General features: G+C 39.7%; 108 protein-coding genes, 1 rRNA gene and 1 pseudogene (1 of these 110 running past the window's edge). 54 read left to right on the forward strand and 56 right to left on the reverse strand.

The genetic code is table 11. The features are described from left to right. Both rrf and JGE69_RS09805 read left to right on the forward strand, forming a co-directional pair. A 5S ribosomal RNA gene (rrf, locus tag JGE69_RS09800) occupies nt 1-83 on the forward strand; the annotation flags it as partial. A gap of 185 nt (nt 84-268) precedes the next feature. Next, a complete protein-coding gene (locus JGE69_RS09805) occupies nt 269-865 on the forward strand; it encodes a glutathione S-transferase family protein (protein WP_032012858.1) in 597 nt (198 codons plus the stop codon). Between the two features lie 48 nt (nt 866-913). Here the strand turns inward: JGE69_RS09805 and JGE69_RS09810 are convergent, their stop codons facing one another. Next, the gene (locus JGE69_RS09810; protein ID WP_199113261.1) at nt 914-1618 is read right to left on the reverse strand and encodes a TIGR04219 family outer membrane beta-barrel protein; all 705 of its coding nucleotides are present in this window, start codon (nt 1616-1618) and stop codon (nt 914-916) included. A gap of 639 nt (nt 1619-2257) precedes the next feature. Between JGE69_RS09810 and JGE69_RS09815 the strand changes: the two genes are divergently transcribed. Both JGE69_RS09815 and JGE69_RS09820 read left to right on the forward strand, forming a co-directional pair. After that, nucleotides 2258-3736 (forward strand): sodium-dependent transporter, encoded by a 1479-nt coding sequence (locus JGE69_RS09815; RefSeq protein ID WP_032005072.1) that lies wholly within the window; start codon nt 2258-2260, stop codon nt 3734-3736. A 12-nt stretch (nt 3737-3748) separates the two neighbouring features. Further along, nucleotides 3749-3892, forward strand: coding sequence for a methionine/alanine import family NSS transporter small subunit (locus JGE69_RS09820; protein ID WP_002119126.1), 144 nt, complete (start codon nt 3749-3751; stop codon nt 3890-3892). Nucleotides 3893-3932: 40 nt separating this feature from the next. On the opposite strand, the gene rsmB is transcribed toward JGE69_RS09820, so the two are convergent. Then, nucleotides 3933-5237, reverse strand: a complete 1305-nt coding sequence (gene rsmB / locus JGE69_RS09825) for a 16S rRNA (cytosine(967)-C(5))-methyltransferase RsmB (RefSeq protein WP_199113263.1) — start codon at nt 5235-5237, stop codon at nt 3933-3935. Further along, nucleotides 5234-6196 carry a methionyl-tRNA formyltransferase gene (fmt, locus tag JGE69_RS09830; protein ID WP_199113265.1) on the reverse strand — a complete coding sequence of 321 codons (963 nt, stop codon included), beginning with the start codon at nt 6194-6196 and terminating at the stop codon, nt 5234-5236. Before fmt ends, rsmB begins: the two co-directional genes overlap by 4 nt. A 347-nt stretch (nt 6197-6543) precedes the next feature. Here fmt and ilvD point away from each other — a divergent pair, with 347 nt between their 5' ends. The 3 genes from ilvD (at nt 6544) to JGE69_RS09845 (ending at nt 10785) form a co-directional block, all read left to right on the forward strand. Beyond that, nucleotides 6544-8373: a dihydroxy-acid dehydratase gene (ilvD, locus tag JGE69_RS09835; protein ID WP_068564699.1), complete on the forward strand. Its 1830-nt coding sequence runs from the start codon at nt 6544-6546 to the stop codon at nt 8371-8373. A 313-nt stretch (nt 8374-8686) separates the two neighbouring features. Further along, nucleotides 8687-9976 (forward strand): hypothetical protein, encoded by a 1290-nt coding sequence (locus tag JGE69_RS09840; protein WP_057075417.1) that lies wholly within the window; start codon nt 8687-8689, stop codon nt 9974-9976. 77 nt (nt 9977-10053) lie between these two features. After that, nucleotides 10054-10785, forward strand: a complete 732-nt coding sequence (locus JGE69_RS09845) for a sulfite exporter TauE/SafE family protein (RefSeq protein WP_017386206.1) — start codon at nt 10054-10056, stop codon at nt 10783-10785. Here JGE69_RS09845 and JGE69_RS09850 read toward each other — a convergent pair. From JGE69_RS09850 to JGE69_RS09865, 4 genes are all read right to left on the reverse strand, one after another. After that, nucleotides 10782-11684, reverse strand: a complete 903-nt coding sequence (locus JGE69_RS09850; protein WP_199113267.1) for a LysR family transcriptional regulator — start codon at nt 11682-11684, stop codon at nt 10782-10784. The genes JGE69_RS09845 and JGE69_RS09850 overlap by 4 nt on opposite strands. Before the next feature lie 80 nt (nt 11685-11764). Then, nucleotides 11765-13060 carry a solute carrier family 23 protein gene (locus tag JGE69_RS09855; protein WP_002119102.1) on the reverse strand — a complete coding sequence of 432 codons (1296 nt, stop codon included), beginning with the start codon at nt 13058-13060 and terminating at the stop codon, nt 11765-11767. 297 nt (nt 13061-13357) lie between these two features. Further along, entirely contained in the window at nt 13358-16042 is a 2685-nt protein-coding gene (gene ppc / locus JGE69_RS09860; RefSeq protein WP_032007453.1) for a phosphoenolpyruvate carboxylase, read from the reverse strand. Nucleotides 16043-16212: 170 nt separating this feature from the next. Then, entirely contained in the window at nt 16213-16836 is a 624-nt protein-coding gene (locus JGE69_RS09865) for a TetR/AcrR family transcriptional regulator (protein WP_199113269.1), read from the reverse strand. Nucleotides 16837-16986: 150 nt separating this feature from the next. Here JGE69_RS09865 and JGE69_RS09870 point away from each other — a divergent pair, with 150 nt between their 5' ends. The 4 genes from JGE69_RS09870 to dnaJ all read left to right on the forward strand — a co-directional run bounded on the left by JGE69_RS09870 (nt 16987) and on the right by dnaJ (nt 22948). Beyond that, nucleotides 16987-18093, forward strand: coding sequence for an efflux RND transporter periplasmic adaptor subunit (locus tag JGE69_RS09870; RefSeq protein ID WP_199113271.1), 1107 nt, complete (start codon nt 16987-16989; stop codon nt 18091-18093). After that, the gene (locus JGE69_RS09875; protein WP_199113273.1) at nt 18090-21215 is read left to right on the forward strand and encodes an efflux RND transporter permease subunit; all 3126 of its coding nucleotides are present in this window, start codon (nt 18090-18092) and stop codon (nt 21213-21215) included. Before JGE69_RS09870 ends, JGE69_RS09875 begins: the two co-directional genes overlap by 4 nt. 139 nt (nt 21216-21354) lie before the next feature. Further along, nucleotides 21355-21732: a membrane protein gene (locus JGE69_RS09880; protein WP_002119294.1), complete on the forward strand. Its 378-nt coding sequence runs from the start codon at nt 21355-21357 to the stop codon at nt 21730-21732. A 103-nt stretch (nt 21733-21835) separates the two neighbouring features. Beyond that, on the forward strand, nt 21836-22948 hold the full coding sequence (gene dnaJ / locus JGE69_RS09885) for a molecular chaperone DnaJ (RefSeq protein WP_002119101.1): 1113 nt from the start codon (nt 21836-21838) through the stop codon (nt 22946-22948). Between the two features lie 117 nt (nt 22949-23065). Here the strand turns inward: dnaJ and JGE69_RS09890 are convergent, their stop codons facing one another. Then, nucleotides 23066-23419: a hypothetical protein gene (locus JGE69_RS09890; protein ID WP_130119590.1), complete on the reverse strand. Its 354-nt coding sequence runs from the start codon at nt 23417-23419 to the stop codon at nt 23066-23068. A gap of 184 nt (nt 23420-23603) precedes the next feature. Between JGE69_RS09890 and dapB the strand changes: the two genes are divergently transcribed. Then, nucleotides 23604-24425, forward strand: a complete 822-nt coding sequence (gene dapB / locus JGE69_RS09895; protein ID WP_002119175.1) for a 4-hydroxy-tetrahydrodipicolinate reductase — start codon at nt 23604-23606, stop codon at nt 24423-24425. Nucleotides 24426-24475: 50 nt separating this feature from the next. Next, complete coding sequence (locus tag JGE69_RS09900; protein WP_002119284.1) at nt 24476-25129, forward strand: START domain-containing protein; 654 nt, start codon at nt 24476-24478, stop codon at nt 25127-25129. 40 nt (nt 25130-25169) lie between these two features. Here JGE69_RS09900 and JGE69_RS09905 read toward each other — a convergent pair whose 3' ends face one another. Continuing rightward, on the reverse strand, nt 25170-26360 hold the full coding sequence (locus JGE69_RS09905) for an MFS transporter (RefSeq protein ID WP_199113275.1): 1191 nt from the start codon (nt 26358-26360) through the stop codon (nt 25170-25172). Nucleotides 26361-26364: 4 nt separating this feature from the next. Beyond that, entirely contained in the window at nt 26365-27168 is an 804-nt protein-coding gene (gene dkgB / locus JGE69_RS09910) for a 2,5-didehydrogluconate reductase DkgB (RefSeq protein WP_199113277.1), read from the reverse strand. A 120-nt stretch (nt 27169-27288) separates the two neighbouring features. Here dkgB and JGE69_RS09915 point away from each other — a divergent pair, with 120 nt between their 5' ends. Next, the gene (locus JGE69_RS09915) at nt 27289-28191 is read left to right on the forward strand and encodes a LysR family transcriptional regulator (RefSeq protein ID WP_019767327.1); all 903 of its coding nucleotides are present in this window, start codon (nt 27289-27291) and stop codon (nt 28189-28191) included. Here the strand turns inward: JGE69_RS09915 and JGE69_RS09920 are convergent. Then, a complete protein-coding gene (locus JGE69_RS09920) occupies nt 28175-28549 on the reverse strand; it encodes a hypothetical protein (RefSeq protein ID WP_199113279.1) in 375 nt (124 codons plus the stop codon). The two genes, JGE69_RS09915 and JGE69_RS09920, sit on opposite strands and share 17 nt — an antisense overlap. Before the next feature lie 90 nt (nt 28550-28639). On the opposite strand from JGE69_RS09920, the gene JGE69_RS09930 reads away from it, so the two are divergent. Further along, complete coding sequence (locus JGE69_RS09930; RefSeq protein ID WP_199113281.1) at nt 28640-30064, forward strand: PLP-dependent aminotransferase family protein; 1425 nt, start codon at nt 28640-28642, stop codon at nt 30062-30064. 2 nt (nt 30065-30066) lie between these two features. Here JGE69_RS09930 and ahr read toward each other — a convergent pair whose 3' ends face one another. From ahr to JGE69_RS09970, 8 genes are all read right to left on the reverse strand, one after another. Continuing rightward, the gene (ahr, locus tag JGE69_RS09935; RefSeq protein WP_032063522.1) at nt 30067-31095 is read right to left on the reverse strand and encodes an NADPH-dependent aldehyde reductase Ahr; all 1029 of its coding nucleotides are present in this window, start codon (nt 31093-31095) and stop codon (nt 30067-30069) included. A gap of 38 nt (nt 31096-31133) precedes the next feature. Beyond that, a complete protein-coding gene (locus JGE69_RS09940; protein WP_005066585.1) occupies nt 31134-31694 on the reverse strand; it encodes a DNA-3-methyladenine glycosylase I in 561 nt (186 codons plus the stop codon). Between the two features lie 30 nt (nt 31695-31724). Beyond that, nucleotides 31725-31970 (reverse strand): hypothetical protein, encoded by a 246-nt coding sequence (locus JGE69_RS09945; RefSeq protein ID WP_001287364.1) that lies wholly within the window; start codon nt 31968-31970, stop codon nt 31725-31727. A gap of 9 nt (nt 31971-31979) precedes the next feature. After that, entirely contained in the window at nt 31980-32516 is a 537-nt protein-coding gene (locus tag JGE69_RS09950; RefSeq protein ID WP_002119177.1) for a M23 family metallopeptidase, read from the reverse strand. Nucleotides 32517-32563: 47 nt separating this feature from the next. Continuing rightward, nucleotides 32564-33598 (reverse strand): A/G-specific adenine glycosylase, encoded by a 1035-nt coding sequence (mutY, locus tag JGE69_RS09955; protein WP_068564672.1) that lies wholly within the window; start codon nt 33596-33598, stop codon nt 32564-32566. Between the two features lie 141 nt (nt 33599-33739). Next, a complete protein-coding gene (locus tag JGE69_RS09960; protein ID WP_002119132.1) occupies nt 33740-34102 on the reverse strand; it encodes an HIT family protein in 363 nt (120 codons plus the stop codon). Between the two features lie 184 nt (nt 34103-34286). Next, complete coding sequence (locus tag JGE69_RS09965) at nt 34287-35024, reverse strand: dienelactone hydrolase family protein (RefSeq protein ID WP_002119163.1); 738 nt, start codon at nt 35022-35024, stop codon at nt 34287-34289. A 173-nt stretch (nt 35025-35197) separates the two neighbouring features. Continuing rightward, nucleotides 35198-35356, reverse strand: coding sequence for a DUF1328 domain-containing protein (locus tag JGE69_RS09970; protein WP_002053759.1), 159 nt, complete (start codon nt 35354-35356; stop codon nt 35198-35200). Between the two features lie 193 nt (nt 35357-35549). On the opposite strand from JGE69_RS09970, the gene JGE69_RS09975 reads away from it, so the two are divergent. From JGE69_RS09975 to JGE69_RS09985, 3 genes are all read left to right on the forward strand, one after another. Then, a complete protein-coding gene (locus JGE69_RS09975) occupies nt 35550-36008 on the forward strand; it encodes a YcgN family cysteine cluster protein (RefSeq protein ID WP_057069170.1) in 459 nt (152 codons plus the stop codon). A gap of 110 nt (nt 36009-36118) precedes the next feature. Beyond that, the gene (locus JGE69_RS09980) at nt 36119-37291 is read left to right on the forward strand and encodes a PQQ-dependent sugar dehydrogenase (RefSeq protein WP_199113283.1); all 1173 of its coding nucleotides are present in this window, start codon (nt 36119-36121) and stop codon (nt 37289-37291) included. 105 nt (nt 37292-37396) lie between these two features. Next, nucleotides 37397-38662, forward strand: a complete 1266-nt coding sequence (locus JGE69_RS09985; protein ID WP_017481876.1) for a replication-associated recombination protein A — start codon at nt 37397-37399, stop codon at nt 38660-38662. Nucleotides 38663-38675: 13 nt separating this feature from the next. Here JGE69_RS09985 and JGE69_RS09990 read toward each other — a convergent pair whose 3' ends face one another. From JGE69_RS09990 to dapA, 5 genes are all read right to left on the reverse strand, one after another. Continuing rightward, the gene (locus tag JGE69_RS09990) at nt 38676-39512 is read right to left on the reverse strand and encodes a formate/nitrite transporter family protein (protein WP_199113285.1); all 837 of its coding nucleotides are present in this window, start codon (nt 39510-39512) and stop codon (nt 38676-38678) included. Nucleotides 39513-39661: 149 nt separating this feature from the next. Continuing rightward, a complete protein-coding gene (locus JGE69_RS09995) occupies nt 39662-39865 on the reverse strand; it encodes a hypothetical protein (protein WP_075383276.1) in 204 nt (67 codons plus the stop codon). A gap of 192 nt (nt 39866-40057) precedes the next feature. Further along, on the reverse strand, nt 40058-40777 hold the full coding sequence (gene purC, locus JGE69_RS10000) for a phosphoribosylaminoimidazolesuccinocarboxamide synthase (protein ID WP_002119240.1): 720 nt from the start codon (nt 40775-40777) through the stop codon (nt 40058-40060). Between the two features lie 36 nt (nt 40778-40813). After that, nucleotides 40814-41416 (reverse strand): lipoprotein-34 precursor (NlpB), encoded by a 603-nt coding sequence (locus JGE69_RS10005; RefSeq protein WP_081309725.1) that lies wholly within the window; start codon nt 41414-41416, stop codon nt 40814-40816. A gap of 15 nt (nt 41417-41431) precedes the next feature. Next, nucleotides 41432-42325, reverse strand: coding sequence for a 4-hydroxy-tetrahydrodipicolinate synthase (dapA, locus tag JGE69_RS10010; RefSeq protein WP_017402863.1), 894 nt, complete (start codon nt 42323-42325; stop codon nt 41432-41434). Between the two features lie 328 nt (nt 42326-42653). Between dapA and pncA the strand changes: the two genes are divergently transcribed. The 3 genes from pncA to JGE69_RS10025 all read left to right on the forward strand — a co-directional run bounded on the left by pncA (nt 42654) and on the right by JGE69_RS10025 (nt 45812). Further along, the gene (gene pncA, locus JGE69_RS10015; RefSeq protein ID WP_068564711.1) at nt 42654-43298 is read left to right on the forward strand and encodes a bifunctional nicotinamidase/pyrazinamidase; all 645 of its coding nucleotides are present in this window, start codon (nt 42654-42656) and stop codon (nt 43296-43298) included. A 53-nt stretch (nt 43299-43351) separates the two neighbouring features. Next, complete coding sequence (locus JGE69_RS10020) at nt 43352-44290, forward strand: bile acid:sodium symporter family protein (protein ID WP_017386186.1); 939 nt, start codon at nt 43352-43354, stop codon at nt 44288-44290. 178 nt (nt 44291-44468) lie between these two features. Then, nucleotides 44469-45812: an MATE family efflux transporter gene (locus JGE69_RS10025; RefSeq protein ID WP_199113287.1), complete on the forward strand. Its 1344-nt coding sequence runs from the start codon at nt 44469-44471 to the stop codon at nt 45810-45812. Between the two features lie 20 nt (nt 45813-45832). On the opposite strand, the gene JGE69_RS10030 is transcribed toward JGE69_RS10025, so the two are convergent. After that, on the reverse strand, nt 45833-46303 hold the full coding sequence (locus tag JGE69_RS10030; RefSeq protein ID WP_199113289.1) for a DUF523 domain-containing protein: 471 nt from the start codon (nt 46301-46303) through the stop codon (nt 45833-45835). 527 nt (nt 46304-46830) lie between these two features. Here JGE69_RS10030 and hppD point away from each other — a divergent pair. Then, nucleotides 46831-47886 carry a 4-hydroxyphenylpyruvate dioxygenase gene (hppD, locus tag JGE69_RS10035; RefSeq protein ID WP_002119157.1) on the forward strand — a complete coding sequence of 352 codons (1056 nt, stop codon included), beginning with the start codon at nt 46831-46833 and terminating at the stop codon, nt 47884-47886. A gap of 71 nt (nt 47887-47957) precedes the next feature. Here the strand turns inward: hppD and JGE69_RS10040 are convergent, their stop codons facing one another. The 4 genes from JGE69_RS10040 to fahA form a co-directional block, all read right to left on the reverse strand. Further along, entirely contained in the window at nt 47958-48737 is a 780-nt protein-coding gene (locus JGE69_RS10040) for an IclR family transcriptional regulator (protein ID WP_002119135.1), read from the reverse strand. Between the two features lie 294 nt (nt 48738-49031). Beyond that, nucleotides 49032-49580 carry a VOC family protein gene (locus tag JGE69_RS10045; protein WP_199113291.1) on the reverse strand — a complete coding sequence of 183 codons (549 nt, stop codon included), beginning with the start codon at nt 49578-49580 and terminating at the stop codon, nt 49032-49034. A gap of 17 nt (nt 49581-49597) precedes the next feature. Continuing rightward, nucleotides 49598-50230 (reverse strand): maleylacetoacetate isomerase, encoded by a 633-nt coding sequence (maiA, locus tag JGE69_RS10050; protein ID WP_199113293.1) that lies wholly within the window; start codon nt 50228-50230, stop codon nt 49598-49600. Continuing rightward, entirely contained in the window at nt 50217-51524 is a 1308-nt protein-coding gene (gene fahA / locus JGE69_RS10055; protein ID WP_069124323.1) for a fumarylacetoacetase, read from the reverse strand. The genes maiA and fahA overlap by 14 nt, the downstream gene beginning before the upstream one ends. A 356-nt stretch (nt 51525-51880) precedes the next feature. Between fahA and JGE69_RS10060 the strand changes: the two genes are divergently transcribed. From JGE69_RS10060 to zigA, 3 genes are all read left to right on the forward strand, one after another. After that, on the forward strand, nt 51881-53269 hold the full coding sequence (locus JGE69_RS10060) for an amino acid permease (RefSeq protein WP_199113295.1): 1389 nt from the start codon (nt 51881-51883) through the stop codon (nt 53267-53269). A 164-nt stretch (nt 53270-53433) separates the two neighbouring features. Further along, nucleotides 53434-54120 carry a YcbK family protein gene (locus tag JGE69_RS10065; protein ID WP_199113297.1) on the forward strand — a complete coding sequence of 229 codons (687 nt, stop codon included), beginning with the start codon at nt 53434-53436 and terminating at the stop codon, nt 54118-54120. 143 nt (nt 54121-54263) lie between these two features. Next, nucleotides 54264-55529 carry a zinc metallochaperone GTPase ZigA gene (gene zigA, locus JGE69_RS10070; RefSeq protein ID WP_199113299.1) on the forward strand — a complete coding sequence of 422 codons (1266 nt, stop codon included), beginning with the start codon at nt 54264-54266 and terminating at the stop codon, nt 55527-55529. Between the two features lie 33 nt (nt 55530-55562). Here zigA and JGE69_RS10075 read toward each other — a convergent pair whose 3' ends face one another. After that, a complete protein-coding gene (locus tag JGE69_RS10075) occupies nt 55563-56675 on the reverse strand; it encodes an acyltransferase family protein (protein WP_199113301.1) in 1113 nt (370 codons plus the stop codon). 352 nt (nt 56676-57027) lie between these two features. Between JGE69_RS10075 and hutC the strand changes: the two genes are divergently transcribed. From hutC to murI, 10 genes are all read left to right on the forward strand, one after another. Beyond that, complete coding sequence (gene hutC, locus JGE69_RS10080) at nt 57028-57780, forward strand: histidine utilization repressor (RefSeq protein WP_014207981.1); 753 nt, start codon at nt 57028-57030, stop codon at nt 57778-57780. Then, a complete protein-coding gene (locus tag JGE69_RS10085) occupies nt 57777-58352 on the forward strand; it encodes a HutD family protein (RefSeq protein WP_199113303.1) in 576 nt (191 codons plus the stop codon). Before hutC ends, JGE69_RS10085 begins: the two co-directional genes overlap by 4 nt. A gap of 260 nt (nt 58353-58612) precedes the next feature. Beyond that, nucleotides 58613-60280, forward strand: coding sequence for a urocanate hydratase (gene hutU / locus JGE69_RS10090; protein ID WP_014207979.1), 1668 nt, complete (start codon nt 58613-58615; stop codon nt 60278-60280). Nucleotides 60281-60367: 87 nt separating this feature from the next. Further along, nucleotides 60368-61906, forward strand: coding sequence for a histidine ammonia-lyase (gene hutH, locus JGE69_RS10095; RefSeq protein ID WP_000421598.1), 1539 nt, complete (start codon nt 60368-60370; stop codon nt 61904-61906). 64 nt (nt 61907-61970) lie between these two features. Further along, nucleotides 61971-63383: an amino acid permease gene (locus tag JGE69_RS10100; RefSeq protein WP_199113305.1), complete on the forward strand. Its 1413-nt coding sequence runs from the start codon at nt 61971-61973 to the stop codon at nt 63381-63383. 51 nt (nt 63384-63434) lie between these two features. Further along, nucleotides 63435-64640, forward strand: coding sequence for an imidazolonepropionase (gene hutI / locus JGE69_RS10105; protein ID WP_199113307.1), 1206 nt, complete (start codon nt 63435-63437; stop codon nt 64638-64640). A gap of 10 nt (nt 64641-64650) precedes the next feature. Beyond that, nucleotides 64651-65571 (forward strand): formimidoylglutamase, encoded by a 921-nt coding sequence (hutG, locus tag JGE69_RS10110; RefSeq protein WP_199113309.1) that lies wholly within the window; start codon nt 64651-64653, stop codon nt 65569-65571. 253 nt (nt 65572-65824) lie between these two features. After that, the gene (locus tag JGE69_RS10115) at nt 65825-67651 is read left to right on the forward strand and encodes a DUF885 domain-containing protein (RefSeq protein WP_199113311.1); all 1827 of its coding nucleotides are present in this window, start codon (nt 65825-65827) and stop codon (nt 67649-67651) included. Between the two features lie 104 nt (nt 67652-67755). Then, the gene (locus JGE69_RS10120) at nt 67756-68394 is read left to right on the forward strand and encodes an HAD family hydrolase (RefSeq protein ID WP_005804362.1); all 639 of its coding nucleotides are present in this window, start codon (nt 67756-67758) and stop codon (nt 68392-68394) included. 23 nt (nt 68395-68417) lie between these two features. Next, nucleotides 68418-69218, forward strand: a complete 801-nt coding sequence (gene murI / locus JGE69_RS10125) for a glutamate racemase (RefSeq protein ID WP_199113313.1) — start codon at nt 68418-68420, stop codon at nt 69216-69218. Here the strand turns inward: murI and JGE69_RS10130 are convergent. Together JGE69_RS10130 and JGE69_RS10135 are read right to left on the reverse strand one after the other, a co-directional pair. Continuing rightward, nucleotides 69205-69828: a LysE family translocator gene (locus JGE69_RS10130; RefSeq protein WP_068929685.1), complete on the reverse strand. Its 624-nt coding sequence runs from the start codon at nt 69826-69828 to the stop codon at nt 69205-69207. The genes murI and JGE69_RS10130 overlap by 14 nt on opposite strands. Nucleotides 69829-70014: 186 nt before the next feature. Beyond that, nucleotides 70015-71232: a hypothetical protein gene (locus JGE69_RS10135; protein ID WP_199113315.1), complete on the reverse strand. Its 1218-nt coding sequence runs from the start codon at nt 71230-71232 to the stop codon at nt 70015-70017. A 1034-nt stretch (nt 71233-72266) separates the two neighbouring features. On the opposite strand from JGE69_RS10135, the gene JGE69_RS10140 reads away from it, so the two are divergent. Further along, entirely contained in the window at nt 72267-72551 is a 285-nt protein-coding gene (locus JGE69_RS10140; RefSeq protein ID WP_075383266.1) for a hypothetical protein, read from the forward strand. Nucleotides 72552-72780: 229 nt separating this feature from the next. Here the strand turns inward: JGE69_RS10140 and glmS are convergent, their stop codons facing one another. The 8 genes from glmS to JGE69_RS10180 form a co-directional block, all read right to left on the reverse strand. Beyond that, nucleotides 72781-74619 carry a glutamine--fructose-6-phosphate transaminase (isomerizing) gene (gene glmS, locus JGE69_RS10145; RefSeq protein ID WP_005300481.1) on the reverse strand — a complete coding sequence of 613 codons (1839 nt, stop codon included), beginning with the start codon at nt 74617-74619 and terminating at the stop codon, nt 72781-72783. 12 nt (nt 74620-74631) lie between these two features. Continuing rightward, nucleotides 74632-75996, reverse strand: coding sequence for a bifunctional UDP-N-acetylglucosamine diphosphorylase/glucosamine-1-phosphate N-acetyltransferase GlmU (gene glmU / locus JGE69_RS10150; RefSeq protein ID WP_032005035.1), 1365 nt, complete (start codon nt 75994-75996; stop codon nt 74632-74634). 16 nt (nt 75997-76012) lie between these two features. Continuing rightward, on the reverse strand, nt 76013-76528 hold the full coding sequence (locus JGE69_RS10155; protein ID WP_199113317.1) for a phosphatidylglycerophosphatase A: 516 nt from the start codon (nt 76526-76528) through the stop codon (nt 76013-76015). Further along, nucleotides 76506-77423: a thiamine-phosphate kinase gene (gene thiL, locus JGE69_RS10160; protein WP_075383264.1), complete on the reverse strand. Its 918-nt coding sequence runs from the start codon at nt 77421-77423 to the stop codon at nt 76506-76508. Before thiL ends, JGE69_RS10155 begins: the two co-directional genes overlap by 23 nt. Before the next feature lie 16 nt (nt 77424-77439). Beyond that, complete coding sequence (gene nusB, locus JGE69_RS10165; RefSeq protein ID WP_002119137.1) at nt 77440-77889, reverse strand: transcription antitermination factor NusB; 450 nt, start codon at nt 77887-77889, stop codon at nt 77440-77442. A 3-nt stretch (nt 77890-77892) separates the two neighbouring features. Beyond that, on the reverse strand, nt 77893-78363 hold the full coding sequence (gene ribE / locus JGE69_RS10170; protein WP_002119264.1) for a 6,7-dimethyl-8-ribityllumazine synthase: 471 nt from the start codon (nt 78361-78363) through the stop codon (nt 77893-77895). Nucleotides 78364-78374: 11 nt separating this feature from the next. Continuing rightward, nucleotides 78375-79496, reverse strand: coding sequence for a bifunctional 3,4-dihydroxy-2-butanone-4-phosphate synthase/GTP cyclohydrolase II (gene ribBA / locus JGE69_RS10175; RefSeq protein WP_199113319.1), 1122 nt, complete (start codon nt 79494-79496; stop codon nt 78375-78377). 240 nt (nt 79497-79736) lie between these two features. Beyond that, nucleotides 79737-81044: a hypothetical protein gene (locus JGE69_RS10180; RefSeq protein ID WP_080759785.1), complete on the reverse strand. Its 1308-nt coding sequence runs from the start codon at nt 81042-81044 to the stop codon at nt 79737-79739. Nucleotides 81045-81103: 59 nt separating this feature from the next. Between JGE69_RS10180 and serB the strand changes: the two genes are divergently transcribed. The 3 genes from serB to JGE69_RS10195 all read left to right on the forward strand — a co-directional run bounded on the left by serB (nt 81104) and on the right by JGE69_RS10195 (nt 83803). Beyond that, complete coding sequence (serB, locus tag JGE69_RS10185) at nt 81104-82327, forward strand: phosphoserine phosphatase SerB (RefSeq protein ID WP_005804373.1); 1224 nt, start codon at nt 81104-81106, stop codon at nt 82325-82327. 409 nt (nt 82328-82736) lie between these two features. After that, the gene (gene aciT / locus JGE69_RS10190; RefSeq protein ID WP_002119105.1) at nt 82737-83072 is read left to right on the forward strand and encodes a ciprofloxacin tolerance protein AciT; all 336 of its coding nucleotides are present in this window, start codon (nt 82737-82739) and stop codon (nt 83070-83072) included. A gap of 251 nt (nt 83073-83323) precedes the next feature. Continuing rightward, complete coding sequence (locus JGE69_RS10195) at nt 83324-83803, forward strand: hypothetical protein (RefSeq protein ID WP_002119134.1); 480 nt, start codon at nt 83324-83326, stop codon at nt 83801-83803. A 44-nt stretch (nt 83804-83847) separates the two neighbouring features. On the opposite strand, the gene dtd is transcribed toward JGE69_RS10195, so the two are convergent. Beyond that, nucleotides 83848-84291 carry a D-aminoacyl-tRNA deacylase gene (gene dtd / locus JGE69_RS10200; RefSeq protein ID WP_032005029.1) on the reverse strand — a complete coding sequence of 148 codons (444 nt, stop codon included), beginning with the start codon at nt 84289-84291 and terminating at the stop codon, nt 83848-83850. Nucleotides 84292-84459: 168 nt separating this feature from the next. Between dtd and pncB the strand changes: the two genes are divergently transcribed. From pncB to JGE69_RS10225, 5 genes and pseudogenes are all read left to right on the forward strand, one after another. After that, nucleotides 84460-85674 carry a nicotinate phosphoribosyltransferase gene (gene pncB, locus JGE69_RS10205; protein ID WP_017398994.1) on the forward strand — a complete coding sequence of 405 codons (1215 nt, stop codon included), beginning with the start codon at nt 84460-84462 and terminating at the stop codon, nt 85672-85674. Between the two features lie 148 nt (nt 85675-85822). Beyond that, complete coding sequence (locus JGE69_RS10210; protein WP_032005028.1) at nt 85823-86671, forward strand: sulfurtransferase; 849 nt, start codon at nt 85823-85825, stop codon at nt 86669-86671. After that, on the forward strand, nt 86668-87519 hold the full coding sequence (asd, locus tag JGE69_RS10215) for an archaetidylserine decarboxylase (protein WP_199113321.1): 852 nt from the start codon (nt 86668-86670) through the stop codon (nt 87517-87519). Before JGE69_RS10210 ends, asd begins: the two co-directional genes overlap by 4 nt. A gap of 425 nt (nt 87520-87944) precedes the next feature. Then, on the forward strand, nt 87945-89165 hold the full coding sequence (locus JGE69_RS10220) for an acetamidase/formamidase family protein (RefSeq protein WP_069141360.1): 1221 nt from the start codon (nt 87945-87947) through the stop codon (nt 89163-89165). 130 nt (nt 89166-89295) lie between these two features. Beyond that, a pseudogene (locus JGE69_RS10225) lies at nt 89296-89714 on the forward strand (hypothetical protein). Nucleotides 89715-89788: 74 nt separating this feature from the next. Here JGE69_RS10225 and JGE69_RS10230 read toward each other — a convergent pair. Continuing rightward, nucleotides 89789-90547, reverse strand: a complete 759-nt coding sequence (locus JGE69_RS10230; RefSeq protein ID WP_199113323.1) for an AcfC family putative adhesin — start codon at nt 90545-90547, stop codon at nt 89789-89791. A 243-nt stretch (nt 90548-90790) separates the two neighbouring features. On the opposite strand from JGE69_RS10230, the gene JGE69_RS10235 reads away from it, so the two are divergent. After that, nucleotides 90791-91987 carry an alpha/beta fold hydrolase gene (locus tag JGE69_RS10235; protein WP_199113325.1) on the forward strand — a complete coding sequence of 399 codons (1197 nt, stop codon included), beginning with the start codon at nt 90791-90793 and terminating at the stop codon, nt 91985-91987. Nucleotides 91988-92055: 68 nt separating this feature from the next. Here JGE69_RS10235 and phoR read toward each other — a convergent pair whose 3' ends face one another. The 3 genes from phoR to JGE69_RS10250 all read right to left on the reverse strand — a co-directional run bounded on the left by phoR (nt 92056) and on the right by JGE69_RS10250 (nt 95060). Beyond that, the gene (phoR, locus tag JGE69_RS10240; protein ID WP_002121907.1) at nt 92056-93414 is read right to left on the reverse strand and encodes a phosphate regulon sensor histidine kinase PhoR; all 1359 of its coding nucleotides are present in this window, start codon (nt 93412-93414) and stop codon (nt 92056-92058) included. Nucleotides 93415-93423: 9 nt separating this feature from the next. After that, nucleotides 93424-94134 (reverse strand): phosphate regulon transcriptional regulator PhoB, encoded by a 711-nt coding sequence (gene phoB / locus JGE69_RS10245; protein ID WP_000650776.1) that lies wholly within the window; start codon nt 94132-94134, stop codon nt 93424-93426. 254 nt (nt 94135-94388) lie between these two features. Next, on the reverse strand, nt 94389-95060 hold the full coding sequence (locus JGE69_RS10250; RefSeq protein WP_000224580.1) for a TetR/AcrR family transcriptional regulator: 672 nt from the start codon (nt 95058-95060) through the stop codon (nt 94389-94391). A 210-nt stretch (nt 95061-95270) separates the two neighbouring features. Between JGE69_RS10250 and JGE69_RS10255 the strand changes: the two genes are divergently transcribed. Then, nucleotides 95271-96104 (forward strand): SDR family NAD(P)-dependent oxidoreductase, encoded by an 834-nt coding sequence (locus JGE69_RS10255; protein WP_174724477.1) that lies wholly within the window; start codon nt 95271-95273, stop codon nt 96102-96104. A gap of 56 nt (nt 96105-96160) precedes the next feature. Here the strand turns inward: JGE69_RS10255 and JGE69_RS10260 are convergent, their stop codons facing one another. The 5 genes from JGE69_RS10260 to JGE69_RS10280 all read right to left on the reverse strand — a co-directional run bounded on the left by JGE69_RS10260 (nt 96161) and on the right by JGE69_RS10280 (nt 101304). Further along, nucleotides 96161-97528 (reverse strand): MATE family efflux transporter, encoded by a 1368-nt coding sequence (locus JGE69_RS10260; RefSeq protein ID WP_199113327.1) that lies wholly within the window; start codon nt 97526-97528, stop codon nt 96161-96163. A 106-nt stretch (nt 97529-97634) separates the two neighbouring features. Further along, nucleotides 97635-98789 (reverse strand): pyridoxal phosphate-dependent aminotransferase, encoded by a 1155-nt coding sequence (locus JGE69_RS10265; protein WP_044102735.1) that lies wholly within the window; start codon nt 98787-98789, stop codon nt 97635-97637. 28 nt (nt 98790-98817) lie between these two features. Beyond that, entirely contained in the window at nt 98818-100128 is a 1311-nt protein-coding gene (locus JGE69_RS10270) for a DUF445 domain-containing protein (protein ID WP_104075428.1), read from the reverse strand. Nucleotides 100129-100141: 13 nt separating this feature from the next. Beyond that, nucleotides 100142-100705, reverse strand: a complete 564-nt coding sequence (locus JGE69_RS10275) for a CC0125/CC1285 family lipoprotein (protein ID WP_104075427.1) — start codon at nt 100703-100705, stop codon at nt 100142-100144. A gap of 59 nt (nt 100706-100764) precedes the next feature. Further along, entirely contained in the window at nt 100765-101304 is a 540-nt protein-coding gene (locus JGE69_RS10280) for a DUF924 family protein (RefSeq protein WP_069036303.1), read from the reverse strand. A gap of 168 nt (nt 101305-101472) precedes the next feature. Here JGE69_RS10280 and gshA point away from each other — a divergent pair, with 168 nt between their 5' ends. Next, nucleotides 101473-103050, forward strand: a complete 1578-nt coding sequence (gene gshA / locus JGE69_RS10285) for a glutamate--cysteine ligase (RefSeq protein WP_005066727.1) — start codon at nt 101473-101475, stop codon at nt 103048-103050. Between the two features lie 16 nt (nt 103051-103066). Continuing rightward, complete coding sequence (locus JGE69_RS10290) at nt 103067-103585, forward strand: disulfide bond formation protein B (RefSeq protein ID WP_069124353.1); 519 nt, start codon at nt 103067-103069, stop codon at nt 103583-103585. Nucleotides 103586-103641: 56 nt separating this feature from the next. Here JGE69_RS10290 and JGE69_RS10295 read toward each other — a convergent pair whose 3' ends face one another. Continuing rightward, entirely contained in the window at nt 103642-104289 is a 648-nt protein-coding gene (locus JGE69_RS10295; RefSeq protein WP_068564596.1) for a haloacid dehalogenase-like hydrolase, read from the reverse strand. Between the two features lie 145 nt (nt 104290-104434). Between JGE69_RS10295 and JGE69_RS10300 the strand changes: the two genes are divergently transcribed. The 3 genes from JGE69_RS10300 (at nt 104435) to JGE69_RS10310 (ending at nt 106394) form a co-directional block, all read left to right on the forward strand. Next, complete coding sequence (locus JGE69_RS10300; RefSeq protein WP_060465112.1) at nt 104435-104788, forward strand: DUF5991 domain-containing protein; 354 nt, start codon at nt 104435-104437, stop codon at nt 104786-104788. A gap of 214 nt (nt 104789-105002) precedes the next feature. Further along, nucleotides 105003-105620: a hypothetical protein gene (locus tag JGE69_RS10305; protein ID WP_199113329.1), complete on the forward strand. Its 618-nt coding sequence runs from the start codon at nt 105003-105005 to the stop codon at nt 105618-105620. A gap of 129 nt (nt 105621-105749) precedes the next feature. Beyond that, nucleotides 105750-106394 carry a hypothetical protein gene (locus JGE69_RS10310; protein ID WP_227602416.1) on the forward strand — a complete coding sequence of 215 codons (645 nt, stop codon included), beginning with the start codon at nt 105750-105752 and terminating at the stop codon, nt 106392-106394. Nucleotides 106395-106507: 113 nt separating this feature from the next. Here the strand turns inward: JGE69_RS10310 and JGE69_RS10315 are convergent, their stop codons facing one another. After that, a complete protein-coding gene (locus JGE69_RS10315; protein WP_017387586.1) occupies nt 106508-107851 on the reverse strand; it encodes a hypothetical protein in 1344 nt (447 codons plus the stop codon). A gap of 211 nt (nt 107852-108062) precedes the next feature. On the opposite strand from JGE69_RS10315, the gene JGE69_RS10320 reads away from it, so the two are divergent. Further along, nucleotides 108063-108644 carry a YqiA/YcfP family alpha/beta fold hydrolase gene (locus JGE69_RS10320; RefSeq protein ID WP_044102707.1) on the forward strand — a complete coding sequence of 194 codons (582 nt, stop codon included), beginning with the start codon at nt 108063-108065 and terminating at the stop codon, nt 108642-108644. A gap of 14 nt (nt 108645-108658) precedes the next feature. Beyond that, nucleotides 108659-110542 carry a DNA topoisomerase IV subunit B gene (gene parE / locus JGE69_RS10325; protein WP_039766422.1) on the forward strand — a complete coding sequence of 628 codons (1884 nt, stop codon included), beginning with the start codon at nt 108659-108661 and terminating at the stop codon, nt 110540-110542. A 120-nt stretch (nt 110543-110662) separates the two neighbouring features. Here parE and JGE69_RS10330 read toward each other — a convergent pair whose 3' ends face one another. Both JGE69_RS10330 and alc read right to left on the reverse strand, forming a co-directional pair. Next, nucleotides 110663-111166 (reverse strand): ureidoglycolate lyase, encoded by a 504-nt coding sequence (locus tag JGE69_RS10330; RefSeq protein WP_199113333.1) that lies wholly within the window; start codon nt 111164-111166, stop codon nt 110663-110665. Beyond that, nucleotides 111163-112173, reverse strand: a complete 1011-nt coding sequence (alc, locus tag JGE69_RS10335) for an allantoicase (RefSeq protein WP_199113335.1) — start codon at nt 112171-112173, stop codon at nt 111163-111165. The genes JGE69_RS10330 and alc overlap by 4 nt, the downstream gene beginning before the upstream one ends. A 199-nt stretch (nt 112174-112372) precedes the next feature. Between alc and hpxO the strand changes: the two genes are divergently transcribed. Beyond that, nucleotides 112373-113530, forward strand: a complete 1158-nt coding sequence (gene hpxO, locus JGE69_RS10340) for an FAD-dependent urate hydroxylase HpxO (protein ID WP_057069017.1) — start codon at nt 112373-112375, stop codon at nt 113528-113530. A 52-nt stretch (nt 113531-113582) separates the two neighbouring features. On the opposite strand, the gene JGE69_RS10345 is transcribed toward hpxO, so the two are convergent. Beyond that, nucleotides 113583-114308, reverse strand: coding sequence for an outer membrane protein OmpK (locus tag JGE69_RS10345; protein ID WP_199113337.1), 726 nt, complete (start codon nt 114306-114308; stop codon nt 113583-113585). Between the two features lie 121 nt (nt 114309-114429). Further along, nucleotides 114430-115343, reverse strand: partial view of a nucleobase:cation symporter-2 family protein gene (locus tag JGE69_RS10350; RefSeq protein ID WP_199113339.1) — the 3' portion only. Its footprint extends 454 nt past the window's final position; the window shows 914 of its 1368 coding nt (coding positions 455-1368); its start codon lies beyond the right edge, outside the window; the stop codon is at nt 114430-114432.

Raw genomic sequence — 115343 nt, forward strand, 5'->3', positions numbered from 1 at the left:
TCCCTTCCCGAACTCAGAAGTGAAACCTCTTAGCGCTGATGGTAGTGTGGGGTTACCCATGTGAGAGTAAGTCATCGCCAGCTCATTATTACAAACACCCCCATTCCAATGAATGGGGGTGTTTTTTATTGGGGTGAAAATAAGAAACTTCTATAAAACTCTAGATATAGCAGAGATAAAGACATATATATTAATTCTAAGAAAGAGTTCTGTTATAAATAATAAGAAAATTAATCTTTTAAGTATGCATAATAAGGGAAGAGCATCTATGATAATTTATGGTGATGTCGGTTCGGGTAACTGCTATAAGATAAAACTATTACTTTCCTTATTAAATATTAATCATAGATGGATCCACGTTGATATTTTAAACAAAGAAACTCAATCAGCTGATTTTTTGTCCTTAAATCCTAATGGAAAAATACCTGTATTAGTCCTAGAAGATGGTCGTGTTTTGAGTGAGTCGAATGCTATCTTAGGTTACTTGGCTGAAGGAACAAAATTTATTCCTACAGATCCTTTTATTAAAGCAAAAATGTACCAATGGATGTTCTTTGAGCAGTATAGTCATGAACCATTTATTGCAGTTGCTCGTTTTATTAATAAATATTTAGGGTTACCACCAGAAAGAATAGAGGAATACCATAATTTACAGCCAAAAGGCCATAAAGCACTATCTATTATGGATAAAGCTTTAGTAGATCACGACTATCTTGTTGGAGATCAATTAACTATTGCTGACATTGCCTTGTATGCATACACGCATGTCGCGGAGGAAGGTGGTTTTGATTTGGAGCTATATCCAAATATTCAAGCGTGGTGTCAAAGAATTCGAGAATATTTAGGTTATGTAGATATGATTTAAATAAAAAAGAACTCATATAGAGTTCTTTTTTATTTCTGAAATTCTGATTTAGAAATGTGCTTCTAGACCTACATATGGGCCTTTAAACTCAAATTTAAGGTCATTGTTATCGTAGTCATCTAAGTCGATATTAAGTACGCGATAGCCTGCTGTTAGACCCAGATCAATGAGTAAGTTATCTGCAAATTTATATTTTACTTCTGCCAGTGCATCTGTAATTCGTGCATCGTCAAAGTTTGTATAAGTTGCTTCACCTTTAGCACTTAAGCCTGTAAACGGAAGTTTTACTTCACCTGACAAATAAGCAATAGGATATGTTTTATCAATATCCACGCGCTTACCTGTATACGCAGTAATATCACCATTTAATACAGTTGCACCAAGACCAGCATCTACACTTACGATATTATCTAGTAACTCGTAGTAGAGGATAAAATCGCTATGATCTAAATCAACTTTATAGTTGGCTTGACCTAAAGTTTCTGATTTAGTCTCGGTATCTAAATTTACATAACGAATTTTTGCATTTGGAATAAATGGAATTGGGTGTTCTATTGCTAATGAGATTTGAGCACTACCTTTTTGATCTAAATCTTGATCTTCAGGTGATTGAGAAGACATATTCACTTTACCGTCATAGAACCAGTAACCTACGTCTCCTTTTACTCCTACGAAGTCTGCTTGAGCAAAGCCACTTAAGCCCATCCCGAGCGTTAATAAAGATATTTTTAATATTTTCATTTTTACATCCACATAAAAGAAATCTTTGAGCGCATGATATAGACATCTTGCTACAGATGCATTGATAAAAAATAAGGATTTGAGGTATGTGATATGAGTAAATTTTTAAACCTTAAAAAAATTAATTTAATTCAAATAATTAATATTTTCTTCCTCATTTAAATGAATTTAATCTTTTAGAAAATTTAGTATAAATTTTGTCAATCGTATCGGACTTATTAAATTTTAATTGATAACTTGGGAGTTAAAAATAAATTAGTGGATAAGTTGAGTAATTAAATAAGTATTTTCAGGGATTGCAATAAAATTGCATTAAATAATAATTTTAATCTACAAGTAGTAGAACGTAAATATTAGCTGAAAAATAACCAATTGTGAAAAAAACTCAGAAAATTCGTAAAATTTCTGACGGAAATTACAGTAAAAAGAAATAAAAACAGGTATTGTTCAGCTATATAGGGGCAAAAAATGGACAAAAATCTTTAAGGAAGAATTTTCTATTTTTGCTTGTTTGTTAAGGGAATAAAAATACTCAAAAGGTGCATTTTATTTTCTACAAACACAAAAGTATTTTTTGGTTCTTTTTTTGCATGCGGAATAACAATCAACAATAGCAGTAAAAATAAGTAATCTTTTAACATTAGGTGTTCTATGACAGATTCTCGTGAAAACTGGACGTCACGATCTGGTTTTATTATTGCAGCCGTTGGTTCGGCTGTAGGCTTAGGTAATATCTGGCGCTTTCCATACGTTGCTTATGAAAATGGTGGTGGTGCGTTTCTTATTCCCTATCTATTGGCACTCATTACTGCTGGTTTACCGTTACTATTTTTAGATTATGCGGTAGGACATCGTAGTACTGGTTCACCTCCTAAAGCGTATCGTGCCCTATTTAAAGGCGGGGAAACATTAGGTTGGTGGCAAGTTTGTGTCTGTATTATCATTGGTTTGTATTATGCAAGTGTACTCACTTGGGCTGGTAGTTATGTTTACTTCTCTATTGGCCAAATGTGGGGAAGTGATCCGGAAGGTTTCTTCTTTAATACCTATTTACAGACTACAAAAGCAACCGGTTTTGATTTACAGTTTGTAGGTCATTTATTCTGGCCGATTGTTGGGATTTGGGCACTTACTCTAATCATTCTTTATGGTGGTGTGAAAAAAGGTGTGGAATTATCGAATAAGATTTTCATGCCTTTATTATTCATTCTCTTCACTATTTTAGTGATTCAATCATTACGTTTACCAGGTGCAGTTCAAGGCTTAAATGCTTTCTTTACGCCGAACTGGTCAGCAATGATGGATTATAAAGTTTGGTTAGCGGCTTATGGCCATACTTTCTTCTCCCTCTCAGTCGGTTTCGGGATCATGGTGACTTATGCATCTTATTTGAAACCAAAAACGAATTTAACAGGTTCTGGTTTAATCGTTGGTTTTGCAAATGCATCAACAGAGATTTTGGCTGGTATTGGTATCTTCGCAGCGCTTGGTTTTATGGCACATGCTGCAGGTACTGAAGTTAAAGATGTGGTGAGTGGCGGGATTGGATTAGCATTTATTGCATTCCCTAAAATTATTTCAAGTTTAGGTGCAGGTGCCGATTTATTTGGCTTCTTATTCTTCTCTTCCCTTTTCGTCGCTGGTATTTCTTCGATGGTGAGTATTTTGGAAGTACCTATTGCAGCAATGCAAGATAAATTGAAATGGGGCCGTAAAAAAGCTGTAACCATTATTGGTGGTGGTAGTGCGCTTGTATCAATTATTTTATTCTCAAGTGTAAACGCAATTAAACTGGTTGATATCGTTGACCACTTTATCAATAACATCGGTATTATTGGCGGTGCTTTACTTTCTATTATTACCGTAGCTTGGTTTAAACGTTCTGCTCTAATGGAACTTCGTGATCACGTCAATCGCATCTCAACTATTCAATTAGGTAAGGGGTGGGATTTCACTTTAACAGTCATTACATCGTTAATCTTGTTAACTACACTCAGTATGACTGTATTTAATTTGATCAAAAATGGCTATGATACTTATAGTATGAGCTTACAAGGTGTATTCGGCTGGGGCAGTGTGATTTTCTGTGCAGTCGTTGCAATTGTTTTAAGCAAAATGAAAGATCGCTAGGAGGATAGAATAATGAATACTTCAGCAATCGTAATGATGGTAATTTCGATGGTGTTTTTATGGGGTGGCTTGGCTTTGTCCATTATCCATTTATCGAAACATCCTGAAGAGTTAGATGATGTTTTAGAAGAGGTAAAAGATCAGCACACACTTTAATGCTGATCAAGTAAAAAAGCAGGCTTTAAGCCTGCTTTTTTTATGTAATTTTTTGAATTTTACAATAATAAAATCCATCACCAGACTGCGCTTGCGGCAGTAATTGGCGACCATGGGTTTGCTCAACTCCCCAATCAGCATCAATCTTGATCTCTTTTGCATTTGGATTTTCAGCAAAAAATTTCATCATCTGCTGTTCATTTTCAGCTTTTAAAATTGAACAGGTGATGTAAAGCAATGTGCCGCCAACTTTGAGCTGTTGCCACATGTGGTCCAAGATCTGCTTTTGTAGTTCAATGGTTTGAGCTATATCGGTAGATTGGCGCAATAGGCGTATGTCAGGATGACGACGAATTACACCTGTAGCAGAGCAAGGTGCATCGAGCACGATACAATCTACTGGCTGTGCAGGAGTCCATTGAGTTGCATCGGCTGCCAAAATCTCAGTATGACTTTGATCAAGTGCTAAGCGATTTAAGTTCTCAGTTACACGCACTAAACGGCTTGGGTCCTGATCAATCGCGATGAGCTGAGCAGGTTTAAACTTTTCAAGTAAATGAGCAGTTTTACCGCCTGGGGCAGCACATGCATCCACTACTATTTTATCGTTCAAATCTGGCAATAATGTTGCGCAAAGCTGAGCGTGTTCATCTTGTACAGAAAACCAACCTTGTTCAAAACCAGGTAGTTGAGTAATTTGTACAGATTGTTCAAGAACAATACCTGCCTCAGACAAAGTACAAGCACGTGCCTGAATTTCTAGACTTTGTAGTTTTGCTAAATAAGCATCGCGGCCAATATGACGCTGGTTCACCCTTAAGGTTAAAGGCGCGACTTGCTTCAAAGATTGGCAGAGAGATTCCGTTTGTTCACCCCAATCCTTTTTTAAGCGTTTGAAAAGCCAACTTGGTAAGCCATGTGCTTGCTGTAAACCTTGCTGAAAGTCATCAGTTTCACGAGTAGCTCGGCGCAAAATAGCATTCACAATACCGCTGAGAGCAGGGAATCCAAGTTGTTTAGTCGCATCTACTGTTTCTGAAATAGCGGCATGTGCTGCAATACGCGTGCATAGAACTTGATAAAGACCAACATAAAGACAGGTTTCTACTGTCTCATTATTTAAAGGCTTGCTGAGTAGAGGTAGGCTAATTGATTTAAGCGCAAACCATTGGCGCAATGTACCTAAAACCAACTCGTGAAACAAAGCACGATCACGCTCTGCTACCTGATTGAGCTGTGTATTTAAAATACTAGCGAGTGATTGGCCTTGCTGAACTTTTAGTAACGTCTGGACGACTTGAGCACGCAGGTTAAAACGTGAGGAATTTGAGGTAACCTGACTCATGGCAAAATTTGTCCTACATGAAGTTTTTGAGTTTGTGCAATTTGTTGAGCGTTTAATGCTTTACCACCCGGCCACTGCACGCTAGTCAGACAAATAAACGTATTTTCACCGCAAGCAATGTGCACACCTTGTTTATCGATTGCAATAATTTCACCAGCTTGGGCACTTGCTTTGGTTTGGCTAGAAACTAGAGAGCTCCAGACACGCAAAGCATTATTTTCATCTAACTGAATGAATGCAACTGGCCAAGGGTTGAACGCACGAATATTTCGGTCAAGTTGAACAGCATCATTTGACCAGTCAATACGAGCTTCTGATTTTACGAGCTTATGAGCATAGACCGTTAAGCTTTCGTCTTGAACTTCGCGTTCTGCCAAATATTTTTGTAGTGTTGCTTCTGACTCGAGTACCGCACAAATTGCTGTTGCACCTTGAGCTGCGAGTTTGTCATGTAATGTCGCTGAGGTATCTTCGGCAGTAATTGGGCAGTATGTTTTATACATCATATCGCCTGTATCTAAACCGGCAGCCATTTGCATGATGGTGATTCCGGTTTCTTCATCACCTGTTGCAATCGCACGCTGAATTGGTGCTGCACCGCGCCAGCGTGGTAATAGTGAGCCGTGAATATTTAAACAGCCATATTTCGGTGTATCGAGCACAGTTTGTGGAAGAATTAAACCATAGGCTGCAACCACCATCACATCTGCGCCTAAAGCTGCCAGTTCTTGTTGAGCCGCTAAGCCTTCATCTGTAGATGCTTTGAAGTGAAGGGGTTGATAAACAGGGATATTATGCTCAAGTGCAAGTTGTTTTACGGGAGATGGCGTTAGTTTTTGTCCACGACCCGATTTACGATCTGGCTGAGTATAAACCGCGATAATTTCATGGGAAGTTTTTAATAAAGCCGCCAATGCTGTTGCAGCAAATTCGGGGGTGCCAGCAAAAATAATTTTCACAAATGCAATCCAAAAAGAGTTTAGGCGTAGTATACGTGAAAAACGATTGAAGCCCTAAACTCATGGCGATTGAGCATTTTAGTTTTTAAATAGTGAACAAAAAATTATTGAAAAACTTTTATTGATAAAAAAAGGTTATGAAAAAATAAAAAATTATTCATGTAAGTTTTGCTAAATATTGACTGTCTATTACTGTTCTTGGCTTTCCGAATATTATTTGCTTCTATAGAATGGAGAATGATCAAATTATGATGATGAGTCAATATTCCGACTGATCTAACGCTATATCAGTATCATTCGCCAGAGCGGGAAAAATTCCGCTCAAGCACAACTTGTTGGAAACACTAATGCCTGACTATCGTTCAAAAACATCGACACACGGAAGAAATATGGCTGGCGCACGTGGCTTATGGCGTGCAACAGGAATGAAAGATGAGGATTTCGGCAAACCGATTATTGCGGTGGTCAACTCATTTACTCAATTTGTGCCGGGCCATGTACATCTTAAAGATCTAGGGCAGCTTGTCGCAGCAGAAATTCAGGCAGCAGGTGGTGTTGCTAAAGAGTTCAATACGATCGCAGTAGATGACGGGATCGCAATGGGGCATGACGGCATGCTTTATTCTTTACCATCACGTGATTTGATTGCTGACTCAGTTGAATATATGGTGAATGCACACTGTGCAGATGCCATGGTGTGTATTTCAAACTGTGACAAAATTACTCCGGGAATGCTCATGGCTGCGATGCGTCTGAATATTCCTGTTGTTTTCGTGTCTGGCGGACCAATGGAAGCTGGTAAGGTTAAGTTCCGCGGTAATGAAAAAGCGATTGACCTTGTTGATGCAATGGTTGTTGCGGCTGATGAAAGTTATACAGACGAAGAAGTTGAAGAATTCGAACGTTCGGCATGTCCAACCTGTGGTTCATGTTCAGGTATGTTCACTGCAAACTCAATGAACTGTTTAACCGAGGCTTTAGGTCTATCTTTACCGGGTAATGGTTCGATTGTTGCGACACATGCAAACCGTAAGAAACTATTCTTAAAAGCAGGCCAACTTATTGTTGAATTGGCTAAGCGCTATTACGAACAAAACGACGCAAGTATTTTACCTCGTTCGATTGCAACCAAGGCGGCGTTTAAAAATGCGATGACCCTTGATATTGCAATGGGCGGTTCAACTAATACGGTTCTGCATTTATTGGCTGCGGCAAGTGAAGCAGAAGTTGATTTTACAATGGACGATATTGACGAGTTATCACGTCGAGTTCCTGTATTGTCGAAAGTAGCACCTGCAAAACAAGACGTTCATATGGAAGATGTTCATCGTGCTGGCGGTATTATGGCTATTTTGGGCGAACTTGATCGTGCGAAGTTGCTTGACGTATCTGTACCGACTGTACACGAGAAAACTTTAAAAGATGCGTTGGATAAGTGGGATATTATTCGTACTGAAGATGCAGACGTTTATGAATTCTATCGTTCATCACCAGGTGGTGTGCCAACTCAAGTTGCATTCTCGCAAAATCGCTATTATTCAACGTTAGATGGCGACCGTGAAAAAGGCGTTATCCGTAATGCAGAACATGCATTCTCTAAAGATGGTGGTTTAGCAGTTCTATACGGCAACATCGCGCTTGATGGCTGTATCGTGAAAACTGCGGGTGTTGATGAATCAATCTTGAAATTTACGGGCACAGCGCGTGTATTTGAGAGCCAAGATGCGGCTGTAGACGCAATTTTGGGTCATGATATTAAAGCTGGCGATGTGGTTGTGATTCGTTATGAAGGTCCACGTGGTGGTCCAGGCATGCAAGAAATGCTGTACCCAACTAGCTATCTTAAATCGAAAGGTTTAGGAAAAGACTGTGCATTGGTAACAGATGGTCGTTTCTCTGGTGGTTCATCAGGTCTTTCGATTGGTCACGTTTCACCAGAAGCAGCTGAAGGTGGTGCAATTGGTTTGGTTGAAGATGGCGATACCATTGAAATCGATATTCCAAACCGTACCATTCACTTAAACGTTGATGATGCGACTATGGCGCATCGCCGTACAGTGCAAGAAGCGAAAGGCTGGCATCCGAAAGAAGAACGTAAACGTAAAGTATCAAAAGCGTTAAAAGTTTATGCAATGCATACAACAAGTGCAGCGAAAGGAGCTGTACGCGTTCTATAAAATATTCAATTTTAATAATTGATTAGGAATCATGCACCCTTTAACACGATGAATTGCTATCATGTTAGGGGTGCATTTTTCATGTCTGGTAAAAAAAATCAGCTTGTAGAAAAAGGTGTTTTTAGATCATTCTATGGGTTTGCCATAAAATGGTGATAAAATCTTCACCTACGTAGAAACTTGCTAAAAACATGACTTATTTTCTGCGTGAACTAAGGTAGTTATATTTCAATCTCGACTACTGTTTTACCTTGCATTATGATCAAAACAATCTTTGATCTCGCTTAGGATTTATTTTTTAGAGGCACAACTCATGTCACTGCTACGCCGTTGGTTTGACCCTATTCGATCGAGCTGGTTTTACCAAAAGCCTTCTCGTCAAGCGGTGTTACCCACGGAAAATGGTTTAAGTATTTATTTACGACTTGATGATGTGTATAGCTATTTGGCTGTTCAGCAATTGTCTCAGCTAGATGAAATTTTAAGTGATGAACTTAAGCCTTTAAAAATTATTATTTCGCATACGGCTTCTGAACCCCCAAACAGTATGTCGCATGAAGAGTGGCAGAATTATTGTCTAAATGATGCCAAGATATTAGCCAAACAACATCGTTTCGGTTTTGATGAATTTCCAGAAATCCCAAGCCCAGAATCTTTAAAACAAGCGGCAGTCATATTAAAAAGAACCCCATTACAAGGTCAGAACTTCTTCCATCTATTAGAAGATATTTTTCACATGCTTTGGCAACAACAATATGGAAAGTTGCGAACTTTACATGCCATGGCAGTTAAACATCAGCTTCCTCAACATTTTTCAGAACGCATTTTTACGGATGAGCCTGTACCTGCGGCATACTTTGAATTTGGTGGACGTAAATATCACGCAGTAGATGATTTATTACGTTTAACTCGTCGTCTGAAGCAGCAAAAGTTACTGACGGGCAATCCAATTTTTTTAATTAATCATATCGAATGGCGTGAACATTTGATTAATGATGCTGAAGCGCTTACCGAAATTCAGACCCTTCATCCTGAACTTGATATTTATATTGCTTTAGAAGATCCAATGAGCTGGTTGTTACTTGCCTATATTAAAGAAGAGCTGGCTGATTATTATGATATTCAACTAAAAGTTTACCCTTTAAGTTATCAAGGTCGAGACTGGTTTGACTGGAGTTTGGCGACACGTGTTTCTAAACGAACAGGTGTGGCCTTTACGCCATTTTGTCGTCCTACCGAGGAAAGTACACTGGAAATGGCAAAGCTTTTTTATAGTGTGCAAGAAAATCAGCAAATCGATACAATTTTTACAATATTGCAGGCAGTTTGGACGAAAGGAAAAGATTTATCTTTCTTAAAACATTTTCAACAGTTACAGCAGCAACTTGGGATTGAGCAGCTAACTGACCAAGATGTGCAATCTGTTTTGGCGCAGAATGATGCACTTTGCAAAGACAAGCATCAGCCTGATTTGCCAGTTTTAGAGCTGCGTATTGATGGTCAGACCTACGTATTTAATAGCTTGTATCGTGTATGGATGATCGAAAGTATTTTTAGCAATGTATTAGAAGAAAAATATAAAACAGCCTCAACTTTTAATTGAGGCCTACTCCTAAAAACAAGAATAGGGCAGTACCTGTTTTTTCCGTAGCATATCCTTTAAGGAATCGGAGATAAACAGTGACTTTTTTAGCAATTATTATAGTGGTCTTTGCCTTCGCTGGCATGATTAAAGGCATGATCGGTTTAGGATTACCCGCTGTATCGATGGGCTTACTCACCATCGCAATGAGCCCTTTTCAGGCAGCATCTCTTCTGATAGTTCCTTCAATGGTCACCAACGTCTGGCAGCTTTTTGCTGAAGGACATGTCTGGGCTTTTATTCGCCGTTTCTGGACTTTGCTTGTGGGTATTGTTGTAGGCTCAATATGGAGCTTTTTACCTACTTTAAGTCAAAGTCATGGGCATAGTAGTGAAATTTTATTAGGCTGTATGTTGGCCTTATATGGACTCTATGGTTTGTGCGTGAAGAAACTTCCACACTTAGGGAAGTATGAACGTTGGCTATCACCGATTATTGGATATATCGGCGGGGCAGTGACTGTAGCAACTGGTGTCATTATTATTCCAATCGTTCCTTATTTGCAGTCTTTACATTTAAAGCGGGATGAGTTGGTTCAGGCTTTAGGACTAACGTTTACTGTTTCTACCATTTGTCTTGCAGTCTTTTTACACCACAACCCTATGTCGGGAATGACATTGGATTATCGTTTATCTTTCGCTGCATTGTTGGCGGCGCTCGTTGGAATGTGGTTAGGTAAAAAAATCCGTTATCGGTTAAACGAGCAATTATTTCGTCGTATCTTTTTTATAGGTTTGGTGTCATTAGGTCTTTATATGATTTTGCATTAAGCTAATTTTTCAGGACGATGCTGCAATAAAAAGTCTGCAAATTGTTGGTAACTGCTAGGTAGCTGGTTGAAATTTTGGGTCGCCAAAAGCAGTTTACGATTTGCCCACGCGCCTAGTAGTTGAATGGAATGAAAGTCATAGTCCGATTGCAAACGCTGGGCAGCACGAGCCGGCATAATTGCAATTCCGACGCCTTTGGCGACTACCTCAGCAATCGCGCCAAAATTAGGTAAGCGCAAACGGTACTGTATGTTAAAGCCCAATAGCTTAGCTTGAGTTTCGATGGACTGTTGCAACGAATGGTGGGGTTTAAGACCAATAAAACCATAATTTAAAGCCTCTACCAAATTCAGCTCTTGGTGTTGAGCTAAATTGTGAGTAGGAGGACAAATCAGAACTAATGGATCACTAGCAAACTCCTTAGTTTGCAAATGGCGGGTATCAAAAAAACTTGAGACCAGCCCAAGATTTGCAACTCCTTGCGTTAATGCCTCTACAATTTCTGAACTTTCTGCCTCGTGTAAATCAATGTTCATTTCGGGATGAAGCACCAAATATTGTGGTAATAACGGAGGCAAATATTCGCTTTGAGCGGAAGAGTTACACCAAAGTGTTAATGACTCTGATGTAGGTGGCCTAAAACGCTGCATTTCTTGTTCGAGTTGTTCTTTTTGTGTCATCAGTTGACGGGCATGCTCTACAAACGCGTGTCCCGCTGTGGTGAGCTCCACTCCCGTCGTCTGGCGAATAAATAAGGGCGTTTCAAAATATTGTTCGAGTTTTTTTATACGTTCACTGGCGGCTTGAAGTGAAATTGCAGAGCGGTCTGCACCTTTGGTTAGACTACCTGTAGAGACAATATGAAGAACCAGCTGTAAATCAAAAAAATCAAAACGCATGACAGGGAACGTATTGAAGGCTAAAAAGTCATCATACTAAATCGTAATAAAAAAAGGCAGCTTGCGCTGCCTTTTTGAATTTAGGTTTTATCTTTTAAACTAAACAGCCAATTTAAAATAATGGCTGCAAAAGTTGCGGTACCAATACCACCTAAATTGAAGTTACCGAACAATAATTCAAAGTTACCGGCACCTAAAATAATCGTGACTGAAGCAACAATTAGATTTTTATTGTTAGAAAAATCAACTTTGTTTTCGATCCAGATTTTGGCCCCAGCAATGGTAATTAAACCAAACACAACAATAGACGCGCCTGTTAAAACAGCACTTGGAATCGTACTAATTACCGCACCAAATTTTGGAGATAAACCTAAGAAAATTGCAAAGACACCTGCGATCACAAAAACAATGGTTGAGTACACACGAGTGACTGCCATCACACCAATGTTTTCACCGTAAGTAGTCATCCCTGGAGCGCCGACACTACCAGATAATGTTGTCGCCAAACCATCTGCAACAAATGCTTTACCTAATTGTGGAGTCAGGTTTTCACCAGTCATCGCGCCAACAGCTTTAATATGTCCTAGATTTTCTGCTACTAAGATAAGCGCAACTGGCGCAATAATTAGCATAGCATTCGTGTCAAAAGTAGGATGCGAAAAGCTTGGAATCCCAAACCATGCGGCTTGTGAGATCTGGCTAAAATCGATTGGTTTACCTAAACCTAGCCCATTGGTGGTGATGGCATAAATCACATAAGCCAAGATCAAACCAATCAACAGAAGCAAGCGTTGCAACAGGCCACGAGTAAAGACTGCAATACTACCCATACAAAGTACGGTAATTAAGGCCATCCACATTTCAAATGGTTGGCCTGCAACACCTTTAATCGTAACAGGTGCAAGGTTCAGGCCAATAATCATCACAATGGCACCAGTCACCACAGGCGGCATGAGTTTTTCAATCCAGCGTGTACCAGTAAGCATCACGATAAAACCGATGATGGCATAAAAAACACCACATGCTACGATTCCACCTAAAGCCATAGATAGATTTGGATTGGCACCTGAACCTGTAATATGCCCAGTTGCAGCTGCAACCACCCCAATAAAGGCAAAACTTGATCCTAAGTAACTTGGAACACGACCACCTGTAATTAAGAAAAACAGAATGGTACAGATTCCAGACATTAAAATAGCAAGGTTAGGATTAAAACCCATGAGTAAGGGTGCTAAAACAGTCGCTCCAAACATAGCAAATGCATGTTGAATACCCAAAACAGCACTTTGAACGGGTGGGAGATATTCATTGGTAGAGACTGGCCGATGGTCAATATCACCTTGGTAAGGCTGCCATTTTGGAAACCAATTGGACATAAAATAAGCTCATTATTCTTTAATTGCTGCCATGATACTCTTTCTTGTGAGTGCATTTAATCTCTACAGAGAAGTATATGAGTGAAAAGTAATTATTTTTTAACGATTGGTATAATTTTAAAAAAACTAAATGTGCGTATTTAGTTATTTTTTTCTCATAAATATTAATTTTATGATTTTTAAAAAATATTCAAAAAAATAGAAAATCGGAGAAAATTTAAGAAAAATAAAGAACTTTGCAAGTAAAAAGCAGCACATCGAGATGCACTGCTTTATAAAACAATTGGTAAAATTACCTTAACCTGTATTACGTAAACCAGCCGCAATACCTGCAATACTCACCATGAGTGCATGGTCAACAGGGGTGTGTTCTGCCTGACGCTCAGCAAGATAATCACGACGACGCTTCATGAGTTCAGCCTGTAAAAGATGCAAAGGAAGTAAGTATGGTTTACGAACCTGCATAGATTGATCAAGAACCTCGTTGTTACTCAGAAGCTTTGATTCATCTTTCAATTTAAGTAGCGTTTCAACAGCATCTTTTAGTCGTTGACGTAATTGATTACCGAGCACTTTTAAATCTTCATCTTCAGTCAAATGAGATTCGTAATAGAGTGCAATGTTGGCATCGGCTTTAGACAATACCATTTCCAGCATATCAATCAGCGTCTGGAAATAAGGCCATTGCTGGAGCATTTCATCAAGGGTTGCTTTTTGCTGATCGGCAATCACTTCATTAATTGCTGCGCCAGTACCTAGCCATGCAGGTAACATCAAACGGATTTGTGTCCAAGCAAATACCCATGGGATCGCACGTAAAGACTCGATGCCGCCACTCACTTTTCGTTTTGCAGGACGTGAGCCTAATGGCAACATTTGTAATTCAAGCTCAGGCGTGACAGTACGTAAATACTTCACAAAGTGTGGATTTTCACGGACTGTTTGGCGATAAACCTTAACAGAATGATCTGTCATACGGTTCATGAGTTCACGCCATTCAGTTTTAGGTTCTGGTGGTGGTAATAAGGTCGCTTCAAGTGTTGCTGCGGTATAGATTTCAAGGTTTTGCATCGCAATACCTTCTAGACCGAATTTGAAGCGAATCATTTCACCTTGTTCTGTGACACGGATTGCCCCAGAAATTGAACCAGGAGGTTGCGAGAACAAAGCCTGTTGGGTTGGTGCTCCACCACGGCTAATTGAACCGCCGCGACCATGGAATAATGTCAACTGTACGCCGTGTGTTTGAGCAATTGCTGTTAGCTCTTCTTGAGCACGATATTGCGCCCAGTTGGCAGACATGAAACCAGCATCTTTTGCAGAGTCGGAGTAGCCAATCATGACTTCGTGTTTACCCTGAATGTGCTGTTTATACCAATGCATATTGAACAGCGTATTCATGGTGCTTGCAGCGCCATCTAAGTCTTTTAAAGTTTCAAATAGAGGAACTACACGTAAAGGGTGTTGAATACCTGCTTCTTTTTGCAATAACAACACAGCTAAAACATCACTTGGATATTCAGCCATCGAAATAATATATGCCCCTAAGGATTCAGGCGGTTGGTCTGCCAAAGTACGCATGGTTGCAAATACTTCTTGGACATCTGGATGACCAATTAAACTGCCCTCAGGTTCATTAATATATTTCGGTAAAAGCGGGCGTTTACTTTGTAATTCCTGAATGAGGAAGTTTTGGCGCGCTTGTTCAGTCCATGATTCAAAATTACCTAAACCTAAATATTCAGTAATTGCTGAAATCGCTTGGCGATGACGGCCTGATTCTTGGCGAATGTCGAGTTTAAGTAGTTCAATACCAAAACAGTTCACACGATAGATGAAGTCGAGAAGCTGACCATTCGCAATTTCAGGTAGGTTACTGTCGATTAAAGAACGGTAGCACAGCAATAAAGGCTGTAAGAGTTCGTCTTTGCTTTTAATGACATTGCTGTCGTCTGCTTCTAAGCCTTGTAAACGCTGAGCTAACCAGTGGCGAGTTGCTTTTAAACGCTCGCGGGTTGCACGTAAATATTCACGATAAGGTTCTGCATGTTGGCTACCAATTGCTTGAATCATTTCTTCAGAACAAGTCTGGATTGAAAGTTCCCAACGTAAATTTTCGATATCTCTTAAATAGAGGTCCGCAGCTTGCCAGCGTGATAACCAGAGTACTTCTTGGGTAATTTGATGAGTAACATTTGGGTTACCATCTCGGTCTCCACCCATCCAAGATGCGAAACGTACTGGTGCAATATTAAGTGGTAAATTGAGTTGGCAGTTTTCTTGAACTAATTCATTTAACTCGCGAATGAATTTAGGTACAGCATTCCAAAGTGTTTGCTCAATTGTGGCAAATCCCCATTTTGCTTCATCGACTGGAGTAGGGCGGTGCTGTCTAATTTCATCTGTTTGCCAAGCTGAACTAATTTGTTGCTTTAAGTTTGCAAGTGCATTTTGGCGTTCGCGTGGGGTAAGTTTTTGCTGATCAAGCTGTGAGAGGCAAGCGTTAATATCATCGTATTTTTGAATCAGGGTACGACGACTCACTTCAGTTGGGTGCGCTGTAAGTACTAACTCAATCTTAAGATCACAAATTTGCTGGAACAGTTTTTCTGTCGAAATACTTTTATCTTTAAATTTTTGAAATAAGTGAACAAGCGGATTCGGAGAGTTTGCATCCGAATCAAATTCTGCCTGTCTGCGGCTACGGACCACATGATATTGCTCGGCAATATTGGCAAAATTGAGGAAGTGAGAAAAAGCGCGGGTGAGAGGTAATAGCTCTTCATCGGGCAGTTCTAAAAATAATTGTTCTAATTGCTTTTCGGCTTCAGCTTGACCATCACGTGCACCTTTGGCAAGAGCACGGATTTGCTCGATCTGATTAAACAGTTCTTGTCCTGCATGTTGTTTTAGGGTTTCACCTAACAAATTACCAAGTAAGCGGACATCCTCACGCAGTGGCGCATCGATTTGCTGAACCATGCTATTTTCTCCTGTTCTTATTCTTATCGAATATAGCGCGATTAACAAACATTCCAAGCTTTGAGCGTAAGAAAATGTGAATTTTTGCTTAAAAAATAACATTTAATTCGCTTGTAGCGTCTTAAAAGCTGGCATGCACTCAGCGTAACTTTTGACAATCGGACTTTGGTTTAATTCCGATATTTGAGCAAGAATAAATGAATTGCATCTTGAATAATTTGTTCAAGCTCGTGCGCATTGGGTACAGCAATAATCCTAAGTAAAACCTTCTGGTGACGTACACCAAGCAATAAGGACAAAAGAAGTTCGGTTTGATAGGTTGGGTCATCGGTTTGAATAAAACCTAATTGAGCTGCTTTTTGCAAAAACTCGGTTAACTGATTTTGCAGTCGAGTATGAGATGCATCAAAAAACTGTAGAGCGAGTGGACTTTGTTCTGCTGCAAGTTCAAATAAAACATGTTCAAGTTTAAGCGCCTCAGGTGAGTAAATAATTTGCAAGGCGCGTGAACACACAATAAAGAGTGCTTGATAAAAATCTGCCGATGCATCTAATTCGAATTGTTTAGTACACAGTGTCTCTTCACAGGTTTCTGTAATCGCACAGATAAATAAGTTGGCTTTGTCTTGAAAGTGATTATAGACCGTCAGTTTAGTTACACCTGCTTCCTGTGCAATCTGGTTCATGCTGGTACCGTGATAGCCAGATTTCAAAAAAATAGCTTTAGCGGCTTGTAAGATACGAGCACGTTTTTCTAGATCTTTTGGGCGACCACTTTGATTAACTGTTTGCACAAAACCCTCTAAATAATAATTTTAAAAAATAAACACTTATACATTTTTCTTTAATTAATGTACCCATGAGTATATTAATTAAAAAATAAACGAACTATGATGCAAGCATATTGTGCCTTAAAAAATCAGTTTGAATAAGAGCGATAAGATATGAATGTGTTAAAACCTCTCATCATGAGTATGGTGATTGTTTGTATGGTCACATTAATGGGGTGTAGTAAAGAAACTCCAAAAACAGAAGAAATACCCTATGTGATGGTGGCACAGCCCTTAACCACACTCAATGAACAAAAAAGCTATGCAGGGGATGTGCAGGCTAGACAACAAACGGCTTTAGCATTTCGGGTAGGTGGACAAGTTACGGCTCGTTATGTGGATGTAGGCGACCGGGTTAAAGTAGGACAAGTATTAGCAAAGCTCGATGTAGCAGATGCTCAGCTACAATTAAATGCTGCTAAAGCTCAGCTAGACAATGCACAGGCTTCAGCAAAAACAGCAGCAGATGAACTTAAACGTTTTCAGCAATTACTCCCGATTAATGCTGTAAGCCGTTCGCAATATGACACTGTAAAAAATCAATACGACGCGGCACAAGCGGCACTACAGCAAGCTCGTTCTAACTATGAGGTTTCTGCCAACCAAACTGGTTATAACCAACTCGTTTCTAACAAAAACGGGGTGATTACTGCGCGAAACATAGAAATTGGACAAGTGGTTGCAGCAGGACAAGCTGCTTATCAACTGGCAATTGATGGAGAGCGTGAAGTTGTTATTGGTGTTCCTGAACAAGCTGTTACCGAGATTAAAGTTGGTCAAGCCGCTTGGATCACTTTGTGGTCTAAACCGAATGAAAAATTTGCCGGATATGTACGCGAAGTTTCTCCGGCAGCGGATCAGTCTCGTACCTTTACAGTGAAAGTTGCACTCAAAGAAGGGCAGTCTGTTATCCAACTTGGACAAAGTGCACGCGTATTTTTTACCTCAACTCAAACCAACGTGATGAGTGTGCCACTTTCGAGCGTTTCAGCAACAGATAATCAGCCTTATGTCTGGGTTGTTAATGCGAATCAGACTTTACGCAAAGTACCTGTAACGGTTGGTGCATATGGCAGAGACAGTGTACCCGTGCTATCTGGTTTAACACCAAATGATTGGGTGGTGATTGGTGGTGTGCATTTGCTACGCGATAAGCAGAAGATTCACCCGATTGACCGTGAAAACCGTGCGGTGAAAATTCAGGGAGCAACCCAGCCATGAAATTCAACCTCTCGGAATGGGCATTAAATAATAAAGGTATTGTCCTTTATTTTATGCTGTTACTTGGCATTATCGGCGCGATCTCTTATTCAAAACTCTCACAAAGTGAAGACCCACCATTTACCTTTAAAGTCATGGTCGTACAAACCTATTGGCCAGGAGCAACAGCGAAAGAAGTTTCAACGCTGGTGACTGACCGTATCGAAAAGGAACTGATGACAACAGGGCAGTATGACAAGATTATGGCTTACTCCCGCCCAGGGGAGTCGATGGTTACGTTTGTTGCCAAGGACTCACTGACATCGGCACAGATTCCTGACGTTTGGTATAACGTCCGTAAGAAGGTGAATGATATTCGCCATGAACTGCCAAACGGTGTACAAGGCCCATTTTTTAACGATGAATTTGGGGACACTTTCGGTAATATTTATGTACTGACAGGCAAAGACTTTGACTATGCACTTTTGAAAGAATATGCAGATCGTTTGCAATTACAGCTTCAACGAGTCAAGGATGTCAGTAAGGTCGAATTGATTGGTCTACAAGACCAAAAAATCTGGGTTGAGATTTCTAACACTAAAGCGGTGCAGCTCGGAATTCCAGTTACAGCGATTCAAGAAGCCTTACAAAAGCAAAATAGTATGGCAAGTGCGGGCTTTTTTGAAACGGGTACAGACCGTATTCAAATTAGAGTAAGTGGTCATCTACAAAACATTGATGAAATTAAAAAAACACCTTTATTGGTCGGTGATAAAACCATCCAGCTTGGTGACGTTGCTGATGTTTATCGTGGTTTTAGTCAGCCTGCTCAACCACGTATGCGTTTCATGGGTGAAAATGGTATTGGCATTGCCGTTTCGATGCGTAAAGGCGGTGACATTATTGCCCTTGGTAAAAATCTAGAAACAGAATTTGCCCAACTGCAAAAGACCTTGCCACTCGGCATGAAATTGCAAAAAGTTTCTGACCAACCTGTAGCAGTACAACGCAGTATTCATGAGTTTGTGAAGGTACTCGCTGAAGCAGTCATTATTGTCTTGTTAGTGAGTTTTTTCTCTTTAGGCTTCCGTACGGGATTGGTGGTCGCTTTTTCTATTCCATTAGTTTTAGCAATGACCTTTGCCGGTATGAGTTTATTCGATGTCGGACTGCATAAGATTTCACTTGGTGCTTTGATCTTGGCGTTAGGTCTGTTAGTCGATGACGCCATTATCGCCGTCGAGATGATGGCCATTAAAATGGAGCAGGGCTATAGTCGGATTAAAGCCGCTGGATTTGCGTGGAAAACTACAGCATTTCCGATGCTCACGGGAACATTGATTACCGCGGCAGGTTTTTTACCGATTGCTACGGCTCAGTCTAGTACAGGTGAATACACACGCTCTATCTTTCAGGTTGTGACCATTGCTTTATTGGTGTCTTGGATCGCGGCAGTTTTATTTGTGCCTTATTTAGGTGAAAAGCTATTACCAGATTTTACCAAGTTAGGACATCAGGCCCCTTGGTATGTCCGCTTATGGGCAAGATTAACTAAAAAACCACAACCGCAAACTGTGGCAATTTCACAGGACCATCATTACGATCCTTATCAATCTAGTTTCTATTTACGTTTTAGAAAGATGGTCGAGTTTTGTGTGACCTACCGTAAAACCGTGATTGCAACGACGGTGGGGATTTTTGTGCTCTCTGTGCTGATGTTTAAACTTGTACCTCAGCAGTTTTTCCCGCCTTCAAACCGTGCCGAGATTTTAGTCGATTTAAAACTTGAAGAAGGCGCTTCTTTAACAGCAACAGAACAAGCTGTGAAAAAGGTTGAAAAATTCCTATCTAAACAAAAAGGTATTGATAACTATGTGGCCTATGTAGGGACAGGTTCACCACGTTTTTATTTACCTTTAGACCAGCAATTACCACAAGCCAGCTTTGCTCAGTTTGTTGTACTCGCATCATCGCTTGATGATCGTGATGACATTCGTCGTTCGTTAGAAACACAAATTAAGCAGTTACTCCCACAAGTCCGTACTCGTGTGTCATTACTCGAAAATGGCCCACCTGTGGGTTATCCATTGCAATATCGTGTGTCAGGTGAAGATTTAAATCTGGTACGTAAAGAAGCGCAGCAAGTCGCTAGAGTAATGAGTGAAAACCCGAATACCACCAATGTGCATTTAGACTGGGGCGAACCAAGTAAGATTATTTCTATTCAAATTGATCAAGACCGTGCTCGACAAATGGGTGTCTCTAGTCTGGATTTAGCGAACTTCATTAATGCATCAATTACTGGTAGTGCGATTGAGCAATATCGTGAAAAACGTGAACTCATTGAAATTCGCTTACGCGGGGACCAAGCAGAGCGCGTTGAAGTGGCTTCACTGGCAAGCTTAGCTGTGCCAACGAACAATGGAACTACTGTACCTTTAGCTCAAATTGCGAAGATTGAGTATAAGTTTGAAGATGGTTTGATCTGGCATCGTAACCGCTTACCGACGATTACTGTTCGCGCAGATATTCGTACCAATTTGCAGCCTGCTACCGTTGTGGGTGAGTTAGCTGAATCAATGGATAAGTTACGTGCTGAATTGCCAAGTGGCTATCTCATTGAAGTGGGTGGAACCGTAGAAGAGTCTGCACGTGGGCAAGATTCTGTGAATGCGGGTATGCCACTCTTCTTGGCAGTGGTCATGACATTACTGATGATTCAGCTCAAAAGCTTGTCTCGCTCGACCATCGTGTTGTTAACAGCTCCACTGGGTTTAATTGGTGTTGTTTTATTCTTACTGTTATTTAACAAACCATTTGGCTTTGTGGCCATGTTAGGCACAATTGCGCTCTCTGGCATGATCATGCGTAACTCGCTTATTTTGATTGATCAAATTGAGCAGGACCGACAAGCGGGACATCCAACTTGGGAAGCAATTATTGAAGCGACAGTGCGACGATTCCGTCCAATTATTTTGACTGCTTTAGCCGCTGTTCTGGCCATGATTCCACTTTCTCGAAGTATTTTCTTTGGTCCGATGGCTGTTGCGATCATGGGCGGATTGATTGTTGCCACCTTACTGACATTATTTTTCCTACCTGCACTCTACGCAGCGTGGTTTAAGGTGAAAAAAACCGCATAAAATACATAAATTTTTTGTGAATAAAGGTGCGAAATATTGAAAACTCCAATATAGTAGCACCTGTCTTTACACAAAAAATACAGGATTATTTCGCTGCATAAAAAATAGGCAAAATGCAGTGAATTGAGGTGAAATACAGATGGGGCAAGACCATATCGAACAGCATCGCCGTTATATAGTAATTTCTTATGCGTTCATGTTTCTTGCATTGTTTACGGTTATTTTTGCGGCCTTTGCTTATTTGGTCGCTCGTAAAGTGGCAGTTGTAGATAATGCAGAAGTTTGGATTCATGCGCATGCGCTATGGATTATGCGCAATGCGATTCTATTTCTATTTATGGCAATTTTTGCTGTTGTCTGGTTTATTCCGCTCTTCTTCTTTGCATGGGATAGTAATCTTTGGGTCACAGCCTCTACGGTTGCTGGCGTAGTTTTTAGCGCTATTGCGTGGTTATTTCTATTAAATGCATGGTTAAAAGGCTTGTCTAAATATTTAAAAAATAAGGCAGTTTTTTAATATATCTATTTTTTAAACATTTCCCCCTTGTAAATTCGGCTAAAGCCCCCCATTTAGTCGGCAATAGAGTATTGATAAAATTCCGTGAGGAGCACCGCCAAAAATGGCTAAACGTGATTATTATGAGGTTTTAGGCGTTTCAAAAACCGCAAGTGATGATGAGATCAAAAAAGCCTACCGTAAATTGGCGATGAAATATCATCCTGATAGAAACCCTGACAATGCCGAAGCTGAAGAGAAATTTAAAGAAGCTGCTGAAGCTTATGAAGTTTTATCGGACAGCGAAAAGCGTAGCATGTACGATCGAATGGGACATAATGCGTTCGAAGGTGGCTTTGGCGGGGGCGGTGGTGGCTTCGGCGGATTTAGTGCAGAAGATATTTTTAGCCAGTTCGGTGATATCTTCGGTGGCGCATTCGGTGGTGGTGGACGTCAACAGCGTCAACGTCGCGGATCAGATTTACGCTATGTAATGGAACTTACCCTTGAAGAAGCTGTAAAAGGGGTTAAAAAAACCATTACCTTTACTGCTCCAGCACCATGTGATGTGTGTGATGGTAAAGGTTCTAAAAATCCAAAAGATGTTGAAACCTGTAAAACTTGTCATGGTTCAGGACAAGTTCGTATGCAGCAAGGTTTCTTCTCTGTACAACAAACATGTGGTACGTGTCGTGGTCAAGGTAAAATTATTAAAAACCCTTGTCAGGCATGTCATGGTTCAGGTGTTGCCGATCGCCAGCAAACGTTGGAAGTTACAATTCCAGCGGGTGTAGATAATGGTGACCGCGTTCGTTTGAGTGGTAAAGGCGAAGCAATTCGTGATGGCCAATCAGGTGACTTGTACGTTGAAGTCGTCGTTCGTGAACACGAAATTTTCCAACGTGATGGCGCAGATCTTTATATGGACGTACCAGTGAGCATTGCTGATGCTGCACTTGGTAAAGAAATTGAAATTCCAACTTTGGAAGGTCGCGTTAGCTTGAAGATTCCTGAGGGAACTCAAACAGGTAAATTATTCCGTTTACGTGGTAAGGGCGTTCGTCCAGTACGTAGCAGCATGGTGGGTGATTTACTCTGCCGTATTGTGGTAGAAACACCAGTCAACTTAAATTCTCGTCAACGTGAATTACTTAAAGAGTTGCAAGCTTCTTTTGATGGCGAAGACAGTGCTTCTTCACCGAAGAAAAAATCATTCTTTGATCGTTTGTTCGATTAATACTTGATTATATAAGAAATTAAAAAGAAGGCGGATATTGATAAAATATCCGCCTTCTTTTTATTGCGCTGATTCATCTTATTATTTTTATTCTGCTTAAAAGAAAATTACGTCTGCTTACTCTGTAGGATGAGCAACATCAATATCGTCAACACTTACAGTCGGTTCGCTAGAAGCAAGAGTAGGAGCATTTTCGATCACTGGTGTGGCTACTGCTTCTGCCTGTACAGCTACTTTCGGTGCTTCTGCTGTTTTTTCGCCAATAATTGGGTCAATATCTTCAACTTTAACGTCAGCATTGGCATCGCTTGTTTGAGCTGTAGGCGTTGCTGTTTGAGTATTTACGTTTGTTGTAATACGTGCTTTAGATAAGCTTTCTAATGTGTCTCCTGGCTGGATTGCTGGCTCTGCAAATGCCACTGAACTCATAATCCCCATCATTACTGTAAAACCAATAATTCTCGAATGCATGCTGAACTCCTTATAGTCATCTTTTTCTCATTCGTGGCTCCGTAGTCTGCCGATCAATTCTTTAACTTTTGTGAAAACAGATTAAATTTCGTCCCAACTCAAAAAATAATTTTTACTTTTTAAGATGAGCAAAGAGTTTTGATATAGTAGACAAATTACGTAAAACAGAAGATTGGGAAGGATTATGTCAGCAGCTCCACGCATTGGTATTTTAGGTGCAGGCGGTCGTATGGGCCGTACGCTTATTCAAGCAGTTCAACAGGCAGGCTATCAATTAGCTGCTGCGGTAGAGCGTCCGGAAAGTAGTTTAGTGGGCACTGATGCAGGTGAGCTTGCTGGTATTGGTTCAGTGGGTGTGAAGGTTTCAGGAAACTTGGCAGAAGTTCTTAAAGACTGCGATGTAATCATTGATTTTACTGCACCAGTTGCAACTGCTCAGCATTTAAAGCTTTGCCGTGAAGCTGGGGTTGCCATGGTTATTGGTACAACAGGTATGTCAGATGAGCAAAAAGCTGAGTTAGACGAAGTTGCTACGCATACCCCAGTGGTTTACGCTGCGAACTATTCAGTGGGCGTAAATGTATCAATCAAGTTACTTGAGCTTGCAGCAAAAGTATTTGGCGATACAGTAGATATTGAAGTGATTGAAGCGCACCACCGTCATAAAGTAGATGCGCCGTCAGGTACAGCATTAATGATGGGCGAAGCAATTGCAGATACTTTAGGCCGTAACTTAAAAGAAGTTGCTGTGTATGGCCGTGAAGGGCATACAGGCCCACGTGACCGTCAAACGATTGGTTTTGAAACTATTCGTGGTGGTGACATCGTTGGCGAACACACAGTCATGTTTATTGGTGAAGGTGAGCGTGTTGAAGTGACTCATAAAGCGACTAACCGTATGAACTTTGCTGCTGGTGCAGTACGAGCTGCTGCATGGGTTGTGGGCCGTGAAGCGCGTAAATATGACATGAAAGATGTTTTAGGATTGAACGACGTACAGGTATAAAACCCTGTACGTATTCCATGTGTAGCGAGAAAAACAAGATAGAGCAGAACATGAATAAAAAACAAATTGCCTTGACCACTCTTCTTTGCTTAAGCAGCCTCTGGACGGGGGCTGCTTCTACAGAAAAAGCTAAACTCAGCTTAGACCGCAATAATATTAAAGTCTGGACCTATCAAAAAACTGATAATCCAGTCTTTCAATATAAAGCAGAAACCACATTTGATGTGCCACTTGAACGCGCTGTTGCTGTGATTTTAGATGTAAATCGTGCTGACCAGTGGGTGCCTTATATGGGCAAAGTTGAAATGTTGTCTCAAGATGAGAAAAAAGGTGAGTTCACACTGTATATGGTGTTGGATTTTCCGTTTCCTTTAAAAGATCGCGATGTGGTTGTAAAAGGAAAAATGAGCAAAGCTGCAAATGGCGTTGTGACAATTAAAAATACTGCAATTAGTGGAAATTATCCGATACAACCTGATGTAGTGCGCTTAACACGCTATGAAGGGGATTGGACATTCCAGAAACTTGCAAATAATAAGGTGAAAGTAACCACCAGTGGTTACGCTGACCCTGCTGGTGCAATTCCGTTGAGCTTTGTAAATATGTTTGTTCAACAGCAGCCTTACCAGATGTTGCTTAAAATGAAGCGGGAAGTGACCAGTCCGATTTATGAACACCCTAAATTACCAGATATTTTAAAATAAATACCTTAAAAAAAAGCGCCTGAGATCAGGCGCTTTTTTATTAATCTGAACACTGCTGTAAAGCTTGTGCAGGGCTACTTTCACGTTTGATTTGAAATAAAACCAATAACAAACCTAAGCCAGCTAGTAATGCTCCAGCAAATGATACTGCGCTATAACCCCAACCTAAATCGAGTACTAACGCACCTGCTGCTGCTCCTACTGCGTTACCTAAGTTAAACGCACCGATATTTACTGAAGAGGCAAGTCCCGGTGCTTCATGAGCGACTGACATTACACGCATTTGCAAAGGTGGTACTAAAGCAAAGGTTGCTGCACCCCATATCACCAACGCAATGGCTGCTCCAATCTGGCTTTGAGCAAGAATTGGGAAAGTTACCATCATCACAATCAACAGTACCAAGAAACCAATCAGAGTTTTGTTGATAGATAAGTCTGCAAAACGGCCACCTAAATGGTTACCAATCGAGAAACCGACACCAATCAGCACCAACATGAACGTAATGAAGGTCGGTGAAGCATGTGTAAACTCAGTCAAACTTGGCGCAATATAGGTGTAGAGCGTAAACATTGCACCTGCACCGAGTACGGTAGTGAGTAATGCAAGAACCACAGGGGTACGCGTTAATACTTTTAACTCGGCCTTCACGTTTGGTTTTTGGGCAACCATACCTTGCGGTAATGCTTTCCACAAAGCGAGCATAGTAATGATGCCGAGCACGGAAATCGCAAGGAAAGACATACGCCAGCCAATGTTTTGCCCAACCCATGTTGCTAAAGGCACACCACCAATATTGGCAATGGTTAAGCCCATAAACATGGTTGCCACTGCACTAGCCTGTTTATGCGCTGGTACAATACTCGCTGCCACAACAGAACCAATTCCGAAAAAGGCACCGTGGTTCAGGCTTGTAATGAGACGTGCACCTAATAAGCTCATATAATTTGGTGAAAACGCTGCAATCAGGTTACCGACCGTAAAGATCGCCATCAAAAAAATAAGCGCATTACGTCGTGCAAAACCACCAAACCACAGGGTCATAAACGGTGCACCTAGCATTACGCCAAGTGCATAGCCTGTAATTAACATACCGGCTGTTGGAATTGAAATCCCTAAATCATTAGCGATGTTCGGAAGTAACCCCATTGGAGAAAATTCCGTGGTGCCAATGGCAAAGGCACCTATTGCCAATGCCAATAACGAGAACGCCGTATTTGATTGAGTGTTCATGAGTTTAGTCCCAAACTGGTGCCCATGGCTCTGGGCTAACTTCACGACTGTTACGATCAAGTTCGGCAATCATTTGCATTTCAGCCGCAGTTAACTCGATATCCTGTGCTTTTAAATTGCTAATCAGGTTTTCACGTTTAGTCGAAGATGGAATGACTGCAAAACCACGCTGCAATGCCCATGCTAATGCAATTTGCGCTGTCGTTGCTTTATGAGCTGCTGCAATCTCCGCTAAAACAGGGTCTTGAAGCACTTTGCCGTATGCAAGCGTCATGTATGAAGTGACATCAATATTCTTCTCTTGTAAGAAATTCACAAGTTTATGGTTTTGAAGATAAGGACTCAGCTCAATCTGGTTCGTTGCAATATGCTCTACACCAATTGTGTCAATTGCTTGTTGGGTAAGTGCAATATTGAAGTTTGAAATACCAATTTGTTTGGTTAAGCCTTGTTGTTTTGCTTCAAGTAAAAGCTGCATGATTTCAGGAATTGAAACGCCTAAATCTGGTGCTGGCCAATGAATCAAAGTTAAATCGACATGGTCAGTACGAAGCTTTTCTAAGCTTTCTTTTAAGCTTGGAATAAACTTATCTTGAGCAAAATTATCTACCCAGATTTTTGTGGTTAAAAATAAGTCCTGACGTGATACACCGCTTTCGGCAATGGCTTGACCAATCGCTGCTTCATTATCATAAATTTGAGCAGTATCAATGACACGGTAACCTACTTCTAAAGCAGTTTTAACAGAATCAATAACTGCTTGTTCTTTAAGACGGAAAGTTCCTAGACCAAAACGTGGGATATTCATGTGTTTACCTAAATTTGAATAATCATTTAACTTGATGTGCATTTTGCTTTTTTTATTGTTGCGAAAAAATAGATGAATAAGCAAAATATCTTTGATCATTAGTCAATAATGGAATAAGACATGAAATCAACAATTGAAGAGCTGGTCGCGTTTATCGCAATCGTTGATACAGGCTCTTTTGTTGCGGCGGCAGAACATTTAAAACAAACGCCTTCAGGAGTCAGTCGATCTTTAACACGCTTAGAAGCTAAGTTAGATGTGACTTTGTTAGAGCGAACTACACGTAAATTGAAACTCACTCAAGAAGGACAACAGTTTCTGGTAAAGGCCCGTAAAATCTTAAATGAGCTAAATGCGGCTGAAGAAGAACTGCAAAAGTCTGATCAGGGCACTGCGGGGCTCATTCGCATTGATTCAGCAACGCCGTTTGTCTTACACGTAATTGCGCCATTAATGCATAAGTTTCGTGAGTGCTATCCAAATATTGAAATTGAGTTAAATAGTAATGATCAGGTGATTGACCTGCTGCAACATAAAACTGATGTCGCATTTCGGTTTGGGGAGCTCAATGATTCAAGTCTTCATGCCAAACTGGTGTGTAAAAGTCGCTTATTTATCGTTGCAAGCCCTGAGTATTTAGCAATTAAGGGTACACCGACACAACCTGAACAACTTGAAAAACATGATTTGATTGGTTTTACCAGACCTACATATATCAATAGTTGGCCGATTAAAGTTGGTGATGAATATTTTTTTGCGCAATCAAAAATTAAAGCATCAAGTGGCGAGACGGTACGTCAGCTGACGATTAGAGGACATGGTATTGCACGACTATCTGAATTTGAAATTTGGAAAGATATTGAAGAAGGGCGATTGATTGCTTTATTTGAAGACCAAATTGAACATCAATATCAAAGCATCCATGCTGTGTATTATCAACAAGAGCATCTACCAAAACGAATTCGTTTATTTATTGAGTTTTTGGCAGAACAGTTAAAAGACGGTTTTAAAAACGCTCTCTAAAAGTAATGTAACTGTCAGTTGGAAAATGAACTTCTAAAAGTGGAGTCGTTTGTCCTTGTGATGAATGTTGAGACAGAAAATAACTTTTTTGATGTTCTCGGCAGCTAAAATACAAAGTTGAATAAACCGAGTTCACCATTACAACTTCATTTGAGCTATTCCGTTTATATTGATAATGAGAAATCGTACTGGTCTTTTCATCAGTGCGTTGCTCTATTTTATAGTCTTGTTGATTTGTCATTTTTAAATAACCTTCTATGAGGCTTTGGCAAACAGTATGTCTGTATTGCTCATCTTTTGGTTGTTGTTGGCAACCAGCTAAAACAATAGTAAATAACAATATAGCTTTTAATTTCATGACCTTGCTACTTTCTGAGTTGATTTCTATAGCCTAAAGGTGTTCTATAAACCAGTACAGATACAGAAATTTTTAAAAAAGCAGCACAGAATGACTTTCCAATATCAGGTTCTTGCCAATCAATTAGCACATCGTATTTATCAAGATGAGCTTAAACCTCATCAGAAACTTATTTCTTTACGAGATTTTGCTCGTCAGCACAGCATTAGTTTAAGTACAGCAAAAAGTTGTTATGAGTTACTTGAGGCGAGGGGGCTTATTTATGTAAAGCCAAAGTCAGGTTATTTTGTGGTAGCTCGTGCACAATCCGGCCCCATTCCTGAAAGTCCAGATTTCTTGTCTTTACCTCGACAAGTTTCAAATCTGGAATTGCATAATCAAATTCAGGAAGCTGCCTTACAAAGCCATCTTGTACCATTAGGCTCTATTCAGTTAACGCCTCATTTTATTCCTGTGGAAGGTTTACGTCGTTCTATTCAACGGGCTTTAAAAAATTGTCAGCCTCAAGACTTTCTTTATTGTAATAAACAAGGGCATGAGCAATTAAGAAAAGCGTTATCTTATCATTGGCGTGAAGATGGGATTTTTATCGCGGCAGAAGATATTTTTATTACCAATGGCTGCATGCCTGCTTTGTCTTTGGTGATTCAACATCTAACAGAAGTAGGCGATAGTATTTTAATTCCGACGCCTACTTTTAATGGACAGCTGCAGCTTATAGCAAGTTTAAAACGGCAGATTATTGAAATTCCAGCGCATCATCGTGGTATCGATCTTGAGCGCTTAGAATCATTTATGAAGCAAGGTTTGGCTAAGGTTTGTTTAATGACAGCCAACTATCAGAACCCATTGGGATATTGTTTAAGTAATTCAGAAAAACAAAAGATTGCTGAATTAGCAGCAAAGTATCAGTGCTTTATTATCGAAGATGATATTTATGGAGAGTGTGGCTACAGCGGTGAGCGACCATTGCCTATACGCTATTGGGACCGTGAAGGCTATGTAATTTGGTGTGGGTCAGTTTCTAAGTCATTGTCGAGTGCGTATCGCGTAGGGTGGTTCTGTTTAAGTGCGAAGCTACAACATTTAAGGCTTGAGCTGGTAGCCAGTAATATAGGGGTCAATACACCGCTACAATTAGGCCTAGCTGATTTTATTTATAGTCGTGGTTACAGGGAGCATTTAGAGCAGTTAAGACCGAATTTGATGCGGCAAGTCGAGGAGTGTCGTAGTTGTATTTTAAATGCCTTTGAAGGTATTCCAATTGCACTGAGTCAACCAGACGGGGGTTATGCCTTATGGATGCAGTTACCTAAAACCGTAGATAGTTTGGCGCTCTATTACACTGCAAAAGCTCAGGGAATTACAGTGGTACCGGGCCATGTTTTTGGTGAGGATGAACGTTATCGGCACTTCATTCGTTTGAACGCAGGCCATGAGTTAACTGCCGATGTCCGCCAAGCAATTATGAGCTTGGCGGACTGGTCACGACAACAGATTAAAACAGCGAGTTAGTTTTATTCTGCAAAGTCTGCTTTAAGTACAATGCGGTAGCGTGCCTGCCCTGAGTGTAGACGCTCAATTGCTTCATTGAGCTGTGACATCGGAAATAGCTCAATTTGAGGCGCAATTTTTTTACGTGCAGCAAACTTTAAAAGCTGACGTAGTGCAGCAGGTGAGCCCGTAGGTGAACCAGTCACTGACTTAGCACCACCAATAAGAGAGCCAACTGAAACAGGAACAGGCTCAAGTGTAAGGCCTAAGAAATGTAAGGTTCCGTTTGGTGCCAGTGTTGCAATAAAAGCAGACCAATTTAGAGTCACATTCACGGTACTCAGCAATAAATCGAATTTACCTTTTTGAGCTTTTACTGCCTCTGTATCGCGGCTATTTACCACATGGTCGGCTCCCATTGCTTTGAGTTCTTCCGTTTTATCTGGGTTAGAACTAAAAGCAGTGATTTCACAGCCCCATGCTTTAAGTAGCTTAATGGCTATATGGCCTAAACCACCAATGCCAATTACACCGACATGATGCGTTGCCTGAATTTTGTGTTTGAGTAGTGGATCAAAAACGGTAATTCCGCCACACAGTAAAGGACCTGCGCTTTCAGCATCTAAATCGTCCGGGAGGGGAATGGCCCATTGCCAACCTGCGCGAACCTTATCGGCAAAGCCACCCGCATGTCCTACGATTGTTGCAACATTTCCACCTGTACACAGTACTTGCTGACCACCAATACATTCATCACAGGCTTGGCAACTTTCAGCTGTCCAACCAATGCCGACACGTTGCCCAATTTGTAGACCTTTTGCTTCTGAACCCAAAGCAACAATTCGTCCAATAATTTCATGACCTGCAACCACAGGGTACACGGTCGAACGCCATTCATTGTTTAAAACAGAAATATCAGAATGACATAAACCACAATATTCAACTTTTACCTCAACCTGATGCGGTTGTAATTCACCTGCGTCAAATTGATAGGGAACCAGTTTTTCACCTGCCTGCATTGCAGCATAAGCTTGAATCGTATTATTGCTCATCGGAAACTCCTTAAGCGGCTTTGAACCGTTCTGGTGGGTTATGAAGCTTTAAATTGACAATCGTTTTCATGATCATCGACCATGCCTACTGCCTGCATAAAAGCATAGCAGGTGGTTGGGCCAACAAATTTGAAACCATTTTTTTTAAGCGTTTTGGAAAGTTTTACACTCAGTTCGGTTTGAGCAGGGGCCTTACGATAATCTACAACATCATTGTTTTGTGGCGCTGCATCTACAAACTGCCAAAGCCATGTAGGAACATCACCGACTTGTGCTTTGAGCGCTTGCCAAGCAATAGCATTATCACGAATAGCTTTGAGTTTCCCCAAGTGACGAATTAAGCCTGCATCAGATAATTTTAGTTCTAGAAAATCATCTGTAAATGAAGCAATGTCTGCAATCGGATGATTAAAAAAGTGTTGACGGTAGCTTTCTCTTTTTTTTAGTACGGTAATCCATGAGAGGCCGGCTTGCTGACCTTCGAGACAAAGCATTTCAAATAATCGTGCCTCGTCGTGTTCGGGTTTACCCCATTCCTCATCATGGTAGGCAATATAGAGTGGATCGTCGGAACACCATCCACAACGTTGAGTTTTCATGATAATGCTCCTTATATTTATCTTAGAATTTTAAAGTTTAAATAAGACCCATTCATTTGGGCGAGTATCCCAATAATACAGTTCTGCTTGTGTTAAGTCTTCAAACTTCAGCCAAAAGTCTTTGCCGACTTTGTCTGAAAAACCAGTACTGATTAGTAGGGCATCATCGCTGATTTCCATGATCCAGCCTTGATAGCTATTGCCATTTAAAATGATCTTTTGCTGGTTACCAGACTCGGCAAACTCTACTAAGCGATTGATCAGCGCTTCCGACATAAAATGTTCCTAGCGTAAATATGAATAAGGATTAACAGCACCACGCCCTTTACCATCTAGATAAAGACCATAATGAAGATGAGGTGAAGTATAACGTGCATTGCCCGTATTGCCGACATAGCCAATGAGGTCGCCCTTTTTGACATAGTCACCTACGTTTAAGCCACGCTTATGTCCATCAAGATGAGCATAATAATGCCATGTCCCAGCTGGACCTAAAATCCAGATGACTTTGCCACCTAAGTTGTTATTACGAAGATCTGCAACGAGTCCTTCGGTTGCACTGTACACTTTGGTTCCACGTGGAGCCAAAATATCAATTCCTTCGTGACTACGACCCTGACTCCGAGCAGCTCCCCATGTGTCTTTTAATTCATCGCGGTCAATACCTTTTACAGGTACAGGTAGTCGACTTGGAAGCTGCATACTTTTGAGTTTGATGACTTGAGCAGGTGGAAGTGGGGCAGGTTTTTTAGGTGCACTGGCACAGGCAGCCAAAAGAATAATCAGAAAACCAAGTGAGAAATGAGAAACAAAACGTCGCACAAAATACTCCCTGTCACAGCCATATCAAAATTATTTTACTCACTATGTCATGAACGGCTTGTCGAGATCAATTTTTTCATAGCGGTTGGAACACCTTTGGCAATGGCTTGTTCCGGACTCAACCATTGACCTTCAAGTTCAATAGCCAGATGTTCTTTTTGATCAGGTTCCACGTGGAACACATGAGCATTAAGTAACCATGTGAAATGAGTGAAGCTATGGCTGATCTGAAAAGTTTGTGCTTGAGGTTGTAGTTTGAATTGTTGGCTTAAGCTCAGTCGTTCATGTTCATTTTCTAAAATTGGTAAACAGAATAAACCGCCCCATAGACCATGAGCTTGACGTTGTTGCCAGAACCATTCACCTTCGCACTGAATAATAAGAACATCTGCTGTTTTAACAGGCGGTGTTTTTTTCGGTTTTTTAAAAGGTAATTCTTGTTCTAACCCTTGCTGATAAGCCTGACAATGAGCTTGCATTGGACAATATAAACATAGCGGTTTTTTAGGAGTACAAATGGTTGCACCCAAGTCCATAATCGCTTGCGTGTAATCATGGTTGCGATGTGTAGGGCAAAGCTCTTCAGCGAGTTTCCACATTTCACGTTCGTGTTGTGGTTTGCTTAAGTCATCTTCAATGGCAAAGAAGCGAGCTAAAACGCGTTTCACGTTGCCATCCATAATGACGCCGTACTGACGTAAACCTAAAGACATGAGCGCGCCTGCGGTAGAGCGACCAATGCCAGGTAACGCAATCCATTCTTCTAGCGTTTCAGGAAATTTACCTTGCTGCGTGACAAGACCAGCCGCTTTATGCAAATTGCGTGCACGAGCGTAATAGCCAAGACCTGCCCAAAAAGGTGCTACTTCATCCCAAGTTGCATGACCTAAAGCGTCTACCGTTGGAAAGCGCTCCATAAAGCGATCAAAATATTGCAGAACTGTTTTTACCTGAGTCTGTTGTAGCATAATTTCAGAAACCCAAACTTTGTATGGATCATCGGCAACTTGCCAAGGCAAATCGTGACGACCATGTTGATCGAACCAGTTTAAGAGGGCATCAGAAAAAGAAAATTCAGGCATGAACAGCTATAGAAGAGAAGTAAGGGCTAAATTATAGCTGAAATTTAGATGAAATTTTGTTTAAAGCAGGCGAACAGCGAGAGTATATTAAAACAGAGATTACCTGATAATGGGCAACCTCTGTTTCATGTATAAAAAGGATTAATCCTTTTGTACACCCCAAAGTTGATCAAGTTTCAACGGCTGGTTTTTATAGTAAGGAATGACATGAATGTGGAAATGATCTGAAGTTTTTCCAAAAACTTCACCATCATTAAAGCCAATATGAAAGCCATCTGGTTGATGACGAAGCTGGGTTTCATGACGAGCAATTTCAAGAAGTGTAAGCAAGCCTTGATGTTCTTTAGACGTAATGTCAAAAAAAGAACTAACATGGCGCAGTGGTGTTACTACACAGTGGCCTTTAGATAACGGATTAGAATCAGGCAAAATTACGGCAAATTCATTCTTATCAATGATGTCATATTCATCAAATTCGCAATACGGACATTTCTTGTCAGTCATTGTTGTATCCTCTCATGTTATTCCATTAAACCCCGAGTGCGGGAAATAAGACTAGGCTTTGCTCTAGCTCAACGGGAGTATAGTTATTGAAGTATGGTTTAAAAAATACAGTAAAAATATTGCAAAGTCATAAACATTTAAGGGAGCAAATGCAAAAAAATCATTTGCTCCAAATTTGCTTCTTTTATTTTAGAGTACGATCTAATAAAGCGTACATTTTAGCAAGGCCTTGTTTTTCCGCTTCGCTATTGTAGCCAAGGTCCACACCGTTCGCTTTAGCTCTTTCATCGGCAAGCGGGTTACTAAAGCCATGTTTAGCACCTTCTAAAACCACTACTTCATGTTTAACCTCAGCAGCTTGCATCTCTTTTTCAAAATTAGCAACATCTTCTAAGGTGACCATACTGTCTAATTCACCATGTAGAACTAAAACTTCACCTTGAATGTCGCCTTTTTGAGCAGGAGCTTTAGGCGTTAATGTGCCATGGAAAGTTGCAGTTGCTTTTAGTGGAGCACCTGAACGCGCAAGATCTAATACGACTTTACCACCATAGCAGTAACCGACAGCGGCAATTTTTTCACTGTTTACTTCCGGTTGAGCAGCTAAAGTTTGAAGCCCAGCATTGGCACGATCAGTCACCGTGTCTAACTCTTCAAATGTCTGCATCATCCATTCATAGGCTTGAGCTGCGGTCGTTGTAACTTTTTTATCACCATACATATCAATTGCAAGCGCAGCATAGCCGTGCTCAGCAAGTTCACGTGCGCGTTGCTCTGTATATTCGTTACGTCCCCACCACTCAGGAGCAACAATCACACCCGCAACAGGTGTTTCGCTATCTGGAGCCGCAAAGTAACCAATTAAATGGCTACCGTCTGGTGCAGTATATTGAATTTCACGGGTTTTAATTGCAGTACTCATGACATTAATCCTGAAATTTAAATCGATTTAAATACGCTTGATTAAAGCATAAAAATTAAGAACTAAAATAAATAACTATGTAAAAATCTACATCAAAAGAAAAAGATACAAAGTTATAAGCAATAAAAAAAGAAGGAAACCAGTTCCTTCTTTTTATATGGTGATGATTAAATTTAAGTCCGGCCTCGGGAAATGAACCCAATTACAGCTAGAATTACAGCCACAACTAATAAAATCACGGCAAAGTCTTTAGATAGTCCTGCAACACCACCAAACCCTAATAGACTGGCAATGAGTGCAATCACTGCAAAAATTATCGCCCAACGGAACATAATGCTGTCCTCCTTATTTTTCATTGTCATTTAACTATATAGTGTGTTTTTTAGCCCGAATGTGTCGTTTATGTGGTTGAAATGTATATTAAACAATCATTTTGTGATGCCAGAAATACAGCTTCTTTTTTAGTACAGGCCACTTCAATGCTATACTAATACATCGTTTTATCTCATCAGCTGTTAAAAGATTATGTCTACCGAGACCTCACTCCGACCACTCTTTTGGAAAAACTATCCGTTAGAGCAACTGACTCAACTTGAGTGGGAAGCTTTATGTGATGGCTGTGGTTTGTGCTGTCTGGTAAAATTAGAAGATGAAGATACGCATGAGGTGGCTTATACCAAAGTGGCCTGTAAGTTACTTGATTGTGGTACAGGGCGTTGCACGGACTATCCGAATCGTCAGCAGCAAGTACCTGACTGCCTACAATTAACGGTAGAGTCTTTAAAAACAATCCACTGGTTGCCTTCAAGCTGTGCCTATAAGCGCTTGAATGAAGGCAAGAATTTACCTTCTTGGCATTATTTAAATACGGGTTCGAGACAAAGCGTGGTTAAAGCGAAAAAGTCAGTTGCAGGACGTTGTCTTTCTGAAGTTGATGTCCATGAAGATGATCTTGAAGATTATATTGTGCGATGGGTGCGCTAATTTAGTCTTATAAGAGAATGTTTGATTACAGCGTATAATAAAGTAACACTTTTATCGTAATTTTTTTGCTCATCTCCGTAATATAACAATAAAAACAAAAGGAGATAAAAATGATGAGACGATTAGCAGCCCCCTTATTATGTAGTAGCTTTTTTTTGTTAATGGCCTGTGGGTCTAATAATACCAATTCAAAAAATCCTGAACAAAATACGACTGCAAAAGCAGATCAGTCTGTTGCCGTCAAACAAACTTATCAGGTTGAAGCAGTTTCACATTTTAATGAGCCTTGGGCTGTGACCAGTCTGCCTGATCAGCGTTTATTAGTGACTGAACGGCAAGGTAAATTAAAAATTTTTAACCCTAAAAATAAGCAAATGTTGGATGTGCAAGGTGTTCCAGCGGTGAACTATGGAGGACAGGGTGGTTTAGGAGATGTCATTTTACACCCTGACTTTGCCAAGAATCATTGGGTTTATCTCAGCTATGCTACAAAAGGGCAAGGTGGATCTGGCGCAGTGATTTCACGTGCGAAACTAGATTTATCTCATCCTAATCAGCCAAAACTCACCGATATAAAGCAGATTTGGCAGCAAGTACCTAAAGTCTCGGGACAAGGCCATTATGGACATCGCATGCTTTTTGGTACAGATGGTAAGCTGTGGGTCAGTTCAGGTGAGCGACAAAAGTTTGATCCTGCCCAAAACATGAAAAGTAACTTAGGTAAAATCTTGCGTTTAAATGAGGATGGCACCGCGGCTGTAGGTAACCCTTTTTATAAGCAAGGCGGGGTCACTGCTGAAATATGGTCACTGGGACACCGTAACCCGTTAGGTATGGCTTTTGACCGCCAAGGACAGTTGTGGGTGGTTGAGATGGGGCCTAAAGGTGGTGATGAGCTTAATATTATTACCAAAGGTGAAAATTACGGTTATCCAATCGTTTCAAATGGAGACCATTATTCGGGCCAACCTATTCCAGATCATCACACTCAGCCAGAGTTTAAAGCACCAGAAATTGACTGGACTCCTGTTATCTCTCCATCGAGTATGATCATTTATCGTGGTCAGCAATTTCCTGCATGGCAAAATAAAGCCTTAATTGGCGGGTTATCTTCCGAAGCGATTATTGTGGTGGATTTAGAGCATAAGCCCGTGAAAGAAGTGCAAAGATTGGATATGAAAAAACGTATTCGTGGGTTGCATGAAGCAAAAGATGGTTCGATTTGGGTGATTGAAGATGGCTCAAATGCGCGTTTACTCAAGCTGAGTAAGAAACCCTCTTAATGCTAAGCAAGAGCCTGTAAATAAAGAACGTGTCTCATAGATTCAAATTGTAGATTTCTGTGAGACACAATAGACTATAGTGAAAAGACGATAAAGCCATTTGAGATGTCAGACACCCATATTCCACTTCCCGAACGCCTGCGCCCAAGAGACTTGTCTGAAATTATTGGGCAAGATCATTTATTAGGTGAACATGCGCCCTTACGTCAAATGATTGATCAGGGACATTTGCCTTCTATTATTTTTTGGGGACCACCAGGCGTAGGTAAAACAACGATTGCTTTACTTTTGGCACAGGCGATAGACCGTCCATTTGTGAGCTTATCTGCGCTGAATACGGGCGTAAAAGAATTACGTGAAGTAATTGCAGAAAGTGGTGATTTACTGACACCTGTAGTTTTTATTGATGAAATTCATCGTTTTAATAAATCTCAGCAAGATGCTTTATTGGGTGCAGTTGAAAAAGGCAAAATTACGTTAATAGGCGCGACAACTGAAAATCCATCTTTTGAGGTGAATAGCGCGCTTTTATCACGTTGTCAGGTCTATACTTTAAATAGTTTAGACAGTGAGGCAATTCAGACACTACTCAACAATGCACTTCAAAGCGATAAATTCTTAAAAGAACGTTACATTCATATAGAAGAATATGATGCGTTGATTCAGTTCGCAGCAGGTGATGCTCGCAAAGCGCTTAATTTACTGGACTTGATTGCAAGCACCTTTGAACCAGAAATTGAAAACACAATTACTAATGCGGTTGTGGTAAAAGTCGCTCAGCAAAATATTGCGCGTTATGACAAATCTGGCGAGCAGCATTACGACCTTGTTTCTGCCTTTATTAAATCAATTCGTGGTAGTGATCCAGATGCAACTCTATATTGGATGGCTCGTATGCTTAAAGGTGGAGAAGATCCGGTTTTTATTGCAAGACGTATGCTGATTGCCGCCTCAGAAGACATTGGAAATTCTAACCCTAATGCGCTATTGCTTGCAGGTGAGTGTTTCCGCTCCGTACAAGCGGTGGGCATGCCTGAGGCTCGAATTATTCTAGGCCAAACAGCGGTTTACCTAGCAACGAGTGCAAAAAGTAATAGTACTTATTTAGCGATTAATAAGGCTTTGGAACTTGCTGAAAAAACGGCAAATTTACCTGTGCCTTTGCATTTGAGAAATGCGCCAACCAAGCTTATGAAACAGCAGGGCTATGGTATTAATTATCTCTATCCTCATGATTACCCTGAGCACTTTGTGCTGCAAGACTATTTGCCGCCTGAGTTAAAAGGGACCAAACTCTATGAGTCTGCAAGAAATAAGCGTGAGGTTGAAGGTGAGCGTTTACAGCAACGCAGATGGCAGCAGGAACAATAGTTCCTGCTTTATGCTATTCCAGCTCTTCAGTGACCTGACCATAAATCAGTAGCGTGAACACACCTGTACCGCCAATAATATTGCCGATAGTGGTTGGGATGAGGAAAGTAAACAGATACTTGCCAATAGAAGCTTCTCCTTGCCAGACCAGGTAGGACATTTCTGTAGAACCAACCACTACATGAGTAAAGTCACCCAGTCCTATCAAATACGTCATAAAAAAGATGAGCAGGAATTTATTACTGACCGAGGGCAACATCCAGACCAATGCTGCAATTAATAGCCCTGACATAATGCCTTTAAGCAGATTCTGGGTTGCAGAAAAGGAGCCCACATGATGTGCGAGTTCATCTAGTGCTTTGTCAATATCTGGAGTAAACAGGTGAGTAGTTAGGAAAAATAAACTCGCCAAAGCTGTTCCAATAATGTTGCATAGAATCACAATGCCCCATAAGCGTCCCACTGCTCGTAATTTATCGAAAGTAAAGGGATTAAATAAAGGCACAACTGTGGTGATAGTATTCTCAGTAAAGAGTTGCATGTGACTCAAAATAGCGATCAAGAACCCAATGGTATAACCCACATTAGTGATTAAATCGGTCCAGACTGCATCAACTGGGAGATAAGCAGCAATAATCGCTTTAAATACAAATGAAAAACTGATGACTAAACCTGCGGCAATCCCTGAAAAGATCAGTGCAGTTGTTGGACGATCAAGCTCTTCGGCACCATCACGGCGGATAATTTCATAAACTAAACGGGGAGACAGTTTCTCATGTTCTTCAACTGCCATTTTTTCACGCCAGCTTAAGGTTTTCTCGACTTTCTTTTCCTCTATTTCATGGTCCATTAGATTTACTCCTCACTGAATAAATATCTTATATTTATTGTTTTATTTATTGTTAAGGCAGTGTTCAGGATAAATCTAGTCAATTCATAACAGCTTTATGTGTCTTTTTATAAATTGAATGCACAATGGCTGGATCATCAACAACAAGATTAAAGAAAAGTATAAGCTCTTAAAGTACGGATGAGCGCCATATAGTCGCCTTGAGAGGCTTTAGCAATAACAGATTCAACCTCTGCCTGACTCCAGCCTTGTTTTAAGGCAGTAGTGCTAAAGTTGTTTAATAGGACCAGAGGATTTTCACCAAAATGGATTGGATGATCCGTTACTCTCTTTTCAAGCTTAGATAATTCCATAGGTTCACCCTAGTTTTTAAATTTAATTATTGTGAAGTACTTTGTGTTTTTCTAGATTTTAGTGTTTTAAATTAAGCTTATGCAAGTGTTAATTTATTGAAATAGACAAATCTGTCTACATTATTGGACTTGTATAGTACTGAACATAAAAAAACCGGGCTTTGGCCCGGTTTTTTTATGAAGTTTTACTGATTAGATGTCAGATAAATCTACGCCTAAACGAGCAGCAACTTCTTCATAAGCTTCAACAACACCGCCTAAACCTTGACGGAAACGGTCTTTGTCGAGTTTCTTCTTAGAGTCTTTATCCCATAAACGGCAGCCGTCTGGAGAGAACTCATCACCAAGCACGATGCGGTCATGGAAAACACCGAATTCAAGCTTGAAGTCCACCAAAATCATGTTGCCTTCAGCAAATAATGCTTTTAATACATCGTTTACTTTATAAGTTAAAACTTTCATTTGTTCTAACTGTTCAGCAGTCGCCCAACCTAAAGCAATCGCTTGAGATTCGTTAACCATTGGGTCGCCTAGACCGTCATCTTTATAGAACAATTCAAATGTAGGAGGAGTTAACTCTTTACCTTCTTCTACACCTAAGCGACGGCATAGAGAACCAGCTGCGTAGTTACGAATTACACATTCAACTGGAATCATTTGAAGTTTTTTAACAAGCACTTCAGTTGGAGAAAGCAATTTTTCAAAATGCGTTTCAATACCCGCAGCAGCAAGCTTTTCCATGATGAAGGCGTTAAAACGGTTGTTCACCTTGCCTTTACGATCTAGTTGTTCGATTTTTTCGCCGTTGAACGCAGAGGCATCATCACGAAAGACTAAAATCAGATGGTCGGCATTGTCTGTTTCATATACAGATTTTGCTTTACCAGTATAGAGCAAGGTTTGTTTTAACATGAGGGAACCTTTTTAAAAAAAATGCCTAGTAAACGACTAGGCTGGCCAATTTTGGTAAATCTGGTTTAGCACTTCAGCAGCCACATCTGGGCTTGCAAAAGTGTTATCTACATTAAATAGAGCAAGAGTATGACTAGAACCTACACCAGTAAGTTTAAGCACATAAGTATTGTCATTTACTTTAATCGTCGCTTGATTACTGCCTTGAGCGATGATGTTGAAATTTAAAGTACTTAAAGTTGCTTTGGTGTATTGCCAGATCTCGGCTGTATTTCCATCAATTTTTAACAACGGGTTTTTATTACCGTCAGTCACAAGCTGAGGACGTCCAAGCGCAGTCGTCGTTTGAGCAGAGGCATCTAGTGTCGCATTACCTTGCGTTTGTTCAGGGCGTGGCAGTGCATAGCGGTTGCCACGCTTATTTTCAAACTTCGGTGCGTTATCGATAGCGCGCTGTTCTACAGTTGGTGCAGGATACAAAGGTGTCGCTGGTCGTACAGTTGCATCGGCAGGATATTCAAGCGGGGCAAGTTGCTTGGCATTTTTATAATCTAAAGAGTGATTATTAATTGCGAAGCGACCACAACCAGCTAAACTTAAGGCTGAAACTGCAAGGACTAAACCAAGACGTAATTGCATCATAAATTGCTCTTATTAAATAATTCCCGCATCTTTTAGGGCATTGCGGAGAGGTTCGCGATATTGCTCAGCGAGAGGAGTGAGTGGTAAACGAATACCAGTATCAATCAGTCCCATCTCATGTAGTGCCCATTTCACAGGAATTGGGTTTGATTCGCAAAATAGAATATTGTGTAAATTTGCAATCTTATTGTTAAGCGTCTTCGCTTGTTGTTCATCTTTGGCAATCGCAACAGCACATACTTCACTCATTGCTTTAGGTGCAACATTTGCAGTAACCGAGATGTTGCCGTCAGCGCCAAGAAGCATAAGTTCCCATGCTGTCTCATCATCACCTGAGTACACAGCCATCTTGCCGTTTAACGCCTCAATTAAAGCTTTACCACGAGGTACGTCACCTGTTGCATCTTTAATGCCAACAATATTCGAGATCTCTGCTAAACGTACAGCTGTGTCGTTTGAAAGGTCTACGCCAGTACGACCAGGTACGTTATAGAGAATAAGCGGTAATTCAACAGCTTCAGCAATCGCTTTATAGTGTTGGTAAAGGCCTTCTTGGGTTGGCTTGTTATAATATGGCGTTACAAGTAAAGCTGCATCTGCGCCAAGCTCTTTAGCAGCTTTAGTTAATTCGATTGCTTCACGGGTTGAGTTTGCACCAGTACCGGCAATAATTGGAATACGTTTATTGGCTACACGAATAATTTCTTTAATAACCTGTGTGTGCTCTTCCATGCTCAATGTTGAGGCTTCGCCGGTTGTACCGACGGCTACAATACTGTTTGTACCTTGTTCTATGTGCCACTCAACCAGCTTCTCAAGACCCTTCCAATCTACACCGCCGTCTTTCAACATGGGTGTGACGATTGCGACGATTGAGCCTTGAATGGTCTGTGCTTGCTGAGTCATTTTTAAAAATATCCTATTTATCCATCCGAATCTGAGGTAAGAAAAACAAAATGTGGGATGGTTGCAGTATTTTGATTGTCCAGTTCTAACAATAACAGATTGTTGAATGACAATTATGCAAATTATGACTGATCAGACGCATAAGAACAATACGCCTAACGGATAATCGCGATGTAAACTTGAGGAAAAGATAGGATGTTTTCATTATTGCGCGCTAAGAATACCCAGTAAACATAACAATACGGCTTGATTCGACGGAGCCTTACTTAATATGGGCTTTTTTTGTGGCAAGATAGAATGCAATTTCCCAGTTGGGATTGAAGATGACATGAAAATGAATAAACAACCACAAAATGCGGTTTTAATCGTAGTTGATGTACAAAATGGTTTTACACCGGGTGGAAATTTAGCAGTCGCCGATGCCGATATAATTATTCCAACGATTAACCAACTTGCTGGTTGTTTTGAAAATGTCGTTCTGACTCAGGACTGGCACCCGGATAATCATATCTCTTTTGCAGCCAATCATTTGGGTAAGCAGCCATTTGAAACCATTGAACTCGACTATGGACCACAGGTGCTTTGGCCTAAGCATTGTGTACAAGGTACTCAAGATGCCGAGTTTCATCCTGATTTAAATATTCCGACAGCTCAACTGATTATCCGAAAAGGCTTTCACGCTCATATCGATAGCTACTCGGCTTTTATGGAAGCAGACCACGCCACCATGACCGGTTTAACCAGTTACCTAAAAGAGCGTGGCATTGATACGGTTTATGTGGTCGGAATTGCCACGGACTTTTGTGTAGCATGGACTGCTTTAGACGCAGTTAAGCAAGGTTTTAAAACTTTAGTGGTTGAAGATGCTTGTAAAGGGATTGATCTGAATGGTTCGTTAGAACACGCTTGGCAAACCATGCAGCAGCAAGGTGTTGTCCGTATTCAGTCGACTGATCTGTTGAGTGAGCGCTAAGTATATTGCTCTGGTTTTTAACTTTCATATTTTAATTTTTAGGGATAGAAAGTATGGCTGCATTCCTACGCTTTACCCAATTTATTCAAAAAACTTTTGCCCTATGGGTGATTGTTTTTGCAGCGCTAGCGCTATGGCAGCCTGAATTTTTTGTCTGGCTCAAGGCGTACATTCCATGGATTTTGGGCATTATTATGCTTGGTATGGGAATGACCATGACCGTCGATGACTTTAAAGGGGTATTACAAAGCCCTAAAGCGGTATTGATTGGGGTGGTAGCGCAGTTTGTCGTAATGCCTGGCTTGGCATATGTTCTATGTAAATTATTTAATTTACCGCCTGAAATTGCGGTTGGGGTCATTTTGGTAGGTTGTTGCCCAGGGGGAACGGCTTCAAACGTGATTACCTATATGGCCAAAGGCAATGTGGCGTTATCGGTAGCCTGCACATCGGTATCAACACTTTTGGCACCTGTATTAACCCCTGCGATTTTCTATCTGCTTGCCAGCCAATGGCTAAAGATTGATGCAGCTTCGATGTTTATTTCGATTTTGCAGGTGGTGCTACTTCCTATAGTGGTTGGTTTGATTTTAAGAACATGGCTTAAACGTCAGGTCGAATCTTATATTCAAGTGATGCCTTTAGTTTCAGTCATTGCAATTGTAGCGATTGTGGCAGCTATTATTGGTGGAAGCAAAGCAGCAATTTTACAGTCGGGTTTGCTCATTTTAGCCGTAGTGATTTTACATAATGGACTTGGATATTTATTAGGTTTTACCGCAGCGCGTTTCTTTAAATTACCTTATGCGGACAGTAAGGCGATTGCTATTGAGGTGGGGATGCAAAACTCAGGCTTAGGTGTTGCACTTGCAGCAGTCCATTTTGCTGCTTCTCCGATTACAGCTGTACCAAGCGCGATTTTCAGTCTTTGGCATAATATTTCCGGGCCTGCGCTTGCGACTTATTGGGCAAGTAAACACAAACAAGAATAACTGTATAAACAACATACATGACAAAAGAAGGCCAAACGAATAGTTTGGCCTTTTCATTTAAAGCACATTTTATATGGGAGCTAAAGGTAGAACTGGTATGTCTTTTGCTTTGGATTGATGCACTAAAAATAACGTGAATATGAGTATAAATCGTAAAGAAAAATAAGGCATTTCCTTGATGAACCAGATTTTTAAATTATTTATTCCCATGCTCTCAAGCAATTTAATTCTAGTTTTAAGTGGATTGGTTGATATTGCTTATGTAGGGCATTTTAGTAACGATCATGTAGCAGCATTATCGGTGACCTTATCTTTATATACAGTGGTTTATGTCATTGGTATGGGGATTCTGCAAGGCGTGATGCTCAAGCTTTCAGAAGCTTATGGTTGCCATGACATACCACGTATTCGTCAAATTTTTATTCAAGGCATTTGGCTGATGTTAGGTTCGGCATTGGTTAGTATTGGCTTGCTTTACTTGTTCCGCGATTTACCAAAATTGTTTGGTGCATCTGAACATGTCGTTTCAATTACTAAAAACTGTATGTGGGCTTTGGTATTTATTTTACCTGCCCATTTACTGATGCGCTTATTTACAGCTTTGTCTCAGGTCACTGAAAATGCGCATAAGGTTTTACTATCAGATAGCATTTTCTTTATTCTTAAAATTATTTTGTCCTATCTTTTAATTTATGGTGTCGCTTTATTTTCAATTCCGCCACTCGGTGCGATAGGGGCTTTGTTAGCCACTCTCATTGTACGGTGGTTTATGTTGGCTATTTATTACCTGTTTTTCTTAGAGAAAAGCTACATCTTTATTGAACATCCAGAACGTTCGGTTGAAGATAGCCGACAGAGTCTGCGGATGATTTTAAAAATAGGGATACCGACAGCAATCATGGCGTTGATGGACGTCGTTGCATTTTGTTCGGTTGCTATTCTGATTTTACCTTTTGGGAGTGTGGTGTCTGCAGCCCATCAAATTGTCGCGAGTACTGGCGGCTTCATGTTTATTATCCCTTCATCCATTGCCTCGGCTTATAGCATTTTAGTGTCACGATCTGTGGGCAGCGGAAACATGGAAGAAGCAAACAAAATTGCCAGACAAAGTATATGGGTGATTATGGCAGTAAGCGGCAGTCTATCCCTGTGTTTATGGCTGGAGAGGGACTTAATTGTCACCTTTTATTCAGATGATTTGGCTGTTCAGATTTTGGCTGCATCACTGCTGTTGATTGTCTGTATGTCTCACTTTCTAGATGGCTTAATGACGTTATTGACCTCTTTGCTGCGTTGTTGGGATGTGTCGATTTTACCAATGCTGATTTTCTTGGTCGTGGTGTTATGTTTCGGATTAGGCGGTGGTTGGTGGATGGCCTATAAAGGACTGCATTGGCAAGATATCTCGATTTCTGCGATGGGAATTTATGGTTTCTGGTGGATGGCTGCCATAAGTTATTTAGTGGCTTGTCTAATGAGTGCCATCTGTTTCCATTTTAGAAAACAATTAAGAGGTTTTTGATTAGGTAGATCAACACACTCTTAAAGAGGATGTTCTACTAACCAATCTTCAATCTCATTTTCAGAAATTACTTCAAAGCCATGGTGTTGCAAAAGCGCTGTGGTGATTCCAACTCCTGTAATTTTCTCACCTTGGAAAGTACCGTTATAAATTTTTTGGCTACCACAAGATGGGCTATTCTCTTTTAAAACCACACAAGTTGCTTTTATTTGCTGCGCAACTTCTAGGGTGCGGTAAGCACCTTTTAAATATAACTCTGTCACATCTAAACCAGATGAATCGATAATTTTTGCTTTGCCATCAAGCACATCTTGACCTGTTCCGCCCACAATTTCTGCGGGTAAACGGGGAGTGGTAAAACCCCCTAATAGCTCTGGGCATAATGCATGGGCTTTTTTATTGATTAATAGCTGCTTAAGTCGGGTATTTGGACAAGATTTACCATCATATCGAACAGGTTCACCAATTAAACATGCGCTGACTAAAAGCATAGTTTTCCAAACTCAAAGCAAGAGAGATTTTTGAAGATAAAGAATCATAAACAGAATATCGAATATGACAATTGATTTTAAAACAGGCAAATTAAAAGATTACTAAAATTATGCAATTCATAATTAAGTTATGTATTGCATAATTTATTTGTTTTTAGTAGCATCTAATTCAAGGTAAATGGCCATTGGAGATCCAACAAGGATGTTGGTCTCCATAAATCTATAAATGATTTTTAGGAAAAGACGATTTTTAAGGGTTTATTGAAAAATCTCAATCGTACTTTTAGATAACAAAGGACAGTGTGTATGGAAAATAAACACCACATGGAACGGAAATTAATCATCAAAGGCTCCACGCTCATCATATCTTCATTTTAATGATTCGTTTTTTTCTCATAGGATGCGTTGGGTTAAGGCATTTTGACGGTTCAAATACTCACCCAATGATTACGTATTCTATAGAGAAAGGAGCTGAGTTCATCAGCAATAGAGATAAACGGAACAGGTAATCACCAGAGGGAAACTAGATGGATATTTTAGAGAACCCATTAGAATTATGCGGTTTTGCATTTATTGAGTTTGTTTCAAAAGAAAATGAATTAGATCCAGTTTTTGAGACAATCGGCTTTTCAAAAGTAGCCAAGCATAAATCGAAAGAAGCGTACTTATGGCGTCAAGGAAATATCAATATTATCCTGAATTATCAGCCAGAATCTTATGCTTCATTCTTCTTTAATGAACATGGTCCATCTGCTTGTGCGATGGGTTTTAAAACACGTGATGCAGCAAAAGCTTTCCAAAAAGCAGTAGAACTTGGTGCTGAACCAATGTATTCAAAAGTTGGGCCAATGGAGCTCAACATCCCGGCAATCAAAGGCATTGGTGGTATGCCAATCTTTTTAGTTGACCGTGATATTTATGAAAATGACTTTGTTTTCTTTGATGATGCCGAGAAACGTCCAGTAGGGGCAGGCTTAAACGAGATTGACCACTTAACTCATAACGTCTACAAAGGCCGTATGGAGTATTGGGCAAACTTCTATGAAAAAATCTTTAACTTCCAAGAAATTCGCTACTTTGATATTAAAGGTGAATATACAGGTTTAACGTCTAAAGCATTAACAGCGCCAGACGGTAAGATCCGTATTCCGTTAAACGAAGATTCAGACAAAGGAAACGGCCAAATTGCAGAGTTCCTATCTGACTTTAATGGCGAAGGTATTCAGCATATCGCGTTTATTTGTGATGACTTAATCTCGACTTGGGATAAGTTAAAAGGCCTTGGTCTGAAATTTATGACTCCGCCGCCAAATACGTATTATGAAATGCTAGAAGATCGTTTACCTGAGCATGGTGAACCAACTGATGAATTAAAACAGCGCGGTATTTTGCTTGACGGTAATACTAAAGACGGTCAGAAAAAGCTGTTATTGCAAATTTTCTCTGAAAATATGATTGGTCCAGTTTTCTTTGAATTTATTCAACGTAAAGATGATGATGGCTTTGGTGAAGGTAACTTCAAAGCGTTATTTGAGTCGATTGAGCGTGACCAGATTCGCCGTGGTGTTTTAGAAACTAAATAAATAAGCTGAGCTTTATTCCTGATCTTAAAAAAACCAAGAGTTTGATCTCTTGGTTTTTTTATGGCTATTGATTAGCGGCTTTTAATATATTGATTGATGAGATTCACTTCATTTTTCAAGATTTCAATCGTTTTACTGTGAGGGTCGACTGGTAAAAACATTTCGCTATCCAGTGCGACAATACAAAACTCGATGCTTTGGTTTGAATTAAACACAGGTAAACCTACCGCATTAATTCCTGTCAATAAATCGCCTTTCGCTGCCGACATTTGTTGCTGGCGAATAGTGTCTTTAAGCTCTGTAAATGCTTGCCAGTTTTGTGGTGCGATGTGCAGACCAAGTTCTTGATGCTTTTGCCATTCTGCTTCCATTAAGGGACGAACAAAATGTTCTGGAAGATAAGAAGCAAATAGACGTCCCGCAGCAGAATTGACTAAAGGCATAATCGAGCCGACTTTAGTCACAATCGAAATAGGGTGGTTTGATTCAATCGATTGAACCACGACAGGGCCTTTGGGTGACCATTTACTAATTTGTATACCGCAACCAATTTTGTTTTGTAGGTCGTAAATTAAATGCTGTACCAGCTGTAGTGTGTCGCTATGCTGAACACAGTTGAGACCTAAGCGCCATGCCTGATCACCTAAAGCATATTGCCCATCATCAAGCTGTTTTGCATATTCCATGCGAATAAGGCTAACCAGATAGCGGTGAACCTTGGCAGGATGCATTTCTAGCTTGCTAGACAGATCTTTGAGAATAATAGGTTGATTGTGTTCCAAAAGGGCGTTTAGTACAGATAAACCGACTTCAAGTGATTGAACCCCCCCAGATACTTTTTCTTCAATCATTTAAATACCCTTAATAAATTTACTTCAGCTGTTAAACAGTGACGATCAAAACATAAATTGAAATTGGTGCGTTTTACATCATGCCTGAGCCTAGTGAAAAATAGAAATCACCTTTTTCTATTAGCGAAATTGACATGTTTAATAACCAACAATCTTCTAAAATCACTATTTACTTATTTATAGCGCAATTTTCTAGAAATTTAGCGTTTTTAAATAATATAAATCGGCATTGATATAGAACTGCTCTTAAAACAATTCTAATCAATGCCGATTTTTTATTACGCTCTTTAAAAATTAGGTTCCTAACTCTTCTTCATGCAAGAAATGAGTATGGTGCGGAGCGCGTTTGGTTTTGCTCCATTCCTCTAGCATTTCAGTTTTCATTTCTTCAGTAATTTTTGCAATTTTTTCTTCAGCATGAGCATCGTTATAAGTCAGTTCTAAACGATGGCCATTTGGATCGAAGAAGTAAATTGAGTGGAAAATACCATGGTTAGTTACGCCTAAAACTTTCACACCATTTTCTTCTAAATGTAGCTTGGCAGCCATCAACGCATTTAAGTCTTCAACTTCAAAAGCAATATGTTGTACCCATTGAGGCGTATTTTCGTCTCGGCCCATTTCTGGTTGAGTTGGCAATTCAAAAAATGCCAAAACGTTGCCTTGACCAGCATCTAAGAATAAATGCATGTATGGGTCAAAGGCTTTAGTTGACGGCACATGGTCTTCAGCAAAAGCTAAAATAAAGTCCATGTTGAGCATTTTTTTATACCACTCAACGGTCTCTTTCGCATCCTTACAACGATATGCAACGTGATGTATTTTTTTAATGGCAAATGTCATATTAAAACTCCTTTTTACTATTCCCAATCTGGTTGTTGTTCTGGCGCCGCGTTATAGAAGGCTGGGATAGACAAACAATGGTGATAAATCGATTCAATCTTTGGAAACGCAGATAAATCAATCTTGAAGCGTTTCGCGTTGTAGACCTGTGGAATCAGGCAGCAATCGGCAATAGTTGCTTGTTGTCCAAAGCAAAATTGTCCGTTTGAATCTTGAAGTAGCTGTTCGAGATTTTGAAAGCCTTCAATAATCCAGTGCTGATACCAATAATTTTTCTGCTCATCTGAAACATTTAAGTCATTTTTTAAATATTTCAGTACGCGTAAGTTATTTAATGGATGAATATCGCAAGCGATTGCTTGAGCAAAAGCGCGAACTTTTGCTCTCTCTTGCACATCATTTGGAAGTAATTTGGTTTCTGAGTATTGTTCATCTAGATATTCCAAAATACTTAACGATTGAGACAAGGTTAAATCGCCGTCAATTAAAGTCGGAACTAGAGCACTACGGTTTAACTTTAAATAGTCTTCGCTTTGCTGTTCATTTTTTACCAGATGAACTGGAACAGTCTCATAAGCTAAACCTTTAATGTTTAGACCAATCCGTACTCTGTAGGCTGCAGAGCTACGAAAGTAACTATACAGCTTCATAGTCAGGCTCCGAAGTTTCTGCAAAATCGAAATTTAATGCAGGAAGGACTGTATTTCGAACTTCACCGAAGCCAATGCGAATACCATTTTTCTCACAGTGACCTTTCATAATGAGTGTATCGCCGTCTTGCAAGAAACCACGAGTTTCACCATTGGCAAGTGTTAAAGGCTTGGTGGTGTTCCATGTAAGCTCAAGCAAGCTGCCATACGAATCTGGTGTAGAACCTGAAATAGTACCTGAACCCATTAAATCACCAACCTGAACGTTACAGCCGCCAATGGTGTGGTGAGTGAGCTGCTGAGCCATAGACCAGTACATATATTTGAAATTAGTTTGGCAAATCACGTCAGCTTGTGCCGATTTCGGGCTTTGAATTTCAACACTCAAATTAATGTCATAACTATTCGCGATATTTTCTTGTAAATACGTTAAAGGTTTAGGCTCTTGTTTTGGGCCTTCCACTTTAAATGGCTCAAGTGCTTCAAGTGTGACTACCCAAGGTGAGATGGCACTAGCAAATGATTTTGAATTGAAAGGGCCTAAAGGCACATATTCCCATTGCTGGATATCGCGTGCTGACCAGTCATTGAGTAATACCATTCCAAAAATATGATCCCAAGCATTTTCAATAGAGATCGGCTGGCCAAGCTCTGTTGGTTTACCAATAACAAATGCTGTTTCAAGTTCGAAATCGAGTTTACGCGTAGCTGAGAAAACTGGGCGCTCTTCATTTGGAAGTTTAATTTGACCAGATGGACGCACGACTTGAGTGCCACTGACGACAACAGAGCTAGCACGGCCGTTATAACCAACAGGCAATTCAGTCCAGTTTGGCAGTAAAGCATTTTTAGGGTCGCGGAACATACAGCCTACATTGGTGGCATGTTCTTTAGAAGAATAGAAATCGGTATAACCAGATACTTGGAGTGGTAAATGCAAAGTAACGCTGTCTTGCTTAACCAAAACTTCCTGACGCAATGCTTCATTTTCTTGAAGCGTTAAATTTTCAACCGAGAGAAGAGACTGTAGTGTCTTACGAACTTTTGACCAGTTGGCTTTGCCAGACTCGATAAATTTATTCAGAGTAGGCTGGTTAAAGTATGTGTCTTGTTCTGAAAGTTTTAAAAGACCATGCTTTTCAAGAGCAGCGAGATCAATCACCCAATCACCAATAGCTACACCAACTTGACGCTCACTTTCGTTAGCTCTGCTAAAAACACCGTAAGGCAAATTATGAATAGTGAAATCTGATTGAGGTGAAACTTCAATAAAAGAGTTTAGTTTTTGTTCCATTTTCGCTTCCTTGTCTTTATCTCGGGTCTTATACAAATAAAAGTTCGGTCTAGGACTGAGCTACTCAATAAGTTTTAACCTTTGCTTAGATCATCTTTTGTCTTATGAGTTTGATATAGACCGAGCACAACCAATTGCTTCATGTCTCTATAATACTGAATTCATCAAATTACGCAATACATAATTTAATTACACATTTCATAATAATTGTCATTTCTTGTATTTTCTGTTTTCATTCGCGGTCATGAGAAAAGTCACGCAATTATTTTTTCATGAATCTCTATGAAAGTTTGATCAATTTATGATATACGTAATTTATTGGAAAAAAATTACGTGACACGGATGAGAATAATCATATGTCAGCACAAGAGCAAGGAAACCTGAAACATGGTTTGAGTAATCGGCACATCCAGCTTATTGCATTGGGTGGGGCGATTGGCACAGGGCTTTTTCTTGGTATATCACAATCGATTAAATTAGCAGGTCCATCGGTCATCCTCGGTTATGCCATTGCAGGATTTATTGCTTTTTTAATGATGCGTCAGCTTGGTGAAATGGTGGTAGAAGAGCCAGTTAGTGGATCTTTTAGTCATTTTGCCTACAAATATTGGGGACCATTTGCAGGGTTCATGTCAGGATGGAACTATTGGGTACTCAATGTACTCGTCTGTATGGCAGAACTAAGCGCAATTGGTCTTTACATTCAATATTGGTGGCCGCAAATCCCGACGTGGGCATCTGCTTTAGCCTTCTTTGTCTTAATTAATGGCATTAATTTGCTACACGTTAAGTTTTTTGGCGAAATGGAATTTTGGTTTTCTATTGTCAAAATCTTAGCAATTCTTGCAATGATTGGCTTTGGTTCATATTTACTTGCAACAGGCACAGCAGGTCCACAGGCAAGCATTTCAAACCTCTGGGCACTTGGCGGTTTCTTCCCGTTTGGTGTTGAAGGCTTAGTGATGGCAATGGCGGTCATTATTTTTGCTTTTGGTGGTATTGAGCTTTTCGGTATTACTGCAGCTGAAGCACGTGACCCTGATAAAACTTTACCTAAAGCTGTGAATCAAATTATTTACCGTATTTTGATTTTCTATATTGCGACGCTTTTTGTTTTATTCTCGCTGTTCCCATGGAACCAGATGGCACAAGGCGGAAGCCCGTTTGTGATGGTATTTGCTTCTTTAGATAGCCAAGGAATTGCAACGTTATTGAACTTTGTGATTTTGACCGCTGCGGTTTCAGTTTATAACGGTACAAGTTATTGCAGTAGCCGTATGTTATTAGGCCTTGCGCAACAAGGAAATGCACCAAAAGTATTTGCACGTATTAATAAACGCGGTATTCCAACCAATGCAGTGATCCTTTCAGCGGCAGTCACTATTTTATGTGTACTGTTAAACTACATTTTCCCTGAAAAAGCATTTGGTTTACTCATGATGCTTGTGGTTGCAGCGATTGTAATTAACTGGGTAGTAATTTCATGGACGCATTTAAAATTCCGCAAATATATGCAGCGCCAAGGGCAAACAACGAAGTTTCCAAGCTTTATGTATCCGTTTAGCAACTATTTATGCATATTATTTATGCTTGGCATTTTGATCGTGATGTCTTTAACACCAGATATGCGTGTTGCGGTCATGATGATTCCTGGCTGGATCTTGTGTTTGATGGTGGCTTATCAATTTAAACGCCGAAAACTAAAAGCTGAGCAGTCTATACCTGCCTTAAAAGCAGATATTTAATAAATTATTGAGTTGTATTTAAAAAAGGACGTATCTCATACGTCCTTTTTTATTTTTAAAATTTAGCAACAGAAATTAAAGGATTTTATTATTGTTATAATATAACATTTCATTAATTTGATGATGAGCAATTTTCCCTTTTTTGGTGAAGATAGAGCATATTTATGAAGCGTTATTTCGGTTTAATTTTATTATCTCTCACAGCGTGTAGCACTCAAACTCCCAAGCCAACAATCCCTCTGCACAACCAGACCTCTTTACCTCAACCTACAAAACCAGTGGTCAGAATAAAGCCTCAGCCTGAGGCGTATGTTGCATGGTTAGCAACAGCAGACCATCGACAGTCTGTGCAATCTTACAAGCAATTTCTTAAGCAAAAAGGGCTTGCGAATTTAGTTCCAGACCATGAATTATTAAGCTCGGCTCGAGATTGGCAAAAATGTGGAGTTGAGCCTTATGCGGTGCCACCAAGAGAGATTTGGTCCAATATTGTTCCGACACTTAGCATTTTAAAAGCGTTAGTTGATGATGGCGTAATTAATGATTTTGAAGTGACTTCGGTCTACCGAGCGTTATCTCTAAACCGCTGTGCGGGTGGTGCTGATGCTTCTCGACATGTCTTTAATGCGGCGCTTGATTTTAGAATTGGGCCAGAACAGCCTACCGATTTAGACCAATTCAATATTCAGCAAACCAAAACCAAACTTTGTCAGTTTTGGGCCACAAAAGGCCAAGCGCTTAATATGGGACTAGGTGTTTATGCTTCAGGACAAATTCATATTGATAGCCAAGGATTCCGTGCATGGGGGCCTGACCATCACTACAAAACCTCAATTTGTCAGGGACTATAAAAGCAATTTTTTTCAAAGACTAACTGAGTTGGTCTGAATAAAAGCGGAATAAAAACTTGATCAATAGTTATGTTATAACATAACATTAACATGGTTTAGAAATAGATTACGCCTGTGATCTGGCCATATCTAAATGGTCAGCCATGATCAGTTTAAATATTATTCGAAGAGATCAAGCCATGCGCACTGCAATCGCCAACTCATTTGCCAAGCTTCCCGTCACTGTTTTATCAGGCTTTTTGGGTGCAGGAAAAACCACATTACTCAACCATATTTTAAATAATCGTGAAGGCCGTCGTATTGCCGTGATTGTCAATGATATGTCTGAGGTGAATATTGATGCTGCATTAGTACGCGAAGGTGGGGCAGAGCTTTCAAGAACGGATGAAAAGCTGGTGGAAATGAGTAATGGCTGTATCTGTTGTACGTTACGCGAAGATTTATTGGTTGAGGTGAGAAGGTTAGCTGATGAAGGACGCTTTGACCAATTGGTGATTGAGTCGACAGGCATTTCTGAACCGTTACCTGTGGCAGAGACGTTTACCTTTGAAGATGAAGATGGAAACTCACTCAATGAGTTCGCTCGACTCGACACCATGGTCACGGTAGTCGATGCTTTTAATTTCTTTAAAGATTACAGTTCAGTTGACTCACTGCAACAACGTGGCGAATCATTAGGTGAGCAAGATGAAAGAACTGTAGTCGATCTTCTTATTGATCAAATCGAGTTTTGTGATGTGATTATACTGAATAAAATTGACCTGATTGATCGGGCTCAGCAAGACCAGCTTATCGCCATTTTAAGAACTCTAAACCCGCGTGCCCGAATTGAAATTGCTCAATTTGGAAAGATCGCTTTAGATAAAATTTTAAATACGCAATTATTCGATTTTGATGAAGCTGCCCAAGCACCAGGCTGGTTAAAAGAGTTACGTGGTGAGCATACGCCAGAGACTGAAGAGTATGGAATTAGTAGCTTTGTTTACCGTGCCCGCCGACCTTTCCATCCAGAGCGTTTTTATGATTTGGTTCAGGCTGTATGGCCGGGAGTCGTGCGTTCTAAAGGCTTTTTCTGGTTGGCTGCCGAACCGACATTGGCCTATTCATGGTCACAAGCAGGTGCAATGGCTCGACACGGCTTGGCAGGTTATTGGTGGGCCGCCGTTGCAGAAGAAGACTGGCCGAGTGACCTAGCCAGCATTGAAGAAATTAAGAAAAATTGGGATGCACGCACAGGAGATGCACGTCAGGAACTGGTTTTAATTGGTATGCAAATGGATGAGCAAGCTTTAATACAACGCTTAGATAGCTGCTTGTTAAGTGATGAAGAAATAGCTTTAGGACCACAAGTTTGGCAGAACTGGCCTAATCCTTTTAAACAAGAAGATGAAACCATGTTGATCGCTTAATTAAATAAGCCCCTATTTTAAAGGGGCTTATTTTTATGATTTGTCTTTAATAAAAACCTTTCGAATGTAGCTGTTAAGCGGTGTGGAATAATATTTTTCAATCGCTGCGCTGATGATAAAAGTCAGAACCAAATAGCCAATTAAAAGCATAATTTTGATGCTAGAGTCGGTTTGGGCTGGAATAAAAGCAACCTTCATAAGGCCCAATACAACCAGATGAAACAAATAAGTTTCGTAACTTCTTTGCCCTAACCAGACCATCACTTTGGTAAATAGGTTATGCGCTTGCGTTTCGGAAGGATGCTGAAAACACAAAATAAGTAAGCCTGTAGCAAAAGCAAATAAGCTGATACCCCATGTACTGACTTCTTTAATTGGTGCATATAAATATAGAGCGGTCATACTCAAAATAATTAACCATGAAAGAGGTTTTTTATAGGGCCAATTTGACTGATATTTATGAGAGAAAATGGCAGTTAAACAGCCAATTGCTATACCATCAAAACTCGAAAAATAGTGATATAAATAAGCGCCGCTTTCTTCTCCAAAATGGAGAGACCTAAAATAAGGCCCATATAAAATCACGCCAATTAGTACAGCAACAAAGACCTTATTACTACGCGTAAGCAAGCACAATAATGGAAAAACAAAGTAAAAAACTTCTTCTACAGAGAGCGACCACAACACGCCCAAAGCGTAGTTTACCCAACCGAATTTAATAATCAGGATATTCATCCAGAAGGTTAAGGCTGCAAATATGGTTAAAGGATAAGAGACTTCAATGCCATTCGGTGCTTGGTTCATAAAGGGTTTTAACTCAAATGAACCAAGTATGCTTACACCTAAAATGAGTAATATCAGACACGGTAAAATACGCGCTGCCCGTCGGATATAAAAATGCTTGAGGTTAATTGCGGAAAATTGTTTATCTCTTTTTAAAGTGTGATGAGTAATTAAAAAACCCGAAATCACAAAAAACATGGTGACGCCATAATTTCCGTTTCTTGCGATGACTGTGCTAAATGCTTCACCTAAAAAATCAAAACCTAACCATGTATCTTTAAGTTTATAGGGAATATTAAAATGATGTAAAAGAACCAAAAGGATAGAGATTCCTCGAAGAATATCTATTTTATAATTACGCATTCGATGTGCTTCCAGTTTTATTAATATACTGTGTGGCAGAAGAATACTATCGATCAGTTATTTTAAATAAAAGTTTTAAGCATCATTTCGTAAACCCGAAAAAATGATATTTTTGTTTTCTTGGATGGGGCACTGGCTTACCAGAAATAACTATTAAATAAATATTGATAAAATCCTAATATATTTGAATTTCTCTACATAAAACTTTAAATTAGCTCTTATCGAGCTATGTTTATTTTTTAAACTTTTTAAAATCTATTTATTTCATAAATTAACATGTTGTATGTGGTTGTATATACATAGCATGTCAACTAAAATACTTTTTTGCCTGCCGCCTTTTTGAGTATTTGTTATGCCCAGAACATCAAAACAAGAACATGCTGAGCTTTCGATTGAAGCTGATAGTCCAGTTCCTTTATATCAACGCGTCAAACAGCTGATTTCACAAAAGATTTATGAAGGCTCGTGGGCTGTAAATAAAAAAATTCCTTCGGAAAGTGAACTAGTTAATCAACTTGGCTGTAGCCGTATGACGGTAAACCGTGCGCTACGTGAGTTAACAACAGAAGGCTTACTCGTTCGAATTCAGGGCGTTGGTTCTTTCGTAGCTGAAGGGCAAGGCCGAACTGCACTTTTTCAAATTAATAATATTGCTGATGAGATTATTGCACGAAACCATAAGCACCACGCTGAAGTTTTAGTCCTAGAACAAGTTTATGCAAATGCAGAGCAAAGCGTGTTAATGCAGACTCGTGAAGGGCAAAGATTATTTCATTCGATTATTGTGCATTATGAAAATGATGTACCTGTTCAGGTCGAAGATCGTTTAGTTGATGCAGCACTGATTCCAGATTATTTAGAACAAGATTTTAAAACTATTACCCCGAATGCTTACCTCATGGCAAAAGCACCTGTGTCAGAAGGTGAGCATATTGTTGAGGCAGTTTTAGCATCTCCTCAAGAGTGTAAATGGTTAAAGATTACCAAAGCTGAACCATGCTTACTGATCCGCCGCCGCACATGGTCAAACAAACAACTCATTTCAAGTGCGCGTTTGATCTATCCGGGTAGCCGCTACTATCTCGAAGGGAAATTTAATCCATGATTGAATTGATCAGGGCCGATCAATATACAAAAATGCTTTGGAAAAATGGTGCAGGCTTTACTTTAGAAATTGCCAGAAGCCTAGGTGAGGCTGACTTTGACTGGCGTATTTCGATGGCAGATGTGACCACTTCTGGGCCATTTTCGCTATTTCCCAATAAGCAGCGAATTATTAGCGTACTTGATGGACAAGGCATGGTATTGCATATCGATGATCTTCCTGCCACGACGCTGAACCAAGGTGATATTTTTGCTTTTCATGGTGAAAGTCAGGTCCAAAGTGAACTGGTAGACGGTGCAATTCGGGATTTAAATTTAATTTATGATCCTGCAAAGTTTCATGCCCGTTTTCAGTGGTTGAATGAGGCAGCGGAGCAGGCATTTATCAGTTCGGCAGACCTGATTTTCATTTTTAATCAGGGTAGTGAAACGGAAGTGAAGGTTGATGATCATTCCGTTCAGCTTGCTGCTCAAGAAACACTAAAAATTGAGAAAAACGCTGGCGTGACATCGATTAGTTTTCCCAAAAAACAACTCAAAAGCTGCTATGTCATGGAGCTAATTCAACGATAAAACAATATAATTTACTACTTAAAAAGCACGTGTCGATTTAAAAGATATGTGCTTTTTTTATGCCTGATATAAAAATAAATTAATTTAATTCATAAGCTTATTAAATTTTATTAAAAAAATATGAGTCACCCTCTTCACGCCGAAAAATATTTGTGTAGTATATGGATGTATATACAAGTTAATACATTACTATACAAATGCAGAAATAAGTGATGTTCTGCTGATGTAAGCTCAAAGGAAGGAGTCCGCCTGTGACAACAATGACAACAAAATTTCGTGATGTAGAAATTCGTGCGCCACGCGGCACTGAATTGACGGCTAAAAGTTGGTTAACTGAAGCTCCATTACGTATGTTGATGAATAACCTTGATCCGGACGTTGCAGAAAACCCGAAAGAGTTGGTTGTATACGGTGGTATTGGCCGTGCAGCACGAAACTGGGAATGTTTCGACAAAATTGTAGATACTTTAAAAAATCTTGAAACTGATGAAACGTTATTAGTTCAATCAGGTAAGCCAGTAGGTGTATTTAAAACTCATAAAGATGCACCACGCGTTTTAATTGCAAACTCAAACCTTGTACCGCACTGGGCAAACTGGGAACACTTCAACGAATTAGACGCTAAAGCTTTGGCTATGTATGGTCAAATGACAGCGGGTTCGTGGATCTACATTGGTAGCCAAGGCATTGTACAAGGTACTTATGAAACTTTCGTTGAAGCAGGCCGCCAACACTACAACGGTGACTTAAAAGGTCGTTGGGTTCTTACTGCCGGTTTAGGTGGTATGGGTGGCGCTCAGCCTTTAGCTGCAACACTTGCAGGTGCGTGTTCTTTAAACATTGAATGCCAACAAGCAAGTATCGATTTCCGTTTACGTACGCGTTATGTAGATGAACAAGCGACTGACTTAGACGATGCTTTAGCGCGTATTGACCGCTATACAAAAGAAGGTAAAGCAATTTCAATTGCGCTTCATGGTAACGCTGCTGAAATTTTACCTGAGCTTGTACGCCGTGGTGTACGTCCAGACATGGTGACTGACCAAACAAGTGCACACGATCCACTTAATGGCTACTTACCAGTAGGCTGGACTTGGGATGAATACCGTGCACGTGCGAAAACTGAACCCGAAGCTGTTGTAAAAGCTGCAAAACAGTCGATGGCGAAGCACGTACAAGCGATGCTTGATTTCCAAAAAATGGGTGTTCCAACATTTGACTATGGTAATAACATCCGTCAAATGGCGAAAGAAGAAGGTGTAGCAAACGCTTTTGATTTCCCAGGCTTCGTACCTGCATACATCCGTCCATTGTTCTGCCGTGGTATTGGTCCATTCCGTTGGGCAGCACTTTCTGGTGACCCAGAAGACATTTATAAAACAGATGCCAAAGTTAAAGAGTTAATTCCTGATGATGAACATTTACATCACTGGTTAGACATGGCACGTGAACGTATTAGCTTCCAAGGCTTACCAGCGCGTATTTGCTGGGTAGGTTTAGGCTTACGTGCAAAACTTGGTTTGGCATTTAACGAAATGGTTCGTAGCGGTGAATTGTCTGCACCAGTTGTGATTGGGCGTGACCATTTAGACTCAGGTTCAGTTGCGAGTCCAAACCGTGAAACTGAAGCAATGCAAGACGGCTCAGACGCAGTATCAGACTGGCCTTTATTAAACGCTTTGCTTAATACAGCAGGCGGCGCAACTTGGGTGTCTTTACATCACGGTGGTGGTGTAGGTATGGGCTTCTCTCAACACTCAGGCGTTGTGATTGTGTGTGATGGTACAGATGAAGCTGCTGCACGTATTGCTCGCGTACTGACCAATGACCCTGCAACAGGTGTTATGCGTCATGCCGATGCAGGTTATGAAATTGCGATTAACTGTGCGAAAGAGCAAGGCCTACACTTGCCAATGATCACGCAATAAAAATACACGGAAGAACTGGCGGTGCTTTTTGCAATTGTGAAAAGCACCGTCTCAGCAGAATATAGTGCAAAAAATTAGGAAGCCAACATGGAATTATTGATCCAACCGGGAAAACTGACCTTAGCCGATTTACGTCAAGCCTACCTCAACCCGATCAAAGTTAAATTAGATGAAAGTGCTTCATCTGCAATTAATGCAAGCGTGGCTTGCGTTGAGAAAATTGTAAATGAAGGACGTACAGCTTACGGCATTAATACAGGCTTTGGCTTACTTGCTTCAACCAAAATTGCTCCTGAAGATTTAGAAAAATTACAGCGTTCATTGGTTCTTTCGCATGCGGCAGGTGTAGGTGAAGCACTTGATGATGCAATGGTTCGTTTAATTATTCTATTGAAAGCAAATAGCTTGGCGCGTGGTTTCTCTGGTATTCGTCGTAAAGTGATTGATGCTTTGTTGGCCTTAATTAATGCCGAAGTTTACCCACACATTCCACTTAAAGGTTCAGTAGGTGCTTCAGGTGACTTGGCACCACTTGCACACATGTCTTTAGTGTTACTTGGTGAAGGTAAGGCGCGTTATAAAGGTGAATGGTTACCAGCAGTTGAAGCTTTAAAAGTTGCAGGCTTAGAACCTATTTCTTTAGCAGCTAAAGAAGGTTTAGCACTTTTAAATGGTACACAAGTTTCAACTGCTTATGCTTTACGCGGCTTATTTGAAGCGGAAGATTTATTTGCAGCTGCAACAGTTTGTGGTGGCTTAAGCGTTGAAGCAATGCTGGGTTCACGTGCACCATTCGATGCTCGTATTCATGAAGTACGTGGTCAACGTGGTCAAATTGATGTAGCTGCGGCTTATCGCGATTTATTGACTGATTCGAGTGAAATTGCACATTCACACGAAGACTGTAGTAAAGTTCAAGACCCATACTCTTTACGTTGCCAACCACAGGTGATGGGTGCATGTTTAACCCAAATCCGTCAGGCTGCTGAAGTACTAGAAATTGAAGCAAATGCTGTATCTGATAACCCGCTTGTGTTTGCTGAACAAGGTGACGTGATTTCTGGTGGTAACTTCCATGCAGAACCTGTTGCAATGGCAGCTGATAATCTAGCTTTGGCAATTGCAGAAATTGGTTCACTGTCTGAACGTCGTATTTCGATGATGATGGACCGTCATATGTCACAGCTTCCACCGTTCTTGGTGGCAAATGGTGGTGTTAACTCAGGCTTTATGATTGCTCAAGTTACCGCTGCTGCTCTTGCAAGTGACAACAAAGCGCTTGCACATCCAGCAAGTGTTGATAGCTTGCCGACTTCTGCCAACCAAGAAGACCATGTATCAATGGCTCCGAATGCGGGTAAACGTCTTTGGTATATGGCTGACAACGTCCGTGGCATTTTAGCTGTTGAATGGTTAGGCGCTTGTCAGGGTCTAGACTTCCGTGAAGGCCTAAAAAGCTCGCCTAAACTTGAACAAGCTCGTAAAATCTTGCGCGCTCAAGTGCCTTACTACAGTGAAGACCGTTTCTTTGCTCCTGATATTGAGCAAGCAAGTGAATTACTCTCAAGCGGCTGCTTAAACGAGTTAATTATTCCAAAACTACTCCCTAGTTTATCTGAAGTGTGATTGATAAAACGGTCACATGGAGTGGCCGAATCTAACTAAATATCCTCAAGGATTGGAGATTATAATGTCACAAAACTCCACACTACAGCGGGGTTTAAACACCCGCCATATTCGTTTCTTGGCATTGGGCTCAGCAATTGGAACTGGGCTTTTCTATGGTTCGGCAACTGCCATTAAAATGGCAGGGCCTTCAGTATTACTGGCGTATATCGTTGCAGGGATTGCAATTTATATCGTTATGCGCGCATTGGGTGAAATGGCTGTCCAAAACCCTGTCTCTGGTTCATTTAGCCACTATGCTTCACAGTACATTGGTCCTTTGGCTGGCTTTACGACAGGCTGGACTTATGTTTTTGAGATGATCATTGTGGCGTTGGCTGATGTCACTGCTTTTGGTATTTACATGGGGTTCTGGTATCCCGATGTACCACGGTGGATCTGGATTTTATCCCTGATTATGTTCTTGGGTGCAATTAACCTCATTCACGTTAAAGTCTTTGGCGAACTCGAGTTTTGGCTTTCTATTGTCAAGGTGAGCGCCATTGTTGCCATGATTTTAGGTGGAATCGGCTTAATGTTCTATGGTTTCCATGCTGACCATAGCAGTGTGGTACCGGGTATTCAAAACTTATGGATTTATGACGGCTTTATGCCACATGGGATTGCAGGCTTAGTTGCATGTTTATCTGTGGTTGTATTTGCTTTCGGTGGTATCGAAATTATTGGTATTACAGCAGGTGAGTCACAAGATCCGAAAACCACCTTACCTAAAGCAATTAATGCAGTTCCAGTACGTATTTTACTTTTCTATGTGTTGACCATTTTTGTACTGATGTCGATTTTCCCATGGAATCAAATTGGTAGCCAAGGTAGTCCATTTGTACAGATTTTTGAGAATTTGGGCATTCAATCAGCAGCTACAATTTTAAATATTGTCGTGATTACTGCTGCTGTTTCAGCGATTAATAGTGATGTATTTGGTGCTGGTCGTATGCTTTATGGCATGGCAAACCGTGGTCAAGCGCCTCGAGTTTTCCAGAAATTATCACGTAATGGTGTGCCATGGATGACTGTAGTGGTTATGGCTGGCGTGCTATTAATTGGTGTAGTGCTGAACTACCTGATTCCTGAAAATGTATTCATGATCATTGCATCAATTGCAACTTTCGCAACTGTTTGGGTGTGGCTCATGATCTTGCTTTCGCAAGTCGCAATGCGCCGTAAGTTATCTACTGCTGAAATTAAAGCACTTGATTTCCCTGTATGGGGTTGGCCATATGCACCTGCATTTGCGATTGGTTTTATGGCGTTCATCTTAGTCATGATGGGATATTTCCCAGATTCACGTCCTGCAATTTATGTAGGAATCACTTGGCTTGCTCTCTTAACGATTGCTTATCGCATTTGGGTAAAGCCAGAGCAGAGCTTGGGAAAGGAAAGTAATCCTATCCAGCAAAATGTTGAGATAGAAAGCTAACAAATGAACTGCCCAATGGTTGAACTATTGGGCAGTTTTGAGGATGGGCTAATGAAAAAACTTTGGCAAAATTGCCACATTGCGACCATGCAAAATGGGCAATATTCCTACATTGAAGATGCTGCAATCGTCACAGAAGGGCATCTCATTCACTGGATTGGAAAACAACAACAACTTCCTGCTGACAATTATTCCGAAACAGTTGACTTAAATGGCGCTTGGGTAACCCCGGGGTTGATCGACTGTCATACGCATAGTGTTTTTGGTGGCAACCGTAGTGTTGAGTTTGAAAAACGCTTGCAAGGTGTGAGCTATGCTGAAATTGCAGCAAGCGGTGGTGGTATTGCCAGCACAGTGCGTGCAACGCGTGAAGCAAGCGAAGAACAATTACTAAGCTCAGCACTTAAACGTATTCGTTGTATGCAACAAGACGGTGTAACCACTATCGAGATTAAGTCTGGTTACGGACTCAATTACGAAAATGAACGCAAGATGCTGCGTGTGATCCGTCAAATTGGTGAAGCTTTACCGATGACGGTCAAAAGCACTTGCTTGGCTGCACATGCGTTACCGCCAGAGTACAAAGACCAAAGCGATGCTTATATCGAGCATATCTGTACAGAGATGTTGCCTAAACTACATGCTGAAGGTTTAGTCGATGCAGTAGATGCATTCTGCGAGCATTTGGCATTTTCACCAGCTCAGGTTGAACGTGTTTTTAAAACGGCACAATCATTAGGTTTGCCCGTTAAGCTCCATGCTGAGCAGCTCTCATCGCTAGGTGGCTCAAGTTTGGCAGCACGTTATCATGCTTTGTCGGCTGACCATTTAGAGTACATGACCGAAGACGATGTCAAAGCCATGGCAGAGTCGGGCACGGTTGCAGTGTTATTACCGGGTGCCTTTTATTTATTGCGTGAAACACAATATCCACCAATTGAAAGCCTGATTAAACATGGCGTGCGTATTGCGCTGTCGAGTGATTTAAATCCGGGTACATCTCCAGCACTTTCTTTACGTTTAATGCTGAATATGGGAAGCACGCTCTTCCGCTTAACACCAGAGCAAGCATTAGCTGGTGTCACCATTCATGCTGCACAAGCGCTCGGTTTAGAGCAAACACACGGCAGTTTAGAGCAGGGTAAAGTCGCTGACTTTGTGGCTTGGGATATTGAGCATCCATCTGAAATTGTTTACTGGCTTGGCGGCGATTTGCCTAAGCGAGTCGTTCGGCATGGACAAGAAGTTATTTTTTAAACGGTGGCATATGAATCACATATTTAAATGGCAAGGCCGCCATGATGGCGAAGGTGAAGCACACCAACGTATTCATCATATTATGAATAAAACCCAACATGCCGAATTTGCGCTGATTGGGTTTAGTTCTGATGAAGGCGTGAAACGTAACAAAGGTCGAGTCGGTGCTGCCGATGCGCCAGACGCAATCCGTAATCAGCTTGCCAATTTACCCATTCATCATCCAGTCAGTATTGTCGATTTGGGTACAGTGACCTGCGAATATGATAATTTAGAGCAAGCACAAAGCGAATTAGCTGAACAAGTCGCCAATAGCCTACAAAATGGTTTAAAACCGATTGTATTGGGTGGTGGACATGAGGTTGCCTTTGGTAGCTTTAGCGGTCTGTTCCAATATGTACAAACCCACGCGCCAGATAAAAAAATAGGCATTATTAATTTCGATGCCCATTTTGATTTGCGTGAAGCTGAACATGCCACCTCTGGAACACCATTTTTACAGGCAGCTCGACTTTCAGAACAGCATCAAAAACAATTTAATTATTTATGTATTGGGGTCGCCAACCATGCCAATACTAAAGTTTTGTTTGATACAGCCGATGCTCTAAATTGTTCATATTTACGTGACCATGAGGTTAATATTTTTAACCTAAACAACGTGCTCGCAGCGGTTGATGCTTTTATTGAAAAAGTAGACTGTTTGTACGTTACGATTGATTTAGATGTCTTCGCGGCTGCGGTTGCACCGGGGGTCAGTGCACCAGCTGTTAAAGGAATTGATTTAGCGACTTTTGAAGCGATTTTTAAGCATATTCAAGAGACTGGAAAAATTAAACTTTTAGATATTGCCGAGTGCAATCCAAAATTTGATTTAGACAATAGAACAGCAAAACTGGCTGCCTATATTGTTTATCAATATTTGTTTTCTTGAGAAACAATTTTTAATGTAAAAATTAAAAAGTGCACTGAGATTGCTCATGTGCACTTTTTTTAAGTTCTTGGTCTATTAAAGTCAGATGTGGAATATAGATAGCAACTATAAATAATATAATTAAAAAGAAAATTAATTTATAAAATCATTTAGTTAAAAAAATACTCGATTTTTACACCATTTTATATGCTGCTTGGCACGTAATTTGTTTTGTCTTTATTTTAACCTTTGTTAAATATTTCTGGATAATTAAATGAAAAACAGAACCTTACAATTGGCTTGTATCAGTGTTTTATTTTGGATGTCTCATTCTTCTAATGCTACAACCCCCGAAATAAATACAAATACCATCGAAAAATCACAATCTAAACAAAAGAGTGATATCTCTGTTCGGGTGAAAGCTTTAAACCAACTTTTACAGGAACAGTGGGAGTATACTTTGAAAAATAGTCCTGAAACTGCAACCGTTTTAGGAGATTTACGCTACAACGATCGATGGACAGAGCTTTCAAAAAATCAGATTGAGAAAGATAAAAAAACTACTCAAAATTTTTTAAAAGGTTTTGAAGCGATTGATAGCACAGGGTTTTCAGCAACTGATCAATTAAATAAAGATTTAATGATTTATCAGTTGAAAGAAACACTTAAAAATTATGATTTGAAATTGTATGAGATACCTTTTAATCAAATGTGGGGCCTACATTTACAATTTCCGGGATTTATTAGTTCGATTCCATTTGATAATGCTAAGCAATATCAAGACTATATTTCTCGTTTAAAACAAATTCCTCTTATTCTTGATCAAGGTATTCAGTTAGCGAAACAAGGACAAAAAGATGGTTTGATGCCACCCAAATATTTAATTGAAAAGGTGGCAAAGCAGATTAATAGCATTGCAACTCCCGCAGGGAAAGACAGTGTGTTTGCTTCTCCATTAAAGCAATTTCCAAAAAATATTTCGAAAGCAGAACAAGAGCGTTTAAGCCGTGAAGTGCTACAAGCCATAGATCAGAATGTTCGCCCTGCTTATCAAAAACTTGGAACATTTATTCAGAAAGATTACTTACCCTATGGACGACAACACGAGGGTATATGGAGCTTGCCAAATGGTGACGAGCTCTATCGCTTTTATGTAGAAAACAATACGACAACCTCTGAAAGCCCTGAAAATATTCATCAGCTTGGGTTAAAAGAAGTTGCTCGTATAGAAGCGGAAATGCTGAAAATTGCTAAAGCACAAGGTTTCAATGACTTAAAAAGTTTCCAACAATCATTAAAAACAAATCCAGCGGTTTTCCCAAAATCTCGTGAAGAAATTTTAGAGATTTATCGAGGGTACATTGCCCAAATGCAACCAGAGTTGCCGAAGCTGTTTGGTTTATTACCCAAAAATAAAGTCGAAGTTTTGCCTGTAGAGCAATATCGAGAAAAAGAAGCGGCAGGAGCGGAGTACCACCAAGGCACGCCTGATGGCTCGCGGCCGGGACAAGTATATGTAAATACAGGGGACTTCTCTGAACGTTCCAAAATATCAATGGAAGCAACCGCTTACCATGAGGCAATTCCTGGACACCATATGCAGATTGATATTGCCCAAAACCTGCCAAATTTGCCGATGTTCCGAAAGCAGCCTAACCACACTGCCTATATAGAAGGATGGGCACTTTATGCCGAGCAATTGGGTAAAGATGTTGGTTTCTATAAAGACCCACTTTCAGACTATGGAAGACTATCGAGTGAGTTGTTCCGTGCCTGTCGTCTAGTGGTTGACACTGGCGTACATTATAAAAAATGGACCCGTCAGCAAATGATTGATTTTATGCGAGAACACTCTGCTTTGGATGAACCTGATATTCAGGCAGAGGCAGACCGCTATATTGCTATTCCTGCCCAAGCATTAGCATATAAGATGGGACAATTAAAAATTTTAGAGCTACGGGAGTTAGCAAAACAGGAGCTTGGAGATCGTTTTGATATCAAAGCGTTCCATGACATGATTTTAGATGCAGGAACATTGCCTTTAAATATTCTGGATGCACGTATTAAAAATTGGATTAAGGAACAAAAAGCGGCAGCTTAAAACAAAAATCGAAATTTAGGTCAGGTCCTCGTTGGGCCTGATTTAAAAACCAATAGAAAACAGAATATAATTATAAAAAATATATTTTATTTCAAAACTTTAAAATGGAAAAATCTTTAAAAGAATACCAAGCTATTATTTTTGATATGGACGGTACTTTAGTCGACTCCTTTAGCTTTTTTTTAGGTGCTTTAAATCAGCTTGCCAAGAAGCATAAATTTAAATCTGTAGAGCTACATGAAGTAGAGCAGTACAAACATCTTTCACCAAAAGAAATTATGAAAGAGATGAATGTTTCTAGGTGGAAACTGCCTTGGATTGCCAAAGATTTCATTCGTTTAATGAAAGAAAGAGATCAAGAAGTTTACATGTTTGAGGGCATGCGGGATCACTTAATTGAACTACATAATCGGGGATATACGCTCGCAATTATTACTTCAAACTCTAAAGAAAACTGTCAAAGTATTCTTGGTACAGAACTATGTGAACTTTTTAGCCATATTGATGGTGGCTCGTCTATATTTGGTAAAGCTAAACGAATTAAGCGTGTTCTCAATATTTTGAATTTAAATAAAGAGCAGGCCATTTATGTCGGCGACCAAACGACTGATGGCGAAGCTGCACATAAAGCAGGCATTGATTTTGCTGCGGTAGGTTGGGGTTATACATCGGCTGAAAAATTAAAAACTATTCAGCCCAAAGTCGTGCTCAACGACTTAGCAACCATGAAAGAATTTTTCTAAATATATGAAATGCAGGATAAATCATGAATAACAATAACAACCCGATTGGAATGATTGATTCTGGTTTAGGCGGGTTGTCTCTCTTTAAGCATATTCGGCAGGCCCTTCCGAATGAAGACATTATCTATTTCGCTGACTCGAAATATGTCCCGTATGGAGACAAAGAAAGCGACTGGATTGTTTCACGAACCACTCACTTAATCTCAAATCTTATAAATGACGGGAATTGCAAAGCGATTGTGGTTGCTTGTAACACCATGACGGCTGTAGCGATTGAAACGATTAGAGCGCAAATTAATGTGCCACTTATTGCAATAGAACCCGCCGTAAAACCGGCAGTAGCAATCACTCAAAGTAAGCATATTGCGGTTTTGGCAACTGCCACCACGGTAAAGGGTAAAAATTTAAAAAGTTTAATTGAAATGTATGCGCAAGATATTAGAGTGTCTTTAGTGCCTTGTATTGGCTTAGCTGAAAAAATCGAAACGGGCAAAGCACATACCGCGGAAGTTAAAGATTATTTAGAAAATATTTTGGCGCCGTTGGTCGAACAAAAAGTCGATACGATTATTTTAGGATGCACCCATTACCCATTTGTCTCAGATACGATTCAGGAAATTGTAGGTCGCGATATCCAAATTATTGAGCCTTCGGAAGCTGTAACAGCGCAATTAATACGGCAGCTTAATCAATATAAGTTAAGTTCTGAAAGCCCAAATGAGGGGAATCATATTATTTGGACCAGTTCAGACCCGTTGGAAGTTGCGGACGTGACTTTTTCTTTGTTAGGTACGCGATTACCTGTAAAAACTACTGGTTTTTAAAGCCAAGAAAAACGCCTAGCCCCATAAAAATGAGTCCACCCATCACTGACATAGATTTTTGGGGCTTCTCCGATTTAGTTAATTTTTGACTAATATAATTGGCTAAAAACACACAAACCACATCAGCAGAAACAAAGATCAGATTCACAATCAGTCCTAAAATAATGAACTGAGACCAAACTGGAAAATCTAATGATGTATTAATAAATTGAGGTAAAAAGGCAATATAAAAAATAGCGGTTTTAGGGTTTAAAACTTCAACCAGAATGCTCTGCTTCAAAGATAACTGACCATTTTCAAGATTTTGTTGAAGAGTCGGGGACGAGGTAGATCTAATTAATTTAATGCCTAACCAAATTAAATACAAAGCACCTAAAATTTTAATAATATCATAGAGTTTTGGAATAATTTGAAAGATGGTCGTTAAGCCTAAAGAGGCTGCAATGATATGAAAACAGCCTCCTAAGAAAATTCCAAATGCAGCCATCAAACCAGATTTTCTACCACGAGAAAGTGTCTGCGCAGCGGTATACAGCATTGCCGGACCCGGAATATAAGCAAAAATAATCGTAGTAATTAAAAATGTAATGAAAAGCTCTAAAGAAATCATGTTTTACCTATCTTATTGTTGCTATTTTTGAATGAATTTTAAACAATTTAAAGTATAAGAAATTGATAAGTACTTCAATTTTATAATCAGATTTATGGCTATAAAAACTAAAAATCATCCAAAGAATGATTTAAATTCTTTGGATGATTGAAAATAAGCTTATTTAGCTTTTAGAGTCACTGTCTATTAAGCACTTTTAAGTTCCCAACGTTGGTTTGGGTCATCAGATCGTTGACTAATACCTACAGATGAACCCCAGATATGTGTCAGTACAGCATCTGGTTGGCCTTCTACAAAGATATAACCATCTTCAAATGCCCAATTAGTTTGGTACTGACGACCCGCGCCTTGCAAGAAAACATCGCCAGTATGCCAATTCACTGGTTTTATTTCTTTACCATTGGTACTGTTCAATGCTGTTTGCAGTTGTTCAAAAGATTCATTTGATTTTAAGCTGACTTTTAAAATCTTTTTGACCGTATCCATATTTTTTTCATTCGTATGTAAATTTAGAGTTTTTCTAAGCTCTAAAAGGACTTTTACGGCTTCTTTTTTGAGGTCTTGAGTATTTTCATATTCTTTATATGCTTTTACATGAAGCTCCGCCATGCTCTCTTTCTTCATATTTTTTAGTAGAGCATCGATATTGTCATGGCGTAAATGCAATCGGAACTCTGACCTTGTAGTCCAATCTTTTTGATCCAAGACATCTAATTGCACAGAGGCAAGAATAATCTTATAGAGTTGTTCGTTATGCTGAGTGAAAGGGCTATTAGGTAAATCTTTAAGTTCAGGAATATCTAAAAATAGCAAAGGAGAGGAAGCATATTCATGGAACTTTTGTTCGATGCGACGAATTGATTCATGAGCGAGTACTGCATCTAAAAAGTCATTCAGCTTAGTCTCATCAAGTTTACTAACAAGCTCCGATTTAATCGTTTCTTCGCCGTTACTATCAATAAAGGTATCTAATAGACTAACGATATCAAGACAATCACTTGTTCTTAAGTGGGCGAGTGTTTCTTCATCTTGCTTTGGTAAAAGAGTAAGGAAATGCTCTAAGTCCTTGTCTAATAATTTATATGCAATCGCATCTGTCTTAACATAAGCACCGAGCACCCAACTAGAACGAATATCTTTAACTTTGTTGTATAGCTTATTCTCTCGCCCACTGCGATAGTCGCGGCTGTCAAAATACCAAAGTTCTTCTTCTATGTTTTTAACCTTGTCATGTACTGTAAATAGTCGGTCATTTGTATGCGAGTAAGCTATCTTACCCGTTTCTCCAAGTGAACTTACAGCATCTTGTAAGCCATGGGTTTGTCCACCGTATGCGCTTGCGATACATGCACCTGTTTCTTTGTTAACGATTCTAAAGTTTCCACCTGGAAATCCATTAGCCATGATGAGTTGCTCCTTATAATTAGAAAGTTTTTGTAATAGTCGAAATTTATAGTTATTAGGCAAATTTCGAAGCGTGATTTATACCATAATTTTTCACATATAAATCCAAGTGTTTTTGTTGGTTTTTGTATATAACATATTGATTTGGTTGAATTTATTAGAATATCTTAAGAAGAAGATACCACTATTTTCTAAAGTTTCATGAACGTAATAAAAAAGTCCAGTTTGTATTTCAAAGACATATCAGGCTTTTTAATAGATGAATTATCAAAACAAAGTGTCTTTCATAACACGATATTTTTAAATTATTCTACAGTTACTGACTTAGCCAAGTTACATAATCGGGCAATATCTCTCTATATATTTATATAGACTGTTAAATTAGAATTAACGATTAATCTATTTTATTAACTAAATATATATAACTCATGTTTATATTTTAAATTTTATTAAAAGCTATAAATATAAAATAAAGAAAATATTATATAAACATTAATTAAATTATTATATTTAAACTTTTTCATTAAAATAAATTGACGTTCTTTATTATACAGATTAATATTTCGTTGCTGGCCTACATTGCCAGACGGTTTTGACAGACCGTACTTAGCAAATGGGTTATACTTTCTGAGTATTTCCCATGTGGAACCTTTGTGCCCCCTTTTTCTCTATGGTAGGGCGGAAGGGGGACGCGTTCGCGCGTGCTGGTCGCTAAGTCTAGTCTGTCAACCCTCTTTCGTTCTGCCACCCTAATCAATTGACGGTGATTTGGTGGTAGGACTCCATTTTTAAGGAGTTGGCTATGCCACAATTTAAACTCATTTTCTCTCTCATTTAACTATTTTATTTATTTAAAATTTGGATTTTCTATGTCCTGATTTTTTAAATATATAAATTATTTTTATTTTAAAATCTTAATTATTTTATTTTCCTGTTTTTATGGGAGGATTAACTGTTATTTAAAAAATTATTTTAATATTTAAACAAATAATATTTTTATTTTATTTAAAGATATAAATAATCATGAGAATAATATTAAACTTCATAAATTTATATTAGTTTTAAACCTTGTGGTCGGTGCTTACGGTATTACAAATGATGACGCTAATGCTCAGCAGGAATTTAAAAGAATTTGCTTGTCAGGTGAACACATGCAAGCCAGTTGTAATTGTGTTTGCCAACAGCTCGCGCAAGTGTATTCACCTCAAATCGTGCAACGTTTAAAACACACCAGTTTGCAAAGTCCTGTTCTCCCACAGGACTTTGCCCCTAACTTGTTCAGCAGCATTCAACGCTGCGACAAAAATGAAATGAGCTAAGTATTTCGCTTAGCTCCTTTATCTCTGTGTCGCAATGATCTCTCAAACTTTAAATCAGCGTAAAAGTAAAATTCTGTTGTGATGCAGAGATGCAGAGGCCTGAGGGGGAGTTCTCTATGTTCTGGTATGAACGCAATAAAAAAGCCCGATAGGCAATTAATGCATATCGGGCTTTCTAATCAACAGAAGCGATCTACACCCTTTATGGCATAGATAGCATGTCTGATTATTATTCTACAGTTACTGATTTCGCCAAGTTACGTGGCTGGTCAACGTCTGTACCACGTAATACAGCAACGTGATAAGACAACAACTGAACTGGTACGCTATAAACGATTGGAGCTAACCATTCGTTTACTGCTGGAATATGTACAACGTGTTGACGGTCTTTTCCATTGATTCCGCTATTTTCGTCAGCGAAAACGAATAATTCACCACCACGTGCCTGAACTTCTTCCATATTTGATTTGAGCTTATCAAGCATTTCATCATTTGGAGCAAGAATTACGATCGGCATTTCATTATCAACAAGTGCTAATGGGCCGTGTTTTAACTCACCAGCCGCATAACCTTCTGCGTGAATATATGAAATTTCTTTAAGCTTTAATGCGCCTTCTAATGCGATTGGATAATTCGTACCACGGCCTAAGAATAAGCAGTGATTTTTTTCAACGAATAATTCAGACAAACGCAAAATTTCTGGATCATGTTTAAGCGTATCAAGAATAACTTTCGGGCTGTGCCATAACTCACGTGTAATTTCTTCAAGAAGAGCAGGGCTAATACGTTGTTTAACTTGACCAATTTTCAAGATTAACAACATAAGCGCAGCAAGCTGAGTCGTGAACGCTTTAGTTGATGCAACACCAATTTCAGGACCAGCAAGCGTCAATAAGTGATGATCGGTTTCACGAACCATTGAAGACGTCGCAACGTTACAGATAGTCAAAGTCTGAATATCGATATTGTTTGCTTTCGCACGCTTTTGAGTTTCACGTAGTGCCGCTAAAGTATCAGCAGTTTCACCTGACTGTGAAATACAAATATAAAGTGTATTTTCAACAATTACAGGAGTGCGATAGCGGAATTCACTTGCGATTTCAACTTGACAAGGCACACCAATCAGTTGCTCAAACCAATATTTCGCAATCATTCCTGAGTGGTAACTTGTACCACAAGCAATGATTTGTACGCTTTGAATTTTGTTGAAATCTGCATCGGCATTTTTCAAGAAATCATCACGTAAGCTATTGCCATCAAGCGCTTGAGAAATCGTTTGCTTGATTGCTTCTGGTTGCTCATAAATCTCTTTGAGCATGTAGTGCTTGTATTCACCTTTTGATGCACTACTTACAGTTGCATCAAGCTCTCGCACTGGACGCTCAACGCGTTCGCCATTTGCAAATACTTCAATTGAAGTACGGGTAAGACGTGCAATATCGCCTTCTTCTAGGTACATAAAGCGGTTAGTTACAGGCAAAAGTGCAAGTTGGTCTGAACTAATAAAGTTTTCACCAATACCTACACCAATCACGAGTGGTGAACCTTCACGTACAGTAATCAGTTCATCTGGATAATCGCTATGGATAATACCTAGCGCGTAAGCACCTTTAAGCTGAGGTACAACAGTTTCAACAGCATCTAAAAGGCTATCTGTGCTTTTTAGAGCTTCAGCAACTAAGTGTGCAACAACTTCAGTATCTGTTTGAGAAGTAAAAACATAACCTAAAGCTTGAAGGTCGTCTTTTAATTCTTGGTAGTTTTCAATGATACCGTTATGTACAACAGCAACCTTACCAGACATATGCGGGTGAGCATTATTTTCAGTTGGTTTACCATGTGTTGCCCAACGGGTATGTGCGATCCCGATAGCCCCTGTAAGCTGGTGTTCAGCAACTGCATCGGCAAGATTAATAACTTTACCTACACGACGCTCACGTAAAATTTGTTGGTTATTCAGTAAAGCAACACCCGCAGAATCATAACCGCGGTATTCAAGACGTTTTAAACCTTCAATTAAAATCTCGGTTACACAACGTTCTGCAACGCCTCCGACGATACCACACATACTTCAATCCTCTTATTTTTTAACCTTTTGGGGACGTTGATAATTTGCTTTTGAAATTTGTTGCGCACGTTCAAAGGAGAGACTTTGTTCGGCTACATCTTTCGTAATCACAGAACCCGCACCAACTGTTGCGCCATTCCCAATGGTCACCGGAGCAACCAGCGAGCTATTAGAACCGATAAAAACGGCATCGCCAATAGTGGTTTTGTGTTTATTTGCACCGTCGTAATTACAAGTAATCGTACCTGCCCCAATATTCGATTCAGCACCGATTTCTGCATCACCTAAGTAGGTGAAATGGTTGGCTTTACTGCCCAATCCAATCGTTGTGTTTTTAACTTCAACAAAGTTGCCGATATGTACTTCATTTGCCAATTTAGCGCCTGGGCGTAAGCGTGCAAATGGTCCAATTTGAGCATTTTCGCCTACAACTGCGCCATCAAAAACGCTATAGGCTTGAACTTTAGTGCCTGCTGCAATTTTGGTGTTCTTTAAAATACATCCAGCGCCAATTTCTACAAAATCGCCCAGTTCACAGTCACCTTCAATAATCACATTGACGTCAATACGAACGTCATGTCCAACTTTCACAGAACCGCGTAAGTCAAAGCGTGCAGGGTCTGCAAAAGTTACGCCTTGTTGCATAAGCTCTTTTGCTTGCTGTTGCTGGAACTCACGTTCAAGTGCAGCAAGTTGTAAGCGGTCATTGACGCCTTCAACTTCAAAAGCGAGTTCTGGTTGAATAGATGCGATTTCTAGCCCATCTGCAACAGCCATTGCTACGATATCAGTTAGATAATATTCGCCTTGCGCATTTTCATTTGAAAGTTTAGGCAACCACTCATGAAGTTTTGCGTTGCTAACACAGTAAATACCTGTGTTGATTTCTTGAATCTGACGCTGAGCTTCTGTTGCATCTTTATGCTCAACAATCGCTTGAATCTTACCTTCTTGACGAACGATACGACCATAACCTGTCGGGTTGTCGACATGTAAAGTAATCATGCCAATGCCCGTTTTACTTGAAACTTCAACAAGTTGCTCTAGCGTTGTTTGACGTACCAAAGGTACATCACCATAAAGAATTAATGAAATACCGTCTTTAGGAAGTACTGGTAAAGTCATTTGTACCGCATGACCTGTACCTAATTGTTCTGCTTGTTCAACCCATTGAATCTTTTCTTGTGCAAAAGTTTGTTTGACGTGGTCACCACCATGTCCATAAATCGTAATAATATTTTCTGCGTGTATTTTTTTTGCTGTTTGAATGACATGTCCTAAAAGTGGGCGACCCGCTAAAGGTTGTAGTACTTTAGGAAGCTGAGAACGCATACGCGTTCCTTTGCCAGCAGCAAGAATAATGACGGTAGTTGACATGTATAACTCTAATGATTTAACTCAAATGGATAATAATTAGTGTACAAAGAGCAGCCCATACACCGGCAATAATATCGTCAAGCATAATACCAAAACCACCATGCACTTGACGATCAATAACGCGTATAGGCCAAGGTTTCCAAACATCGAAAATCCGAAATAATATAAATCCCCCAATCACCCACATCCAATTCATTTGTTGTAAATAAAGCAGGGGAAGGAAGGTAATAGATTGACCCGCAAACTCGTCCCACACAATTCGACCATCATCGTGTACATCAATAACTTTTGCAGTTTGACCACAAATATAAATTCCCACCAAGGACATGATGAGGATAGCGATCAAGCTTAAGTTAAAGCCAAGCGATAACCAGATTGGAATGAAGAGTAGGGCAAAGGCAGAGCCAAAAGTATCGGGAGCTTTAGGTGCGAGACCAGATCCGAAACCAACTCCACAGAAAACGATGCAGCGGTTGAACCAAGACATGTCCTTAAAATGAATCGGTGGCTTATGCAAAGTGTTGGTATCCATGAATTTGCAGTGGGTAATCTGAACCCAAATGCTCAAAAGTTAGTTGTGTTTGCTCAACGATCTCTCCGATCATTGTAATCTTAATGTCTAGTTGTTTTTGCAAAAGTTTTTCATAATTTTGCGGTGTTATTGTAAAACATAACTCGTAATCATCGCCACCAGCTAGCGCATATTGCCAGCGCTGCTGTTCCGGTAGTTCTTGTAGTGTTGAATCAATCGGTAACTTTTCTAAAAGTAATCGGGCACCGACCTTTGAAGCTTTTAAAATATGGCCTAAATCTTGGGCTAATCCATCAGAAATATCAATCATACTAGATGCTAACCCCTTCAACTGTTGTCCAAGCTGACAACGTGGGGTCGGGTAGTCTAGTCTTTCTTGTAATGGATGACCTAGGTGCTGTAAACCATATGCGGCGTCACCCACTTGACCGCTCACACAAACATAGTCACCGACTTTGGCACCTGAACGTAACACGGCTTGTCCGGTTTCAATCCAGCCCATGGCTGTGACGGTAATGGTGAGATGAGGGCCTTGGGTCGTGTCTCCACCAATGAGAGCAACCCCAAATTGATTACAGCAGTCATAAATTCCCTGACTGAATCCTTCAAGCCATTCATGATCAATTGTGGGTAGGCTGAGCGCAAGTAAAATACTATGCGGTTTTGCCCCCATGGCAGCAATATCTGAAAGATTGACAGCTACGCTTTTCCAGCCAATCGCATGGGCAGAAGTATCAAGAGGAAAATGACGTCCAGCAACGAGTGTATCTGCACAGATCACCAATTGTTGGTTTACGGGAGGGGTAATTAAGGCTGAGTCATCTCCAATACCCAAGGTGACATCTGTGTAAGATTGTCTGTTAAAGTATTGGTCAATAATAGAAAACTCAGCCATATCAACTTCAAACCTATTAGTTTGCTTGTTGTTTTTCAGCACTACGTAGTGTTGAACTTAAACGATCTAGAACGCCATTAATGTATTTATGGCTATCTGCTCCACCAAAGTGTTTAGCGAGTTCAATAGCTTCATCTAGAACGACACGATAAGGTACTTCTAAATGATCACGTAACTCGTAAGCACCCAAGCGTAATGTTGCGAGCTCTACACCATCAAGTGCACTAAGTTCACGGTCAAGAACCGGAATAAGTAATGCATCAAGATCTTCGTGCTGTGCAATCACTTGTGTTAACAGTTCGTGATAGTAGTTTAAGTCTACCTTGTGCATTGCATTTTCCGCACGGGTACGTGCTTCGATTTCATGTACAGGGTTGTGACTCATTTGCCACTCATAAATACCTTGTACAGCAAAACGACGTGCTTTACGTTTTGCTGCATAAGCGGCTTGCAGTGTTTGAGACATGCTTTAAATTGCCTTTAATAAATTAACCATTTCAATTGCAGTTAAAGCAGCTTCGCTACCTTTGTTTCCTGCTTTTGTACCTGAGCGTTCGATGGCTTGCTCGATGCTATCAGTAGTTAATACACCATTGATGACAGGCAAGCTGCTTTCTAACGCGACTACACCTAAACCTTTTGCACATTCACCAGCAACGAAGTCAAAGTGTGGTGTGCTACCACGAATCACTGCGCCAAGTGCGATGATTGCATCAAACTGGTTTGATGTAGCTAATTTTTTAGCAACAATCGGGAGTTCCCATGCGCCAGGAGCATGAATAACAGTAATGTTATCTTCATTTACACCGTGACGTTTTAATGTGTCGATTGCACCATCCAATAAGTGTTCAACAACAAAGCTGTTGAAACGACCCACTAAAATCGCATAACGACCTTCGCTTGCGAGATGTAATAAACCTTCAATACGGCGAATTGCCATAGCAACCTCGATTATTTCGTTGTGATTTGATCAGCAGTGACATATTCCACTACTTCTAAATTAAAGCCAGATAAAGCATTGAAACGTAATGGTGAGCTAAGAAGCTTCATTTTTTCAACACCTAAATCACGCAAAATTTGAGCACCGACACCAATAGTTTGATATTGATGTGAAAGTGCTGCATTGGATTTCACCGGTTTTGGCTTATTTAAATCATCCAACGCTGGTCCCAAGTCTTGCAAATGATCTTGTCCGATCCAGACTAAAACACCGCGATCACTCGCTGCAATCGTCTGTAGGGCACGGTCTAAGTTCCACGCAGGTTCACCATCAGCTTTATTTAGCTTAAGCAAATCGCGAATTGGACTAAAACCATGCACACGTACTGTTGTAACACCTTCTTTTGGCTCGCCTTTAACTAAAGCCAAATGAATGTCCGGGTTACCAATCTCACGATAACGATAAAGTTCAAATGAACCGTATTCTGTTTGAATGGTTTTTTGATCCAGACGTTCAACCGTTTGCTCATTGGTCATGCGGTAGTGAATCAAGTCCGCAATTGTACCAATTTTTAAGCCATGCTTCTCAGCAAAAATTTCTAAATCTGCACGGCGTGCCATTGTGCCATCTTCATTGATGATTTCACAAATGACAGAAGCTGGTTCAAGACCTGCTAAACGGGCTAAATCACAACCTGCTTCGGTATGGCCTGCACGATGTAAAACACCGCCTGGTTGTGCCATTAACGGGAAAATATGACCCGGCTGTACGATATCAATTGGTTTTGCATGCGCTGCGACAGCAGCTTGAATAGTATGTGCACGCTCTGCTGCTGAAATACCCGTGGTAATCCCTTCAGCGGCTTCGATTGATAAGGTAAAGTTTGTACTGTGCTGAGCACCGTTTTGGTCAACCATCAATGGAAGGTTTAACTGTTTACAGCGCTCACGGCTTAGCGTTAGGCAAACTAGACCACGTGCATGGGTAATCATGAAGTTAATATCTTCAGGACGAACATGCGTTGCTGCAATGACAAGATCACCTTCGTTTTCGCGATCTTCGTCATCCATCAAGATAACCATTTTGCCTGCACGAATATCGGCGACAAGATCTTCAACACGACTCAGCGGCATTCGCTTTCACCTTTTTTTGTCGTAAGACAATTTCTATTTAATAAATTTTGCATAGTTTACGCTGTTTAGAGAATTTTGCCTATGATTCTGATTTATCCAAATTTGTGACACTTAAGAATAGATCGAGATTTATTTATACAAATAAATCATAAGAAAATGGAGTGGTTTTAAATAAAAGCCATGAATTTAAATAAAAAAAACCTAGCCAAAAGGCTAGGTTCTGATGCGCGTAGTTACTTTTTATGAAGCTGCACTACTTGGACTATCATTTTGTGGGATTGATTTTTTCCCCATTAAAATTTCAGTCCGGATATTTTGAGCAAGTTCAGCACATTCTGCATTCATACCATTGATCATAAATGCGTGACGTGTCATCACATTGCTTGGGTTTGGCATAGCAACAAGTTGGTAGCTGTCTTGAATTGCTTTGAGCTGTTCATTCTCGAGATATAAAGCAGACTCTTTAGCGTGAAGATGCTGTGCTAAACGTTGAGCAGCTTCTTTTGCATCGATTTGCATAGCTTCTACAGCATTACATGTTGCACTACGAGTTTGCAGCGCAAAGCGTTTATCTTCACGGTAACGTTTATATAAAACATCTGAAAGTAATTGGAATACTGTTCCAATCATAAGTAGACATTCTACGGCATGCGTATGAGAGGTTGAAATCGCAAGTGTCGCACCGTCGGCATTAAACTCATCTACTACTTCAATATCTGTGAGTTTCAATTGGTAATGCTTAACGCATAACTCAATACTCTTGTTTAAAAAGAGCTGGCAGAGTTTGAAATAAGGAACAGATACCGATTGGTTAACACTGCTTAATAACTGTTTAGGGTCATAAAACTGAATATTGAGTGCCAACGTATGTTGGTCAGCTGAATCTGAAGTTTTTTCGGCTTGTTGGCGAGCTGCTGGTTTCGCTTTAGCTTGTTGCTGAGCTTGTGCAACCAAGGTTACCGTATTTTGTTTTTCTAGAGCCAATGCTTGAGTTAACTGCTGAATTTCATGCTTCAAGCGGTTTTCTTCATTAATGCGTGCCAAATATTCACTTCGTGTTGGACGAGCAATCGCGCGATAGGCAAGCCACAATAAAACATGCAAAAACAGAGAAGCTAAAATTGCAAGCCATTGAGTACGAAGAATTTCTCCGATACTTGGCTGAATCAACGTAACTTCAATAGATCCGACTTTCTTTTCATTTTGAAGGGCATCACGAGCAAAAATTTCGCCTTGGCGGGTTTTTGAAATTCCGCTCGTTGCTAGAACCTGTTTGTTTGCATCAAGAATGCGAATAGACGCAACACTTGGATTGGTCGCATAGCGATTGGCAATCAGAGCCAAAGACACCGTATTAGCAGGTTCAAGCTCGGATAAGCTGTCTGCAACGAGCTGACTGGTCATGAGCTGACCTTGACTCGCACGGTTTTCATTAAGCTGGTGTGTCGTTGCAATGACCAATAAAAAGGTATGCAATGCAAAACTAACGATCAGTAGGCTAGCAAATAGCCCTTGTCTAGGCGCAATCAAGTTAAACTTCCAAGGCAATTATATTGAAATTCGATTATGATTCTTACAATAGTTGTCACTCAGACTAGAGTCAATTCATGCGAGAAATCATTCTTATATCCTTTTTAGGACCGGACCAACCAAACCAGTTTACCCGATTAATGCAAGTACTATCCGTACATTCATTGCAAATACTGGATGTAGGTCAGGCTGTTATTCATAATCAACTTACATTAGGCATTGTAGTCGCTTCTGATAATGAAACTGCGACCGCATTGGCAATGAAAGAGATTCTGATTTTAGCACATGATATTGGCTTAACAGTGCGCTTTAAACCAATCACGGGCGCAGAATACGATCAATGGGTAAGTGAAGGTGGTCGGACTCGTTATATCGTCACGGCTTTAGCTCCAGAACTCACTGCGGCACACTTACAAGCAGTTACAAAAATTGTGTCTAGCCAAGGCTTTAACATCGAAACAGTAACGCGTTTATCAGGTCGTGTAGACTTTGAAAAGGATAGTGCATTCCCACGTCGTGCCTGTGTACAGTTTGGTCTAAGTAGCGGCCCAACTTTAGATGCACAAGCCATGCGAGCTGCATGTTTACTTCTTTCAAGCGAATTAAATATCGATGTTGCTGTTCAAGAAGACAACGCTTATCGACGTAATCGCCGTTTGGTGTGTTTCGATATGGACTCAACCCTAATTGAACAAGAAGTAATTGATGAGTTGGCGATTGAAGCAGGGGTAGGCGCACAAGTTGCTGAAATTACTGAAAGAGCAATGCAAGGTGAGCTTGATTTCCAGCAAAGCTTCCGTGCACGTGTTGCATTATTAAAAGGGCTTGATGCTGCTGTTTTACCTAAAATTGCAGAGCGTTTAACCATTACCGAAGGTGCAGAGCGTCTTATCTCGACCTTAAAGGCACTTGGTTATAAAACGGCAATTTTATCTGGTGGATTCCAGTATTTTGCTGAATATTTACAAGGCAAACTCGGTATTGATGAAGTACACGCTAACATTTTAGATGTGCAAGACGGCTTCGTAACAGGCGAAGTGAAAGGTGCGATTGTAGATGGTGCCCGTAAAGCTGAGTTATTACGCGAGCTTGCAAATAAGATGGGGATTTCTCTAGAGCAAGCGATGGCAGTAGGCGATGGTGCAAATGATTTACCGATGCTTGCGATTGCAGGCTTAGGTGTTGCTTATCGTGCAAAACCATTAGTACGCCAAAATGCAAATCAGGCAATTTCAAGTGTTGGTTTAGATGGTGTGCTGTATTTACTGGGTATGCATGATAAAGATTTAAATCGTGCTTAACCTATATGAATAAGCTTTAAGCGCTACTTCAGAGTAGCGCTTTTTTTATGCAGAATAGTCATAAAAACAAGCAAGTTATGACAAAATTTTGCACAGAAAAAAGGCAATAAAAAAATCTGAAAAAAACTTATTTTGGTCCTTAAAAACAGCATATTTTTTTGTAATGACACGCCAGAATTGATGCCATATAGGGAATCGAACTTTTTGAATTTTACAAAAATGTAATGACAAAAGAATGTTGCGACAAAGTATGTCGCATTAAGAAAAAACGGGTCTTTTTTTCTAAAAAAAAACATCCATAATGCATCCTAAGCTTCAACACAAATCATGAATTAAAGTTGTTTTTGGAATGAGGTCGGGTATTAAAGACCGAATGTTTTTAGACGTTTTCATTAAGACGGAGGTTTCTATGGTAACAGCGAATTTTGCCGCTATCGCCGGATTCAGCTTAATTGCTGTCGCGCTTGTTGCTGTTTTCTTTTCTCCTTACCGTCGTTGGCTTGGTTTTATGCTTGCAGGGATGTTCTTTTGGGGGCTATTGGAAGTGGTCCGTTTTGGAGTTCAAGTCACTTTTGAAATGCCAGTCACATATAGTTATTTAACTGCATTAAGTCTAGCGATGGTAATGGTTACATTTATTTTGTTACGTGAGGATAAACAAGCACAAAAGGCATTGGCAAATCGCCAATATATAGAACACACGCCAGTATATGAAGATGATCAGCAGCAATGTTCTAGCCGATAATTAAATTGTTATCTAACGGTAAAAAGGTATGCACAGCATGCCTTTTTCATTTACGAAACGTGATTTTTATTATACAAAGCATTTATTAAAAAATAGCCAGTTATGCTACGATAGATGGGTCTGTTGACGTTTCATCTAGATTGCGTTGCCAGCTAAAAAATATCAATTGATGCATAAAACACAGGCAATGGTATGTCCTTGCTAAGTTTTGCTCTAAAGTTTTCATAAAAATACAATAGGCGTGAATGTTCATGAAACTTTCTTCCATACCTGTAGTCAAGTTACCTCTTGTTGATGTCAGTACAGACCCATTAGATTTGTTGGTAGCAGGTTTAGTGCTGCGTATGAAGCAGTTGGCGCGTACTAGCCCTAAGTTTATTGAACTGATTCATGACCGCGCATTCCGTATTCAGATCGGTACAGATTTAGGTGTTGCACGTCAGATCATTATTAATAATGGTCAGATTGATACTGTTGCAGGCGCACCTGAAAAAGCTGATTTTATTTTGCAATTTGCAGACAGTGAGCAAGGTGTAAAAACTTTGATCAAAGGTGACCCAACAGCATTTATGACGGGTATGCAAGACGGCAGCATTAAAATGGAAGGTGACTTCAGCCTATTGGTATGGTTCAACCAAGTTGCTAAGCTCATTCCACCTAAGTTACCAAAACCAGTAAAAGATAAAGTACGTCAGGCGCGTGCTTTCATTAAAGAGAAAACTGGACGTTAATATCCAGCTATAAAAAAACTCCCATTTTGGGAGTTTTTTTATATTTATGCTTCGACTTCCAGATTGAATGTCACCGGACCATCATTAATGAGGTGTACTTTCATGTCAGCAGCAAATATTCCGGTTTGAACTTTTTCAAATTGAGAATGCGCATATTCAACCAATTGCTCGTATAACGCTTTTGCGTCGCTAGGTGGCATGGCAGGACCAAAGTCTGGACGCAAACCTTTCTGTGTTTGTGCCATTAAGGTAAATTGTGACACAAGCAAGATTCCACCATTTGCTTGAGACACGTTCCAGCCCATTTTGCCTTGTTCATCATCAAAAATTCGATATTTCAAAATTTTATCAATAAGCTTTTGGCCAATAGCCAAAGTATCATCTCTGCCAATGCCTAAAAACACCAGTAGGCCGTGTTGGATTTCGCCTGTAGTTTCACCGTCTACAACCACTTTGGCTTCAAGAACTCGTTGTATTAAAGCGCGCATAGTTAAAGCAAATTTCTATAATTAATTGAATTAACGTAGTTTAGCAGAATTTAAATTAAATGATTTTTAGAAGGAAATTTCATGGAACTGCAACAATGGTATAAAACCTCGTAATTCATCCATAAAAATATGCTTTAATGCTAAGAAGCAAGCGAATAATCATTGACTATGTCTCCAATTATCCATTCTTTACTAGATACAGACTTGTACAAATTTACGATGCTACAAGTGGTTCTGCATAAATTCCCGCAAACACATAGTGTCTATCATTTTCGTTGCAGAAACTTAGAAGATACAGTCTATCCATTAGTGGATATTTTGGATGACTTAAACGAGCAACTCGACCATTTATGTAATCTCAAATATAAAGAAGACGAGCTACAATATTTACGGAAATTACGCTTTATTAAAAGTGACTTTGTCGATTACTTAGAATTATTCCAACTCAAACGTCGTTTTATTCAGGCTAGCATTGATGCAGAAGGCCGTTTAGATATTCATATTGAAGGACCGATGGTTCAGGCGATGATGTTCGAGATTTTTGTCCTAGCCATTGTAAATGAGTTGTATTTTAGCCGTATCAAAACAGATCAAGTTTGGGCCGAAGGCGAACGCCGATTACAAGCAAAACTCGATTTGATTCAGCAATATGAAAAATCTCAACAGCCAAACGATCCACCGTTTTTAGTTTCTGATTTTGGTACACGTCGTCGTTATAGCTTTGCTTGGCAAAAACATGTCGTAGCGGCATTTCATAAAACTGTACCAAATGTGTTCCGGGGTACAAGTAATGTGTTGCTTGCTAAAGAGCTTAACATTACCCCAATTGGAACCATGGCTCATGAATTCCTACAAGCGTTTCAGGCGCTTGATGTCCGCTTACGTGATTTCCAAAAAGCTGCTTTAGAAACATGGGTGCAAGAGTATCGGGGAGATTTAGGAATTGCCCTAACTGATGTGGTGGGGATGGACGCTTTCTTACGTGATTTTGACCTGTATTTTGCCAAACTATTTGATGGCTTACGTCATGACAGTGGCGACCCGTATGAATGGGGTGATAAGGCGTATGCGCACTATCGTAAATTAAAAATTGATACCAAAACTAAAATGTTGACATTTAGTGATGGTCTTAATTTGCCAAAGGCATGGGAGTTGCATCAATACTTTAAAGATCGTTTTCAGGTGAGTTTCGGTATTGGAACTAATTTGACTAACGATATGGGGCAAAAGCCACTGAATATTGTGTTGAAACTGGTTGAATGTAATGGTCAGTCAGTTGCGAAGATCTCTGATAGTCCGGGTAAAACCATGACCGACAACGATACTTTCTTGGCCTATTTACGTCAGGTTTTTGAAATCGAAGAACTTGAAGAAGCGGTTTAAGTAAAAAGTAGTCTTGCTATTTTTTATTTTTAAAAGTGAGAATCCTGATATCTGATTTTCTGCTAAAGCGTAGCAGAAAATCAGAGTTTGTTAGATATATGCTTATGTTAAGATTGAAAATAAGCTGGTATAAAAAGAAACCATGACGATGACACTCCCTGATTTTAAACTCGATTTATTAATAGAAGCAGAAGAATTAGTGCCTTATTTAGGCAATGAATATATTCGCATTATAGATTTGAGCCGTGCATCGGTTTATGAGCAACTCCATATTCCCCATGCCATTCATTTACAGCCTAAATGGTTAGTGGCTCAGCATGAAGAAGCAACTGGTGTTTTGCCGGATGAAGCGGGTTTACAAGCACTGATTGAAAAATTGAATATTTCACCTAATCATCATGTTGTGGTTTATGACGATGAAGGTGGGGCATGGGCTGGGCGTTTAATCTGGAATTTGCATTGCCTAGGATTTACCCGTACCAGTTTAATTAACGGGGGTATCCATGCATGGTTAGGTGCAGGCTTACCCACTACAGCAGAAGTCGAAAAAGTTTCTCCTGTTACAGACTTAATTCAAATTGATTTATCACATGCCGCTCAGTTCCGTGTGAACTATGAAGAGCTACGCAAACAAGTTGAGCAAGAAAGTGTGCAACTGTGGGATTGCCGGACGAGTGATGAATATAGTGGTGTCCGTTTAGCAGCGCGACGCGGCGGTCACATTCCAAATGCCCTCCATTTTGAATGGAGTACTGCACTTAATCGTCAAAATCATCTAAAATTGCATCCGCTTGAACGCACGCGGCAGCGCCTTGAACAACTTGGGTTCGATTTACAACAACCTGTAGTTGTGTACTGCCAGTCACATCACCGTTCCGGTTTGGCCTATATTCTGGCTAAACTCTTGGGCTGGGAAGCAAAAGCCTATGATGGTGCGTGGAGTGAATGGGGCAATCGCCTCGATAGTCCTATTATTACTGGAGAATCACCGTCGTGAGTTTCACATCTCGATTAAAAAAAGAATTATTTATTAAGGCACAAAACCTTGTACCACAGCATCAATTGAGCCGTGTGGTAGGTAAAGTTGCTGCGAGTGAAAATCCAGTTGTGAAAAACGCTGTTATTCATGCGTTTAAAGCTAAATATGGGATTGATTTATCGATTGCTGAACAAGGCAATGCACTGAAATATAAATCTTTTAATGACTTTTTTACCCGTGCATTAAAAGAAGGTGTACGTCTAATTGATGAAAATGCAGATAGTATTGTGTCACCAGCGGACGGTGCAATTTCCCAAATTGGTAAAATTACTGCGGGTGAAGTCTTTCAAGCCAAAGGTCAAAGTTTCTCTGTAGAGAAATTAATTGGTGATCCGCAACTTGCTCAGCCATTCCAAGATGGTGAGTTCGCGACAGTTTATTTATCACCACGCGATTACCACCGTGTTCATATGCCGTTTGCAGGTACTTTAACAGAAACGTTATATGTGCCAGGCGAGCTATTTTCGGTAAATCAGGTCACTGCTGAAAATGTACCGGGATTATTTGCTCGTAATGAACGTATGGTGTGTTTGTTTGATACTGAACTTGGCCGTATGGCTGTTGTTCTAGTGGGGGCGATGATTGTTGCTGGTATTGAAACTGTGGCAACAGGCAAGATAAAACCTTCAGGTCGTATCGAATTACAGCATCATCAGTTAAAGCTAGAGAAAGGTGCTGAGCTTGGACGTTTTTACTTAGGTTCTACAGCCGTTATTTTATTTGAAAAAGATAAGATCGAATGGGAACAACGTTTTAAAGCTGAGTCTGTGGTTGTAATGGGTGAGCGCATGGGACATACAGTTTAGTAAAAGATATAACCACTATAAAATAAGTAAACCCTGACTTTAATTATTCAGGGTTTATTTTTTATTTAAATTATATAAATCTAAAATAGATAATTATGTTTGGATATATTATATAGAAAAATAATTATTATTAAGTGATCTAAATGAGTACGTTATATGAGCTAGTCTATAAATATGTATCTGAAGAGAGCAAAAATATTAATATGATTAAAAATTAATAAATAAAAATAGAATGAAATATTTAAGTTAGACTTAAGTCGAGGTTTTAATTTTATTTGAAGATAAGTTATTAAATCTAAAAAAATTATTTATTTTTTATAACCATGAAGCGCTTTTTTGATATTACACCACTTTAGCCTTGGCACAATGCTTGCTACTTGTTTAAGACTTTACTGTAACTTTCATATTTTTTAGGTTCTGAAATCATGTTAAAAGTTAAACGCCTGACAGCTTCGGTTTTATCTGTACTTTGTATTTCACTCACCCATGCCAATGATTTTAAAGTTTTAAATCAAATTTCAAAACAGCCTACTCAACTTCAAAGTGGCGAATATAAAGGTAATTATTATGTTCCCTCTACTTTAAATACCATTACATGGGGCTATTTACCAAATCGAGATGCTAAACCCGTGCTTACTGTTCCGTCGGGTAGTGTAGTGACATTCGATACGGTTTCTCATGAAGGTTTACTTGAAGACCAGGGGCGTAATGCTGAAAAGTTCTTTAAATCGAAGGGTGTAAATTCTAATCAAATATTGGAAGATGCAAAAACAATTACACAGTCAAATTTAAAGCATGATTTTCATAAAGATGGGCCGCATATTGTGACAGGTCCTGTTGCCATTGAAGGCGCACAGCCCGGTGATATTTTGAAAGTTGAAGTACTTAAAGTTGAGCCGCGAGTTCCTTATGGTGTGATTTCAAATCGACATGGTAAGGGGGCTTTAGTAGGGGAGTTTCCTAAAAAAGCAAAGCAAGAAAATGCATCGGCCGAGCATCCTGAACGCTATGGAAATGTATCGATTTTCACCCCAATTGAAAAAAATGCACAAGGTGAATATGAAGGGGTATTAAAAACAGAATCTGGTAAATCAATACGTTTTCCGCTGTATCCTTTTATGGGAATTATGGGGGTAGCAGCTAATACATCTGAGCCTGTTCACTCTGTACCACCTGCAATGTATGGAGGAAATATTGATATTAATGAACTAGGTGCAGGTTCAACCGCTTATTATCCTGTTCAGGTTAAAGGTGCATTATTCTATACGGGTGATAGTCATTTCGCGCAAGGCGATGGGGAAGTGGCATTAACGGCACTAGAAGCTTCAGCCCGCGCCACGCTCAAATTTACCTTACTCAAAGCAGGTAAGGACAAAATACCGGGCAAAGATTTAAAACAACCTTTAGCTGAAAATGCTGAATTTTGGATTACACCGGGACTTGATGAAGATCTTGATGAAGCGATGAAGAAATCTACACGTGAAGCCATTCGTTTCTTAAACCAAGAATACGGTATTGACGAAGCGACAGCGTACGCCTATTTAAGTGCCGCAACTGATTTTGAAGTTTCACAAGTAGTAGATAAAACCAAAGGTATTCATGCAAAAATCAGAAAAGCTGATTTTAAAGAGTTTGAAAGTAAATAATTGAGATGATCTGAGCTTGGTATTTAAAATATTAAATACCAAGTTAATATTATTTTAACTATTTATAAGTATTATATAATTTATAATTAAGTATAATAAATATCACACATATTTATTAGTATAAAATCTAATGCAATCACTTCCAAACGTTCTACTATATCTTGCTGCTTTATTAACATTCTGTGCGCATTACTTCATTTTGTTTGTGTGTTCTGGGGAGCAAATGGTTTTCGGTTTTTAGGGGCTGGGAAAAGTATTGTACAGATGGTTGAAAGAGGGCACTGGTATCCTAATTTTACAGCTATAACTGTGGGGTTAATTCTAACTGTATGTGCTATTTATGCCTTCTTTGCAGCAAAGGGAATACAGGTATTACCATTTACTAAACTTATTTTGTCACTTGTTTCAGCGGTTTTTCTTATCCGTGGTTTTGCTTTTCCATGGTTAAAGTTAAAATTTGTGGGAAATAGTGATTTATTTTGGTATATCAGCTCAGCCTTTTGTTTAATACTCGGCGCTTTATATGCCGCAGGCGTATATTTAATTTGAAACGAATATATTCTAAGTGAACTAGAGTGAATAATTTTAAAAATTAAAAAGGGAGCTTAGCTCCCTTTTTTTACTTATTTAGTCCAACCATATTTTTTGAAAATAGTATTGCCTTGCTGAGACGATAAGAACTCTACAAACCGTTTAGCCTCAGCATCTTTTAGACTATGTTTTGTTAATGCAACACCTGTATCACGATAGACAACTAGCTCTGGTTCGATAGGGATAATTTGTCCAACATCTGGGTTACTGATTCCCCAAATATTAAAGACTAACCAAGCATCATAGCTGCTATTTTCTTCCCAGCTTTTCTTGGCAATCCCTGTATTGGCTGCATAGGTGGCAATATTCTTTCGAAAAGCTTTTGTTAATTGAATATTTCCGGTTCTGCCAGCAATATCTTCCCACATACCGACTTGACCTGCACCATGTGTAACTAAAACTTTAATATTGGGTTTAGCTAGGTCTTTAAATCCTTTAATATTTTTAGGATTTCCTTTGCGTACTAAAATGGCTGCTGGGCGTAAATATAAAGGTTCCACCGAGTCTTTTATAATTTGCTCAGAAAAGGTATTTTCGAAATCAGACATCATGGCTTCGGAACCACTATAGATAACATCTGCATCTAGTTTCGCTTTTTCAGACCATTGAGCAGTAGGACCAGAAGTCACATGGACTGCTATGCCAGTTTTATTGGTGAATTGTTTGGCGGCTTCTTTCATGGCGGGTGCGGGCCCACCCGGACCATAGACTTGTACGTCTGCAAAACTATGGATAGATAGAGAACCGAGAATAAGAAAAATCAGGTAGGGTATAAATTTTTGTTTTGACATTTTAATCACTATAGTAATTAAGAAAATATCAGCATATATTTTTTATTATTGAAATTGGATTAATTTTTGCAACGATATTTATAATACATATTCTTTAAAATATATTTAATGAGATTTTAAGAGACTATATATAAATGTAAATTATTTTGAGTTGAATATAAATATAGAAGATTCTATGGTAATTTATATTTTATAAATTAATTATTTAAATAGATGTAATGTAAATAATAAAGGAGTAATCCCTTGATTAAAAAAAGTAATTCTTTTTTAAAAATTTTATTTAGCAGTATTTGTTTGGTGTCTGGTTCCGCTATGGCTGCTCAAATTACTGATTTGGGTAAGCAAATTGTGAACGAAAAACCAGGCTCAATACTCACTATAGCACAACAAGATGTGACAGATTTATTTCCTCATGCTGATCAGCGTTTGTTAGTTAATTATCGTAGTCGAGGTATTCAGGGCGAGCCCATTGTGGCATCGGCTTTTATTTTATTACCGAAAGGAACACCACCAAAAAATGGCTGGCCGATACTGGCTTGGGCGCATGGCACGACTGGAGTTGCTGATACTTGTGCACCTTCGGGTGATTATGTTGGCGGCCCCGTTCATTCATACCAAGAAGTTGCTTCTAAAGCTTTAGATGGTTGGCTTGCACGTGGCTATGCAGTTGTTGCACCTGATTATCAGGGTTTAGGTACATCGGGTGGGCATCCTTACATGAATGCAAAGAGCCAGCTTCATACGGTGGTTGATGCAGTGCGGGCATTACATATGCTCAAGCCTAAGGGTTTTAATAAACAGTGGTTGGTGATGGGGCACAGTCAAGGTGGGGCTGCGGCAATTGCAGTGTCTGCCTATGGTAAAAAAGATGCACCTGAACTGGATTTAAAAGGGGCAATTGCTCTTGCGCCAGGTGGCTATCAATATGAAGGCATTGCAGAATATGTGCAGAGTAATCCAAACCCAGAACCAAGTGTGGCAGCATTTTTCCCGATTGTGTTATTGGGAGCACAAGCAGCAGAACCAAGTATTGTTCCTGAAAACTTAGTCAGTGCAGAAATGAATGCGGTGCTAACTCAAGCGCGCAGTCGCTGTTTATCTGAACTTCAATCTGATTTGAAGAAGTCTCCTTCTAGCATATTTCTGCCTAATGCAGACTTAAAACCTCTTCTGGGTTATCTAAAACAGCAATCTATTGAAAATATGGTGCCGACCGTGCCACTAATGATTGTTCAAGGCTCTAAAGATCATTTAGTCGATCCTAGAGGGACATCTGCTTATTATCAGCAGCTATGTAAATTAAAAAAACCAACTATTTATCAAACGATTGATGGCGGAGATCATCGCGATGCACTGCGTCAAAGTAATACTTTTGCCACTCACTTTTTAAATGTAATAGAGAAAAATCAGACAAAATCGTATTGCTCGAATCTTAAGTAAATTGGTTTAAATAATACAAAAAAGCCGACTTTTCATGAGTCGGCTTTTTAAATGTGAGAGGGGCAAATTTAGGTCATGTTATATAGTCTTTCTTTTGGAAAAACTGCGGTAAATGTTGATCCCTCGTTTTCTTTAGACTGCACATCTAAATACGCACCGTGTTGCATAAGCACGTGTTTTACAATTGCTAAGCCTAAACCTGTACCACCTGTTTGACGACTACGGTCACTGTCCACACGATAGAAGCGTTCAGTCAGGCGTGGTAAATGTTTAGGATTAATTCCAATGCCCGTGTCTTGTACACTAAAGTAAGCATGTTCGCCATCATCATGCCAGCCAATGGTAATGGTTCCACCTTTTGGCGTGTACTTGATGGCATTCGTAATTAAGTTACTAAATGCACTAGCAATTTCCATGTCAGAACCAATCAGGTCGCAGTGGCTATCAATATGTAAATTGAGTGTATGTCCATAATCGGCATTATAGGCCTGAGCATCATCAAAAAGTTGATTCATTAAACTCGGCATTTCAATAATCTGATTTTTCGCAATTTTCTTGTTATTTTCTAAATTTGATAACAGCAGTAAATCATTGACCAAAGCATTCATACGCTTGGTTTGTGACTGCATTTGATCAAAGGCTCGTTTCCAGCGCGGACTAATATCTTCCTGATCGGTAAATGTTTCGATATAACCACTCAGTACGGTTAATGGTGTACGAAGTTCATGTGAAATATTATCGACGAAGTCTTTGCGCATTTGCTCAAGGTTGTGCATACGAGTCACATCGTAAGCCACCAATAAACGACTTTCTCCACCAAATCGAGTGAGTTTAACCTGCACATAACGGTCATCATCAAAATTTGAGTGAAGCTTAATTCCATCAGGTGCCTGATCAATATTGTTAAAATATTCAATAAAAGTAGGCTGACGTAAAATGGTTAATAAGTTGCGGCCACGGTCGAGAGGACTGATTCCTAACAAACGTTCGGCAGCAGGGTTCCACCACTCGATTTGATGTTGGTCATCAATGAGTACAACCGCTTCAGCAAGAGCAACTAATGAAGACTGAGCCCGGTCAATTAAACCGACCATTTCCGCCTGAACAATTCGTTCTTGGCGCTGGGCACGGTAAACATTAAATAACAATGCCCCCCAAATCCCGTTAAGGTTTGGAGGAACGTCATAAGGTTTATTCGCAATCCAGTCATTGACCAGATATAAAGAACGCAACTGGAGTGTAAAAAACACCACGAAGGCGATAAAAATACAGCTCCAGAAATACCCAATACCGAAACCGACTAAACCGGCAATAATTAGAAAAAATAATAAAAGCCGTAAATCTTGTTTGGCAAACGTCCATAAACTACTGTAGCGAGAAAGCTTTTGTTCACGTACCTGTTCAGGGACGGGGTAGGGTTCATACATAAATCTTGGTTAACCTGCGGCTAAATCTGCACGTGTTGAGAAACGGTAGCCAGTTCCACGTACAGTCTGAACAAATCGGTCAACACCAAAAGGTTCTAACACTTTACGTAAACGACGGATATGCACATCGATAGTGCGGTCTTCAATATATACATTACCGCCCCATACCTGATCGAGCAACTGGGCACGCGTATAGGCACGTTCTGGATGGGTCATAAAAAACGCAAGTAAGCGATATTCAGTTGGGCCCATATCTAAAATACTGTTACCAAAGCTAACACGCTGGCTTACAGGATCAAGAATTAAACCATTGGCATCAATTGTTTTTTCACCACTTAATGCATTAGCGCGGCGCAGAACTGCCTTAATACGCGAAACCAGTTCACGTGTTGAGAAAGGCTTCGTCATGTAATCATCTGCACCCGCATCAAGACCTTGTACTTTGTGGTCTTCTTCTCCGCGAGCAGTCAGCATAATCACTGGAATTTCTGCTAGGTTTTCATCTCGTTTTAAGCGGCGACATAAATCGACACCACTTACGCCTCCAGGTAACATCCAATCAAGCAAGATAAGCGCCGGACGTTGGTCGACGATAATTTGATGAGCTTGTTTGGCATCTTCTGCCTGTAAACACTGAAAGCCTGCCATGTCCAAAGAAGTATGGATCATTTCACGGATAGGAAGCTCATCATCGACAATTAAAATATAGTCATCTTTCACAACGCAATATCCTATAGATTTAACGGTGAACCGTTTTGTAGTTATGACAGGCTTATTACAAAGATTAATTATGACAATTTCATTGCAGAAAAGTCTATAAAAATGAATTTAGCAATAATTTGTGACAAAACTAAGACAAAGGTATGACCAAATTATGACATCTCAGCCTCAAACTTTCTAAAATCATTCAATAGGTTATCACCTTAATTGCTTAGCTATTTTTTCACATTTTTAGCTGTCAAAAAACTTTAATATTATTTTGAAACTTGAGCTAATAAAGATAAGAAAACGATACGGCATGCAGTTAAAACCTGCTCAAGAGACTGCTCAAACCCTCCCATCACCCATCGAATTGCAATTTGAGTGACATATCCATTTAAACCCGTTGCGATTAAAGAGAGTTCATTTTCGTGGTGCTGAATTTGGGGCATGGTCAGCATAACGAAGGCTTGAATCATGCGATCAAATTGCGCAAGTGTTTCTTGAATGGTGGCCTGATTATGTAATTCTTGCACCAGAACTGCATCGACATAGACAATACGAGCTAATCTTGGATCGTCTTTTAATGTCGTCAGCAGAGCTCTTAAACCAGCATCGACCATTTTTTCTGGATCGGGGGCAGCTTTAATCACGGCTTGCATCAGATTTTGTTGTAATTCTTCAATCATTTTTAAAAAGATGGTTTGGAATAAATCTTCACTCTTTTTAAATGATTCATAAAAATAACGTTCGGTGAGTTTTGCCTCTTGGCAGACATCTTTTACCGTTACTGAAAAAAAACCAAGGGTTCCGTAGGTTGCAATACCCGCTTCAATCAGCTTTTCACGGCGTGCCTCTTTACGTTCAGATAGAGATAACCCTTTGAACTGACGTTCTTTACTCACACTTTTTGTTTTCTTTTTACTGGTTGAGTCGTTAGTCGCCATAAATAAATTGTTTCCTGAAGAATGGTTTCCTAATTTATAGGTTTTAGCCAAATATGCTCACTATGATAAAGCCCTCAGCAGAATTGTGCCATTCTATCTGAAATTACAGTGTACTATATTGACAATGTGTATTGTCAAAATTATATTGAAGGTGTCTAAAGTGCACATGCAATGAACCGATTGTGCAAATCGAAAAACAAAGGATGGACAATGAAAAATTTTAAAAACAAAGTCGCTGCAATTACGGGCGCGGGTTCTGGCATTGGGCAACAGTTAGCAATTCTTTTGGCAAAACAGGGCTGCCATCTTTCGTTGAGTGATATTAATGAAAAAGGATTACAACAAACTGTCGAGCTTTTAAAGCCGTACAGCAATATTACTGTTACTACCAAAAAGCTTGATGTGTCTGACCGTGAAGCGGTAAAGCAGTGGGCGCAAGAAACAGTACAAGATCACGGCTCTGTTAACCTGATTTTTAACAATGCTGGTGTTGCGTTAGGTTCGACTGTCGAAGGCGCGACCTACGAAGATTTAGAGTGGATTGTTGGGATTAACTTCTGGGGTGTCGTATACGGGACTAAAGAATTTTTACCGTTCATTAAGCAAACTCAAGATGGGCACATTATTAACATCTCGAGCTTATTTGGTCTGACTGCTCAACCGACTCAATCTGGTTATAACGCAACTAAATTTGCTGTACGTGGCTTTACCGAATCGTTACGCCAAGAGTTGGATATTGAAAAAAGTGGTGTGAGTTCATTATGCGTACATCCGGGGGGAATTCGCACCAATATTGCTAAAGCTGCAAAAATGAGTGACAGCTTGAGTACTTTAGGTATGGATCCAGCTAAATCGATTCAAAACTTTGACAAGCTACTTCGTACTCCTCCAGAAGAAGCTGCCCGTCAAATCTTGGATGCCGTTTTGAAAAATAAACGCCGTTTATTGATTGGTAGTGATGCAAAAATTCTTGATGCATTCCAGCGTTTATTCCCGACCGGATACCAACGTGCTTCAACCATTGTGACTAAGTTAATGAAATAATTTTCAATGTAAAAAAGCCATCAATTGATGGCTTTTTTTATAATATTTAAATAGTTCTAAATAAGAACTTTGATCGTCTTTTTCTTCCAGATAAATTGATAATACAAGCCTTGAATAATACATAGACTGACAAATGCCAAGGCATAGGCAACCCAAATGCCTTTAAGTCCCCACATTGAGCTAAACCAGTAAGCACATGGAATTTCAATAAATAAAATGGCAGAGATGTTAATCAGCATTGGAACAGTCACGGTGCCGCTGGCACGCATGATAGATGCAAAAATGGCACCTGCGCCAAAGAATAAAATTGCCCAAAGTACAATAAACAAAAGCTGTTGACCTAATACCACCACAGTTGGGTCTGTGATAAATAAAGCCATCAAATATTTTGAAAATAGATAACCAAGTGCAATTAAGGCACCTGTAAATAAAAAGTTCATACCTAAAGCGGTGCGTGTAACACGTGTGAGTAGATCTGATTTACCCGCACCAATCGCTTGCGCTGCAAAAATTGAGGCTGCGATGGAGATCGAAATCGCTGGAAACTGAATGTAGTTGAGCACCTGATTCACTGCACCATACGCTGCTGTAGCATGTGAACCATAGTGGTTAACCAACCCGACAATAACCAAGCCAGCCATTGAGGTCGTAATCATTTGAATACCAGTTGGGACGCCTAAGCGTAAAATGATTTTGCTTAGTTCTGGATTATGACGGATATGTTGCAGAAGCTGACGATTCGGCCGAAGTGAATGATTTTTCTTGTTAAGATAAATCGCGAGAAAAATTAATATTGCGATATAACTAATAATTGATGCTATAGCAGGAGCAATAATCCCTAGGGCAGGAAAGCCAAAATAACCTTTGAGAAGAATTGGTGTAATAATTATACCGATGACACTGGTTAAAGCGAGGGCCAGTAAAGGGGTTGTACTGTCTCCCACACCACGTAAAATTGAGGTATAGATAATATAAACGAACAGAAGAGGGCTACCCGCCAACATCCATTGAACATAAGGCAAAGCAAGATGCATGACCTTTGGATCTGTACCTAAAAGCTCCAAAATATCATGGGCGAAAAACACACCGATAATCGCGGTAATAATTCCACCAATGATGGTCATAAACAGGGTAGAACCGACCACACTTTGGACTTTCTCTATATTTTGCGCACCCCATGCTTGTCCTACTAAAACAGTCGTACCTGTTGAAATTCCGATAATAAAAGCGAGGAGCAAAAATAAGATAGGGAAATATACAGAAACTGCCGCAATCGCATCAACTCCCATCATTTGACCAACAAAGATGGTGTTAATAGTTCCCGACAAGTTCTGCAAAATATTGGTTGCAATCAAGGGTAGCAAGAAAACAAAAAATGTTTTCCATAGATTTTGCTGTTGAATTAAGGACTGTCTTAGTGGCATGTGTTCTCCATCGCCCATCTCTTTGATGAGCGGGGCGGATATTCAACTTAGCATAGTTGGAGCGAATGACTTGTAGTATTTTTACAGCGCTAAGTGGCTAAATTTATTAACATTGATTCAAAATTTCTCCTGCTTTTTGCAGAGTCTCATCATTTTTAGCAAAGCAGAATCGAATCAAGCGTAAAGACTCAGGCGCTTGCTGGTAGAAAACCGAAACTGGAATAGCCACAATCTTATGTTGCTCGGCAAGAAACTGGCACATTTCTACATCGTTTAAATCAGGTCTAATTTGACTGTAATCAAGGTTTTGGAAATAAGTACCTTGAGAAGGTTTTAGTAAAAAACGACTATTGTGAATTGCCTGATTAAATCGATCTCTTTTCGTTTGGTAAAACTGAGAAAGCTCTTGAATATGTTCTGGATGTTGCTCCATATATTGCGCTAGCGCAATCTGACAAGGAGTCGTGCCACAGAAATTCGCATATTGATAAATCTGGCGGAATAAACGCATTAGCTCAGGTGAAGCGACGCAGTAACCCGTTTTCCATCCCGTCACATGAAAGGTTTTTCCAAAAGAACCAATCACAAAACTACGCTCTCTGAGCTCTGGAAAATGCAATGCGCTAAAGTGTTGTTGACCATCAAAAACTAAGTGTTCATAGACCTCATCGGATAAAACCAGAATATTTTTATCTTGAATCAGTTCAATGAGTTCTAACCAGTCTTGTTTTGCCCAGATCGTACCGGTTGGATTATGGGGCGTATTCACCACAATCATACGGGTTTTGTCATTAATCAAATCTTTAACTTGTTGCCAGTTCACCTTAAAGTCAGGTGCTTGCAACGCAATATGAACAGCTTTACCGCCTGCTAACTCGACAGAAGGGCCATAGCTATCATAACTTGGGTCAAAAATAATGACTTCATCACCTGCATTGATGCAGGCTTGTATGGCACAAAAAATTGCAATGGTTGCGCCGGGAGTAATGGTGATTTGAGTAACAGGATCAAGTTGAAGTTGATCACGCTGCTGAAATTGTAAAGCGAGTTGTTCCCGTAAACCGAGAATACCATCGCCAGGCGGGTACTGATTATGTCCAGCTAAAGTCGCTTGAGATAAGGCTTCAAGTAAGGCTTGTGGCGCCGGAAAATCTGGAAAGCCTTGTGACAGGTTGAGTGCACCTAGACGATGTGCCAGTGCCGTCATGGTACTAAAAATAGTCACGCCTTGAGTGGTCAATTTTGACTGTAGCTGAAGCATATTGTTCTCTTATTAAAAATATTTAAAGTTATAAAATTGATTCAATCACTGCCCGAATTACACCAAGTGTCAAACCAATAAATGCACCCACTACAACACCATTTACTCGGATCATGTGCAAGTCGCCACCGACTTCATTTTCAATTTTCCCGATCATTTCACGTGAATCCCATTCATGAATGCGTTCACTCACATAGCGTATGATTTTATGGCTATATTGATCCGTAAAATTCATGGCAAGTCCTGTCATTTCTTTGTTGAGAACTTCACGTACTTTTACATTTTGAACAAGATTTTCACCCAATTGCTGAATCGCAGCTCGCAGGTTCATTGCAATGCCAGAGTCTTCTTTCATTAAATCTTCTTTAATGGCATCACACAAAATGGTAACAGCACCACTAATAAAATTTAGAACTTGAGGACTATCAAGGAGCGCATCTTTACCGCTGTTAAGGCGTTGACTGGCAACACTATCGGGTTTCGCTAGCTCCAGCATGAGTGAATGTGCAATCGTTTCAATTTCTTGTCGCCATGGGTGTTCATGGTCGGCCAGCATCGATTCTACTTTTTCAACCAATGAGTCGATGGTACGTTGTTGAACATCAATTCCAATCCAGCTTGCGCCTCTTGCAAGTGACCAGACGCCCAGTGCTTTAAACATTTTTCGGGTTAATTCACGGGTTTTATCCGGGTTTTGTACCACCCACTCATGGGCAATATCTAGACCACGTTGTAAAACATCTTGGTGGAAATCATTTTCCAATACCGCACGAAGCATTTCACTGGCGAGTTTGTTGACTTGGGTATTACGTACCCATTGCACACTGTTGTTTTGCACGAAATTAGCAATTTGCTCTTGGCTCACAAATTCAAAAAATTTCGGTACAGTTTGCTGAATGAGCTGCACCACTTGCGTATTGTTTTGCGGACTTGCCAACCATTGACCAATTGCGAGGCTTAAGTCAGTTTTTTCTAAGCTTTTTTCGACCACTTGAGGCGAAAGAAAATTTTCCTGTACAAAACGGCCCATTGACTCCGCAATGCGTGCCTTGTTACGCGGAATAATCTCGGTATGGTCCCGTAAAAACTTAGGAATCGGTAACTTACCAAAAGGGTTCCGAAACAGAACTGTAATCGCGTACCAATCGGCTAGACCACCAACTACGCCTGCTTCGGCCCCTAGCATCAAAATATGAATAAAACCTGTGTATTCTGGCAGAAAACGGTCGGCTACCATCAGTGCAATCCACAGCACAACGACGATGATCAGCGCTAGGGTAGCAAAATATTTACTACGTTTAAGACTGGGCACGTGGTGAACTTCTTCTGCCATGCTCATAAATTTATCCTATTCATTTTTGTTTTACTGGAGGCTCGGGTGGTGGCAACAGCGCTCCTGTCGGACTCAATCCATATTTTTGTCCGATTGATTTCAAGATCAAGGTTGCATCAAAAGCGTCTTGAGGAGCCTGCTTTTGATCCCGATAACATTCAATAGTATACGACACTTGAACAGGGTCGATATTGACCACTTGTGGGAAATCATAGAACGGATCATGCCAGAAACCCGGATAGCGACGACCATAGCCATAAGGATAAAAGCTTGGAGCAGATGGATAAACCACAGCCTGACGTGGTGGTTTCTGACTTTGGTTACTTGGGTCATTCAGTACTTTAAAAAAGCGGAAACCTTTTTGTACGGTCGTTTGCGCTGATTTTACCAAAGTGATTTCTTCAGCTGCACCGTAACTCATATTCGGATCGGCTTGAAAATTAATACGAAATGTTTGCGCATTTAAAGGGTATGCGGAAAACTGGCCAAGTTGATCAAAGGTTTTTGGTTTACTTGGCGTCGTTGCACAAGCAGTTAAGGTTAAGGCAGTGCCTAAGGCTAAACAAAGAGAGAGATATTTCATGGTGAACTCCCAGCTGAGCATTAAAACAAAGATGACTCAGCATTAAAAATTAAGAAGCTTTAAAAACTACTGTTCGGTTCTAATAAAAATTCGGTTTCCTCTGGAGTAGAAACACGCCCGAGAATGGTATTGCGATGAGGATAGCGTCCAAAGCGATCAATAATGACTTTATGCTTTTTCTCAAAGCTCAAGTTAATTTCATTGCCAAGACGTTGAAATAGTTTCAAGGCAAATTCATGGATCAATTTTGATTCGCTATGCATAAACGGCATATATAAAAAAGAGCGTTGCTCTGGATTAAGCTGTGCATCGAGTTGCAAACTAATTGCTTCTTGTGCCAAAGCTAATGCCAAGCTGTCATAGGCAAAAGATTGGGGCTGATCACGATAGATGTTGCGAGAAAACTGGTCTAGTACAATAATCTCTGCCAAACGACCTTCTGCTGTTTTTCGCCAAGACCAGAGTTCTGCTTGAGTTGCCTGTCGATGAACAACAGAAAAATTTTCACGGATTTTTTTGTCAAAATCATCACTTTTTGCAAACCAAAGTGAACGGTGTTCAGGAGAAAACCAGAAGTTTAAAATGTCTTGTTCGTTCATGATATTGACAACTCTTTAGCAATTATTCTTCAATAAAATCACAATTCTTTCGTGTCTTAAATAACAAGATTGTGATAAAAATTGCCAAACTGGAATGATGTGATTATATAAGTAACCGTATCATCTCACGATTTTGTATATAGTGATCTTTAATAAGCGAGCAAATGCATGAGTCAACCCACTACACCATCTCAATCAGTTATTCCTGCTTGGGTGGATTCGTCGCTACTACAAGGCATGTTACGTGGAATAGAGCGTGAAAGCCTACGTATGCAAAGTAATGGGTTCTTATCACAAGAGTTACATCCGAAGGCACTAGGTTCGGCGTTAACACATCCAAAAATTACGACTGATTATTCAGAAGCGTTGATGGAGTTTATTACTTCACCTAAGCCAACCATTGAAGAAGCTCTGCACGAGCTCACCGATATTCATGCGGTTGTGCATCGTCATTTAGAAAATGGTGAAAAACTCTGGCCGCTGTCTATGCCATGTATGTTAGACGACAATGAAGAACGCATTCGTCTAGCACAATATGGCACTTCTAATATTGGCCGTTTTAAAACACTATATCGCCGTGGGTTAGGAATTCGATATGGTCGTCGTATGCAGACCATTTCAGGGGTGCATTACAACTTATCTTTCCCAGATACACTTTTTGCTGAGTTGCAAGCTCATGAAACTGACGAACAATTAAAATCATTAAGTTTGCAGGATTACCGTAGCCATCGTTATTTTGGCCTTATTCGTAATTTTATTCGTTTAACACCATTGGTCATGTTCTTGGTGGGCGCGAGTCCAACTGTATGTCGTTGTTTCTTGACTGGACACAAACATCATTTGTTGCCTTTAATCAAAGGTTCATACTATTTACCGTATGCTACAGCACTCCGTATGGGGCGATTGGGCTATCAAAACTCAGCACAAAAAAGCTTAGGTATTCATTACAACAATTTGTCCGGCTATCTGGATGGTTTACAAAAAGCCGTTCATTCTCCTTACCCACCGTTTAGCCGTTTAGGGTTAAATGATGCTTCTGGTGAACCGTTGCAAATTAATGATCATGTTTTGCAGATTGAGAATGAATATTACAGTCTAGTACGTCCAAAACAGGTACCTCAAGCAGGTGAAACGCCGTCTCAAGCTTTAAAAAATCGAGGCGTTGGTTATGTTGAGTTACGTGCTGTAGATGTAAATCCATACTCGGCAATTGGTGTTGATGAAACGACAGCAGGCTTTCTTGAAGTGTTAGCACTTTATTGTCTGTTAAGTGATAGCCCAGACTTGTTATGTCCTGAACAAGACTTGGTTGAGAAAAATCAGACAGAGGTGGTCAACCGAGGTCGAGCGCCAAACGCAACCATTACAGATTTAACAGGGTCATATCACATCGAAGATTGGGCACGTTTATATATTGCAAAAATGCAAGATTGTGCACAGCTACTCGATCAGACCTATGCAACGGACTTGTATGGTTCAGCTTTGGCGGTTATGCAAGCACGAATTGATGAAGTTGATGAAACTTTATCTGCCCATGTCATTGACGATACGTTAAAGCATGGTGGAACTTGGAGTTTTGGTAGCCACATGGCGCAATTACATGCTGAAAGTTATGAACAGCATGAGCTTAGTGTGGAAACTTTGAAACATTTTGAACAGTTGGCTGCGCAGTCTTTACAGCAGCAAGAAAAACTTGAGCAAGATACCAAGATCAGTTTTGATCAATATCTTGAACAATATCGATAATAAAACGAGGTTTTACATGCGATTAAGTTACCGTTTGGTGAGTGGACTACTTGTTTTAGCAAGTATAGTCGGCATGTCTTTTGCGTTGTATCTGGAACATGTAAAAGGTTTAGAGCCATGTCCGCTCTGTATTTTTCAACGTGTTGGCTTAATGGCGATGGGCCTTGTAGCACTCATAGCCTTTTTGCATAACCCAGTTTCAAATGCGGTTAAACGTTTTTATGCATTTTTATCAGGCATTGCAATTTTATGGTCAGTGGGTGTAGCAGGACGTCATGTCTGGTTGCAACATTTACCACCAGATCAAGTACCAAGCTGTGGCCCGGGTTTAAACTATTTAATTGATGCCTTACCAATGAAAACGGTTTTACAAGAAGTATTGTCGGGTTCAGGTGAATGTGCAGCAATTGATTGGACCTTTTTAGGTCAATCTTTACCAGTTTGGTCATTGGTCTATTTCCTCTTACTATTACTGGTCTGTTTATGGCAGTTATTCCGTTTTTATCCAATAATTAAATTTGGTAAAAATAAATAGAATTTCTTAGTTAAATGTAAATAAAAAAGGATGCTATTCGAAGCATCCTTTTTTATTTAAAACCAATTTAATTTTTTTAAATTATTAATTTTAATTTTCTTGTTATCACTATTAATTAAATAGGGGAGTTTGGCACCCATCAAAATAGGCAAGTCATCTTCAATATCATCACTATATGTCGCGAACCAAGGTTGTTTGATATCAAGTTTATTCAATCTTCTTACTTTTTCTTCCGACCTACAATGTATCCCACTTATCCATCCTCCTAGTTTCTTTTGCAAAGGAGTACCAATAATTTGTACATCTAAATTGATAGACTCGAGTAAAACATTCGCTAACTTTTCTGGTGCAGCCGTGGCAATAAACACAATCCTTCCATGTGCTAAATGATCTTTAACTTCAGTTATACCTTGCTCAAACCAATATAATGAATCAGAAGTAATATCTTTGATATTATTGGAAAAATTTTTAAAACTGTATTCTAATTCTTCTTCATTCACACCATACGTTGCAATCCATAAATATAATGAAGCACCTCTAGATTTATACTTCTTAAATTTCATAAGAGGCAAAGCAACCGGCGTAACAATGAGTGCAGCGATAAATCTGAGAAGATTAGATTTCAATTTATCTGTTAACCATGCCTTTGTAGAGTCACCCGATAGTAATGTCCCATCCAAGTCAAAAACAACAATTTCTTTCATATATTTCTCTAGATTTGGTAATTGTGGTAAGAATTAATTTTCAAAAAAGAGTATTTTTAATAGTTGATTTATAAAACAATAAAATATTTTATTGTATTGTAATTTAGTTATAATAGTTTGACTTGATTATTTATAAATTAATTAAATGAAAAAATTTTGTTTATTATTGCTGGCTCTTTCTGTTACCACATTTGCAAATGCAGATAAGTGGAATGGTACTTATCATTATTATAGTTCAGAAGAGTTGCTGGGTGGTAATGTTGTGACGATAGAATCGGTTTTAACGCTAACACCCAAAAAGTGTGAGTATTCTATTGCTGGCTTTCAGGTTGATAAATCTTATATATGTAAAGTGAAAAAGAAAAATAACGAACTATATTTCTTTAAAGTTCAAAGTGGTGAAAAGTTAGGAAAAGTAGTCTTTAAGAAAGGAAAATATTATCTTTATTCCGATGAAGTTTTAGATATCAAAGATAATCTATTTTATAAGGATAAATAATTGATATAGGGTTCTTTATAACCTTTTCTTTTTTTAATATTTGAAAAAATAAGAAAAGATTTAAAATTTTATAAAAAAGCCTAACATAAGTTCACTTTTTATATATCTTTACAGTTTATTGTCAACATTTAAGCATATGACTCGGCATATCTAAGATGAAGGTTTTAATACCTAAGTGATGAAGATATTTATGGAAGTAGCTATAGGATAGAATATGATTGAAATATTTAAACGAAAAATAACGGAAGTTACAGGATTTAATATGAAAAAGACTTTTATATCAATTTTTTTATTAAGCGGAATTATTTTTAGTTTTAACATATATGCAAATGATGATACTTTTGTAGTTTCTGCAAAATGTAAAGATGAATATAGTTCTAATTGTGACATTGTGAGAACTATAAATAGTAAGAATGAAATAGTTATAAAAGATGTCAAACTTTTAAATATTTCAAAAATAAATAAAAACTTATATAAAGTGAAAACATCTTGTGGGTCTCCATGTTTAGTTACGCTTTTCTATAGTCAAAATAAAGAGGATTCCACAGACGAATTTATTACTATTGATAATAAAAATAATTGTTTAATTGAAAGTAATAGTCAGAAAAAAGTCATTTATGCAAGAAAATTGTTTACAAATAAGCCTAGAAAAATTGTCGATTTAAAAACCAAAGAATTTAATGGGTTGTTACAAAGGTTTGATTATTATACTTATTTTAAGGAGGAGAGTTTTTTCTCACCTGATGGTAGTTTAAATTTAATTGCAAATGATTATGGGGAAATATTGGTTAAAAAGAAAATAAAAAATCCTTGTGGTGGTGATAAGAAGTAATTTATTTAGTGCCTTTAGTTGATAGAAATACTAATTTTCTTTTAGGTCTAGTGTAAGTGTTAAAAAAAGTATCAGAATTAATTTCTGGTTAGAAAATTGAGTCTTTTGATGATTAAGAGATTAGTGTTCATGGTTATAGAGAAAAACATAAACCTGCTTAAATATTTGAAAAATAAAATTATAAAATTTTACCTTTTTTATATTACGAAGCTAACTATATTGGCTCTTACATTTTTTGGATTTATTATTTGTTCAACCATCTATGCAAAAGAGACATTTAATGTTGAATTGAAATGTAAAGGGCATGATCAGGAATATTGTGATGTCGTAAAAAATGCTGATAATAAAACTAATTTTATTTTAAGAGACATGAGATACCCGGAGGTTGATAAAGTAAATGAAAATATTTTTCATACTTATGGTAGTTGTGGGTCACCATGTCAATATCATTTTTTTATAAGTAAAACAGAGGAAGATCAGACTAAAGAGTTTATTACTTTAGATAAAAATAATAATTGCCTAGTTGAAAGTGACTCTAAACGAAATCTTATTTATGCTAGAAAACTTTTTAATAAAAATAAAAAAATGATTTTTGATTTGAAAAATAAAGAATTTAATAATGTTCCAATCGATGTTGGTATATATAACTCATTTCAAGAAAGTTCATATTTTGATGATCAAGGACAGCTACATTTAGTAGCAATGTTAGCTGATGTTGATAAAAATGGTGATAGCTTATACTTTAATAAAATAATTAAGAAAGCTTGTGAATAATAAAAAGAATGATTGCGAAGATTTAAAATCTTTCTAAATATAAAACTTATGACAGATTTAAATGATTGTAAACTATACAATTTAGAAAAAGCCCAACATAAGTTGGGCTTTTTTTACGTCTCTACAATCCCTTCTAAATCTTCGAGCTTATAGTTCGGCATATCAATAATATGGGTTTGAATACCTTCTTGAACGTAATCATTAGCATGAGGATATAACCAGCGAGTGATCTGTTCCGCAACACTCGAGTGATACTGAATTTCAAAGTGATTTAAACCATAAAATACGGCTTTATGAGAGTCTGGAACTTTGAGCTGAAAACGTGGATTAGGGTGTTCACCTAGCGCGCTTTTCACACTCACCAAGTAATCGCCAATTACGGTCAACGCTTTGTTGCGTACTTTTTCAAATTCTAAGGTCCCTGCCACTAAAAAGGTGTTGATATGGGAAGGTAGTGGAGCAGGAGCACGGTTATCATCCATCATACCAATACGGGCATCCATATGTTCCCAATCATCATCACGAACGCTGCCGTGGCGTAGGTCTAAAATACCATTACTCCGAATATTAACCAGTTGACCGAGTAAGCCGACAAAAGGGAAAGCCCCAAGTTTATCTTGTATGGTAAAGCCAAAGCGCTCTAAAACTGCCCCATGATGTGGAGAGCCAATACAGACTAGATTCTCGACCATATGAATCCATTGATACATATTTTGTTTGCCATAAAATAAGGCACTACGAGAGACTAGCCCGCCCATACTATGGCCAATGATATCGATGCTGGTAATTCTTGGATTACGTTGGACCAAGTCTTCTAATAAGTTTGAAAAACTGCGTCCATTAGCTGAAATGCGTCGACCTGTATTGTAATTTAAATACAACATGGTGTTATGGTCACGCTGCGCTAACAGGCGCTCACCAATGCCGCCATAGTGTGCATTTGACCAAGTCAGATGGTTCATACATAAACCATGAGCTAAAATCACAATACGGCCTGCAAGTTCCCCTTGTTGTATTGCACCGTAGTGATCGTATAGCACCATGGGTAAAGCGAGGGGGCTATGCTGTTTCAGTAGATAATCCCCAAAAATCCCATTCAAAATTCCGACTAAAAAATGTAAGCTCGGGGTGAGGGGTTTTTCGTGAAGTGTGGGATATTTTTCAATAATATGGCGTAAGCTTGGTGCTAAAAAACAACTCCCATATTTTTGTAAAGCACCATAAGAAAACTGATATGCCTTTTGCACAAATGGTCGTTTTTGAAAGTTTTTAGCATTTTGTGTGCTCACACCAAAAGCATTTTTTAATACTTCAATATTAATAACTTGAATTAATTCATGTACACCATTTAAGCTGGTACTGAACAGTTGAGCTAAACCTTCTAATACGTCTGCCTGACTAGGTGGCGTACGATCCCATTTACAATAAGTTTCATGTAGTGGTGTTAAGCTCGGCATATCTTTTCCCCATATACGTTATAACCGACGTTTTAAGCTGTACTTTTTATCAACGGCAGCTAACGTTTCCATCTTAGTAGTTTAAATAACACATGTTTTTAAAATACTGATGAATGGTTAGTTGAGTGGTTTTTCTTGTCTGACAATAGTGTTTTTATATACAAACTGAGAACAAAAATGTGAGTTTATTCTCAATTTAGAGGGAAAATATATGAATATTATCTACCTCCATGGCTTTAATAGTAGCTCTCTTTCAATTAAAGGGCTGAGCCTTAAGCAGTATTGTAGCGAATTGGGCATAAATGTGCATTTGCCAGACTTAAATAGATCTCCTGATCTAGTGGTTGAGCAAGTTTCAGAGCTGATAGAGTCTTTAGATGATGTAGCCTTAGTCGGTAGTAGCCTTGGCGGGTTTTTTGCGACATATTTTGTCGCGAAATATAATGTTCCAGCTGTACTGATTAACCCGGCTATGCAACCATGGAAGCTGTTTGATGAGTTATTTCAAGTTGAAAGTATGCCCTATGTGGTGAATGATCAATGGTCAATTGACAATGTTCAGTTAAGGCAGTTACAACAACTGGAACTGAATCAACCTGAAAATGCCGACAAAATACTCGTCTTATTACAACAAGGCGACGAAATTTTGGATTATCGTCAAGCACAACGCTATTATAGTGCTGCAACGCCATCCTCATTGATTTTGACGGATGCTCATGGCAATCATGCTATGGAAGATTTTGAAGAAAAATTACCGTTAGTGATCGAATTCTTTGCGCACACCATCAAATAAGGAAAACGTACAACGTGACACAATATACGGCTCAATCGCTTGAAGTTCTTTCTGGTTTAGACCCTGTACGCCGTCGTCCAGGGATGTATACCGATACGACTCGACCTAACCATTTAGCCCAAGAAGTTATTGATAATGCTGTTGATGAAGCATTAGCTGGTCATGCCGACAAAATATGTGTCACGGTTTATAAAGATGGTTCGTTGTCGGTTGAAGATAATGGCCGTGGTATGCCAGTCGATATTCATCCTGAATATGGACAAAGTGGTATCGAAATCATTCTGACCAAACTCCATGCCGGTGGTAAATTCAGTACCGATAACTACCAGTTTTCAGGTGGTTTGCATGGTGTAGGGATTTCCGTTGTAAATGCTTTATCAACACGTGTTGAGGTCGAAGTTCAACGTCAGGGTAACCTATACCAAATGGCCTTTGAGCAAGGGGAACCCGTTGCCCCTTTAGCGGTCTTAGAAGGTAAAGCGCCAAAACGCGCGACGGGTACAACGGTACATTTTTGGCCAGAAGCTAAATATTTTGATAGTCCAAAATTTGCTTTAAAAGCGCTTAAACACAATTTAAAAGCCAAAGCTGTTTTAGCAGCTGGTTTAAAAATTATCTATATCGATCAAATTAACGATGAAAAAATCGAATGGCAATTTGAAAATGGCCTCGTCGATTATTTGATGGATGAATTGCAAGACCGCGAAATTTTGCCAAACCCTGCATTTGTGAGCAGCGGTCAGGCAGATCGTGCGGCATGTGAATTTGCGATTTGTTGGAATGTGGAAGGTGGTGAGCAGGTTCAAGAAAGTTACGTCAACTTAATTCCAACTGCACAAGGCGGTACTCATGTGAACGGTTTACGCTCTGGGGTTACTGAGGCGTTACGTGAATTCTGTGAGTTACGTAACTTGTTACCACGTAATCTTAAACTCTCGGCAGAAGATGTTTGGGATGGCGTGAACTATATCTTGTCGCTCAAGTTCCAAGAACCACAATTTTCTGGTCAAACCAAAGAGCGTCTTTCGAGTCGAGAAGCATCAAATATTGTTTTAAATATTGCTAAAGATGCTTTTTCACTCTGGCTAAACCAACATGCTGAAATCGCGATGCAACTGGCTGAAATGGCGATTTCTAAAGCAGGTCGTCGTTTAAAAGCAGCAAAGAAAGTCGAGCGTAAAAAAATTGTTTCCGGCCCTGCATTGCCGGGTAAGTTGGCAGACTGTGTTGGCCAAACACGTGAGGACAGTGAGTTATTTATTGTCGAGGGTGACTCAGCAGGTGGTAGTGCAAAGCAAGCGCGCGATAAAAACTTTCAGGCCATCATGCCGATTCGTGGAAAAATCTTAAATACGTGGGAAGTTTCTTCAGATGAAGTATTGGCTTCTCAAGAGGTCCACGACATTGCGATTGCGATTGGCGTAGATCCGGGCAGTGATGATTTATCTGAACTACGTTACGGTAAAATCTGTATTTTGGCCGATGCCGACTCGGACGGTTTACACATTGCGACTTTGCTTTGTGCTTTATTCGTTAAACACTTCCCAGCATTGGTTGAAGAAGGACATTTGTATGTGGCAATGCCACCATTGTTCCGTATCGACATTGGTAAAGATGTTCATTACGCGCTTGATGATGATGAACTTGAAACTATTTTGAAAAATATTAAAGGTAATCGTAATCCGCAAATTACCCGATTCAAAGGATTGGGTGAGATGAACGCGATTCAATTACGTGAAACCACGATGGATCCGAACACGCGTCGTTTAGTTCAGCTCGATCTAGATGATGTGCATCTAACGGCAGGTTTACTCGACAAATTGCTTGCGAAAAAACGTTCGGCAGATCGTAAGCAGTGGCTTGAGCAGAAAGGTAACTTAGCTGATATCACTGTCTAGAAAGCCGTAAAAAATCCCCGTTCAATTGGCGGGGATTTTTTTATGTAAATCTAAATTGTTGGAAATCACCACAACGATTTCTACCATTAAATTAAAATAGACAGATCTGTATATTTTAATTTAGGTCGTAATTTTTATAACCTGTGGAAATTGAAAAACATCACAATTTGCTCCACCTCCAATTCGGTCCACCACTGCAAAATCACTTGGTGCCTCGAAGGTAAGCAAAGGATGATGCCATGTGCCTGCCCGATAATTAATACTTTGCTTTCCATTCGAGACGAAAGCACATACTTTTGAAATATCAGGAGTATTTTCGTCCAAAGCGGGTGCCACGATAATTAAAAACTTTTGTTGCTGTAGTGGAATAAATGCCTGAGAGCCTTTCGGATGGCGCTCTAGCATTGAAATTTCCAGAGGTAGCACACTGGCCTTAATATTACGGAAAATACTAATTCCTGCCTTTGCTTCCCCTTCAATTTCAGTTTCAACGAGCGCATGATAGCGCTCAGTGTGGGCATCGTTAATATGAAAAAAGTCATGCCCGTCGCAACAGATGACTTCTCCGAAGGGCTGGAAGTTTTCAATGGTTAAAGGCTGAATTTGAACATTCTTCATTATCATGACTTGGCAATTTTCCCCCATAAACGGACACGGCTAATACCACCATCTGGAATCATGTTAATACGAATATGCGAGATTTTTTCATGTTGTAAAATCTCATTCACATATTCATGAATATGATCCATTTGCATCGGTTGGGCTTCTAGTAAGTAAGACCAGAACATACTTTGAGGAATTAACTGTGCATTGGTTGCGTTTTCAAGGTAAACCGCCTGAATAGATACGTGGGCAGGGAAGTTCCCTTTAAAATGAGCCGTATCAATTTCAAGTTTCTCAATTTTTCCGCTTTTACCCAACGCAAGAATACACCAGTCATAACCCGGTGCACGGCGGCGTTTGGTTTCCCATCCATCGCCCATATTGACTCCGCGGCCTGGGTTAATCAAATTACGCGGGTGTCCAAAATGAGCATCACTATAGGCAACTACACGGCCACCATTTTCGAGAGCCAATAAATCGAGAGTTTGTTCACTGTCAGTTACCTGAATATGAACATCACCATAGACACGTAAACGGGCAATACCGCCATCTGGGAAAATATTAAGGCGTATATGAGTGAAAAGTGCATCATTATTGATCATAAAAATATGATGCTGGCTCGGGCCTAGTTCAGTATTTCCTAAAACATTCTCCCATTTTGCCCCTGCCAGGTCCCCATTTGGTGCATAACATGCTTCTAATGATGCAGATGCAGGATAATTTCCTGTAAAAAAGCTGGTATCAATATCAAGAGCAGTGATTTTTCCGCTTACACCAAGCTTCACGATACACCAATCATAACCTGCGTGACGCTTACGGCGTGTCTCCCATCCATCCATCCATTTGCCGTTGTCATCAAATTTATCTTCAACAAAAATAGGTGCATCAAATTGCAGCATACGCTTTGCTTCTGCAAAGAAATCATCTGAACACTCAATGACTTGTGCACCAATTCGGGCATCTGCCAAATTGGTTTTAGTATTCAAAATCTCAGGAAGTTCAAAAGCTGGAGCGTGCAATGTTGCCATAATGGAGTATCCGTATTTCTTGTTAAAAACATGATTTTTCATTTAAAACTGCGCCAACACAGAGCGTGCTGAGACGAGTTTTATACATAAATATATAAGCATGGTGCATGCCAGTTTTGTGGAAAAGCTAAATAAATTTTGAACGATGGCATGTTTTTAGCATAAGCACCCTATAGGTGAATATCTATAGGAGCGTGTTATGAATGTGGTGATTATTGGTGCGGGAATGGGAGGTCTAACCACAGGAATTGCATTAAAGAAATTTGGTCACCAAGTTCGCATTTTTGAGCAAACTGAAAAAATTCTTCCTGTCGGCGCGGCAATTTCGCTCTGGTCGAATGGTGTGAAATGTCTGAACTATCTAGGATTAACTGACAAAATCGCCAAACTTGGTGGACAAATGGATGATTTGGCCTATGTGGATGGTTTAACTGGAGATGTGATGACACAATTCAGTTTATTGCCATTAATTGAAGAAGTGGGCCAACGACCTTATCCGGTTGCACGTGCTGATCTACAAAATATGTTGATGGATGAATTTGGTCGTGATCAGATTTATTTAGGCAAAAAAATGGTCAGCCTTGAAGACAAAGCTGATTCTGTAGAAGTTCATTTTGCAGATGGTAGCTCAACGCAGGCCGATCTATTAATTGGGGCGGATGGCACTCATTCACTTACACGGACCTATGTGTTGGGGCAGCAAGTACAGCGTCGTTACGCAGGTTATGTAAACTGGAACGGTTTGGTTGAGATCTCTGAAGATTTGGCTCCAGCCCAGCAATGGACGACTTATGTGGGCGAAGGCAAGCGTGCCTCCCTAATGCCAGTTGCAGATGGAAAGTTCTATTTCTTTTTAGATGTGCCTTTACCAGCAGGGTTAGATAATAATCGAGATGAATATAAAAAACTTTTAAAACAATATTTTGTTGATTGGTGTCAACCCGTACAGCAGCTTATTGAACGCTTAGACCCGCAAAAGACCAATCGGGTAGAAATACATGATATTGAACCGTTCACTCAATTTTATAAAGGTCGCGTGGTGATTTTGGGTGATGCTGCACACAGCACGACACCTGATATTGGGCAAGGCGGTTGCCAGGCCATGGAAGACGCGATTTATTTAGCGCGTTCTCTGCAAATTAACACTTTAGGGCTAGAAGATGCTTTGCGACGTTATCAAAACAAGCGCAATGAACGTGCTAATGAATTGGTACTTCGTGCACGCAAACGTTGTGATGTGACGCATATGAAAGATGAAGCCGTTACTCAAGCTTGGTATGAAGAATTACGCCGTGAACAAGGTGGACATATTATGCAGGGGATTATTAGCAATATTGTGGGTAATCCACTTGATTAAAAACAAAAACAGCAAGGAATTTTCCTTGCTGTTTATCTTCTAAATCTAGATTTTAGAAGTGGTATTTAACCAATGCACTAACGTTATTTTCATCGGCACCTTTAATACCAAATTTATTATTCCACACTGAGTGCTCGATACCGAGGTATAGGCGTGTATCAGGAGAAATGTGTTTACCTACATTCCATTTCCACTGAGTTGTCCAGTTCAACTCGCTCGCATGGTCGCCTTCAGCAGTTGACCAGTCAAGGAAACCATCTACCAAGAAATCTTCAGATGCGAGTTTAAATGGAATACCATAAACGAACGTCATTTGATAATCGTCGTCAGTTTTCTCATTATTCGCACGGTAGAAGTTTAAATTTGCATATTGGAAATATGGGATATCTAAATCAACTGCAAAACCATACAAGAAGTTGTCGAAGTTTTGGCCAGTTTGAGTATTACTTTCCCAAGTGGTACTGATCAACACATCTTTAATTGGGCCATATGCCAGTTTTTTACCAGACACTTCGCCTAAGCTTAAACGTGGTGATAACTCAAAATAAGTACTTTTATGATCATCTTCGCCACGCATGTGGTCCATGAAGAAAAATACATCAGCATATTTAACTTTTGCTGCATATTCCAAAGTAATGGTGGTTTCTTTGTCATCTACAACTTCATAGTTTTCACCATAAAGTCCAGTCACGCTAAAATCTTGCCAGATTGGTTTTGCCTGAACCATGGCAGTTGCAGATAACAAGGCACAAGTCGCCGCAAGTTGCTTTAATTGCATTTAAATGATCTCCCCCCAAATAAAGCACGCTAAGGATACAGGGTCTTAAGCAAAAATGAAGCCAAATTTGATCAACGGTTAAAAAAAAGCCCACCGAAGTGGGGCGCTAAAAACTAACTCATTAATGTGTATTTCGTGTGTTTATTGTTTGGCTCAAATGCGGGGTACGCGAGCTGCGAAATGAAGGTAAGTGATTAAATAACAAATTCAATAAGATAGCAAAGATACAAGTCGAACTAATACCCGAATGGAACAAAGTTTGTACCCAAACTGGGAAATGAGCATAAAATTCATGGTTAATAATTGGAATCATCCCAGCTGATAAAGCAGTTGCTACAATAATCAAATTTTTCTGATCGTTATAATCAATTTTTGCCAAAGTGCGAATTCCGCTTGCTGCAACCGACCCAAATAAGACCAAACCCGCACCACCAAGTACTGGCATAGGAATTGCCGCAATAAGGCGGCCCATAACAGGTAATAGACCTAAAATAATGAGAATGACACCGCCTGCTGCCACGACAAAGCGGCTTTTGATGCCTGTAATTGCCACTAGTCCAACATTTTGGGCAAAAGCACTTTGCATGAATGAACCAAAGATAGGAGCAATCGCGCTTGAAAACATATCTGCACGTACACCATTGGCGATACGTTTTGAATCGACTTCGGTTCCTACAATGTCTCCGACAGCAATAATATCGGCTGTAGTTTCCGTCATAATCACCAAAGTAACGATTAGCATCGATAAAATTGCACTTAGCTCGAAAGTTGGTAAACCAAATGCAAATAAGTGTGGAAATTGCAGCCATGCGCCTGAGCTCACCTGACTAAAATCTCCAAAACCCATAAAGTAGGCAAGGGTAGTACCAGCAACAATAGCCAACAAAATTGATAAACGGCGAATACTTGCTTGTGGCAGCATATTTAGAATAATCACAATGCCTAAGGTCAGCAAAGCTAAAGAGATATTCTCGACGCTACCCCAATCAGGTGCTTTGTTGTTGCCACCCATCATCCAGCGAATCGCAACGGGTA

The organism is Acinetobacter sp. C13, assembly GCF_016809775.1.
Classification (GTDB): domain Bacteria; phylum Pseudomonadota; class Gammaproteobacteria; order Pseudomonadales; family Moraxellaceae; genus Acinetobacter; species Acinetobacter pittii.

Coding starts and splice junctions, on each gene's coding strand:
- JGE69_RS09960 (WP_002119132.1), bottom strand. CDS start 34,102: ATGACTGACAAGAAATGTCCGTATTGCGAATTTGATGAATATGACATC.
- ppc (WP_032007453.1), bottom strand. CDS start 16,042: ATGGTTCAGCAAATCGATGCGCCACTGCGTGAGGATGTCCGCTTACTT.
- JGE69_RS10120 (WP_005804362.1), top strand. CDS start 67,756: ATGGAAAAATCTTTAAAAGAATACCAAGCTATTATTTTTGATATGGAC.
- dnaJ (WP_002119101.1), top strand. CDS start 21,836: ATGGCTAAACGTGATTATTATGAGGTTTTAGGCGTTTCAAAAACCGCA.
- JGE69_RS10255 (WP_174724477.1), top strand. CDS start 95,271: ATGAAAAATTTTAAAAACAAAGTCGCTGCAATTACGGGCGCGGGTTCT.
- glmS (WP_005300481.1), bottom strand. CDS start 74,619: ATGTGTGGTATCGTCGGAGGCGTTGCAGAACGTTGTGTAACCGAGATT.
- phoR (WP_002121907.1), bottom strand. CDS start 93,414: ATGTATGAACCCTACCCCGTCCCTGAACAGGTACGTGAACAAAAGCTT.
- aciT (WP_002119105.1), top strand. CDS start 82,737: ATGGTAACAGCGAATTTTGCCGCTATCGCCGGATTCAGCTTAATTGCT.
- alc (WP_199113335.1), bottom strand. CDS start 112,173: ATGGCAACATTGCACGCTCCAGCTTTTGAACTTCCTGAGATTTTGAAT.
- dkgB (WP_199113277.1), bottom strand. CDS start 27,168: ATGAATATCCCACGTTTTGGTCTAGGAACTTTCCGTCTTAAAGAACAA.
- JGE69_RS09815 (WP_032005072.1), top strand. CDS start 2,258: ATGACAGATTCTCGTGAAAACTGGACGTCACGATCTGGTTTTATTATT.
- thiL (WP_075383264.1), bottom strand. CDS start 77,423: ATGGCTGAGTTTTCTATTATTGACCAATACTTTAACAGACAATCTTAC.
- JGE69_RS10330 (WP_199113333.1), bottom strand. CDS start 111,166: ATGATAATGAAGAATGTTCAAATTCAGCCTTTAACCATTGAAAACTTC.
- JGE69_RS10085 (WP_199113303.1), top strand. CDS start 57,777: ATGATTGAATTGATCAGGGCCGATCAATATACAAAAATGCTTTGGAAA.
- JGE69_RS10030 (WP_199113289.1), bottom strand. CDS start 46,303: ATGCTTTTAGTCAGCGCATGTTTAATTGGTGAACCTGTTCGATATGAT.
- JGE69_RS09870 (WP_199113271.1), top strand. CDS start 16,987: ATGAATGTGTTAAAACCTCTCATCATGAGTATGGTGATTGTTTGTATG.
- ribBA (WP_199113319.1), bottom strand. CDS start 79,496: ATGCCGCTGAGTCGTGTTGAAGATCTTGTCGCCGATATTCGTGCAGGC.
- JGE69_RS10075 (WP_199113301.1), bottom strand. CDS start 56,675: ATGCGTAATTATAAAATAGATATTCTTCGAGGAATCTCTATCCTTTTG.
- JGE69_RS10130 (WP_068929685.1), bottom strand. CDS start 69,828: ATGATTTCTTTAGAGCTTTTCATTACATTTTTAATTACTACGATTATT.
- mutY (WP_068564672.1), bottom strand. CDS start 33,598: ATGCCTGAATTTTCTTTTTCTGATGCCCTCTTAAACTGGTTCGATCAA.
- purC (WP_002119240.1), bottom strand. CDS start 40,777: ATGTTAAAACAAACCTTGCTCTATACTGGTAAAGCAAAATCTGTATAT.
- JGE69_RS10345 (WP_199113337.1), bottom strand. CDS start 114,308: ATGCAATTAAAGCAACTTGCGGCGACTTGTGCCTTGTTATCTGCAACT.
- JGE69_RS10300 (WP_060465112.1), top strand. CDS start 104,435: ATGAAAAAATTTTGTTTATTATTGCTGGCTCTTTCTGTTACCACATTT.
- ribE (WP_002119264.1), bottom strand. CDS start 78,363: ATGGCAATTCGCCGTATTGAAGGTTTATTACATCTCGCAAGCGAAGGT.
- fahA (WP_069124323.1), bottom strand. CDS start 51,524: ATGGAACAAAAACTAAACTCTTTTATTGAAGTTTCACCTCAATCAGAT.
- nusB (WP_002119137.1), bottom strand. CDS start 77,889: ATGTCTCAAACACTGCAAGCCGCTTATGCAGCAAAACGTAAAGCACGT.
- JGE69_RS10115 (WP_199113311.1), top strand. CDS start 65,825: ATGAAAAACAGAACCTTACAATTGGCTTGTATCAGTGTTTTATTTTGG.
- JGE69_RS10265 (WP_044102735.1), bottom strand. CDS start 98,789: ATGCTTCAGCTACAGTCAAAATTGACCACTCAAGGCGTGACTATTTTT.
- JGE69_RS09995 (WP_075383276.1), bottom strand. CDS start 39,865: ATGGAATTATCTAAGCTTGAAAAGAGAGTAACGGATCATCCAATCCAT.
- serB (WP_005804373.1), top strand. CDS start 81,104: ATGCGAGAAATCATTCTTATATCCTTTTTAGGACCGGACCAACCAAAC.
- JGE69_RS10065 (WP_199113297.1), top strand. CDS start 53,434: ATGAAGCGTTATTTCGGTTTAATTTTATTATCTCTCACAGCGTGTAGC.
- JGE69_RS09840 (WP_057075417.1), top strand. CDS start 8,687: ATGTCACTGCTACGCCGTTGGTTTGACCCTATTCGATCGAGCTGGTTT.
- JGE69_RS09855 (WP_002119102.1), bottom strand. CDS start 13,060: ATGTCCAATTGGTTTCCAAAATGGCAGCCTTACCAAGGTGATATTGAC.
- hutU (WP_014207979.1), top strand. CDS start 58,613: ATGACAACAAAATTTCGTGATGTAGAAATTCGTGCGCCACGCGGCACT.
- JGE69_RS10210 (WP_032005028.1), top strand. CDS start 85,823: ATGACACTCCCTGATTTTAAACTCGATTTATTAATAGAAGCAGAAGAA.
- hpxO (WP_057069017.1), top strand. CDS start 112,373: ATGAATGTGGTGATTATTGGTGCGGGAATGGGAGGTCTAACCACAGGA.
- JGE69_RS10290 (WP_069124353.1), top strand. CDS start 103,067: ATGCGATTAAGTTACCGTTTGGTGAGTGGACTACTTGTTTTAGCAAGT.
- ilvD (WP_068564699.1), top strand. CDS start 6,544: ATGCCTGACTATCGTTCAAAAACATCGACACACGGAAGAAATATGGCT.
- JGE69_RS09805 (WP_032012858.1), top strand. CDS start 269: ATGATAATTTATGGTGATGTCGGTTCGGGTAACTGCTATAAGATAAAA.
- JGE69_RS10310 (WP_227602416.1), top strand. CDS start 105,750: ATGGTTATAGAGAAAAACATAAACCTGCTTAAATATTTGAAAAATAAA.
- JGE69_RS10270 (WP_104075428.1), bottom strand. CDS start 100,128: ATGAGCATGGCAGAAGAAGTTCACCACGTGCCCAGTCTTAAACGTAGT.
- JGE69_RS09875 (WP_199113273.1), top strand. CDS start 18,090: ATGAAATTCAACCTCTCGGAATGGGCATTAAATAATAAAGGTATTGTC.
- JGE69_RS10280 (WP_069036303.1), bottom strand. CDS start 101,304: ATGAACGAACAAGACATTTTAAACTTCTGGTTTTCTCCTGAACACCGT.
- JGE69_RS09970 (WP_002053759.1), bottom strand. CDS start 35,356: ATGTTCCGTTGGGCGATAATTTTTGCAGTGATTGCACTCATTGCCAGT.
- glmU (WP_032005035.1), bottom strand. CDS start 75,996: ATGTCAACTACCGTCATTATTCTTGCTGCTGGCAAAGGAACGCGTATG.
- JGE69_RS10320 (WP_044102707.1), top strand. CDS start 108,063: ATGAATATTATCTACCTCCATGGCTTTAATAGTAGCTCTCTTTCAATT.
- gshA (WP_005066727.1), top strand. CDS start 101,473: ATGAGTCAACCCACTACACCATCTCAATCAGTTATTCCTGCTTGGGTG.
- JGE69_RS09920 (WP_199113279.1), bottom strand. CDS start 28,549: ATGAAATTAAAAGCTATATTGTTATTTACTATTGTTTTAGCTGGTTGC.
- JGE69_RS10020 (WP_017386186.1), top strand. CDS start 43,352: ATGGCTGCATTCCTACGCTTTACCCAATTTATTCAAAAAACTTTTGCC.
- JGE69_RS10315 (WP_017387586.1), bottom strand. CDS start 107,851: ATGCCGAGCTTAACACCACTACATGAAACTTATTGTAAATGGGATCGT.
- pncB (WP_017398994.1), top strand. CDS start 84,460: ATGTCTCCAATTATCCATTCTTTACTAGATACAGACTTGTACAAATTT.
- hutC (WP_014207981.1), top strand. CDS start 57,028: ATGCCCAGAACATCAAAACAAGAACATGCTGAGCTTTCGATTGAAGCT.
- JGE69_RS09940 (WP_005066585.1), bottom strand. CDS start 31,694: ATGAAAACTCAACGTTGTGGATGGTGTTCCGACGATCCACTCTATATT.
- JGE69_RS10155 (WP_199113317.1), bottom strand. CDS start 76,528: ATGGATACCAACACTTTGCATAAGCCACCGATTCATTTTAAGGACATG.
- JGE69_RS10220 (WP_069141360.1), top strand. CDS start 87,945: ATGTTAAAAGTTAAACGCCTGACAGCTTCGGTTTTATCTGTACTTTGT.
- JGE69_RS10260 (WP_199113327.1), bottom strand. CDS start 97,528: ATGCCACTAAGACAGTCCTTAATTCAACAGCAAAATCTATGGAAAACA.
- JGE69_RS09820 (WP_002119126.1), top strand. CDS start 3,749: ATGAATACTTCAGCAATCGTAATGATGGTAATTTCGATGGTGTTTTTA.
- dapA (WP_017402863.1), bottom strand. CDS start 42,325: ATGACTCAGCAAGCACAGACCATTCAAGGCTCAATCGTCGCAATCGTC.
- JGE69_RS10275 (WP_104075427.1), bottom strand. CDS start 100,705: ATGAAATATCTCTCTCTTTGTTTAGCCTTAGGCACTGCCTTAACCTTA.
- ahr (WP_032063522.1), bottom strand. CDS start 31,095: ATGAGCAATAATACGATTCAAGCTTATGCTGCAATGCAGGCAGGTGAA.
- JGE69_RS10060 (WP_199113295.1), top strand. CDS start 51,881: ATGTCAGCACAAGAGCAAGGAAACCTGAAACATGGTTTGAGTAATCGG.
- pncA (WP_068564711.1), top strand. CDS start 42,654: ATGAAAATGAATAAACAACCACAAAATGCGGTTTTAATCGTAGTTGAT.
- hutI (WP_199113307.1), top strand. CDS start 63,435: ATGAAAAAACTTTGGCAAAATTGCCACATTGCGACCATGCAAAATGGG.
- maiA (WP_199113293.1), bottom strand. CDS start 50,230: ATGAAGCTGTATAGTTACTTTCGTAGCTCTGCAGCCTACAGAGTACGG.
- JGE69_RS09915 (WP_019767327.1), top strand. CDS start 27,289: ATGAAATCAACAATTGAAGAGCTGGTCGCGTTTATCGCAATCGTTGAT.
- JGE69_RS09900 (WP_002119284.1), top strand. CDS start 24,476: ATGAATAAAAAACAAATTGCCTTGACCACTCTTCTTTGCTTAAGCAGC.
- JGE69_RS09980 (WP_199113283.1), top strand. CDS start 36,119: ATGATGAGACGATTAGCAGCCCCCTTATTATGTAGTAGCTTTTTTTTG.
- JGE69_RS10195 (WP_002119134.1), top strand. CDS start 83,324: ATGAAACTTTCTTCCATACCTGTAGTCAAGTTACCTCTTGTTGATGTC.
- dapB (WP_002119175.1), top strand. CDS start 23,604: ATGTCAGCAGCTCCACGCATTGGTATTTTAGGTGCAGGCGGTCGTATG.
- JGE69_RS10230 (WP_199113323.1), bottom strand. CDS start 90,547: ATGTCAAAACAAAAATTTATACCCTACCTGATTTTTCTTATTCTCGGT.
- JGE69_RS10045 (WP_199113291.1), bottom strand. CDS start 49,580: ATGACATTTGCCATTAAAAAAATACATCACGTTGCATATCGTTGTAAG.
- JGE69_RS10135 (WP_199113315.1), bottom strand. CDS start 71,232: ATGGCTAATGGATTTCCAGGTGGAAACTTTAGAATCGTTAACAAAGAA.
- rsmB (WP_199113263.1), bottom strand. CDS start 5,237: ATGAGTCAGGTTACCTCAAATTCCTCACGTTTTAACCTGCGTGCTCAA.
- JGE69_RS10250 (WP_000224580.1), bottom strand. CDS start 95,060: ATGGCGACTAACGACTCAACCAGTAAAAAGAAAACAAAAAGTGTGAGT.
- zigA (WP_199113299.1), top strand. CDS start 54,264: ATGATCAGTTTAAATATTATTCGAAGAGATCAAGCCATGCGCACTGCA.
- hutG (WP_199113309.1), top strand. CDS start 64,651: ATGAATCACATATTTAAATGGCAAGGCCGCCATGATGGCGAAGGTGAA.
- JGE69_RS09905 (WP_199113275.1), bottom strand. CDS start 26,360: ATGAACACTCAATCAAATACGGCGTTCTCGTTATTGGCATTGGCAATA.
- JGE69_RS09985 (WP_017481876.1), top strand. CDS start 37,397: ATGTCAGACACCCATATTCCACTTCCCGAACGCCTGCGCCCAAGAGAC.
- JGE69_RS09850 (WP_199113267.1), bottom strand. CDS start 11,684: ATGCGTTTTGATTTTTTTGATTTACAGCTGGTTCTTCATATTGTCTCT.
- murI (WP_199113313.1), top strand. CDS start 68,418: ATGAATAACAATAACAACCCGATTGGAATGATTGATTCTGGTTTAGGC.
- JGE69_RS10305 (WP_199113329.1), top strand. CDS start 105,003: ATGATTGAAATATTTAAACGAAAAATAACGGAAGTTACAGGATTTAAT.
- JGE69_RS09890 (WP_130119590.1), bottom strand. CDS start 23,419: ATGCATTCGAGAATTATTGGTTTTACAGTAATGATGGGGATTATGAGT.
- JGE69_RS09880 (WP_002119294.1), top strand. CDS start 21,355: ATGGGGCAAGACCATATCGAACAGCATCGCCGTTATATAGTAATTTCT.
- hppD (WP_002119157.1), top strand. CDS start 46,831: ATGGATATTTTAGAGAACCCATTAGAATTATGCGGTTTTGCATTTATT.
- JGE69_RS10100 (WP_199113305.1), top strand. CDS start 61,971: ATGTCACAAAACTCCACACTACAGCGGGGTTTAAACACCCGCCATATT.
- JGE69_RS10295 (WP_068564596.1), bottom strand. CDS start 104,289: ATGAAAGAAATTGTTGTTTTTGACTTGGATGGGACATTACTATCGGGT.
- JGE69_RS09930 (WP_199113281.1), top strand. CDS start 28,640: ATGACTTTCCAATATCAGGTTCTTGCCAATCAATTAGCACATCGTATT.
- JGE69_RS09975 (WP_057069170.1), top strand. CDS start 35,550: ATGTCTACCGAGACCTCACTCCGACCACTCTTTTGGAAAAACTATCCG.
- JGE69_RS09990 (WP_199113285.1), bottom strand. CDS start 39,512: ATGGACCATGAAATAGAGGAAAAGAAAGTCGAGAAAACCTTAAGCTGG.
- JGE69_RS10040 (WP_002119135.1), bottom strand. CDS start 48,737: ATGATTGAAGAAAAAGTATCTGGGGGGGTTCAATCACTTGAAGTCGGT.
- hutH (WP_000421598.1), top strand. CDS start 60,368: ATGGAATTATTGATCCAACCGGGAAAACTGACCTTAGCCGATTTACGT.
- JGE69_RS09945 (WP_001287364.1), bottom strand. CDS start 31,970: ATGTCGGAAGCGCTGATCAATCGCTTAGTAGAGTTTGCCGAGTCTGGT.
- JGE69_RS09965 (WP_002119163.1), bottom strand. CDS start 35,024: ATGAGTACTGCAATTAAAACCCGTGAAATTCAATATACTGCACCAGAC.
- dtd (WP_032005029.1), bottom strand. CDS start 84,291: ATGCGCGCTTTAATACAACGAGTTCTTGAAGCCAAAGTGGTTGTAGAC.
- JGE69_RS10025 (WP_199113287.1), top strand. CDS start 44,469: ATGAACCAGATTTTTAAATTATTTATTCCCATGCTCTCAAGCAATTTA.
- JGE69_RS10005 (WP_081309725.1), bottom strand. CDS start 41,416: ATGCAATTACGTCTTGGTTTAGTCCTTGCAGTTTCAGCCTTAAGTTTA.